Here is a 115,343-nt window from a genome sequence, read left to right on the forward strand (position 1 = left end):
GACGTCCAGGGCCGCGGTGTGGACACCGTCCTGGGCCCGGAGATGCGCTCGACGGGTGAGGTCATGGGTATCGACGCGGTCTTCGGCACGGCGTACGCCAAGTCGCAGGCCGGCGCCTACGGTCCGCTGCCGACCAAGGGGCGGGCGTTCATCTCGGTCGCCAACCGCGACAAGCGGTCGATGATCTTCCCGGCGCGTGAGCTGGTCGCGCACGGTTTCGAGCTGCTGGCCACCTCCGGTACCGCCGAGGTCCTCAAGCGCAACGGCATCAACGCCACCGTCGTGCGCAAGCAGTCCGAGGGCGAGGGCCCCGGCGGGGAGAAGACCATCGTCCGTCTGATCCACGACGGTGAGGTCGACCTGATCGTCAACACCCCCTACGGCACCGGTGGCCGTCTCGACGGCTACGAGATCCGCACCGCGGCCGTCGCCCGCGGCGTCCCGTGCCTGACCACGGTCCAGGCGCTCGCCGCCGCCGTCCAGGGCATCGACGCCCTCAACCACGGCGGCGTGGGCGTGCGTTCCCTCCAGGAACACGCCCAGCGCCTCACCGCGGCCCGCCGACGGGATCAGCCCGAACTGGCCGGGGCCGAGGTGTCCATGGCGACCGAGACGGCCAGCAGGCCGAGCGCCGTTCCCATCATGTAGCGCTGCACCTTGAGCCAGGAGGGGCGGCGGGCGAGGAAGACGGCGATGCTGCCGGCCGCCAGCACGATGGCCAGGTTGATGGTGAGGGCCACCGCGATCTGGACGGAGCCGAGCAGGATGCCCTGGAGCAGCACGTGCCCCGCCTCCAGGTTGATGAACTGCGGGATGAGGGCGAGGTACATGATGGCGATCTTCGGGTTGAGCAGGTTCGTCATCAGGCCCATCATGAACAGCTTGCGCGGGGAGTCGTGGGGGATGTCCTGGGGAGCGAAGACGGAGACGCCCCCGGGCTTCAGAGCGTTCCACGCCAGGTAGGCGAGGTACGCCGCGCCGGCCAGCTTCACGGCGACGTACAGCTCGGGTATCGCGATGAAGACCACGGACAGGCCGAGATTCGTGGCGAGCAGGTAGACCACGAACCCGAGGGCCACCCCGCCGAGGGAGACGACCCCGGCACGCCGCCCCTGGGTGATGCTCCGCGAGACGAGGTAGATCATGTTCGGTCCGGGGGTGAGCACCATCCCCAGGGCCACCATCGCGACACCGAGTACTCCGCTCAACTCAACCATGGCTGCCCGCCGCTTTCTGTGCGAATCCGTGATGTGCCGTCGCACCCGAGGAGTCCTCGTGGGTGCCGGGCGGCAGCGCGGAGAGGTCGTGGACGATGTCGTGCAGGAGAGCGGATCGGCCGCATCGGGGCGGCGGGAGGGCGGTCCGGCTCGGGGTCACGCGGGCCGTGGTGTTCACCGGCGGAAGGTTCCTTCCTTGTCCAGGTCGTGCGGAGTGTTCTGAGTTCATCCGGCCGAACCAGCCTTGTTGTTAAGGCCGTTCCGGTTGTACGCACTGCTTCGACGGTGCTTCGACGTTGCCTCGGACGGTTTCGGCTGGCTCCAACTCAAGTAATTCCAGCGGCGGTTCGGGGAACTTCCGCTCGGTTGCCGAGCAGGGCGTCGGAGCAACTCGAGTGTAAGCTCCATCCTTTACTCGGTTCAATCCGCAATATTGAACTCGGGGCAATCCTGTGCTTCGATGCGATCGGTACGGGAGGCGAGGGCAATGACGGACTATCGGAACGTCGCGGACGCGGTGGCGGAGGAGATCAGAGCGGGGCGGCTCAGAACGGGCGACCGGCTTCCCGCGCAGCGGGAATTCGCCCAGCAGTACGGCATCGCGAACTCCACGGCCACGCGCGTCTATCAGGAGCTCGCCCGCCGGGGCCTCACCGTCGGCCACGTGGGCCGCGGCACCTTCGTGCGCGCCGCCTCCGCCGCGACCGCCGCCCCCGCCCTGTCCGAACCGGCGGACAGCCGGGTCGACTTGGAGCTGAACTACCCGGTGGTGCCCGAGCAGCCCGGGCTGCTCGCCGAGGGACTCGGCAAGCTGCTGCACCCCGAGTGCCTGGAGTCGGTGCTGCGGCCGGTCGGCCCGGCCGGCACCGCCGCCGCGCGCGAGGCGGCGGCGGATCTGCTGGTGCGCGGCGACTGGCGACCGGATCCGGCGCGGGTGCTGTTCGCCGGGAGCGGCCGGCAGGCGATCTCGGCCGTCGTCGCCGCGCTGACGCGGCCGGGCGCCCGGCTCGGTGTCGAGGAGCTGACCTATCCGGTGCTCAAGGCGATCACCACCCGGCTGGGAGTGACCCTCGTGCCCCTGGCCATGGACGAGGACGGGCTCATCCCCGAGGCCGTGGAGGAAGCGCACCGCGCCGGCCCGCTGCACGCCGTCTACGTCCAGCCGACCCTGCACAACCCGCTGTCGCTCACCATGCCGGAGCGGCGGCTCGATCACCTGGCCGATACGCTGCTGACCTGCGGAATCCATGCGATCGAGGACGCCGTCTGGGCCTTCCTCCGGGATGATCTGCCGCCCCTCGCCTCGCGTGCGGCCGAGCGGACGCTCCTCGTCGACAGCCTGTCCAAGCGGGTGTCCCCGGGCCTGTCGCTCGGGTTCGCGGTGGCTCCCGCCACCGTCGCGGGCGTTGTCGCCGCGTCGTTGCGCTCCGGCGGCTGGGCGCCCATGCGGTTCCCGCTGGAGGCGATGGCCCAGTGGCAGGCGGACGGAACCGTACGGGCGCTGGTGCGGGCCAAGCAACGGCAGGCCGCCGCACGGCAGGAGCTCGCCGAGCGCCATCTCGGCGAGTTCGTGACGCGCGGCGATCCCCGCTCGTACTACCGTTGGTGGGAGCTGCCGAGTCCGTGGCGTGCCGACACGTTCGTCGCCGCCGCGGCGCGGCACGGCATCGCGGTGACTCCGGCCGCGGCGTTCTCGGTCGGGCGCCACCGCGCCCCGCACGCCATCCGCCTGGGCCTGGCCTCACCCGGGACAGATACCCTCTCGCGGGCCTTGGAGACCCTGGGCGACCTCGCCCGGTCGACCCCGGACGACCTCGCCCACGACTAGCGCCGACACGGCGGGCCGCAGGACGGCAATCCGTGCCGGCACCCTCGATTCGTCTCACATTATGAGACGAATCGAGGGGAAATCACGGGCGAAAAAGGGCCTGATAGCGAATTGCGTGGTCCGTGCTCTTCGTGTGTCAGCCCCAGGCCGAGTCGTACCGCAGGTGAGGGGTGGGGGGTGTGGGCGTGGAAAGGCAAGTGTGTGCAGCGCTGACGGTCCAACACATATCGTCACCTTATCGATGTGATTGTTTCCACGTTTAACGGTGCGCGGTTCCTGTGCGTGAAACTACCGGTGCGGATTCTGATGAACCGGCTTCCGGAAGGTGTCACTTCTGTTTCGTTCGGCCACTTTCTTTGCGTCACATCCATCCTGCGCATATTCCGGCGGCGATGCGAGCCTGACTGCCATCCTGATCGCGAACTGCGGCAACACGAAGGATGGGCAAATGCGTCAACATTCGGACATAGCGGCAACTTCCGAAGTGGTACGCCTGTGTGAAGAGGGGTTGCGGTGGTACCGCGAGGCGCTGGAGACGGGGACGGTGTCCGGGGATGTGCCCCGGTGCCTCATCCGGTGCGGGCTCCTCAGGCCGCTGCCCGGGGGACAGGATCTGTATGTCCCCGTTCCGCCGAACATCGCGGAAGCGCAGCTCACGCGACCCGTGGAGCGCGACATCGAACAGCGCCGGAAAACCCTGGAGTCACTGCGCTCCTCCTTTCTCACAGCGGAAGCCGTCTACCGAAAAGTGCAGCGCCAAGCAGAGCTGCCCATCGAGCACCTGGGTGGCGAGGAGGTCATCGGAGAGGCGTTGCGGCTGGCCGTCGGGTCCTGCAAGGAGGAGCTGCTCACCGCGCAGCCGGGCGGCGGCCGTTCGCCCGCGCTGCTCGCCGAGGCCCTGCCCCGCGACCTCGCACTCGTACGCAAAGGGGTACGGCAGCGCACGCTCTACCAGCACAGTGTGCGGTCGCACGGCCCCACCCTCGCGTACATCGAACAGGTCCTGGCCGAGGGGGCCCAGGTGCGCACGCTGGACGAGATCTTCGAACGCGTCATCATCTGTGACCGGTCGATCGCCTTCATCCCCGGTGCACCGGAGCGGAAGAGCGCCGCACTGGCCATCCGGCACCCCGGTGCGATCGAGTTCCTCACCAAGGTGTTCGAGCACATGTGGGAGCGGGCGGAGCCCATTGCCCTCGCCACCGAACAGCACCGCCCCGACCTGCTCACCAACTCCGTCCGCAGGACCGTCCTCCGCATGGTCGTGACCGGCCACACGGACGAGACCATCGCGGCCCGGCTCGGCGTGAGCGCCCGTACCGTCTCCACCCACATTCGGAAGGTCTCCGAAGCCCTGGGGAGCCGCAGCAGGGCCGAGCTGGGGTACCTCCTGTCCCAGCGGCGGCTCCTCGAACCGGAAAACTCCCTGTTAGGCGAGACCCCACGCCCCCAGACGCGCCCACGCCGGCAGACCACGCGCGAACACTGCGGCTGACGACCCCGCTTCCCCGCCTCCGGAACGCGTACCCGGGCGGCCTGACATCGTTGTACCGCCGCCGGTGCACCCGGCGGCGCCTTCACGTCCGTACGGCACCGGGGCGCCGACCCCCCGGTGCCGTCCGCTCCGGCACGGCCGCTCACCCCTGCCCGACCCCTCACATCCGCTCGGCGCCCGCCTTGATCGCCTCGCGGATACGGGGATAGGTGCCACAGCGGCAGATGTTGCGCAGCGAATCGAGGTCCTCGTCAGTGACCTTGCGGCCTTCCTCCGCCACCCGGCGGACCAGCGCGACGGCGGCCATGATCTGGCCGGGCTGGCAGTAGCCGCACTGCGCCACGTCGTGGTCGAGCCACGCCCGCTGCATCGGATGCAGCTCCGCGCCCACCGTGGCCGCGAGCCCTTCGATCGTGGTGACCTCGTCGGCCGGGCTCAGGTCCTTGACGGGGACCGCGCACGGGTTGACGGCCCTGCCGTTGAGGTGGCTCGTACACGCCTTGCAGACGTTGATGCCGCAACCGTACTTGGGCCCGGTGACCCCCAGGACGTCGCGCAGCACCCACAACAGCCGCACGTCGCCGTCGACGTCGACGGTGACCTGCTCACCGTTGAGGCGGAACGTGTACTCCGGCACGTGATCTCCAAGTTGTCAGCGGACGTGGTCCAGGCCGTCGGTGGGGGACTGCGGGATCGGCGGGACGGTCGGTTTGGGGATGAAGGAGAGCGTGCCGTGGTTGATGGGGAAGGCGGTCGGCATGGTTCCCGTGGCACGGCCGTAGGCACAGGCGACCGCGGCCATCGACGCGGCGACCCCGAGCTCCCCGGCGCCCCCGGGCTCCCCCGTGGTGTCCGGCATCACGATGACCTGCAGCTCGGGTGGCGTGTTCCACTGCCGGGTGTAGAAGTAGTTGTCCCAACTGGCCTCCAGGAAGTACCCGTCCCGCAGGTGGAGGCCGGCCGTCAGCGTCTGGGCGATCCCGTCCATGACGCAGCCCATCATCTGCGCCTCCAGCCCACGCGGGTTGACGGCGAGCCCGACGTCCACGGCGACGACCGCTCTGGTGACGCGCGGTCCCGTCACGCCGTCGCGGATAGGACGGCCGACGGTCTCGGGCCGGCAGTCGATCTCCACCAGTACGGCGCTGGCGGAGTGGTACTCCGAGTGGAAGGCGATGCCCTGCGCCGTGCCGGCCGGCATGGACCTGCCCCACTCCCCGGCCTCGGCGGCCTTCTCCAGCACGGCCCGGGCGCGATCGTCGCGGAGGAACGCGCGACGGAACCGGAACGGGTCCTTTCCCATCTTCGCGGCGAGCCGGTCGACGACGAGCTCCCGGGCGCAGGTGACGTCCGGCGAATAGACGTTGCGCATGCTGCCCGTGTTGAAGCCCTTGGCGGTTTCGCTCAGCAGCCGGCTGGTGACGCCGAAGTCGTACGGCATCGACTGGGAGAGCTGGAAGAACGTTTCGGCGAACCCGATGTCACCCACCGGCAGCTTCGCGGCCATCGCGGTGAGGATCTCGCCGAGCCCGTGGCCGAAGTCGGTGGAGACGCTCGTGTGCCGCTGCTGGTAGCCGAGGACGGTGTCGCCGGCGTACGCGACGCGCACGCGCGAGGTGGCCATGGGGTGGGCGCGCCCCTGGCGGGAGTCGTCGGCCCGGTGCCACATGAGCTTGACGGGCTTGCCGATCCGCCGGGAGATCTCGGCGGCCTCCAGCGCGGCGTCGAAGAACAGCTTGCGCCCGAAGGAGCCCCCGCCTTCGGTGACGTGCACCGTGACCGCGCGCGGCGGCAGCCCGAGCTTGGCCGCGATGGTCTGCTGCGCGACGATCGGGGCCTTCAGCGACGCCCAGATCTCGGCGCGGTCGGGCCGTACGTCGGCTATCGCGCAGTTGGGCTCCAGCGCGCTGTTGCCGCGGAAGTGGAAGGTGAACCGGCCTTCCGCGACCGGGGTCAACGGCGGGAGTCCAAACGGCGGTTCGGCGGCCCGCAGCTCCTTGCGTACGGACTCGTCGGACGCGCCTTCCACGGTGCCGGGCTGCCACGACACCCGCAGGGCGCGCACGGCGTCGACGCACTGGCCGAAGGTCTCCGCGCGCACCGCCACCCCGGTGGAGACGACCGCGACATCGGTGACGCCTGGCAGGGCGCGGACCTCGTCGAGGTTGGCGACCGCGCCGACCCTGCCGTTGATGGTCGGAGGGCGGCAGACCATGGTCGGCTTGGCGTTCGGTACGTCCAGGTCCATCGTGAACTTCTTGCGTCCGGTGACCGCGGCGAGCGCGTCGATCCGGTCGTGCGGCTTGCCGATCACGGTGAACCGCTCACGCGCCTTCAGCTCCACGGACATCCGCCGTGTCGCGGCGCTCGCGGCCTTCCCGGACAGCTCCCCGATGCCGATGCCCCGGCCCGCCGGGCCGGTGACGACCCCCGCCTCCAGGCTGAGGTCGGTGACGGCCGCCCCGAGTTCCCCCGCCGCCGCCTGGAGCAGCCGGGCCCGGGCCAGGGCGGCCGCGACCCGGATCGGCGTGTACGTCGAGACGGTCGTGTTCGATCCGCCGGTGAGCTGGTTGAACACGAGCTCCGGGCGCGCGTCGGCCAGCGTGACCCGGACCCGTTCCACCGGTACGTCCATCTCCTCGGCGATCAGCATCGCCGTCGACGTGGTGATGCCCTGCCCGACCTCGGCCCGCGGCAGGGCGAACGACACGGTGCCGTCCCCGTTCACCTCGACCGTGATCAGGTGCGCGGTCGGCAGGGCCGCCGCGGTCATCACGTCGTTGAGGTCGAACAGCTCGGTGATGTCCGGTGAGGGGATGCCCGCCGACACGGCGCCCGGTGCGGGGACGCCGGCCGCGGCGGCCCCCGGCGCCGTACCGAACTCGGCGGCGGTCACCAGGGTCGGAGCGGCCAGTACGTAACCGAGGAACCGGCGCCTCCCGAGGGCGGGCGCACCGGGCACGGGCTGACTCGTGCGATCAGGACCGGTCATCTCCTCATCTTCCCCTCCCGTCACTCGATCCCGCCGGGGAGCGGCGGAAACCCGCGCCCCGGCGGCGCTGGTCTGGCTTGGAACGGGCGGTTCGCGTCGGGGACTTCCAGCTGCTGTGGACCGCCGCCTCCACCGCGCGGCGCGGCGGTCGAGGAGACGCGGCCGCACCGCACCCCTATGGCGTAACGGGCCGCATCCTCCGCCGGGGCGCGGCGTTGGTCGGGCTGTGACCAAGACGCAACGTGTATTCGCCGCCCTCGTCCTCGCCGCCGGCACCACCGCGCTGACCGCCCCCACGGCGGACGCGGTCGGCCTCCCCATCGGGCCGAAGGGGCCGTCCCTCCTCAGTCAGGCCGAAGACCTGATGATGAGCTCCATGCCCCCGGAGCGGCGCTCCGAGGTGCCGCGGGTGTCCCAGCAGCTCGGTGGGCTCAGCGGGCTGCACCGCCTCGGAGAACTCAAGCAGCTCGTCGCTCCGGTGGCGCCCGTGCTCGGTCTGGTGCCGGGCCTCCGCTGACAAGGCACCCCGCTACTGTGGACGGACGGTCCCCCGGTGTTCCCGGGCGGCCGTCCGTCTGTCGTACAAGCGGTCCCGGCCGGGAGGCCCGGACCACCGGAGGGGGTGGCCCCGTGCGGGTCAAGGATTTCGACCACGTGGTGCTCAACGTGGAGGACGTCGAGCGGTCCCTGGAGTTCTACTGCGGACCCCTCGGCCTGGAGCCGGTCCGGGTCGAGGAGTGGCGGGCCGGCAAGGTGCCGTTCCCGTCCGTACGGGTCAGCCCGACGATGATCATCGACTTGTTCAAGCGGCCCCGCGGCGAGTCCAACGTGGACCACATCTGCCTGGTGGTGGACCCCGTGGACTGGCAGGAGGTCATCGACTCCGGCCGGTTCGACGTCCTGGAGGGCCCGGTCAGCCGCTTCGGCGCCCGCGGCTCCGCCCAGTCCGTCTACGTGCGGGACCCCGACGGCAACACCGTCGAACTGCGTTGGTACCCGCAGGACGCGCAAGACACCCCCTAGCCCGCTCAGCCGATGGTGACGACACGCGCCCACGCCGGCGGGGTGGCCGGGACGTAGTCGGGGTTCCTCTCGTCCCTGGCGCGGGCGGGACGGGGGAAGAGACCGACGACCGTGCGACAGGGCGGTGGCGCGGACGGCCAGGGCGTCTGACCGTCCGTCAGGGCGACGATGACGTCCGGGCGCGGCCCGGAGCGGAGCGCCCGGGTGAAACCGGAGCGCAGGTCCGTGCCCCCGCCGCCGATCAGCTCCATGTTCTCGGCGCGGCAGAGCGGGACGGCGATCCGGGCCGCCGCGTCGCAGGAGATCACCGACACCAGGTCGCGCCGCCCGCCCACCGCCCGCGCGATGGCCGCCACCTCCAGCAGCGCGCTGCCCAGCTCCGCGTCGCTCACCGACCCCGAGGTGTCGATCACGACGCAGACCCGGGGCGGCGTACGGCGCAGACTGGGCAGCACCACCCCGGGCACACCGGCCGAGCGCCGGGACGGGCGCCGGTAGCTGTGGTTCTCGCCCGCGCCCGGCGCACCCACCGCCGAGCGGACCGCCGCCCCCAGCAACCGACGCCACGGCTGCGGGGGGTGGAACGCCTCCTCCGCCCACCGGCGCCACCCCTCCGGCGCGCTGCCCGGCTTCCCCTTGATGCCCTCCGCGACCCGGAAGCGGACCGCGTCCCGCTGCTGCCTGGTCAGCCCGTGTGCCCCGTCGGCCCCCAGCTCCCAGGGGCGCTCCTGCCCGTCGGCACCACTGCCGCAGTCCAGCCAGGCGAGCTCCGCGACGAGCCCGGACATCGACGCCGTGCGCAGGTACTCCTCCATCAGCAGCCCGTCGGTCAGGCGCAGCATGCTCGGGAGCACCACGCCGGCGGGCCTGGGCAGGCCATCGCCGTAGATGTCGTCGTTGATCTCGAAGTCCGCCGCGATGTTGCGCCGCAGCCGCTCACCCGGCCCGTACGCCTCGTGTTCGCGGGCGTACCGCTCGCCCCGCCCGTGGTGGTCCCGGAGCAGATGCGAGACCTCGTGCACCCAGACGCCCGCCAGCTCCTCCACCGGGGTGCGGGCCACGAAGGCGGGGGAGACGTAGCAGCGCCAGTGCGCGTCCACCCCCATCGTCGGCACCGACCGGTCCTCCACCACGTGCAGGGCGAAGAGCGCGTCGGCGAGGTAGGGGCGGACCTTCACCGCGTGCAGCCGGGCCGTGAGCAACTTCTCCATGTCCAGCGGGACTACGGGCCCGCGGGGCGACGGCTGTGGCGCGGGCCGGGACATCGCAGGTGGCGCCGGACGTGGCGCCGGACGTGGCGCCGGGCGCGGGACCGGGCGCGGCGCCGGGTGGGGACCCCGCAGCGGGCCCGGCCCGGGTCCCGGTCCCGTCACCGGGCGCTGAGCGGCGGGCCCCGTCATCGGCGCGCCCCCGCCGCGGTTCCGGCGCCGGCCGCCGCCGTGACGCGGCCCACCGACCGGTCCGCCCCCTGGGCGAGGCCGATCACCCCGGTCAGCCGCTCCACGGCCCGCGGCACCTCCCAGTCGTCGCGCCGCAGCGCCGCCAGCGCCGTCGCCGGAGCGACCAGCAGGTCCGGGGCGCCGGTCTCCAGCGCCCGGACGAGCACCGCCCACCCCGCCTCCCACCGCTCCCGCTCCGGCCGCGCCCCGATGGCGGCCACCACCGCCTCCAGCGTCGCCTGACGCAGGTCGCCCCGCTCCGGCAGCTCGGCGGCGGCCGGATCGGCCAGCAGCGACTCCGGGTCCGGCAGGTCCATCCGGTCCAGATGGGCGAGGAGTTCGAGCCCCGGCCCGTCGCCCACGGCTCCCCGCACCAACAGCGCCAGCACCTCCCGGGAGGCGGAGGCCGCCGTACCGAAGGCCAGCAGGGTCAGCGCGGCCTCCCAGCTGCGCGGCGAGGGCCAGGCGCCGCCGCGCCGCGTCTCGGTACTCGGCAGCCGGTGGATCAGCGTCGGCCGCGCCTTCAGGAAGCCGCAGACCGCACGCCGGGCGAACGCTACCGCCTCCGGCAGCAGCTCCGGCACCAGCCGGGGCAGCTCCGCCCGCGGCCAGACCCCGCCGAGCCCGCGCACCACCACCTCCCGGTCGTGCACCCAGTACAGGTGCACGAACCGGTTGGCCAGCGGCGGGCTCAGCTCCCAGCCGTCCGCCGCCGACGCGCGCGGATTGGCGGCGGCCACGATCCTCACCCCTTCGGGCAGTCGCAGCTCACCGACCCTCCGCTCCAGGACGACCCGGAGCAGCGCGGCCTGCACGGCCGGGGTGGCGGTGGACAGCTCGTCGAGGAAGAGCAGCCCCCGCCCGGCCCGTACGAGCTCCACCGCCCACTGCGGCGGCGCCATCGGCACACCGCGTACCGCGGGGTCGTCGCCCACGATGGGCAGCCCGGAGAAGTCGGACGGCTCGTGGACGCTGGCGATCACGGTCGTGAGCGGCAGGTCGAGGGAGGTGGCGAGCTGCGTCAGCGCCGCGGTCTTGCCGATGCCCGGCTCACCCCAGAGCAGTACGGGGAGGTCGGCGGCGACGGCCAGCGTCAGTGCTTCGAGCTGCTCGTCGGGGCGCGGCTCGGTGGTGGTCGTCCGCAGGAGGGCGAGGAGGTCGTCGGCGACGGCGAGCTGGGCGTCGGTCGCGGCGGCGCCGGTGGCCGGGGCGGGCAGGAGCGTACTCGTGGTCATGGGCATCACCTGGGGTGGGAGAAGGGGACGGAACGGCCCGTCCCGGAGGTCGTAAAGGCATGCGGCGCTCAACACGCCGTACAGGGAAGGCAGAAGGGGGCGGCCGTGGGCCGCCGGTCAGGAGGTCAGGCCGGTACGGGGCCGGGTCCGGCTGCTCCGCTTGTGGCGCAGCACGGAAGGTGTCCGGCGGTCGAGCCGCGGGCGGTGCCCGGCCTGCGGATGGCCCGCGCCCGAGGAGTTCGCGGCCGCCAGCGCCGTACCGGAAGCGGGGTGTACGGGCACGAGCCCCGAGCGGAAGAGCCCGTGGTCGACGCGGCGGTCGGCGGCGGCCCGCAGCTCCTCGCGGAGCGGCCCGTCGCGCAGGACCGCGCCGGGCCCGAGCAGGCCCTCGACCACGGCGAGCGCCCCGGCGACGTCACCGTGGCGCAGCCGCTCCCGCACCGCGGGCAACGCCTCCGGATCGCGGTGCACCGTGTCGATCGCCCGCAGGCAGGGAAGCGGTGGCCCGCCGAGCGCCACCAGAAGCGCCTCGCGGCGCAGTTGGTCCGGGTCGTGGTCGACCGCCGTCAGCACGCCGTCGCGCAGCGCGATCCGGTGGATCTCGCCCCGGCACTCCACCCGGTGCGGATCACCGGGCTCGGACACCGGGCGGACGACCGAGGCGGAGCCGTACGCCGCCAGCGCCTCGGCGACGAGCGGATGCAGCCGCTCCGGCGCGATCAGCCCGGCCCGCAGCAACTCCAGGTCGGGCAGGGCCCGGACCGCCGCCTCCGGCAGCACCGGAAGTGCCGCGGCCTCGTGCGGCGGCAGCGCCTCCCGTAGCGGGCGCACCGTCGGGGCGTGGCCGTCGTCGGGGGCGACGAGCGTGAACACGGCGTGACTGCGCGCCCCCCGCCGCACGGCGAAGGCCCCGCGCGCGGGCCGGCCCTCGGCGCGCAACAGCGACTCCGCCTCGGCGGCCCATCGTGCGGGGAACGGACCGCGGTCCGACGGCGGCTCGTCCGCACCGCACCGCCGCGCCAGCTCGCCGCTGCGTGCGGAGTCCCAGAGGTGCCGGTGCAGGTCCAGCCGGAAACGCCGGTCGGGGTGCGGGTGCGGGTGTGGGTGGGCATGCGGGTGGGCATGCGGCCCCTCCCACAGGGCGACGGCCATCCGCTGCCCGGCGTCCGCCCAGGCCGGCGGTGTCCGCACCACCAACTGCGGCGACGGGCCGCCGGGAGTCCCGTAACGGGCCAGCGAGAGGGTGAGGCCGGGCCGGAGCCGCCCGTCGGGGGCGATCCGGGGCATGTGCCAGCGCAGCAGATCCGGCGCCAGTCGGCGCAGATCCGCACGGAGGCGGTTGGCGAGTTCGGTGCCGTGACGGTCGCGCACGGCGCGCAGATCGAGGTCGACGTCGATCCGGGCGGCGGCGCAGGCCCCCGCCCAGTCACCGACCGCACGCCGTGCGGTCGCGGTCTCGATCATGGACGGTGGCACGGCGTACTCGCGCACGCGTTGCCACATCAGCAGGCGGGTCGGAAGCCCGTTCGCGAAGTGAGGTGCCATCAGCGCTCACCCTGAGCGAACGAGTCCCCCAATCCGTACGAGGAGAAGTAGTTCATCACCGGCATCGTAACCATGCCGTTGACGATCTGTCAGCCTCCTTTTCGCCCGGGCACCCCTGCGCCTCGCAGGCCCGCTGAACGACGCGGACCCCGCCGCGGGCGGGCGCCGTGAGGCGCCGCCGCGGCGGGGTCCGAGGTCCGGAGGGGTCCGGGGCCGGGATCAGACCGCCGGGTCCGGGGCCGGGTAGGTCGGGTACTCCACCCCGGAGACGTGCTGGACGACGCGGATGACCTGGCAGGAGTAGCCGAACTCGTTGTCGTACCAGAGGTAGAGGATGGCGTTGTCGCCGTCGACCTTGGTGGCGCCGGCGTCGACGATCGAGGCGTGGCGCGAGCCGACGAAGTCCATGGAGACCGCGTCGGGGGCCGTGGTGAAGTCGATCTGGCGCTTGAGCGGCGAGTGCAGCGAGACGTCGCGGAGGTACTCCAGGACCTCGTCGCGGGTGGTCTCACGGCCCAGGCGCAGGCTCAGGATGGCGATCGAGACGTCCGGGACGGGGACGCGGATCGAGCTGCCGGTGATCGGCGCCTTGAGGTCGGGCAGCGCCTTGGCGACGGCGGAGGCGGCACCGGTCTCGGTGATCACCATGTTCAGCGGCGCCGAGCGGCCGCGGCGGTCGGCCTTGTGGTAGTTGTCCAGCAGGTTCTGGTCGTTCGTGAACGAGTGGACGGTCTCGACGTGACCGCGCAGGACGCCGTACTCGTCGTCCATCGCCTTCAGCGGCGGGACGATGGCGTTGGTGGTGCAGGAGGCGCAGGACAGGACCCGCTCGTCCGGCTTGATGGTGTCGTGGTTGACGCCGTGGACGATGTTCGGGACGTCGCCCTTGCCGGGGGCGGTCAGGACGACCTTGTCGATGCCGGGGCGCAGGTGCTTGGACAGGCCCTCGCGGTCGCGCCACTTGCCGGTGTTGTCGATGAGGATGGCGTCCTTGATGCCGTACGCGGTGTAGTCGACCTCGGACGGGTCGTTCGCGTAGATCACCTTGATCGCGTTGCCGTTGGCGACGATCGTGTTGGTCGCCTCGTCGACGGTGATGGTGCCCTGGAACTGGCCGTGGATCGAGTCGCGGCGCAGCAGCGAGGCGCGCTTCACCAGGTCCTGCTCACCGCCGCCGCGCACGACGATGGCGCGCAGCCGCAGGCCGTTGCCGGAGCCGGCCTTCTCGATGAGGAGGCGGGCGACGAGGCGGCCGATGCGGCCGAACCCGTAGAGGACGACGTCGCGTCCCTCGCGGCGCTCGATCTTGTTGGCGCCGGTGGCACCGGCGACGGCCTCGGCGGTGAACTCCTCCACCGACAGACCGCGGCCGTCCGTCTTGTACGTCGCGGCGAGCATGCCGATGTCGATCTGGGACGGACCCAGGTCGAGCGTGGTGAGGGCGCGCAGGAAGGGCATCGTCTCGGTGACGGAGAGTTCTTCACCGGCGATCTGCCGGGCGAATCGGTGGGTCTTGAGAATGCTGACCACCGACTTGTTCACCAAGGAGCGGCTGTGCAGCAGGACGGTGACGTCCCGCTCCCGGTGCAGCTTGCCGATCATCGGGATCATCGACTCCGCGATCTCCTCGCGGGTCTTCCAATTGGTGAACGAGTCGTCGTTGACAGTCACAGGTCCATCTTTCGAGCTAGGCGGCGCTCATATGCTAACCCCATGGTTTTTTGATCGTTCATGAGGGTGCCCCCAGGGCCTCGCGGGCCCCGTCGGCCCCTGTGGTACCGGTGCCGCGGCGGCTGAAAAACGCCGCGTCGCATGCGGTTCACCTGGGCATGATCGGATCGCTCGCTACGGCGCGTGACGAGGGGGTTACGTGGGGTGCAAACGCCTGTTCGGCATCGGTAAGGGCCGCGCGGGGCCGGTCGTGCCGGTCGTGACCGAAGCCCGTGTGAACGACGTCATCACGAAGTTGGACGGTCAGACGGAGGCGCTGACGGCGCTCTCCGGCGCGGTGGCCACCGAGCACCAGCGGACCCGTGAAGCGATCCGGGGCGCTGCCGCGAGCCTGCGCCGGGATGGCCGGGATGGCCGGGAGCTGGAGGCTCTGGACGGCCTGACGGGGGAGATCCGCGCCCTGCGGTGCGACGTCGTCGAGGGGTTGGGCCGCCTCGCCGACGCGTCTTCCGCGGCCGTCGCGGGCGACCAGGAGGAGGGGACGATGGAACGCGACGAGGAACACGCCGAAGAGGCCGGCCCCAGCGGCGACGGCGGCCGGAACGGGGGCCGGAACGGCAGCCCCGGCAAGGGTCCGGAGCTCAAGAACGTCATCGAAGCGGCCTACCGCCGCGGCGAGCGCGTGCCTCCCGGCCCGGCGGCCGCCGGGCCCGGCGGCGACGGCGAGGCGCCGCCCGGGCAAGACGTCGTCCACGGCGTGCTGCTGATGAAGGCGGCCGGTGTGGCCCGGGCCCAGTTGGTCGTGCACCAGCACCACTGGGAGTTCCTCGCCGAGCTCGCCGCCCACCACCCCCACTTCCGTACGCCGCACCAGGTCGAAGACCTCGGCGGAGGCAGGCTGCGGGTCACGGTGTCGGGCATGTCCCTGATCGCCCTGCTCATCAGGGTATGGCACACCCGCGCCGACGCCGAGGTGCTCGGAGCCGAGTGGGCCGTGGCCGCCACCGTCTACGGCCGCATCGCGGACCGGCTCTCGGCTGTCGGCGGCCCGGGGGAGCCCATCACCGTCGTCCTCGACGACGGTGTCGCCCAGGCGTCCGAGGACACGGCCGCGCCCGACGCCGCGTAAGGCGGCAAGGGGCCGCCGCTCCTACGATGTCCGGAGGCGAGGGAGGGGACGGCACATGGGGACCGGATGGGACGCGCACGGGCGGGTGCAGCGCGCGCAGCGGTGGTCGGCCCGGGCGTCCCTCACCGCGGCGGCGTTCGCGGCGCTGGTGCCGCTGCTGTACGCGGGCGTCGGCGGCGTCCTGCTGCTCCTGGTCGGCGTCGCCGGCCTGGCCGCCACGGCGGCCGCGCTGTGGTGGGCGCTGACCACACGCGGAGCGGTCCGCGTGGCGGCCGCCGCGCTGGCGGCGGCGACACCCCTCGCCGTCATCGCCCTGTTCGCGGCCGCGGGCCTGCTGAGGGCCCTCGCGGTGTCCTTCGCCCTGTGGGGCGCGGCCGTGTGGACCGGCCGGTACGCGCTGCGGAGCACCGGCCTGCGTCCCGTACGGGCCAAGGAGCACCGCACGCCGCCGCCGCGCCGGGCCGTGCTGTTCATGAACCCGCTGTCCGGCGGCTCCAAGGTGGCGCGCTTCCGCCTCAAGGAGAAAGCCGAGCGGCTCGGCGCGCGCGTGGTGCTGCTCGACCCGGAGCGGCACCAGGACGTCGCGGAGCTCGCCCGGCGCGCCGTGGCGGACGGTGCGGACCTGCTGGGCGTCGCGGGCGGCGACGGCACCCAGGCGCTGGTGGCCGCCGTCGCCGCCGAGCACGACCTGCCGTTCCTGGTCGTCTCCGCCGGGACCCGCAACCACTTCGCGATGGACCTCGGCCTCGACCGCGACGACCCCGCCGCCTGCCTGGACGCCCTCACGGACGGCGTGGAACTCCGGGTGGACCTCGGCTTCGCCGGCGGGCGCCCCTTCGTCAACAACGTCTCCTTCGGCGTCTACGGGGCCGTCGTGCAGAGCCCCGCCTACCGGGAGGACAAGGTCGGCACGGCGCTGGACATGCTGCCCGACCTGCTCACCCGGCAGAGCGGCCCCCGGCTGACCGCCCGCGCCGGCGGCACGGTGCTCACCGGCCCGCAAGCCGTGCTCGTCAGCAACAACCCGTACCGCAGGGACGAGCCGTTCGGCTTCGGCCGTCGCGAGCGGCTCGACTCCGGGGTCCTCGGCGTCCTCGGCATCCGCGTGGACGGCGCCGCCGCGGCCGCCGGGCTGCTGCTCGACCCCGAGGCCAACGGGCTCACGGTGCTCACGGCCCGCGAGGTCGTCGTCGACGCCGACAGCCCCACCCTGGAGGTCGGCATCGACGGCGAGGCGCTGGTCCTGCCCGCCCCCGTCCACTGCCGCGCCGCACCGGGCGCGCTGCGCGTCCGCGTACCGCGGCTGCGGCCCGGGGTGCCCGAGGCGCCCCCCGCGCTGGACTGGCGCCGGCTGCGCAAGCTGGCGGCGGCGGTGAGCCGTACGGCCGTGACCGGACGCCCCGGGGGGAGCTCCGGACGGCAAAGGTGAGAGATGTCCCAAAGGCGCCCCAAAGGGCTGGCGTCTTACGGGCGTTGGGGTGATCATCCCGGGATGACCTCACAGACCATCACCGCGGCGGCGTCCGGCACCTGGACACTCGGCGACCTGGAGATCAACCGCATGGGCTTCGGCGCCATGCGCCTGCCGCAGACCGGCGAGGCGTTCGCGCCCGACGCCGCCCCGCGCGACCGCGACCAGGCCATAGCCGTCCTGCGCCGCGCCGTCGAACTCGGCGTGAACCACATCGACACCGCCGCGTTCTACTTCTCCCGGCTGCGCTCCGCCAACGAGCTGATCAACCGGGCGCTGGCCCCCTACCCGGACGACCTCGTCATCACCACCAAGGTCGGACCCCACCGCGACCCCTCGGGCGAGTGGTGGCACGCCGAACCCGGGCAGCTGCGCGGCCAGGTCGAGGAGAACCTGCGCCAGCTCGGCCGCGACCACCTCGACGTGGTCAACCTGCGCATGCTCGGGAACCGTTCGATCGCCGACCGCTTCGGCGCCCTCGCCGAACTGCGGGACGCCGGGCTCATCCGCCACCTCGGCGTCTCCAACGTCACCCCCGAACAGCTCGCCGAGGCGCGGGCCATCGCGCCGGTGGTGTGCGTACAGAACCCGTACGGCATCGGCGTACGGCCCGAGCACGACGCGTTCGTGCGCGACTGCGGCGAGCAGGGGATCGCGTTCGTGCCGTTCTATTCGATCGCCGGTACCGGGCGCGACGCGGGGGCCGGTGAACCGGACGGCGACGAGGTGCTCGCCGTGGCGCGCGCCCACGGCGTGAGCGCGGCGCAGGTCCGGCTCGCCTGGACGCTGCACCGCGGGCCGCACGTGCTCGCCATCCCCGGTACGGGTGACCCGGAGCACCTCACCGCCAACGTGGCCGCCGGTGCGCTGCGCCTCTCCGAAGACGACCTGGCCCTCCTGGACCGCCTCCACCGGCGAGCGGCGTGAGCCGGCTGACGCGCGGGTGCGGGCGCCGGCGCGGCTGCGCGTAGGATCAGCCGGTTCCGCCGTATCCGCGCCCCCGCGCCCTCCCCCGAGGAGCAGCCCCCGGTGTCCTCCACCCTCACCTCCCGCGCGCCCCTGCCGCCCGCCCTGGCCATGGAGCTGCTCTGGCACGTGGAGGACGGCATACGGCTCCCCGCGCTGGTGTGGCGTGCGGGAGACGGCTGGCGGATGGCCGGCAGCGCGGTGCTGGGCGGCGGCATAGGGGAGCGGGCGTGGGTCCTGAACGCCCAGGTGCCGCACGGCTACCGGCGTACCGACCCCGCCCGGCACCTGGCCGCGCTCGCCCACCGCGCCGGTGCCCGCGGTGCCGGGGTCGGGCTGATGACGGCCGCGGACGTCACGCGGTGCGCCCACGCCGCCGACGGCGGCGTCGAGGCGGCCGTCACCGTCGGCCTGGGCGTGTCGACCTGGGCCGCCTCGCCGGAGGACGGCGAGGCCGGCCCGCCGCCGGCCGGGACGATCAACATCGTGGTCGCCGTCCCGGCCGCCCTGACCGACGCCGCCCTCGTCAACGCGGTGGCCACGGCCACCGAGGCCAAGGTCCAGGCGCTGCTGGAAGCGGGGCACGACTGCTCGGGCACGCCCACCGACGCCGTGTGCGTCGCCGCCCGCGTCCCCCGCCCCGGCGAGGAGCCGCACGCCTTCGCCGGACCGCGCTCACTGTGGGGCGCGCGGCTCGCCCGCGCCGTCCACCGCGCCGTCCTGACGGGCGCCACGGCGGAGGCGCAACCAAGCTAGGGGGCGGGCGAACCCCGGCACGATCAGACCGACGCGGTCTCGGCGGACTTCTCGGGCGCCTCGGGGGCCGCCTGTGCCGGGGCGGTCGCCCCCTTCTCCGCGCGCCGCAGCAGCGCCGCGGCCAGCAGGCCGCCCACCAGCACGGCCGCCGCCCCGACCAACTGGCTGGTCACCAGGCCGGAGGCGAACGCGTCCGCGATCCGCTCCCGCTCGCCCGCCGAGTCCGCGGCGGCCAGCGCCGCCGGGAGCGAGGCGGCCGCCGGGACCGGAACCAGCGCGGCGAACCGGGAGTTGAGCACCGCGCCGAGGACGGCGACGCCGAGGCCGTTGCCGAACTCCGTGACCGTGCCCTCGATGCCCGCGCCGACACCCGCCTTCTCGCGCGGGATCGCGTTCAGGACCGCCACCGCCATCGCCGGGTTCGCCAGCGCGCACCCCGTCCCCATCAGGACCAGCCCGACGAGCATGCCGCCGTAGCCGAAGCCCTGGGAGTCGAGCACCGCGACGACCGCGAGGCCCGCCGCGAGCAGCCCCATGCCGAGGGCGACGGACCCCGGGATGCCCACGGCCCGGCTGGCGCGGGCCGCGACCCCGGTGAAGTTCAGCAGCACGACGGTCAGCGCGAACGGCGCCGTGCGCAGCCCCGCCTCCAGCGCGCCGTACCCGTGCACGAACTGCAGCTGCTGGGTCAGCAGGTACAGCGCGCCCCCGCTGCCGAAGGTGATCAGCAGCGCCCCGGCGATGGCGCCGGTGAAAGTGCGGTCGCGGAAGAAGCCGAGGTCCAGCATGGGATGGGCGACGCGGCGCTCCCACCGTACGAAGGCGGTCGCGGTGACGGCGACGAGGGCCGCGCCCACCAGCACCGGCCCCGAGGTCCAGCCGTGTTCGGGCCCGGTGATGACGACGTAGACGAGTGACGCCATGCCCACCGTGGACAGCAGCGCACCGGGCAGATCGGGGCGCGCCCCGCCCGGAGCGGTGCTCTCCGGTACGAGCACGGCGGCCGCGACCAGCCCGAGCGCCACCACCGGCAGGTTGACCAGGAAGAGGGCGCCCCACCAGAAGTGCGCGAGGACCACACCGCCGACCAGCGGCCCGGCGGCGAAGCCCAGGGCGTTGACGGCGGCCCAGATGCCGATGGCCCGTACGCGCTCCGGCTCGGGGAAGACCTGGAGCGCGACGGCGAGCGTGGTGGTCAGCAGCAGGGCGGCGCCGACGCCCATCCCGGCGCGGGCGGCGATCAACTGGCCGGTGGACTGGGCCAGTCCGGCCGCCAGTGAGCCCAGCCCGAACAGCGCGAGCCCGGTCATGAGCATGCGCTTGCGCCCGTAGCGGTCGGCCGCGCCGCCCGCCGTGAGCAGCAGGCCCGACTGGACCAGCGCGTAGGCGTTGATGACCCACTGGACATCGGCGGCGGAGGCGCCCAGGTCCCGGGTGAGGGTGGGCACGGCGACGTTGAGGATGGTGTTGTCGAGGATCACCACGAGCTGCGCCAGGCAGATGACGCCCAGGATGAGCCAGCGCCGGGGGTGCCCCTCGGATATGACGGGGTGCTGCGGGGACACGGACGGCATGCGGCTCCTTCACGAGAATAACTTAGGGGAGCCTAACCAATCCTCGTGGGGGTCCGCGGGCGGGGTGGCCGTCGTGGCGTTCCGGGGAAAGCGCAGGTGGAGGGGGTGGCATCCGCGTTTCTCCCGGGTCCGGGATGACGCTCTCACGGCACACGCGTGACGAAGAGTGGTGTTCCGGGGCGGGCGGCGGGTGCAATCCTCTTCGCGCAGACCAGATGTCCCGTGCCGGACGGATGGCTGCGGTACGAGCTCGACAACTGGGCCGCCGAGGCGGTCGCGGATCATCAGCAGCATCCGGCACCCCGCCAGCCGTGCGCGCCCTCCTGGGAGTCGACGTCGATCACGGCCACGTCCGGGCGGCACAGCTGCGCCCGCGCGAGGACCTCGCCCTCCCGCCGGCCTCGGCGACGACCTCGACGTCCTCCTCGCGAGACAGGAGCGCGGCGAGCCCCCCCCGCACGAGGCGGGTGTTCTCGACGAGAGGAACGCGTATCAATGTCGCTCCCACCCGACGCGGTCGTTGCCCTGGGCCACCCCCGCGAACGCCCCTCCGCCCTTTATCTCCGCGTTCCCCGCGGATTTCAGTGCGTTCCGGGCGGCGGCGGCGCAGGAGCCAGCGCCCACCGGATCGTCCTGGTCAGCGCATGTCCGCCGGGCCGTACGCAGGCCGCCTCCAGCACCGGCAGGTACGGCAGCCCCAGCAACCCGCGCGCCCAGCGCGGCAGCGTGGAGACGGCGTTCGCGGCGAGGACGGCGTACGGGGCGCGGGCGACGGCCGGCAGCGGCGGGCGCAGCAGGAGGAAGCGCGCCGCCTCGCGGGCCTCCGGCGTGGCGCGCAGCTCCGGCCGGTAGGAGGCCAGCCGCTCGGCGAGCCCGGCCAGATCGCGGGGCGGGTCGACCACGCCGAGCGCGGCCGCGACGCGTGCCGTGTCGGCGACGTAGGCGTCGCAGCCCTCGGCGTCCAGCGGGTGGGCGCCGTAGCGCTGGTGGGCGCACAGGAAGCTGTCCACCTCGGCGACGTGCACCCACGCCAGCAGGTGCGGGTCGGCGGCGTGGTACGGCTCCCCGTCGGCGGTCACGCCCTTCACCCCCTCGTGCACGGCGCGGACCCGGTCCACCGCCCGCTGGGCGTCGTCCGCGGCGCCGTACGTCGTCATGGCGAGGAAGGTACTGGTGCGCTGGAGCCGCCCCCAGGGGTCGCCGCGGTAGTCGGAATGGCCCGCCACGGCGGCCATGGCCAGCGGGTGCAGCGACTGCAGGAGCAGCGCGCGCAGCCCGCCGATGAACATCGCGGCCTCGCCGTGCACCTGGCGGATCGGCCGGTCCGCGGCGAACCAGCGGGGCCCCGGCGCGCCATGGATACGCGCGCGGTTCGCCCGGCCACTCGGCCCCGCGACCCGGGCGAACAGCGTCGAGCCGAGCCGCTCCCGCAGCTCGGTGAGACCCGGCGCCGAGAGGTTCATCCGTCAAGTATCCGCCCGGGGCCCACCCCCTCGGCAAGAGCCGTACCGGTCGCGTTCCCGCCCAAGGCCGACCGCGTCGGCGGCAGCCGCGCCGGTCGTGTTCCCCGTCCGGGCTCCGCCCGCTCGGCAAGAGCCGTACCGGTCGTGTTCCCTGTCCGGGCTCCGCCCGCTCGGCAACAGCGCTGCCGGTCACGTCTCCGCCCGGGGCCCACCCCCCTCGGCAAGAGCCGTACCGGTCACCTCTCCCGCCCCGGCCCCGCTCCTTCGGCGGGAGCCGTGCCGGTCGAGGGCCCTCACCGCAGCGCGTGCACGCCCGCAGCGAATACCGGGGGAAGCCGGGACGCCAGCGGTACGACCAGCCGGGCCGTGCCCGGCCGGCAGCTGAGCCGGACCAGTGCCTCCGTCAGCAGGCGGTGCCGCCGCGACAGCCTCCGCCACGCCCCCTCGTACGCGCGTGGGCGTCCCGCCCGCAGGCATGCCACCGCCCCCTCGGCCGACGCCAGCGCGAGCGCGACGCCCTCGCCGGTGAGCGCGTCCACGTACCCGGCCGCGTCACCCACGAGGAGCACCCGCCCGGCCACCCGGGCGCGCACCCGCTGCCGGAGCGGCCCGGCGCCGCGCACCGCGCTCGTCGGCGCCGCGCCCCGCACCCGGCCGGCCACCTCGGGGAAGGCGTCCAGGTGCCGTTCGTACCCGCGTCGCACCGTGCTCAGCACCGCCACGCCGACCAGGTCGTCGGCCACGGGCGTCACGTACGCCTCCCCGTACGGCGACCAGTGGACCTCCACGAAGTCCGACCAGGGCGCCACCCGGTAGTGCCGCCGGAGCCCGTAGCGCCGGGGCAGCCGGGGGCCCGGCAGCTCCAGGCCGAGGGTGCGCCGCACGGGGGAGTGCAGGCCGTCGGCGGCGACCAGCCAGCGCGCCCGCAGCCCCCCGGCGCTCACCCCGTCCGCGTCCTGCCGTACGTCGCCGACCCTGCCCTCCACGCACCGGACGCCCAGCTCGGCGGCCCGGCGCGCCAGCGCCGTGTGCAGGACGGTGCGGCGCACGCCGAGGCCCGTACCGTCCCGGAAGGCCGCCTGCGCGCGGTGGGGCCCGTCGACGTACCGGATGCCGCGCAGTTCACGCCCCGCCGGGGCGAGGCCCAGCGCGCGCAGGGAGCGGACGCCGCCCGGCATGACGCCCTCGCCGCACGCCTTGTCCACCGGGCCCGGGCGCGGCTCCACCACGACGGCCTCCCAGCCGGCGAGCGCCGCGTGGATCGCCGCGGCGAGCCCGGCGGGGCCGCCGCCCGCCACCAGCAGGTCGATCACCGGGTGGCCTCCACGCACGGCGCCGCCCCGGGCGCCGCCCCCGTCGCCGACCGCAGTGCCGCCTCCTCGCACCGGACGCGTACCGCCAGCAGCACGGCGTTGACCACCGTGAACACCACCGCCGTCAGCCACGCCCCGTGCACCAGCGGCAGCGCCAGGCCCTCGGCGACCACCGCCACGTAGTTCGGGTGGCGCAGCCACCGGTACGGGCCCCCGGACACCAGCGGCAGGCCGGGCACGACGAGGACCCGGGTGTTCCAGCGCGGCCCCAGCGTGCGCACGCACCACCAGCGCAGGGCCTGCGCCGCCGCGACGACAGCCACCATGGCCCAGCCGAACACGGGCGTGAAGGGCCGCCCGGCCACCCATACTTCGGCGAGGCAGCTGGCCAGCAGCCCGGTGTGGAGCACCACCATCACCGGGTAGTGGCCCCGGCCGGACTCGACGCCGCCGCGCGCCAGGCTCCAGCGCGTGTGGCGTCGGGCGACCACGAGCTCCGCGACGCGCTCCAGGCCGACGGCCAGCACCAGCACCGTGTACCAGACCATGTTCATCTCCCGACTCCGTCTCCCCGTCTCCCCGATTCACCAGCGCAGCAGGACCAGTTCGGTACAGAAGCCGGGCCCCATGGCGAGCAGCAGCCCGGGTGTGCCCGACGGCGGCCGCCCGGAGCCGGACGCCAGCGTGTCGCGCAGGACGTGCAGCACCGAGGCGGACGACAGGTTGCCCACCTCGGCGAGCGTGCGCCGGCTCACGTCCAGGGCACATCCCGGCAGGTCGAGCGCCTCCGCGACCGCGTCCAGGACCCGGGGCCCGCCCGCGTGGCACACCCACGCCGTCACGTCCTGCCGCCCCAGCCCCTGGTCCGCGAGGAAGTCGTCGACGTCCTCGGCGAGGCTCTTGCGCACGAGGTCGGGGACGGCCGGATCGAGGACGACGCGGAAACCGGAAGCGGTGACGTCCCAGCCCAGCAGCCGCTCCGTGTCCGGATACAGCCGGCTGCGGCTCGCCACCACGGTCGGGGCGGATCCGGCCGCCGGCTGCCGCCGGGCACCGCAGGCGACGACGGCACCGGCCCCGTCGCCGAACAGCGCGGTGGCGACCAGGTTGGCCGGTGACGCGTCCGCCCGCTGGAAGGTCAGGGAACACAACTCGACGGAGAGCAGCACGGCCACGTCGTGCGGGCGGCCCAGCAGGTAGTCGTGGACCCGGGCCAGTCCGGCCGCGCCCGCCACGCACCCCAGGCCGAAGACCGGGATCCGCTTGACGTCCGGCCGCATGCCGAGGAGGCCGGCCAGCCGGGCGTCCACGGACGGCGCGGCGATCCCCGTGACGGACGTGAAGACCAGCAGGTCCACGTCGCGCGGCGACAGACCGGCCTCGCGCAGCGCCCCCGTGACCGCCTCGGCACCGAGCTCGACGGCGGCCGCGATGAAGACGTCGTTGACCTGGCCGAAGTCGTCGAACCCGCCGTAGCGGTCCAGCGGCAGCACCGTGTGACGCGTGTTCACCCGCGCACCACGGTGCAGCCGGTCGAGCGCGCGCCGGTCGGCACCGGCGGGCAGGCAGGTGCGGGCCACCATGTCGGTGATCTCGCGCTGGGTGTGCCGGTGCGGCGCCACGACTCCGTGGACGGCTGCGATCCGCGTCATCAGGGCTCCAGGTCGGGGTCGTCGTGCCCTCATGCCTGCCACCCTGCGGCGCCGTCGTACCGCCCGATCGCCCGCCCGGCGCCTACGATCCCCGCGTGGACGCCACCACCGACGCCGTAGCCACCCGCCGCCGAGCCCTTCGCGCGGGCCTGCCGAGGGCCTGTCACCCGCTGCCCACGGCGGCCGTCACCCTGCTGGTCACGGCGCTGGCCGCCACGGCCGGGCACGACGCGCGCGGCTGCCTCCTGGTGGCGGCCGCGGTGCTCGCGGGCCAGCTGTCGGTCGGCTGGTGCAACGACGCCGTCGACGCCCGGCGCGACCGCGCGGCCGGGCGGTACGCCAAGCCGGTGGTGTCCGGTGCGGTGAGCCTGACGGCCGTACGGGCCGGGGCCCTCGTGGCGCTGGCGCTCAGCGTGCCGCTCTCGCTGGCCTGCGGCGCGCTCGCCGGAAGCGTCCACCTCGCCGGGGTCGCCGCCGCCTGGGCGTACAACCTGGGGATGAAGGCGACGGTGCTGTCCTGGCTGCCGTACGCGATCGGGTTCGCCGCCCTGCCGTCCTTCGTCGCGCTGGCCCTGCCCGGCAGCCCGTGGCCCGCGTGGTGGGTGGTCGCCTGCGGCGCGCTGCTGGGTGTGGGCGCGCACCTGGCCAACGTGCTGCCCGACATCCCGTCGGACCTCGCGGTGGGCGTACGCGGCTGGCCCCAGCGCCTCGGCCCCGCCCGGGCGCGGGCGCTGATGCCGGTTCCGCTGGTGGCGGCGTCCGCCGTGGCGGCGCTGCCGGGGGGCGCCGGCCTCCCGGGCCTGCTCGCCCTGGCGGCGGCCGTCCTGGTCTCCGTCGCCGGCACGGTCGTGGGGCGTCGGCGCGCCGAGGCGCCGTTCCGGGCGGCGATCGTGGTCGCGGCCGTCGACGTGGCGATGCTCCTGGGACGGGGAGCCGGGCTGACGTGACGGCCCGTCACATAGGATCGCGGGATTCGTTCCGATCAGCCCGACCCGGGGGGACCATCCGTGTCACGTCACTCGCTCAGCCGCAGAAGACTGCTGGCCACCACCGCAGGCGCGGGCGCCGCGCTGGCGGCCGGCCCGGCGGCGGGCACCGCGTCGGCCGCCGACGCGCCGACGCCCAACCCGTACCAGCCGAAGCTCCCGCACCAGATCGAGGCCGAGACCCTCGTCGACTACCTGCGGCTGCGGCCCTGGAGCGACGGCGCCAACCGCTACAAGGCGGCAGGACAGTTCCCGGACGAGAACTCCTCCCTGGTCTGGGGCGCGCCCGGCCACCCGGAGCAGTTCTCCGCACTCGCCCAGTGCTCGTCGTTCCTCACCATGGTCCTGCAGCGCGCCTACGGCACCGGGACGGCGTACGGGTGGGCCACCAGGGAGTACTTCGCCCAGTACTTCAAGACCGAGGCCGGGAAGTTCTACCCCACGGCCGAGAAGTTCCGCGAGGGCTTCGCGAACGCGGCGTCCATCCCGCACTTCACCGGCGTCACCAAGCCGGTGAACCTCCGGCCCGGAGACCTGGTCGCCTTCGACTACGACGCGGACGCCACCACCGAGCCGTACACGGGGCACATCGTCATGATCCGCGCCCGCAAGGGCACGCTGGCGTCCCCGGTCGACAGCCAGGTCGGCGACGGCGTCATCCCGTACGTCTTCGAGATCGTCGACTGCACCAGCGACCCGCACGGCAACCCGGCCGCCTCCGCGGGCGCCGAGGCGACCTACCGCGCCTTCCCCGACACCCGCATCGAGGAGGCGGCCGACGGCACGACGGGCTGGACGGAGCACGACGGCGTCGGCTACGGCCACATCGTCTTCTACGCGGACCCCACCACGAAGCTCTTCGCCGGCTACCGCTGGAGCGTCAACTCCTCGACCCCGCGCAAGGCGACCGACCGCCCGATCGCGGCGGCCCGCGTCCACCTGGGCTGAGCCGGCACACCGCGCGGCCGGTACGGCGGGGTCGTACCGGCGGGGTCGTACCGGCGGTCAACCGATCGGTTGACCGCCGGTCGAGCGCGATGGCCGATACCGCCGGCGGCCGCCGCGGACGAGTCTTGGGCCATGCCCATGATCGAGGTTCAGGACCTGCACAAGGCCTATGGCGACCGGAAGGCCGTCGACGGCGTCTCCTTCGCGGTCGAGGAGGGGGAGATCTTCGGGATCCTCGGCCCCAACGGCGCCGGCAAGACCACCACCGTCGAGTGCGTCGCGGGCCTGCGCGCCCCCGACACCGGGACCGTGCGGGTCGCGGGGCTCGACCCCGTCGCCCGCCACGAGCAGGTCACCCGGCTGCTCGGCGTCCAGCTCCAGCAGAGCGAGCTGCAGCCCAAGCTCACCGTCCGGGAGGCCCTCGGCCTGTACGCGTCCTTCTACGACCGCCCCGCCGACTGGCGCGTCCTGGTCGAACGGCTCGGCCTCGCGGGTCAGTCGACGACGCGCTTCGGCAGGCTCTCCGGCGGACAGAAGCAGCGGCTGTTCGTCGCGCTCGCCCTCATCGGCAACCCGCGTGCCGTGATCCTCGACGAGCTCACCACCGGACTCGACCCGCACTCCCGGCGCGACACCTGGGCGCTGGTCGAGGACGTCCGGGCGCACGGCGTGACGGTCCTGCTCGTCACCCACTTCATGGAGGAGGCCCAGCGCCTCTGCGACCGGGTCGCGGTCATCGACAGGGGTCGGGTCACCGCCCTCGACACCCCCGCCGGGCTCATCGACCGCACCGCCGCCTCCCGCACCGTCTCCTTCGCCGCCGACACCCCCCTCGACCGGGCCGACCTGCTGGCCCTGCCGGGCGCGGCCGGCGTGGACACCCGGGACGGCCGGACCGTCGTCACCGGCACCGACGCGACCGTCGACGCCTTCGTCCACCTGCTCGCCCGCCGCGCCGTGACCGCCCGCGGCCTGCGGATCTCCGAGGCCACCCTCGACGACGCCTACCTCGACCTCACCGGAGCCGACCAGTCATGAACGCCGCACCCGCCCCTACCCCTGCGCCTTCCCCTGCCCCCGCCGCTGCGGCCCCCACCGCCGTCTCCGCCTCCGCCGCCCGGGCGGTCCTGCGCGCCGAGGTCCGCCTCTTCTCGCGCGAACCCGGCACTCTGTTCTGGGTGATGGCCGCGCCCACGGTGCTCCTCGTGGTCCTCGGCCTCATCCCTTCCTTCCGCGAGCCCTCCGCCGATCTCGGCGGTCGCCGGGTGATCGACCTCTACCTCCCCGTGGCCGTGCTCTTCGCCCTCATCATGGCCGGGATCCAGGCCATGCCGCCGGTCCTGGCCGGCTACCGGGAGCGCGGCATCCTGCGCCGGATGTCCACCACACCGGTCCGCCCGGCCGCCCTCCTCACCGCGCAGTTCGCCCTGCACGCCGCCGCCGTGCTGATCTCCTGCCTCCTCGTCGTCACGGCCGGGCGGCTCGTGTTCGGCGTTCCCCTGCCGCGCGACATCCCCGGCTACGCCGTGGCCCTGCTCCTCGCCACGGCCGGCAGTCTCGCCCTCGGCGCGGCGGTCTGCGCGGTCTCCCGCACCCAGAAGGCCGCCACCGCGGTCGGCGCGGTCGTGGCCTTCCCGGCCATGTTCACCGCGGGCGTCTGGGTGCCGGTCCAGGTGATGCCCGGTACGCTGCGCGAGATCGTCGAGTGGACCCCGTACGGCGCCGCCTCCCGCGCGTTCGACGCGGCTGCGGGCGGTGCCTGGCCGGGGTGGGCGGTGTTCGGGGTGATGGCCCTGTGGGCGGTGGTCCCCGCAGGTGCGGCGGTCCGCTGGTTCCGCTGGGAGTGACGAGTCGGGGGGCGACGTGAGCACGAGCGTGAGCAGGGGCGGGACGACGCTCGAGGAGCGCTGGCAGCAGTTCTTCCGCTGGGGCCCGTACGGCCTCCTCACCGTCGCCACCCTCCTCGCCGCGGTCTGGGCCTCGGCCGAGGAGGCGGCCATGGACGGGCCGGAGACGGCCGCCGCCGGCGCCCTGACCGGCGCCGCGCTCGCCCTCCAGCTCTGGTGGACCGCCCACCAGCGCGGGCTGCCCGCCGCCGTTCCCGTACCGGGGGAGGGCGGCGCATGCGCACGGCCCGTCCCGGTCACCCTCCTCCCGGGCGCCCCCAGCCCCGCCTCGACCGGCTACTTCCTCCTGCGCACCGCGCTCGCGTTCGCCCTCACCTGGCTCAACCCTTTCTTCGCCGTGTACGCCTCCGTCGGCTACTTCGACGCCGTCCACCTCCTGCCGGCCCGGCCCGCCCTGGCGCGGACCGGGCTGCTCGTCGTCGCCCTGACCATGGCCGGTTCCCAGTCCGGTGGGCTCCCGCCCCGATCCCCACTCCAATGGATCGCCTTCGGCGGCCTGTTCGCCCTCAACGCCGGCCTCGCCATCGGCCTCGCCCACCTGGGCACCAAGGAGGCCGAGAAGGCCGCCGAGCGCGCCGCCACCATCGCCGAGCTCGCCCGGCGCGGCGCCCGCTCCCGGGTCCTCGTCCTCACCACGTACGACACCGACACCGACACGCTCCCCGCCATCGAGGCGGGCGCCACCGGCTACCTCCTCAAGGACGCCCCCCGCGAGGAGCTGTTCACCGCGGTCCGCGCCGCCGCCGAGGGCCGCACCGTGCTGTCCCCGGCCGTCGCGACCCGGCTCGTCACGCGCGTGCGCAACCCCGCCGCACCCGTCGACGCGTCCCTCTCCGCCCGGGAGCGGGAGGTCCTCGAACTCGTCGCGCAGGGCACCCCCAACCGCGGGATCGCCGTCGAGCTCTTCATCAGCGAAGCCACGGTGAAGACCCATCTGACGCACATCTACGGCAAGTTGGGCGTCAAGGACCGGGCCGCCGCGGTCGCCGCCGGATACGACCGGGGCATCCTGGGGCGCCGCCGAGGCGAGCCCGGAGCCGCCGAGCGCTGATCGCGGCGACCCCTGAGCGCTTTGTCCTGCGTGCGGAAGAAGTAGGGAATCCGCGTGCGAAAGGGGTTACGCGCCCGGACCAAGCCCGCTAACTTCCTTGAAACGCACCGGCCATGAGTCGACGGCCGGTGACCTTCGGCGCGACGGCGCGCGCCGGTGCTCCCCCGGCAGGTCCCTTCCCCGGCCTGCCGACCCCCACGGACACCCACGGGAGACTCTGTGCGCAGAAAACCGTTCCGGACGTTCGGTTCCTCAGGGTTACGGCAGACCCCCGCCCTCCTCCTCACCGCGCTGCTCGCCGGCGCGCTCCTCGCTCCCGCCGGGCCGGCCACGGCGGCGCCACCCCCCGATGCGCCGGCGGCGGCCGCCGCGGCCGAGGAGTTCCAGCAGGTCACCCTCGCCAAGGGCGTCGCCGAAACGGGCGAACCCATGACCATGGCGGTGCTCCCCGACCGCTCGGTGCTGCACACCTCGCGCGACGGCACCCTCCGCCTCACCGACGCCGCGGGCACCACCAAGGTCTCGGGCAAGCTCGACGTCTACACCCACGACGAGGAGGGCCTCCAGGGCGTTGGCGTGGACCCCGCCTTCGCCGCCAACCGGTACGTCTACCTCTACTACGCGCCCAAGCTCACCACCCCGGCCGGTGACGCCCCGGCCGACGGCACCGCCGCCGACTTCGCCCCGTACGACGGCGTGAACCGGCTCTCCCGCTTCACCCTCAACGCCGACGGCACCCTGAACACCAGCAGCGAGAAGAAGATCCTCGACGTGCCCGCCAGCCGGGGCATCTGCTGCCACGTCGGCGGCGACATCGACTTCGACGCGCAGGGCAACCTGTACCTGTCGACCGGCGACGACTCCAACCCCTTCGCCTCCGACGGCTACACCCCCATCGACGAGCGCGCCTCCCGCAACCCCGCGTACGACGCCCAGCGCTCCGCCGGCAACACCAACGACCTGCGCGGCAAGGTCCTGCGCATCAAGGTGGCCGCCGACGGCTCGTACACCATCCCGGTCGGCAACCTCTTCGCCCCCGGCACGGCGAAGACCCGCCCCGAGATCTACGCCATGGGCTTCCGCAACCCGTTCCGGATGAGCGTCGACAAGGCGACCGGCACCGTCTACCTCGGGGACTACGGACCGGACGCGGGCACCGTGAACCCCTCGCGCGGCCCCGCCGGACAGGTCGAGTTCAACCGCATCACCAAGGCCGGCAACTACGGCTGGCCCTACTGCGTCGGCAAGAACGCCGCCTACACCGACTACGACTTCGCCACCGGCGCCTCCGGCGCGGCCTTCTCCTGCGCCGCCCCGAAGAACACCTCGCCCCGCAACACCGGCCTGACCGACCTGCCGCCCGCCGAGCCCGCGTGGATCCCGTACGACGGCGGCTCGGTCCCCGAGTTCGGCTCCGGCTCCGAGTCCCCCATGGGCGGACCGGTCTACCGCTACGACGCCGCCTCCACGTCGCCCGTGAAGTTCCCGCAGAGCTACGACGGCAACTTCTTCGCCGGCGAGTTCGGCCGCAAGTGGATCAAGCGCATCGCCCAGACCGCCGACGGCACCGTCCAGTCCATCAACGCCTTCCCCTGGAGCGGCACCCAGGTGATGGACATGGCCTTCGGCCCCGACGGCGCCCTGTACGTCCTCGACTACGGCACCGGCTACTTCAACGGCGACGCGAACTCCGCGCTCTACCGCATCGAGCACATCACCGGAGGCCGCTCCCCGGTCGCCCAGGCCAAGGCCGACCGCACCTCCGGCAAGGCCCCGCTCACCGTGGCCTTCTCCTCCGCCGGCAGCTCCGATCCCGACGGCGACCCGCTGACCTACCGCTGGGCGTTCGGTGACGGTGCCACCTCGACCGCAGCGAACCCGTCGCACACGTACACGGCCAACGGCCAGTACACCGCCACCCTCACCGTCTCCGACTCCACGGGCCGCAGCGCGAGCGCCTCCGTCCAGGTGACCGTCGGCAACACGGCGCCCACCGTGAAGCTCGAACTGCCCGTGGACGGCCGGATCATCGACCCGGGGGCGGCGGTGCCCTTCAAGGTCACCGTGACCGACCCCGAGGACGGCGCGATCGACTGCTCCAAGGTCAAGGTCACCTTCATCCTCGGCCACGACAGCCACGGCCACCCGCAGACCTCCGCGACCGGCTGCTCCGGCACGGTGCAGACCATCGCGGACGGCGAACACGACCCGAACGCCAACGTCTTCGGCGTCTGGGACGCCGAGTACACCGACAAGGGCGCGAACGGCCAGCCCGCCCTCACCAGCCACGACCAGCACATCAGCCAGCCCAGCCACCGCCAGGCCGAGCACTACGGCGCCTCCGCGGGCGTCCAGGTCGTCAGCCACACCCCCGCCCACGGCGGCAAGACGGTCGGCTACATCGACAACGGCGACTGGATCTCCTTCACGCCGTACGCCCTCGACGACGCCGAGCGGTTCACCGCCCGCGTCTCCTCCGGCGGCACGGGCGGCACCATCGAGGTGCGCGCCGGCTCACCCACCGGCACCCTGCTGGGCACGGTGGCGGTGCCGGTCACCGGCGGCTGGGAGACCTTCCAGGAGGTCGGCACCCCGCTGACCAACCGGCCCGCCTCCACCACCACCCTCCACCTCGTCTTCAAGGGCGGCACGGGCGCGCTCTTCGACGTCGACGACTTCCACTTCACCACCCCCGGCACCGGTACCCGGACGGGTGAGGTGAAGGGTGTCAACGGCAAGTGCCTGGACGTGGCGGGTGGTTCGTCGGCGGACGGTACGCAGGTGCAGGTGTGGACCTGCAGCGGTTCGACGGCGCAGAAGTGGACGGTGCCGGGTGACGGCTCGCTCCGGGCGCTCGGCAAGTGCCTGGACGTGAGCGGTGGCGGTACGGCGGACGGCACGAGGATCCAGTTGTGGACGTGCAACGGCACCGGCGCCCAGAAGTGGCAGGCCCGTGCCGACGGGACGCTGCTCAACGCGCAGTCGGGCAAGTGCCTGGACGCCGAGGGCGCGACCTGGAACGACGGCACGAAGGTCCATCTGTGGACCTGTCACACCGGCCCCAACCAGAAGTGGACCCTGCCGTAACCGCCGTCCCTGAGAAGGAGGTGTCACACATGCGCCACACATTGACCAGGGTGGGCTGCTGGCTCGCCGGAGCCCTGCTGTGCACGGCCGCGGCACCCGCGCTCGTCGCGGCCCCCGCCGCAGCCCCCGCGGCGATCCCCCGGGAAGCCGCCGCCGACCCCGCGTACAGAATCCTCGTCTTCTCCAAGACGGCGGGCTTCCGCCACTCCTCCATCGACGAGGGCGTCACCGCCCTGCGCGAGCTCGGCGGCGCCCACAACTTCACGGTGGACGCGACCGAGGACGCCCAGGCGTTCACCGCCGGCAACCTCGCCCAGTACAAGGCCGTCGTCTTCCTCTCCACCACCGGCGACGTCCTGAACGCCACGCAGCAGACCGCGTTCGAGGGGTACGTCCAGGGCGGGGGTGGCTACGTCGGCATCCACGCGGCCGCCGACACCGAGTACGACTGGCCCTTCTACGCGGGCCTCGCCGGAGCGCTGTTCCACTCCCACCCGCACAACCAGACCGCCACCCTCAAGGTCGAGGACCGCGCCCACGACGCCACCGCCCACCTGGGCACGGGCTGGCAGCGGTTCGACGAGTGGTACAACTACCGCACCAACCCGCGGACCACCGCCCACGTCCTGGCCTCGCTCGACGAGGCGAGCTACACCGGCGGCAACATGGCCGGCGACCACCCGATCTCCTGGTGCAAGGACTACCAGGGCGGCCGCGCCTTCTACACCGGAGGCGGCCACACCGAGGCCTCCTACACCGAACCGACCTTCCGCCGGCACTTGCTCGGCGGCATCCGCTGGGCGGCGGGCATGACCGAGGCCGACTGCCGTCCCGAGTCCGGCTACACCGCGCTCTTCGACGGATCCGGCACGACCGGCTGGCAGCAGGCGGGCCCCGGGTCCTTCACCCTCGCCGACGGTACGCTCACCTCGCAGGGCGGCCTCGGCCTGCTGTGGTACTCCGCGAAGGAGTTCACCGGCGACTACTCCCTCAAGCTCGACTGGCGCATGACCGACGACGACAACTCCGGGGTCTTCGTCGGGTTCCCGGCGTCCGGCGACCCCTGGTCGGCGGTGAACAACGGCTACGAGATCCAGATCGACGCCACCGACACCCCCGACCGCACCACCGGCTCGGTCTACGGCTTCAAGCCGGCCGACACCGCCGCCCGCGACGCCGCCCTCAACCCGCCGGGGGAGTGGAACACGTACGAGATCCGCGTCACCGGCGAACGGCTGGAGGTCTTCCTCAACGGCCGCAAGATCAACGACTTCACCAACACCGACCCGGTCCGCAGCCTGCGTCAAGGACACATCGGCCTGCAGAACCACGGCGACGGCGACCAGGTCTCCTTCCGCAACATCCGCGTCAAGACGGCGGGCACCACGCCTCCACCCCCCACCCGGACGGGTGAGGTGAAGGGTGTCAACGGCAAGTGCCTGGACGTGGCGGGTGGTTCGTCGGCGGACGGTACGCAGGTCCAGCTGTGGACCTGCACCGGTTCGACGGCGCAGAAGTGGACGGTGCCGGGTGACGGCTCGCTCCGGGCGCTCGGCAAGTGCCTGGACGTGAGCGGTGGCGGTACGGCGGACGGCACGAAGATCCAGTTGTGGACGTGCAACGGCACCGGCGCCCAGAAGTGGCAGGCACAGGGCGACGGAACCGTACGCAACCCGCAGTCGGGCAAGTGCCTGGACGCCGAAGGGGCGACCTGGAACGACGGCACGAAGGTCCACCTGTGGACCTGCCACACCGGCCCCAACCAGAAGTGGACCCTGCCCTAGGAGGGGACCGGCCCCGGGAGCAGCTCACCTCCCGGGGCCGGCGCCTGTCCCAGAAGAGGGCATGACGCCGCGTGGCCCCTCGTAGGCGCAACGGTCAGCTGCTCGTGCGTTCGAACCCGCTGGTACAGTCCTGAGGCTTCCTCCACCCCCGAGCGCCCACAGGAAGAGCAGGACAAAGTGAGCCAGGTCAGCACTCCCACGCAGCCGGTCCCACGGGAGGCGCCGCCGCCGAGCGTCACTCCGGTGAAAGCCGCGGCAGCGGGGGGCCGCATCTATGCACTCGACGGACTGCGGCTGATCGCGGCGGTCGTCGTGATGCTCTTCCACTTCCTCGGTGTGGACGCGGCGCTCAAGGCGCACTGGGAGCAGTCCCCCAAGGTCTTCGCCCCCAACGCCTTCGGCGTGGCCGTATACGGCCACTACGGTGTCCAGCTGTTCTTCCTTATCAGCGGTTTCGTCATCTGCATGTCGGCCTGGGGCCGCACCCCGCGCCAGTTCGTCAGCGCGCGCTTCGTACGGCTCTTCCCCGCCTACTGGGTCTCGGTCATCGCCGTCGCGCTCCTGTGGCGCCTCCTGCCGGACGGACAGCGGCGCGTACCGAGCCTGAGCGAGTCGCTGGCCAACCTCACCATGATCCAGAAGGCGCTCGGCGCGCGGAACCTCGCCGGCGTCTACTGGACGCTGTGGGTGGAGCTCTGCTTCTACCTGCTGTTCCTGCTTGTGGTGTGGAAGGGGCTCAGCTACGCCCGAGTCTCCTGGTTCGCGTGGCTCTGGCTGCTTTCCAGCACCCTCGTGCCGGGCAAGAGTGACGTCGTTCCGCTGTACGAGATCTTCGCCGCCCCGGGGAACGCGCCGTTCTTCGTCGGCGGAATCGCCATGTACCTCATCTACCGCTTCGGCCCCGACCTGCAGAGCACCAGCCTCGTTGCGGCGAGCTGGCTGGTCGCCCAGTACGAGACCTACATCGGCGTACGGGCCAAGGCCGCAGACGCGGCCCCCGGCGCATTCGTCGAGAATCCCTACGTCTCCGTGGCCGTCATAACCGGCTGCTACCTCGTGGTCCTGGCGATCGCCCTCCACCTACTCGACGGCATCAGGTGGCGCTGGCTCGCCACCGCGGGAGCGCTCAGCTACCCGCTGTACCTCATCCACGCCGAGTTCGGCTGGGCCGTCATCCGCATCCTCGACGACCGCATCGGCGTCTGGCCCACCGTGGCCGTCGCCTGCGTGTCCATGATGCTCGCGGCAGCGCTCCTCCACTGGTGTGCCGAGAAACCCCTCGCCCGCCGGGTTCGCCGTGCCGTGGACCGTGTGGGCCCCCGTAGCCACGGCTGACCGCGGCAACCCCGGCCGTGCGAAGGATGCGGCCGGCCCGCCCATGCCCGCCCCCGCCGGGCGGCATAACCGGCGCCGACGTGGATAGGACCATATGGCCGACGTGACGGCCGTCGGCTTTCCTCGTCGGGAGGACTGCTGCCATGGGGGACGCCCCCTTGTTGTCGGACGACCCGCCCCTGTACCTGGAGCCGCGGCTGGCGCCCCTCGCGGCGGGGCTGCTGGAGGGGGGTGGGGCGTTTCTCCACGCGCTCGTCGACGCGCTCGGATCACCGCTCAACGTGCTGCTGCCCGACCAGATCGCCGAGAACGCCGAGCGCTTCCGCGACGTCTACCGGCAGCACAGCCTCGGCGGGCGGATCTTCTTCGCCCACAAGACGAACCGGTCCAGCGCCCTGGTGCGGCGGCTCGCCGCGACCGGGCCCGGCGTGGGCGTCGACGTCGCCTCGCTCGGGGAGCTGCAGCACGCCCTCGGGGCCGGGTTCGGGCCCGACCGGATCGTGGCGACCGGGCCCAAGGACCCGGACTTCCTCTGGCTCGCCGTCCTCACCGGGGTCACCGTCAACGCCGACGGCGCCGAGGAGCTCGACCGGGCCGCCGCCCTGGTCCGTGCGCACGGGTTACGCCGCGTCCGCGTGCTGCTGCGCCTGTCGGACTTCGCGACCGGCACCGGCGTCAGACGCCTGTCCCGCCGCAGCCGCTTCGGTACGCCCGCGGCCTCGCTGGACCGGCTGCTGGACACGGCCGAGCGCCACCGCGACCAACTGGAGCCCGTGGGCGTCGCGTACCACCTCGACACCACCAGCCCCGACGAGAAGGCCACCGCGCTCGCCGGCTGCCTGCACGCCATGGAGGAGTTGCACAAGCGGGGGTTCGGCCCGCGCGCCATCGACATCGGCGGCGGCTTCGGCGTCGGCTACCTCGCCCACGCCGACCAGTGGGAGCGGTACACCACGGCGCTCACCGACGCCGTCATGGGCCGCCGGCCGCCGCTCACCTGGGGCGGCCACGGCTACGGCCTCCACGCCGAGAACGGCACCCTGCGCGGCTCGCTCGGCCTGTACCCGGCCCACCGCGAGGTCACCGGCGCCGCCTACCTCGACGAACTGCTCTCCCGCCCGGCCCCCGGCCTGGACCGCCCGCTCGGCACGCTGCTCCTGGAGAGCCTCCACGACCTGTACACCGAGCCCGGCAGGGCGCTGGCCGACCAGTGCGGGCTCTCGCTCGCCCGGGTCCTGGAGGTGCGCCGCACGGACGCGGGCGAGACCCTCGTACGCCTCGCGATGAACGCGGGCGACGTGAGCCTGGAGGACCACGGCGTCCTGATGGACCCCGTCCTGGTGCCCCGGGACCCCGCGCCCGCCGGTCCGCCGGAACCCGTGGGCGTCCACCTCATGGGCAACCTCTGCCTGGAGGCGGACCTGATCACCCGAAGAACCGTTTTCCTGCCCCGGCTGCCGCGCCCCGGCGACCTGCTCGCCTTCGCCAACACCGCCGGCTACTGCATGGACTTCGGCGCCACCCGGGCGCAACAGCAGCCCGTGGCCCGCAAGGTCGCCGTCCACCGCGCCGACGACGGCTCCTGGCACTGGTGCCTCGACGAACAGTACTGGCCGCACACACCCCCTGGGGGACCACAGGCATGAGGTACGAGAGCATCACCGACGCCATCGGCGACACCCCGCTGGTCCGCATCGACCCGGCCGTGCACGGACTGCGCAGCATCGACCTCTACGCGAAGCTGGAGATGATGAACCCCTTCGGTTCGGTCAAGGACCGGGCCGCCTGGAACATGGTCCGCGACGGTCTCCCCGGGGCCCGGGAGCGCGGCGAGACGATCGTCGAACTCTCCAGCGGCAACACCGCCAAGGCGCTCGCCCTCATCGCGGGCATGCACGGCCTCGGGTTCAAGAGCGTCACCAACCGGATGCGCATACCCGAGATCAAGGACCTGCTCCTCCTGCTGGGCGCCGAGATCGAGGAGCTGCCCGGGCAGAGCGAGTGCCTCGACCCGACCGCCACCGACGACCCCCTCACCCTCTTCCACCAGCGGTTGGGCGCACCCGGCAGCGCCCACCTCCACACCGACCAGTACTTCAACACCCGCAACACCGAGGCGCACGCCCAGGGCACCGGCCCGGAGATCGTGGCCGACCTCGACGGCCGCGCCCCCGACTGGTTCATCGCCTGCGTGGGCACCGCCGGCTCCTCCTCGGGCGTGGCCCGGGCACTGCGGGGACACGCCCCGGGCGTCGGGATCGTGGGGCTCGTCGCCGAGAAGTCCGACTTCATCCCCGGCATCCGCACCATCGACGAGGTCCAGGAGGTCGGCCTGTTCGACCCGGCGACGTACGACACCCTCGACACGGTGGGCGCGGACGACGCCATCGACGGCATGCTGACGCTGGTCCGCCGCTGCGGCATCCTCGCCGGGCCCACCGGGGGCGCCGCCTACCACGGCGCCGTGCGCCACCTGCGGGCGCTCGACGCGGAGGGGACCGGGGGCCGCCGCACGGCCGTCTTCATCGTCTGCGACCGCGTCGAGAGCTACCTCGGCTACGTCCGCAAGCGCAGGCCCGAGCTGTTCGGGCTGCCCCCGGTGAAGAACTCCGTGGCGACGCTCTCGGACGGGGAAGTGCGCTCGGCCACGGTCATCGACGTCGCCGACGCGAGGAAGTGGATCGCGGCGGAGAACCCCCTCGTGGTCGACCTGCGCGGCCCGTTCGCGTACGGAGCCCTCCACATCGACGGCTCCGTCAACATCGTCGACGAGCTCTTCGACGAACTGGTCCGCGGCGGCCTGCCGTTCAGCAAGAGCCGGCCCGTGCTGCTCGCCTGCCCCGTCGGGGAGAAGTCCGCCCGGTACGCGGCGCTGCTGACGCGCATGGGGCATCCGGACGTACGGAGCCTCGCGGGCGGCATCATCGCGTGGCGCGACGCGGGCGCGCCCCTGGTGCGTGACTGACATGGCGTACGAGACGGGACACGACACCGAGGGCGATCTGAAGGAGCTGGCGGAGTGGCAGCGCCCGCTGCGCGCCCAGTTCCCGCAGATCGCGGCCCATCCCGAGTCGGCGTACCTGGACAGCGCGGCCACGGCCCAGAAGCCGCGGGCCGTCCTCGACGCCGCCCACACCTACCTGACCACCTCCAACGCGAACGCCGGCCGCGGCTCCTACCCGTGGGCCAACCACACCACCGCGCTGGTCGAGGGCGCCCGGGACCGGGTCAAGCGGTTCCTGGGCGACCCGCAGCCGGAGCGCTCGGCGGTGCACTTCACCAGCGGGGCCTCGGAGGGGCTGCGCACCGTCGCCCGCGACTGGCTGCCGGAGCTGCTCCGCGACGGTGACGAGATCGTGGTGCCGTTCGCCGACCACCAGGCCAACCTCGCGCCGTGGCGCGAGACCGAGCGGCTGCTGGCCCGGCAGGGCGTGCGGATACGCCTGCGGGAGCTGCCCTACCAGGCGAGCTCGGGGGACTACGACCCCGAGGCGCTCGCCCGCGTGGCGGGCCCGCGCACCCGCTTCGTCGCGGCCACCCACGTGCACCACGTCTACGGCGCCGACATGAACGTGCACCGCGTCCGCGCGGTGGTCGGCCCCGACGTACCGATCTGTCTGGACGCCGCCCAGAGCGTGGGCCACCTGCCCGTCTCGGTCGCCGAGCTCGACGTGGACTTCGTCGTCTTCTCCGGCCACAAGGCGCTGGCCCTGCCCGGCACGGGCGCGATCTGGGCGCGCGGCCGGCGCGGTCCGGAGTTCCGGCCGGGCGGCTGGGAGGGCACCCCGAACACGGCCGGTGTCGTCAGCCTCACGGCGGCCCTCGACTGGCTGGAGGAGGCGGGTACGGACCGCATCGAACGGTGGACCGTGGCCCTGGCGGCCCGGCTGACCGACGGACTGGCCCGGATGGACGCCTACGAGGTGCTGGGCTGCCGCTCCAGCCTGGACGCCGCCTCCACGGTGCAGCGCCGCAGACACATCGTCACCTTCCGGCACCGCGGGATCGGCTCCCAGGACCTCGGCTTCATCCTCTACAGCCACGGCTTCATGGTGCGCTCCGACAGCCACTGCCAGGCGGGGACGGACCCGGAGGACGGCTCGGTGCGGATCAGCCTGCATGTGTACAACGCACCCGAGGAGATCGACGGGCTGCTCGCCGCGCTCGCCAGTCTGCAATGATTTCCATGACCGTTTAGAGGTGTGGTGAGAAGGCAGGGGCGCGAGAGGACATGAGTGTCAGTACGGTGGCGGCCGCGCGATGGGTGGACCGCTGGGAGAGGCAGCAGCAGCGCTACGCGGTCGACCGCGAGGAGGCGTTCACCGTCATCGCCGACGTTGTCGAGGGCGTGACGGCGGGCCGGCGGGCGCCCCTCGTCCTCGACCTGGGCAGCGGGCCCGGCTCGCTGGCCGCGCGACTGGCCCGCCGGATGCCCCGCGCCCGGGTCGTGGCGGTCGACGCCGACCCGCGCCTGCTGGAGCTCGGCCGGGCCTACTACGGACCGGCCGTGCGGTACGTGGAGGCCGTCATCGGCGAGCCCGGCTGGCTCGACGCCGCCGGGACGGACGGTCCGGTGGACGCTGCCGTCTCCACGACGGCGCTGCACTACCTCAGCGAACGGACCCTGCGCCGGGTCTACCGCGACCTCGCCGGGCGGTTGCGCCCCGGCGGGGTCCTCGTCAACTGCGACCACATCTGTCCCGACTCCGCCAAGGTCGGCGAGCTGGCCCTGCACATCGGGCGGCGCCGGGCCGAGCGGGAACCGGCCGTCGCGGACGACGACTGGGAGACCTGGTGGTCCGGGGTCGCCGCGGACCCGGAGCTGGCCGCCCTGTTCTCCGCCCACCGCCACCACCGGCACCCGCGCTGCGAGGGCAACGACCTGACCCTCTCCGGGCACCTCGCCCTGCTGCGCGAAGCAGGCTTCGAGGAGGCGGGAGCCGTCTGGCAGTTCGGCAACAACCACGTCCTCGTGGCCGTGCGCTGACCACGCGCCGTAGCGTCACGGCTCCTTCACGCAACCGCCCCGCTCCGCCGGTCGCGCGACCGGCGGAGCGGGGTCAGCATGGGAACGTGACATGGGCATCGTGGACGACGGTCCGGGTCTACGCCGGACGCGGTGGCGTGAGCACCGACACGGTCGGTGTCATCACCGGTGAACTCGACGTGCACACGACCTGGGTCGACGGCGAGGCGCGGGTGGCCGTGCAGCACAGCGGGGCCTCCGACTGGTTCCCGATGAGCGGCAGCCCCGTGCCGTGCTCGTCGGAGGAGGCCAGCCGCGTGCTGCACGACGCCGTCGTGGAAGCCGTACGGTCCGGCGGCGGGGCGACCGTGCCCCGTCGGTAGGCGCCCGTCAGTAGGCGCCGAAGACGTTGTCGATCGACCCGTACCGGTCGGCCGCGTAGTTGCAGGCCGCGGTGATGTTGGCGACCGGGTCGTACGGGTCGGTCGACGTGCCGGGCACGTGGTACGCCCGGAACGTCGGGTCGATGACCTGGAGCAGGCCCTTGGACGGGGTGCCCGCGGCGGCGTTGGAGTCCCAGTTGTTGATGGCCAGCGGGTTGCCCGAGGACTCGCGCATGATGTTGCGGTGGATCCCGTCGTACGAGCCGGGAATGCCGCGTTCGGCCATGATGGCGAGCGCTTCCTTGATCCAGCCGTCGAGGTTGTTCGCGTACGTCGCGGGCTTCGCGAGCGCCGGCCGCACGGTGGAGCGGCTGGCCCGCTCGGCGGCGGCGGGCGCGGCGGGCGCGGCCTTGGCCTTGGCCTTCGCGCCGATGGTGAGCTTCATGCCGGGGCGAATGAGCGACGGGTTGTCGCCGACCACCGACTTGTTGTCCTCGTACAGCTTCTGCCAGCCGCCGCTGACGCCACGGTCCGCCGCGATCTCGGAAAGGGTGTCACCCGCGACCACGGTATACGTGGCGGGCTTCGCCGGGGCCTTTTCCACGGCCGCGGAAGGCACAACGTTCGGCACCGCGTTCGGTGCCGCCTCGGCCGCGGTCGCGCCGAAGAGGGGAAGGGCGAGTGCGGCGCCGCCCGTGCCGGCGGCGGCGACACGGCGTGCGAGCGGATTGTTCTTGGGGCGGCGGTGCTTACCCTGTGCGGGCATGGCGGATTCCTCTCCGTCGCCTGCGAGGTGAGCTGTCGGGTTCGGGCTGGAGATGCCCGGCCGTATCCGCACGCGACCGCGTGCGCACATGACTTCACCCCAAGCCGTTCCGTATACACGGACCGGCGGCTTACCTGGTTCCCCCGCTCCTGCCGTACGTCGGTGGTGGGTGGGTGCGGTTTCCGGACGGCGGCAGGATTCGGCGGTCCGACCGGATTGCGGTGACGGTAAGCGAGAGCCTCGGGCCGGAACAAGTCGTGAAGAGCGCACGCGCGATTACGGAAATGCCATGAAGGGAGTTCTGCCGGAAAGTCAATTCCCTGTCCCAGCAGGGGAAATGCGGTGCGGAGGACGTGCACCCCGAATAACGGGAGGTGAGTCATGTCACGGCGCGAGCAAATCGCCCTCGGGGTCGCCTTATCGGAGAACCGAGGCGAGTCGGACGAACATTGGTAAAACCGGAGATATTCGGGCGAAAGGTGCGTCTTGTGGGGTGGGGGAGCGGTGAGTGCCGTGCCGGTTACTCGCGAGGAACGTCCGACGTCAACTAAGGTGAGCGCCCCGATCGGCTCCACCTGCGGATCTCATGCGCAAGGCGGCTTCGCCATGCCGATCGAAGGAAAGTCCTCCAACCAGGACGCACATCTCAGTGCAGGGCGACGTGGTGTCGGCAACTCCGCCAGACGTCGGCTCCGTACGGGCCGGCGAGGCCTCGTCCTGACACATTCCGGGCTCCGAGGCGTCGGCTCCTCTCTCATTCACCTACCTCTCGTAAGGCAAGGCAGAGATGGCACGAGTCTCCCGACGGCACTCCGGGACGCAGACGCATCCCGTCGACGAACTGCTCCCCCTCCCGCAGCTCACGCTCTACGGCTTCCAGCACATCCTCGCGTTCTACGCGGCGGCCGTCATCGTCCCCGTACTCCTCGGCAACGCCCTCGGGCTCTCCGACGAGCAACTGGTCCACCTGGTCAACGCGGACCTGCTCACCTGTGGCATCGCCACGATCATCCAGGCGCTCGGCGTCTGGCGGATCGGCGCGCGCCTGCCCCTGGTGCAGGGCGTGACCTTCACCGCCGTCTCCCCCATGGTCGCGATCGGCATGGGCGCGGGCGGTGGTACCGCCGGTCTGCTGGTCGTCTACGGCGCGGTCATCACGGCCGGCATCGCCACGTTCCTCTTCGCGCCGTTCGTCGGCCGGCTGGTGAAGTACTTCCCGCCCGTCGTCATCGGCACGATCCTCACCATCATCGGCATCACGCTGATCCCGGTGGGCCTCCAGAACGCCGCCGGCGGCGCCCACCTCATCGGCGACCCCGCGTACGGCTCCGGGAAGAACCTCGCCTACGCGCTCGGCACCCTGCTCCTGATCCTGGTCGTGGTCCGGCTCGGCAAGCCGTTCCTCAGCAGCCTCGCCGTACTCATCGGACTCGTCGTGGGCACGGCCGTCGCCTGGCTCCTGGGGGACGCACACTTCGACGCGGTGGCGGACGCCGACTGGTTCGGCGTCACCACACCCTTCCACTACGGCATGCCGCAGTTCGAGCTGCTGCCCATCATCGCCATGGTCGTCGTCATGCTGATCACGATGGTGGAGACGACCGGCGACGTGTACGCCATCGGTGAGATCTCCCGGAAGAAGGTCGACAGCGACACCGTCACGCGCGCGCTGCGGGCCGACGGCGTCTCCACGATGCTGGGCGGAATATTCAACTCCTTCCCTTATGTGGCATTCGCGGAGAACATCGGACTCGTCCGCATGTCCAAGGTGGTGAGCCGCTTCGTGGTGGTGGCCGCCGGTGTCTTCATGATCCTGCTGGGGCTCCTGCCGAAGGCCGGCAGCCTGGTCGCCGCGATCCCGCACCCCGTGCTCGGCGGCGCGGCGATCTCGATGTTCGGCATGGTCGCGGCGGTCGGCATCCAGATCCTCGCCAAGGTGGACCTGCGCGAGGAGCGCAACGCCATCATCCTGGCGGTGAGCCTCGGCGCGGCGATGCTGCCCACGACGGTCAAGCCGTTCTTCGAGCGCATGCCGGACGACGTACGGGCGGTGCTGGACAGCGGCATCACGCTGGGCGGTCTCACCGCCCTCGTGCTGAACCTGTTCTTCAACGCGTTCACGCGGCGCAAGGCGATGGAGATCGACTGGGAGGACTACGAGGACGAGACCCCGCCCGCCGGACCCGCCCACCCCGCCGCCCAGCCGGCCCCCGGCGCCGGCGCGTGGCACTGAGCCCTTCTTACCACAGCGCGGCAGCGCACAGCGCGGCAGCGCACAGCGCGGCAGGACGACCGACGGCCCCCGGACATCCGGGGGCCGTCGGCCGTCCGCGCCTCGTGCGCTCAGAATCCGCGTGGCGGTGGCTCGTCGCCCACCTCCCCGATCAGCTCCCAGAAGTGGTCCACGAGCCGGTGCAGGAACGCCGAGCGCTCCGCGGCGACCTCCTTCAGCCGGGAGTCGTCGTTGCGGGCCATCAGGTGGCCCATGTACCGCTCGGCGAACCCCGCGAACTCGGTGTGCATCGTGCGCAGGGCGTCGCCCACCGAGGTCTCGTCGACGACGACGATCTCCGCGACGGGCGTCACGTACACCTTCCAGCGTCCCTCGATGGCCGTACGCAGGAGCCCGGCCAGCTCCTCGTCGCGGCCCAAGATGCTCACCAGCCCGCGCAGGGACAGCCCCAGGGCCTCCACCAGGGCCCTGGTCTGCCGGATGTCGCCGTCCCAGCGGTGCGCCGCCTCCGCCGCCCGGTACGCGGCGGGGTCCATGCCGATCCGGTCCGCCAACCGCTCCACGCTCAGCTGCCGGGCCAGCCGGTGTTCCGCCAGCGTGCGCGGCTCGATCCCCATGAGCGCGGTGGCGGGACACCACAGCACGTCGGCGAGGGCGAAGAGGTGGGTTTCCGAGGGGAGATGGGAGCCCTGTTCCCAGGCGGCGATCAGGTCCGGGTGGACGGGAACACCGCACGCCGCCATGGACTGGGCCACCTGTGAGGTCGTCAGGCCCATCCGGGCTCGCGCCGCTCTGGCCTCTCGGGGGGAGAAGGGAGTGCTGTACACGAAGGACACCTAAGGGAGTGGATGAACATCCAGGAGCGGGCAGGCTAACAGACGCTCCAGTGGTAGGAACCGTCAACTTCCCTTAGATCGCAAGGTGATATGGCTTTGTAGGCTTTCGTTCGATGGCCGAACGTTTCCGGTCGGTAGTCGGACGGCGACACTGCGGGCGGTCTTGCCGCGAGGGGTTCCCCGGCTGGAAAGTACGGTCATGACGATGGTCGTACTGGTGGGGACCCTGGACACCAAAGGGCTGGAGTACGGATGGCTGCGCGAGCGGCTGCTGCGGCGGGGCGTGGACGTCCTGGTCGTCGACACGGGGGTGGCCGGATCCCCGCGGATACCCGCCGACGTGGGGCGCGCCGAGGTGGCCCGGGCCGCCGGCGTGGACCTTGAGGCGCTCCGCGCCCGGGGCGACCGGGGCGCGGCCGTGACGGCGATGGCCAGGGGCGCTGAGGCGACCGTCCTGCGGCTCCACCGCGAGGGGCGGCTGCACGGCGTGCTGGCCATCGGCGGCAGCGGCGGCACCTCCATCGCCACCCGCGCGATGCGCGCCCTGCCGCTCGGGGTGCCGAAGGTGATGGTCTCCTCGATGGCGGCGGGCGACGTCTCGCCGTACGTCGGTTCCAGCGACATCACCATGATGTACAGCGTCGTCGACATCGCCGGGATGAACCGGGTCTCGGCCCCGATCCTCGCGAACGCCGCCGACGCGGTCGCCGGCATGGCCGAGGGCTTCGCGGCGGCCTCCCGGGCGCTGGTCCCCGCCGAGTGGGGCGCGGACGGCGGCGCGCCGCTGGTCGCGGCGAGCATGGCGGGGGTGACCACCCCGGGCGTCGACGCGGCCCGCGAGCGGATGACCGAGCTCGGCTACGAGGTCCTCGTGTTCCACGCCAGCGGCGCCGGTGGCCGCACCCTCGAAGCGCTGGCCGGGCAGCGGCTGTTCGCCGGCGTCCTGGACCTGACGGTCTGCGAGCTCGCCGACGACTTGTGCGGCGGCATCCTCACCGCCGGGCCGGACCGGCTCGCCGCCGCCGGGCGGGCCGGCGTGCCGCAGGTGGTGAGCCCGGGCGCGCTCGACATGGTGAAGTTCGGCCCCGTGGACACCGTCCCGGCGCGGATGCGCGACCGGCACGTCCACGTACACAACCCGTCCATCACGGTGGTGCGGACGACGGAGGAGGAGTGCGCCGAACTGGGCCGCCGCGTCGCGGCCAAACTGCGCGCCGCCACCGGCCCGACCGCCCTGTGCCTACCGCTGCGCGGGCTGTCCACGCTGGGTGCGCCGGGCGGGCCGTACCACGACCCGGCCGCCGACAAGGCGCTCTTCGACGCCCTGCGGGACGGCGTGCGGGGCAGCGCGGTCGAGGTCGTCGAGGTGGGCACGCACCTCAACGACCCGTCGTTCGGCCGCGCCGCCTCCGAGCTGCTGCACCGGATGATCGGCGACCGGTGAACCTCAGACGAGGGTCTCCGACCTGGCGATGAGCAGGTCCATGAGCGAGAGCAGCGTCTCGCGCACGTCGCCCCGGCGCCGCGCGTCCAGCAGGAGGACGGGGGTGCCGGGGTCGCGCAGCCGCAGCGCCGCCTTGATCTCCTCGGCGGTGTACGGCTGTTCGCCGTGGAAGCAGTTCGCGCCGACCACGAAGGGCAGCCCGCGGCTCTCGAAGAAGTCGACGGCCGCGAAACTGCGCTCCAGGCGCCGGGTGTCGACGAGGACGACCGCGCCGAGCGCGCCGTTCAGCAGGTCGTCCCACATGAACCAGAAGCGCTCCTGGCCCGGCGTACCGAAGAGGTAGAGGACGACACCGGCGTCGGTGAGCGTGATCCGGCCGAAGTCCATCGCCACGGTCGTCACGGCCTTCGACTCGACGCCCGCGAGGTCGTCGACGCCGATCCCCGCGGCCGTCAGCCGCTCCTCGGTGCGCAGCGGCTCGATCTCGGAGACCGTCTCGACCAGGGTCGTCTTGCCCACGCCGAAGCCCCCGGCGATGAGGATCTTGACGGGGGCCGCTTCCGGGAACGAGTCCGGGGAGGAGGAGTCAGATACGGGCAAGGTTGTCCCTGATTCTCATGAGCAGGCGGGTGTTGGTGGTCTCGGACTCCTCCAGGGGCGGCCGGTGGTGGACCAGCCCGCGGTCCGCGAGTTCCCCGAGGAGCAGCGTCGTCGGAGTCAGGCGCATGTGCATCCGGGCGGCGATCTCCGCGACCGCCAGACCGTTCGGCGGCGGGCACATGGCCAGGACGGCCTGCCACTCCGTGGGCAGGCCGCTCCGCGCGTCCGCGGCGGCCGCCGCCGTGATGGTGGTGTCCATGGTCAGGGCGGTGTGCGGAGCGGCCGTACGGCCGTCGGTGAGGGCGTACAGCCGCGTCCGCCGGCGGCCCGCGTCCTGCGGCTCGTCCGTCATGACGATGTGGGCGCCTGGGTGCGTTCCGGTGTGCCCAGCCACTCGCCGAGGGCCTGGGCGGTACGCACCGCCTCACCGCCCAGCTCGCCCAGTCGCGCCTTGCGGGAGGTCACGACGATGAGGGTGCTGCCCTCGCCGCACCCGACGATGCACAGGTACCGGTCGTCCATCTCGACCAGCTGGCGGATGACCCGGCCGCCGTCGATCTCCCGGGAGATCGCCTTCATCGTGGCGGCGATGCCGGAGGCCGCCGCGGCGACGCGCTCGGCCTGGGGCCGGTCCAGCAGGTAGGCGCTGAGTTTGATGCCGTCGTTGGAGAGGAGCACGGCGCCCTGGATGCCGGCGATCCGGCTCAGGTTGTTGTCCAGGACGCTGTAGATCATGTCGTTCGATGCCGTCGTCATGGCTGATCCCGTCGGAGCTCTTGTTCGACTTGCTGGGTTCCGTGTTCGTAGTCCGACCAGGCGTCGGCCACTTCCTCGGGTGTCGCCGTGTCGGGGGCGACCGTTGCTTCGGGTGCGCGCGGTTCGCGCAGCTGCTGGACCATGTGCGTCTGGGGTACGCGCTCGGGCAGCGGGGGCCGGGCGCCGCCCTGCCGCGGCGCCGGCACGCTGTCCACGGGCGGGTCCTGGGACGCGCCCCGGGCCGAGCCCTGGGACGCGCTCTGCGCCCGCACCGGGAGCCGGTCCTGTCTGCGGCGCACCGGCAGGCCGGCCTCGCCGACGTGCAGCACCAGCTCGGGCTTGCGCTCCTCGGCGCGTTCCTCGACGCGCTCCTCCGCGCGGCGCGGCTCGGGCCGCTGCGGCACGGGCACGGGCGCCGGCCGCCGTACGGGGCCGGGGCCGGGCTCGGGTTCGGTCGGGACGAGGTGCTCGGCCGGGACGATCACCACCGCCGACGTGCCGCCGTACACGGACCTGCGCAGGGTGACCCGGGCCCCGAGCTGGTCGGCGAGGTGCCCGACCACGAACAGGCCCAGCCGGTGGGCGTTCTCGGCGAGAACGGCGTACGGCGGCGCCGAGTGCAGGCGCCCGTTCATCTCCTCGTACGCCGCCGGCGTGACGCGCGGCCCCCGGTCCTCGATCTCGACCGACAGCCCGTCGGCGACGAGTTCGGCCCGGATGACGACCTTCGACCGCGGCGGGGAGAACCGGGTGGCGTTGTCCAGCAGCTCCGCCAGCAGGTGGCTGATCTGGCTGATCACCCGCGGTTCCACGCTGATCTCGTCCAGCGCCTGCCGCTCGATCCGCCGGAAGTCCTCGACCTCGGCGGCCGCCTCGCGCAGCAGGTCGGCGACGCGCATGGGCTCGGTGTGCGGGTCGGGGATCTCGCCGCCCGCCAGGATGAGCAGGTTCTCGATCTGCCGCCGCATGCCGACCGTCAGCTGGTCGGACCGCATCAGCTGGGCCAGCAGGGTCTCGTCGTGACCGAAGGCGTCCTGCAGCTCCTCGGTCAGGGTCAGCTGACGGCTGACCAGGTTCCCGGTGCGCGAGGCGATGCCCGAGGCGAACATGCCGAAGCCGTGGCGCTCCGCCGCCAGCTGCCGGTGCCCGTCCACGGAGACCTCGACGACCCGGGCGAACGCGTCGCTGATCCGCCCCACTTCGTCCTGGTCCCCGCTGATCCGGGGCAGGGCGTCGGCGTCGACCGGCCGGCCGCGCTGGAGCCGGGCCACGACGTCCGGCAGCGTCCGCTCGGCGACGGTCACCGTGCTCTCGTGCAGCCGCCGCAGCCGCCGCAGCACCGAACGCGTGGTGAACGCGACACCGGCCGCGACCAGCAGCAGCGCGCCCGAGCTGCCCGCGATCAGCCAGGTGACCTCGGTCTCCAGCTCGTCCGCCTTGGCGTTGGCGTGGGCGAGCAGCGCCCGCGAACGCTCGGCGTTCAGCGCGTTCAGTTCCGGGGCCCACTTCGCGTGCGCGGCCCGCCACCCGCTCACCTCGCGGGGCAGTTTCACGCCGAAATCGAGGTCCTTGTGGTCGGACATGACCGCGTTCTCGATACGGCCCTTGGTCTGCCAGGCGTCCGAACCGACGAGCTGCGCGTAGAGCTCGTTCTCGTCGGGTGCCAGGTACGGCACGACCCATGTGTCGTACAGATAGCGGTGGGCGCCGACGGCGTTGACGAAGTCGGAGAAGCGGGTGTTGCTCAACTCCCGGGAGGGGCCCGCCAGCGCGAGGAGCGTGTCCTGCCGCGCCACCATCTCCGACGCCGAGAACATGGTGACGACCACCCGGCTCTCCAGCGTCAGCTCGGCGTCCTCGGTGTGGCTGAACTCGTCCTGGTAGAAGCGGATCATCTGGCCGATCACGCCGCTGTAGTAGACGATCACGCTGTCGGCGGTGCCGCTGCGGATGTCGGTGCGTTCCCGGTAGGCGCCCAGGTCGTCGAGACCCTCCGTCACCTCCTGCAGCCGGCGGTCGGCCTGCTCGGAGCGCGCGCCCCCGTCCGCCGTGGCGGCCCGGCGGAACACCTCCGCCGCCCGGTCGGTGGCCGCCCGCTGCCGGCGCAGCTCGGCCTCCGCCGGGGAGGTGCCCGCCCACCGCTCGGCGGTCATCGCCCGCTCGGCCTGCATCTCGACCATCAGCTCGAACAGGGGGGTGCCGATCCGCTCACCGGCCGCCACGTCGGCGCGCAGGTGGTGCGACTGGGCCAGCAGGCGGTCCGCGGTGACGGCGACCTGCGTGCCCATCGCCACGGTGGGCACCACCGCGAGGGCGATGAGGAGGGTGCGCAGGCGCACGGGGCGCCGCCGACGAGGCTTCGGCTGGGGGCGGGGACCGTCGGGTTCTATGGGAGACATCCGTCCTCGGAGCGGAGAAGGCGGGGACTGCCGGCAGCCGGGTGCGGCACAGCCCTGGGGAGGGGCTCGGGGACGGCCGGGTCCGGCTTCGGTGGGGACGAGCGAGAAGGATGCCGATCATAACCAGCCAGGGAAAGAAATGGAGCCGTTGCCTCCCTTGATGGTTTCTGGTATGCGCCTCCGGCGGCGCGCCGCCACGCACCGGTCCCGGGCCCCTGTCGAGAACAGGTCGATCAGGAGATATCTTGATGTCGAGCAATGTTGCAGACGTGGAGCGGAGCACCCGGTGACTGACTCGACCATCATCTATACGCACACTGACGAGGCCCCGGCCCTGGCGACCTACTCGTTCCTGCCCGTGGTGCAGGCGTATGCCTCGACGGCCGGTGTCACCGTGGAGACGCGTGACATCTCCCTGGCGGGCCGGATCATCGCGGTCTTCCCGGAGCACCTGCAGGAGGGGCAGCGCATCGACGACGCCCTCGCCGAGCTGGGCGACCTGGCCAAGACCCCCGAGGCCAACATCATCAAGCTGCCGAACATCTCGGCGTCCATCCCGCAGCTGAAGGCCGCCATCGCCGAGCTGCGCGAGCAGGGCTACGCGCTCCCGGACTACCCGGACGACCCGAAGACCGACGAGGAGCGCGAGATCCGCGCCCGCTACGACAAGGTCAAGGGCAGCGCGGTCAACCCCGTCCTGCGCGAGGGCAACTCCGACCGCCGCGCTCCCGCGTCGGTCAAGAACTACGCGAAGAACCACCCGCACCGCATGGGCGCGTGGAGCCCCGAGTCGAAGACGAACGTCGCGACCATGGGCCAGAACGACTTCCGCTCCACCGAGAAGTCCACGGTCCTCGCCCAGGACGACACCCTGCGCATCGAGTTCGTCGGCGAGGACGGCACCACCACCGTCCTGCGCGAGTCGGTCCCCGTGCTCGCGGGCGAGGTCGTCGACGCGTCGGTCATGCGCGCCGCCGCGCTGCGCGAGTTCCTCTCGGCCCAGGTCGAGCGCGCCAAGGCCGAGGGTGTGCTGTTCTCCGTGCACCTGAAGGCCACGATGATGAAGGTCTCCGACCCGATCGTCTTCGGTCACGTCGTACGCGCCTTCTTCCCGAAGACGTTCGCGAAGTACGGCGAGGCGCTGGTCGCCGCCGGCCTCTCCCCGAACGACGGTCTCGGCGCCATCCTCAAGGGCCTCGACGGCGTGCCGCACCTGGGTGCCGAGATCAAGGCGTCCTTCGAGGCCGAGCTCGCCGAGGGCCCGGAGCTCGCGATGGTCGACTCCGACAAGGGCATCACCAACCTGCACGTGCCGTCCGACGTCATCGTCGACGCCTCCATGCCGGCCATGATCCGCACCTCCGGCCACATGTGGGGCCCGGACGGCCAGGAGCACGACACCCTCGCGGTCCTGCCGGACAGCAGCTACTCCGGCGTCTACCAGGCCGTGATCGACGACTGCCGCGCCCACGGCGCCTTCGACCCGTCGACCATGGGCTCCGTGCCGAACGTCGGCCTCATGGCGCAGAAGGCCGAGGAGTACGGCAGCCACGACAAGACCTTCGAGATCGCCGGCAACGGCACCGTCCGCCTCGTCGACCAGGCCGGCAACGTCGTCCTGGAGCAGCCCGTCTCGGCCGGCGACATCTTCCGCGCCTGCCAGACCAAGGACGCGCCGATCAAGGACTGGGTCAAGCTCGCCGTCACCCGCGCCCGCGCCACCGGCGACCCGGCGGTGTTCTGGCTCGACGAGACCCGCGCGCACGACGCCCAGCTGATCGCCAAGGTCAAGCAGTACCTCACGGAGCACGACACCGAGGGCCTGCAGATCGAGATCATGTCCCCGGTGGAGGCCACGAAGTTCTCCCTGGAGCGCATCCGCCGCGGCGAGAACACCATCTCCGTCACCGGCAACGTGCTCCGTGACTACCTCACGGACCTCTTCCCCATCCTGGAGCTGGGCACCAGCGCCAAGATGCTGTCGGTCGTCCCGCTGATGAACGGCGGCGGCCTGTTCGAGACGGGCGCCGGCGGCTCCGCGCCCAAGCACGTCCAGCAGCTGGTCAAGGAGAACTACCTGCGCTGGGACAGCCTGGGCGAGTTCCTCGCCCTCGCGGTCAGCTTCGAGCACCTCGCGAACACCACGGGCAACGCCCGCGCCAAGGTGCTCGCCGACACGCTCGACCGCGCGACCGGCACCTTCCTCAACGAGGACAAGTCGCCGTCCCGCCGCCTCGGCGGCATCGACAACCGCGGCAGCCACTTCTACCTGGCCCTGTACTGGGCCCAGGAGCTGGCGAAGCAGACCGACGACGCGGAGCTGGCGAAGGCGTTCGCCCCGCTCGCCCAGACGCTCACCGACAACGAGCAGAAGATCGTCGACGAGCTGATCGCGGTGCAGGGCAAGCCGGTCGAGATCGGTGGCTACTACCACCCGGACCCGGCCAAGTGCGCCGCCGTCATGCGCCCGTCGGAGACGTTCAACCAGGCGATCGCGACCCTGGGCTGACGTCCTCGGCGTCGCAAGGCGACGCCCACGGCGTACCGCGTGTTCCGCCCCGGCCAGGCATTCCGCCCGGCCGGGGCGGACCCGTGTCCGCCCCCGGGGGGGCGCTCAGAGACCGGACCGGATGGTCACGCGCGGGCCCGGCGGCGGACCCGCCACGACCACCAGGGCCGGGCGCAGCAGATGGTCGCCGACCGCGTACCCCGGCCGCAGGACGACGGTGCACGTGGGGAGGTCGAACCAGCCGCACGGGTGGTACGAGACGGCCTCGTGCACCACGGGGTCGAACGCGTCGCCCACCGCGCCCACGGGCCGCAGGCCCAGCGCGGTCAGCTCCGCTTCCAGCGCCCGCGTGACCCGCTGGAAGCCGCCGGTCACCTCGCCCTGGTCGGTGGCCGCGTCGAGGGCGTCGAGCACCGGCAGGAGGCGGGTGAGGACGTTGGCCACCGCGATCTCGTGGACGGCGGCCCGGTCACGGTGCACGCGCTTGCGGTAGTTGTCGTACTCGGCCTTCAGTCGCTGGAGGTCGGCCGTGCGTTCGCGCAGGGCCGCCTGGAGTTCGGCGTCCCGGAGCGCCGCGAGGCCCTCGGAAGGCCGGGACGCGGGAGCGCTGTCCCGGGGCGCGTCGGGCCGCCGGCCCGTACCGGTGATCATCAGCGGCGGGCCGGGGCCGCGGGAGACGTCGGTCAGGCGGTTCACCCCGTGTCCCCCTTCGGCTTGTCGTCGTCGACGATCTCGGCGTCGACCACGTCGTCCGCACCGCCCTGGGCCGCGCCCGGAGCCTCACCGGCACCGGCGGCCCCGCCCGCGGCCTGGGCGTCGGCGTACATGGCCTGGCCGAGCTTCTGGGAGACGGCCGCGACCTTCTCGGTGGCGGTGCGGATCTCCGTGGTGTCCTCGCCCTTCAGCTTCTCCTTCAGTTCGGCGAGCGCGGACTCGACCTCGGTCTTCACCTCGCCCGGGACCTTGTCCTCGTTGTCCTTGAGGAACTTCTCGGTCTGGTAGACGAGCTGCTCGCCCTGGTTGCGGGTCTCGGCGGCCTCGCGGCGGCGGTGGTCCTCCTCCGCGTACTGCTCCGCCTCGCGCATCATGCGGTCGATGTCGTCCTTCGGCAGCGAGGAGCCGCCGGTGACGGTCATCTTCTGCTCCTTGCCCGTGCCCAGGTCCTTGGCGGTCACGTGCATGATGCCGTTGGCGTCGATGTCGAAGGAGACCTCGATCTGCGGGACGCCGCGCGGGGCCGGCGGCAGGCCCGTCAGCTCGAACATGCCGAGCTTCTTGTTGTACGCCGCGATCTCGCGCTCGCCCTGGTAGACCTGGATCTGCACCGACGGCTGGTTGTCCTCGGCCGTCGTGAAGATCTCCGAGCGCTTGGTCGGGATCGTGGTGTTGCGCTCGATGAGCTTGGTCATGATGCCGCCCTTGGTCTCGATGCCGAGGGACAGCGGGGTGACGTCGAGCAGCAGGACGTCCTTGACCTCGCCCCTGAGGACACCGGCCTGGAGCGAGGCGCCGATCGCGACGACCTCGTCCGGGTTCACACCCTTGTGCGGGTCCTTCCCGGTCAGCTCCCTGACCAGCTCGGTCACCGCCGGCATACGCGTCGAACCGCCCACCATGATCACGTGGTGGATGTCGGAGAGCTTGATGCCCGCGTCCTTGATCGCGTTGTGGAAGGGGGTCTTGCAGCGCTCCAGCAGATCCGCGGTGAGCTGCTGGAACTGGGCGCGCGTGAGCTTCTCGTCCAGGTGCAGCGGGCCCTCGGCGGACGCCGTGATGTAGGGCAGGTTGATCGTCGTCTCGGTCGCGGCCGACAGCTCGATCTTGGCCTTCTCGGCGGCCTCGCGGAGGCGCTGGAGGGCCATCTTGTCCTTGGACAGGTCGATGCCGTGACCGTTCTTGAACTGCTTGACCAGGTGGTCGACGACGCGCTGGTCCCAGTCGTCACCACCGAGGTGCGTGTCGCCGTTGGTGGCCTTCACCTCCACCACGCCGTCGCCGATCTCCAGCAGCGACACGTCGAAGGTGCCGCCCCCGAGGTCGAAGACGAGGATCGTCTGGTCCTCCTTGTCCAGGCCGTAGGCGAGCGCCGCGGCGGTCGGCTCGTTGATGATGCGCAGGACGTTCAGGCCCGCGATCGCGCCGGCCTCCTTGGTGGCGGTCCGCTGCGCGTCGTTGAAGTACGCCGGGACCGTGACGACCGCGTCCGACACGTCCTCGCCCAGGTACGCCTCCGCGTCCCGCTTCAGCTTCTGCAGGACGCGTGCGGAGATCTCCTGCGCGGTGTAGCGCTTGCCGTCGATGTCGCCGTGCTCCGGGAACCGCCAGTGCGCGTCGCCCACGTGGCGTTTGACCGAACGCGCGGTCCGGTCCACGTTGGTGACGGCCTGCCGCTTGGCCACCTCGCCGACCAGCACCTCGCCGTTCTTCGCGAAGGCGACCACCGACGGCGTGGTCCTCGCGCCCTCGGTGTTGGTGATGACGGTCGGCTCACCGGCTTCCAGAACGCTGACCACGGAGTTCGTCGTACCGAGGTCGATACCCACTGCACGTGCCATGGGGAGCGCACCTCCTCACGATCTGGATAAAACACCGCGAATGCCATGTCAAGGCCGGTCCGATCCGACGCGGCGCCGGGCCCCTGATGATGGACCGCCGACGGGGGTGCATACTTCGCTGCGGCGCGACCCCTTACGACACATGAGGAGCAGCCATGGCCGAACAGCCCGCTGCGGAGAAGACGACCTTCAAGCCGGTCTTCGAGGTGGGGCCGTCCCATCGGGAGCAGGCGCGGGGCATCGAGGGCGCGTTCCAGCACGCCATCGCCCCGGCGACCGTGAACTTCGACTTCGGGGAGATCAGCCGGGCGGCGAGCGCCATCCCGAACGGCTCCACCGTGAAGATCATCCGCGGCTGGGGCCTCCAGGAGACCGCACCCGTCAGCGTCATGGTGCTCTCCCTCACCGAGGCCGTGCGCCAGGCGCTGGGGCAGCCGTTCGCCAACGAGAGCTTCTGGGCGAAGGTCGAGGAGGCGTTCACCGGCGCCTTCGTCGGCCTGGGGGAGCAGGAGGGCACGCACCTCTCCTTCTACGAGGAGGGCGAGGACCGCACGAGCTACTACTACAACGTGCTGTTCGCGCTCCAGGACGAGGAGACCGGCGACCACCTGTACGCCGTCGCCCTCTGCCTCAACGCGACGCTGGGGCTGGGCGGGGAGAAGCTGCGGGCGCTGAGCGTGGGCGACACCGCGCAGTGCCACCTGCGCGTCAACGCCATCGCCGTACGACAGCCCCTGGAGACCGCCGGTACCCCGGCCTGACCCCGTCCGGCCTCCGGCCTCCGGCCGCCGGCCCGCCCCCGGGAACCCCGGGGCGGGCCGGTCCCGCCCCGTGATCGCGTACGCGTCAACACGCGCTATGATCACGCCCGGCAAGGCTGTAGCGCAGAGGTCGTCGCGCCCACGCAGCGAGCAGGAGGACGTCGGTTCGAATCCGACCGGTCTTGCCACCCTTAGTCGTGTTAGTCGTGGAAGAACGTCGATGGCGTCGGTTCGTCCGGAGCGGCGGGCGGACGGCGATGCCGGTTCCGCCGGGCCCCGGACTCCCGGCGCGGGACCGGTGGAGTGGTGATGACGCAGCCAACGCCCGTACGCTGCCCCGCGATCGAGCACCCGGACATTCCCCTCGCCGACCCGGCGGACCTGGGACCGGTGCTCGACCGGCTCCGCTCGGCGCGGCCCGTCGAGACCGACGAGACCTTCCCGCTCGGCACCGTACGCGCGGACGGCCGCGTCGACCTGTGCAAGCAGGGACTCGGACCGGCGGGCGCCGCCCGCCTGATGCCCGTCGCGGCCTCGTCCCCGCACGCCGCGCACATCCTGCTCGGCACCAACTCCATCGGGGACGACGGCGCCCGCACCGTCGCCGACGCGCTCGCCGACGGGTCCCACGGCCTGCACACCCTCTACCTCGGCTGCAACCGCATCGGCCCCCAGGGCGCCGCCGCGCTCGCCGACCGCCTGGCCGCGGACACGGGCGTCCGCGCCCTCTGGCTCAAGCGCAACCCGGTCGGCGACGACGGCGCCCGCGCGCTCGCCGCCATGCTCCGGCGCAACACCGCGCTGCGCACCCTCGACCTCGTCAACACCGGCCTCACCACCGACGGCCTGCGCGCCCTGCTCGACGCCCTCACCGAGCGGCCCCGGCCCGTGGAGCGCCTCTTCCTCGGCGGCAACGGCCTGACCGCCGACGCCGCCCCGCTGCTCGCCGCACTCATCCGCGACGCGGGCGTACGGGAGCTGTACCTGCCCGCCAACCACCTCGGCGACGAGGGCGCCGCCGTCCTCGCCGCGGCCGCCGCCGACGCGACCAGCCCCGTCCACCTGGGCCTCGGCGGCAACGGCATCGGCCCCGCCGGAGCGCGCGCCCTCGCCGACGCGCTCGGCTCCATCGAGTCCCTCGACCTCGGCCGCCCCCGCTCCGAGCGCAGCCTCGGCGCCCCCGCCAACGCCACCGGCGACGACGGCGTACGCGCCCTCGCCGCCGCCCTGCCCGGCAGCCCCCTGCGCCGCCTGGAGCTCGGCCACACTGGCCTCACCGGCCGGGGCGCCAAGACCCTGCTCGCCGCCGTACCCGACCACACCCCGCTGGAGTACGTCGGCCTGGGCCCCGGCCTGCCGCGCAAGGTGAAGCGTTCCTTCGCCGCGCGCCTGCGGCCCGCCGCCCGCACCCACCCCGACCTGCGAGCGATAGGGAGCGTCTACCGGTGATCGCCCTCGCGGCCGACGAGGCGGCCTCCTGGCGGGGCATCCGCCGCTACGCCGTACCCCGGTGGATGATCGAGCGCGCCACCGAGCACCGCCTGGCCGGCGACTGGGCCGCCGCCTGCGCGACGGCCAACGTCCGCGTCGCCTTCGACCTCGCCGAGGCCGCCGCCGCGTACGGCGCCGACGTCGCCGCCGCCGTCGAGGAGGACCTGCGCCACCTCGCGCCGGACCTGCTGCGCTGGCACCTGCCCCGGCTGCTCGGCGGACGCACGACCCTCGAGGCGGGCCTGACCGTCCTCCTCTCCCGCCACGGCGCGCCCGAACTCCCCGACGTACCGCACCTCCAGATCACCACGCCCGCCATGGCCTACGGGCCGCAGCGGCTCACCCTGCGGCTGAGGCCCGTGCCCGACGGCGCCACCCTCGTGGACTGGACGACCGCACGGCACCTGTGGGACGCGCGGTACGCCGCCGACCTGCGCGAGCGCTGCGGCGGCGGCCCCGACCGGGCGCCGTTCCTCCACCCCGACGGCACGCCCCGCACCACCGCCGAACTGCCCGCGACCGACCCGGGCCCCGACGACCCGGCGGCCCGCACCGAGTGGCTCGTCCTGCACCACACGGCGGGTGACCTGGAGGACGCCTTCGCCGCCGCGGGCATCGAGCTGGACCTGACTCCGCCGCCCACGAAGAACTACCGGTCCGCCATCAATCCCGTAGGGGTCCTGGCCGGCCTTCCGCTCAACCTCGCGCGGCTGAAGCCCGAGGCACGCGGGCTCGCCGACGCGCTCGGCACCGACCGCCTCCAGATCCTCCACGGCTGGAGCAGCGCGGTGCACCTGGAGCTCACGCCCGACGGCGGCCTGCGGGTGAGCGTCGCCGAGCGTCCCCGATACGGTCCCGGAGACCTCCCGAAGCTGCCCGAGGCCCTGTGGCGCCTGCCCGCCGACATCGCCCTGCTGCGGGCCGGCGGCGTCGAACCCCGGCACCTGCACCCGCTGGTCGCCGCGTCCCTGCTGCCCGGCCTGCCGCCGGCGGACGGCCCCGTCGGACCGCCCGGCCCGACCGCCCCCGAGCCCGTACGGGTCCGGTGCCGTGGCGAGTGGCACCAAGTGGTCTCCCGCGACGGGGAGCTGAGCATGCCGCACACCGAGGAGGAGCGGCAGCGCGAACGCGCCCTGCGCGCCTTCGGCGGCGCCGTCGCGGGCTGCTTCGCCGCGCAGCAGGTGTGGACGTCCGGCGAGGGCCGCCTGCCCCGGGCCCTGCGCGCCCAGCGGCAGGAGTTGTTCCTGCGGGCCCAGCACGGCGACACCCCGGGCGTCCTGGAGCTCCTCGACGCGGGCGTCGACCCCAAGGTGCGCGACGGCGGCAGGCGCACGCTCCTGCACATGCTGCCGCACCTCGACCACGAGACGCTGCTGCCCCGGCTGCTGGCGGCGGGCGTCGACCTGGAGGCACGGGAGCTGCTGGACCGCACGCCCCTGCTCACGGCGGTGGTGGAGCGCGGGTCGCCCGCCCTGGTGCAGGCGCTCGTCGACGCCGGGGCCCGCCTCGACGTCGTCGACAGCATGGAGCTGTCGGTGGAGCAGTTCATCATGCAGTACCAGCGGGCCGACCTGGCGTTCCTCAAGGAGCGGCTGGAGGAGGAGCACCCCGGCCTCGGCGCCGACTGGTGGGAGGACTTCGACGGCGAGGAGATCGAGGACTGGTGAGCACCACCGACCGCACCACCGGCCGTGAGGCCGGCCGCACGGACTACCACGAGGCCCACCGCGCCACGGACCGCCCCGTCACGGACCGGGTCCCGGGCCGCGCCCCGGGCGCCGACGGCGTGCCGCGCCGCGCCGCCGACCCCCTCGCCGCCGCCGACGCGCTCAACCGCAGGCTGAGCGCCACCCGCACCGAGCCCTCCGCCAACCCCCAACTGGAGGCCCTCGCCCTCGCGGTGACGGCCAACCAGCCCGTCCTGCTGTGGGGCGAGCCCGGCATCGGCAAGTCGGCCGGACTGGAGCAGCTCGCCGCCGGTCTCGGCCTCCCGCTGGAGACCGTCATCGCCAGCGTCCACGAGCCGTCCGACTTCGCCGGCCTGCCCATCGTCGGCGACGACCCCGCCACCACCGGCGTTCCCATGGCCCCGCCCGACTGGGCCGTGCGGCTCGCCAAGGCAGGGCGCGGGCTGCTGTTCTTCGACGAGCTGTCCTCCGCGCCGCCCGCCGTGCAGGCCGCGCTCCTGCGCGTCGTCCTCGAACGCCGCGTCGGCAGCCTGGTCCTGCCCGAGTCGGTACGCATCGTCGCCGCCGCCAACCCGCCCTCCAGCGCCGCCGACGGCTGGCACCTCAGCCCGCCGCTGGCCAACCGCTTCGTCCACCTCCACTGGACGCACGACCCGCGCACCGTGGCCCGCGGCATGGCCGGGACGTGGCCGGCGATGACCGTTCCCGTCGTCGACCCCGCCAAGGCGCCGGGCGCGGTCGCGCGCGCCCGCGGCGCGATTTCCGGCTTCCTCACCGCCCGCCCGGGCCTCGCCCACCACATCCCCGGCGACGCCGAGGCCCGGGGCCGGGCCTGGCCGTCGCCCCGCACCTGGGAGATGGCGCTGCGGCTGCTCGCCGCAGGGTACGCCACCGGCGCCGGGCGCGAGGCGGTGGCGGCGGCGCTCACCGGCGCGGTCGGCGACGGCGCGGGCATCGAGCTGCTGTCGTACCTGGAGCACCTCGACCTGCCCGACCCCGACCGGGTCCTCGCCGACCCGGACGCCTTCTCCCTGCCGGGCCGCGGCGACCGGCAGCTCGCCTTCCTCATCGCGATCGTGTCCGCCATCCAGAGCGACCTCACCCGCGAGCGCTGGGAGGCCGGCTGGGCCGTGCTGGCGAAGGCGGTCGACGCGGGCGTGCCCGACGTGGCGGCCCGTGCCGCCGTGGACCTCGCGGCCCTGCGGGACACCGCCTGGCCCGTACCGCCCGGCATCGACGGCTTCCTGGACCTGCTCCAGCTGTCCGGCGCCCTGCCCGGCAGCGGCTGAGGCCCCCGACGTGGCCGCGCCGCGCCTGGACACGACGAAGCTGCTCGCCGCCCGCTACCGGGCCGCGAGCGACCGCCCCTACCTCGCCTCCGCGCTCTACGCGCTGACGGTCGTGCCCAGCCGCGACGTACCCACCATGGGCGTGGACCGGCACTGGCGGTGCTACGTGTCGCCCGCCTTCGTGGAGGCGACGCCCGTCGCGGAACTCGCCGCCGTCTGGATCCACGAGGTGGCCCACCTGCTGCGCGACCACCACGGCCGGGCGGGCCGGCTCCCCGCCGCCGACCAGCGCGACCACCACCGCGTCAACGTCGCCCAGGACTGCGAGATCAACGACGACCTCCTCGCCGACGGCCTCCCGCTCCCGGCCGGCCGCATGGAGCCCCGGCTCTTCGGCCTGCCGACGGGCAGGCTCTTCGAGGAGTACGTGACGACGCTGCCGCCCGACGTCCGCACGCACGACTGCGGCTCCGGCGCTCACGGCAAGCCGCTGCCCTGGGAGCTGCCCGGCACCGACGGCAGCCCCGCGCGGCTCGGCGAGGCCGAGGCGCAGGCGCTGCGGCGGCACACCGCCGAGGCCATGCGCGCCCACCGGCGCAGCCGCGGCACCCTGCCCGCCGGCTGGCAGCGCTGGGCCGACGAGGTCCTGGAGCCCACCGTCGACTGGCGCCAGGCCCTGCGGGGAGCGGTGCGCGAAGCGGCCGCCTGGGCGGGCGGCGCCGTCGACTACACCTACCGCCGCCCCTCGCGCCGCACCCCCGCCCTGCGCGGGGTCGTCCTGCCGAGCCTGCGCCGCCCGCTGCCGCGCGTCGCCGTCGTCATCGACACCTCGGGCTCGATGGGCGACGACGACCTCGCCGCCGCGCTCGCGGAGATCACCGGCGTGCTGCGGGAGGTCGGCGTACGCGGCAACCGCGTCACCGTGCTCGCCTGCGACGCCGACGTGCACGCCGTCTCGCGGGTGACGTCCACCGACCAGATCGCCCTCGGCGGCGGTGGGGGCACCGACATGCGCGTCGGCATCGCGAGCGCGCTCGCCGCGCCCGACCGGCCGAACATCGTCATCGTCCTCACCGACGGCTTCACCCCCTGGCCCGACGAGACGCCCTCCTGCCGCCTGATCGCCGCCCTCATCGGCGCGGACGCCCCCGAGCCGCCCGCCTGGGTGGAGACCGTACGCGTCCCCGGGGGCTGAGCGGGGCCGAACGGGGCTGAACCTCACAGCTGTCCGGGGCCCACGCCGCCTTGGAGGCGTTCCAGATCCGACGGTCGCACCTGGATGACCAGGACGGCGATCAGCGCGGCGACCACCGTGAACACCGCCGCCAGGATGAACGCCGCCGAGACGCCGGACGTCAGCACCTGGTCGGCCCACGGCGGCGGCAGCTCGTGCGTGCGCTGGAAACGCAGCCGCTCCGCGGGCGTCGCCTGGGCCAGGTACGCCGGGATCTGCCGGTTCGCCTCGTTGGAGCTGGCCGTGCCGAACATCGTCACCAGGATGGACAGACCGAGGGAACCGCCCACCTGCTGGGTGGCGTTGAGCAGCCCGGACGCCGCCCCCGACTCGTGGACGGGCACGTTCGACAGCGCCATCAGCGTCAGCGACACGAACTGCATCCCCATGCCCATGCCGAAGACGAGCATCGGCCCCAGGACGCTGCCCAGGTAGGTGGAGTGCACGTCGGTCAGCGTCAGCCAGGCCAGCCCCGCCGCACACAGCAGCGCGCCGACCACCATGAACGGCTTCGGTCCGTACTTCGGCAGCAGCTGCGAGGCGACGCCCGCGCCGACCGCGATGATCGCGCTGATGGGCAGGAACGCCAGCCCGGCCGCCAGCGGGCTGAAGTCGAGGACGTTCTGCACGAAGAGCGTCAGGAAGAAGAACATGCCGAAGATGGCGGCGGCGAGGCTCAGCATGATCCCGTACGTGCCCGCCCGGTTGCGGTCGGCGAACATGTGCAGCGGCGTGATCGGCTGCCGCGACCGCCGCTCCACGAGGACGAAGACCACCAGGGCCACCACCGCGGCGGCGAACGACGCCACGGTCAGCCCGTCGCCCCAGCCGTCCTGAGCGGCGCGGATGAACCCGTACACCAGCAGCACCATGCCGAGCGTCGAGCTCAGCGCGCCCGTGACGTCGAAGTTGCCGGGATGGCGCTCGGACTCGCGGATCCAGCGGGGAGTGGCCAGGACGATGAGCAGCCCGATCGGCACGTTGACGAAGAACACCCAGCGCCAGTCGAGCCACGAGACGAGCATGCCGCCCGCCAGCAGGCCGATGGCCCCGCCGCCCGCCGACACCGCGGCGAAGACGCCGAAGGCCCGGTTGCGCTCCCGGCCCTCCTCGAAGGTCGTACTGATCAGGGCGAGCGAGGTCGGCGAGGAGATGGCCCCGCCGACGCCCTGCAGCGCCCGCGCGGCCAGCAACTGCCCGCCGTTCTGGGCCAGTCCGCCCAGCAGTGAGGCGAGGACGAACAGCAGCACGCCGAAGACGAACACCCGCCGCCGGCCGAGGATGTCGCCCGCGCGGCCGCCGAGCAGCAGCAGGCCGCCGAAGGTGAGCGTGTACGCGTTGACCACCCACGACAGGTTCGTCGTCGAGAACTCCAGCGAACGCTGGATGTGCGGCAGCGCGATGTTCACGATCGTGATGTCGAGCACCACCATCAGCTGGCACGACGCGATGACGAGGAGCGCCATGCCCTTGCCGCCGCCACGTCGACGGGCGGCGGCGGACTCGGTCCCTGAGGTCAGTGGCTTGCCGTTCACCCATTCGACGGTACGACCGGGGCGGAGGCGTCACCACTCGATCAAGGAGGACCGGGGCCGGGGCCGGGGCCTCAGGGGCAGGCGCCGTCGGCGAGGCTGTACCAGCCGGTCGGCGACTCCTTCAGGGTGTGCGTGACGAAGGTGTTGTACAGGCCCATGTTCTGCTGCGAGCCCTTTGCGAAGGCGTAGCCGCCGTTCGTCGTGGCGCGACCGGCCTGGACGTGCTGGTAGTTGCTGCTCGTCCAGCACGATGCGGGCACCGGGTCCGGGCCGGGACCGGGGCCGGGGCCGGGGTCCGGCGGGGGCGTCCCGCCGCCCGCGTCCGTCAGGCCGAAGAACGCCGCGATCCAGTGGCTGGAGCAGATCGAGTCGAGGAAGTACGCGGCCGACGTCGAGCCGCACTGCCGCTCCCCGGTACCCGGATCGACGGGCGTGCCGTGGCCGATGCCCGGAACCCGGTTCACCTCGACGGTGACGGACCCGTCGGCCGCCGCGTACTCCTCGTGGCGCGTCGCGTTGGTGCCGATCAGGGACGTACGGGTGGGGGTCTGTCCCAGCCCGTGCACGGCGGTCCACTGGTCGCGCAGCTCGTCCGCGTTGCGCGGCACGACCGTCGTGTCCCGGTCTCCGTGCCAGACCGCGACGCGCGGCCACGGCCCGGTCCACGCGGGGTGGGCGTCGCGCACGCGTTGCGCCCACTGGGCGGGCGTCAGGTCCACACCGGGGTTCATGCAGGAGTACGCGGACGCCACGTCCCGGGCGCAGTCGTACGGCAGCCCCGCGACGACGGCCCCGGCGGCGAAGACGTCCGGGTAGGCGGCGAGCAGGACGGACGTCATCGCGCCCCCGGCGGACAGCCCCGTGACGTACACCCGCTTCGGATCGGCGCCGTACGACGCGACGGCGTGCGCGACCATCTGACGGATCGACGCGGCTTCGCCCTGGCCGCGCCGGCTGTCCGAGGTCTGGAACCAGTTGAAGCACTTGTTGGCGTTGTTGGCCGACGACTGCTCCGCGAGGACGAGCAGGAACCCGGCGCGGGCGGCGAGTTCGGGAAGCCCGGAGTGGTCCGCGTACGCCTGCGCGCCCTGCGTGCAGCCGTGCAGCGCCACCACCAGGGGAGGGTTGGCGGGCAGGGACGCGGGGCGGTGGACGTACATCGACAGCTGCCCGGGGTTGGTCCCGAAGCCGGTGACCGGGGTGAGCGGGACGGCTGCGGCGCCGGCGGCGGGGACCGGCCCGGTCAGTACCGCGGCGACCGCCATGACCAGGACGGCCACGCCGGCCCACAGGCGCTGGGCCGCGCGCAGCGGCGCCTGGGGTGAGAGGGGCGGGTGGGGTGTGTGGGATGCGTGGGGGAGAGGGGTGTGCATGGCGGCTCCTCGATGGCATGCGATGCCCCGGGCGGCCCGCGCCGCGATCGGCCGCGGGCGGCCCGGGTGAGCGGAACCGTAAGTCGCCCTCGTACGACGGTGTATGGCACGGGCCCCCACAGTCCGGTGGCCGCATGCCGACCGCCGGGGGATTGCGCCGGGTGCGGCGCGGCTGCTACGGCCGGTCGGCCTTCGGCGCGGGTGCGGGTGCGGGTGCGGGTGCGGGTGCGGGTCCGGGCCCGGAGGTCGTTTTCCGTTCACCTTCTTTACGCGGGCGCCGTCGCGGAGTAACTTGCCGTCGCAGTAAGGGCTTTCAGAAACTTTCCGTTCATGCTTCCAGTGCCGGGCTTCACAGCCCCGGCACCGGGCCCCTGAGGCGCGTCAGGGAAGAGCGACCCGGCCGACCGCTGCGGCGTCGGCCGCGACCTTTCCTGGAGAGACGTCATGAAACGCACCCCCACACGGCTCCTGAGACGGCCGTGGGCCGCCGCGCTCGCCGCCGGCGCCGCCCTCGGCCTGCTGTCCGCCGTACCGCCCGGTGCCATCGCGCCCGCGACCGCTCCCGCGCCCGCGCCCGCTCCCGCGCCCGCGGCGGCCACGGCCGGCAACACGGCCACGGTCTTCTACTTCACGAAGACCAGGAACTGGACGCGGTACCACCTGCATTACGCGCCCGACGGCGGCGCCTGGACGACGGTGCCCGGTCAGCGGATGGAAGCCGCCTGCACGGACTGGGCGAAGGCCACCGTGTCCCTCGGCACGGCCCAGGGGCTCCAGGCCACGTTCACCGACGGCGCGGGCGTATGGGACAACAACGGTGGCAAGAACTACGACCTCGGAACGGGTGGCATCACCGTCAAGGACGGCGTGATCGCCCACTCCGACCCCTGCTCCGGCTCCGCCCCCGGCCCCTCGCCCACCCCGGGGCCGGGCAACACCGCCACCGTCTACTACTCCACCCGGACACTCGGCTGGACGACGGCCAACATCCACTACCAGCCCGCGGGCGGCGGTTGGACCGCCGTACCCGGGACCGGCATGCGGGCCGCGTGCGCCGGCTGGTGGAAGGCATCCCTCGACCTGGGGGCGGCCACCTCGATGAGGGCCGCGTTCAACAACGGCAACGGCGTCTGGGACAACAACAAGGGCGCCGACTACACCCTGCCCGCCGGGGTGACGACCGTCGCCGACGGCACCGTCACCAAGGACGCCAAGGACCCCTGCGCCGCCGAGGTGCCCGACACGCAGGCGCCCACCGCGCCCACCAAGGTCACCGCCCGGGCGGACGGCGTCTCCGTGGTGCTGACGTGGGAGCCGGCCACCGATGACCGGGGCGTCACCCGGTACCAGGTCACCCGCACCGGAGGCACCCGGGGCACGGCGGTGACCGACGTCGGCTCCACGGTCCTCACCGACGCGAACCTGGAGGAGAGGACGGCGTACACCTACACCGTGAAGGCCGTCGACGCCGCCGGCAACGTCTCGGCCCCCTCGGCGGCCGCGACGGCCACCACCGGCGACAGGCCGGCGGCACCCGCGCCCGGCAAGCCGCTGGGCACCGATCCGCGCAAGGACCCCATCTACTTCGTCCTCACCGCCCGCTTCCACGACGGGGACGCGTCCAACAACCGCGGCGGCGGCCAGCACGAGAAGTCGGGCAACGCGGCGAACGACGACCCCATGTTCCGCGGCGACTTCAAGGGTCTGGTGCAGAAGCTCGACTACATCAAGGGGCTGGGCTTCTCCGCCGTCTGGGTCACCCCGGTGGTCCTGAACCGCTCCGACTACGACTACCACGGCTACCACGGCTGGGACTTCTACCAGGTCGACCCCCGCCTGGAGTCCGCCGGAGCCTCCTACCAGGACCTGATCAACGCCGCCCACGCCAAGGGCATGAAGATCTACCAGGACGTGGTCTACAACCACTCCTCCCGCTGGGGCGCGAAGGGCCTGTTCGTCCCCACCGTCTACGGCGTGCGCGACTCCCAGTGGAGCTGGTACTACGACGAGAAGCAGGCCGGCTTCGAGTACGACGGCCTGACCGTCGAGCCCAAGAGCGGCAAGTCGTACTACAACGGCGACCTGTGGTCCACGGCGGAACCGGCCGGCAACACCTGCGTCAACTGGGGCAGGCCCACCGGCGGCAAGAGCGCCGAGGGCTACACCGTCTACAACTGCCAGTGGCCCAGCCCCACCTCGGGCATGTTCCCCAAGGACCTCTACCACGGCTGCTGGATCGGCAACTGGGAGGGCGAGGACTCCCGTTCGTGCTGGCTGCACGAGGACCTCGCCGACTTCGACACCGAGAACGCGCGCGTGCAGAACTACCTGATCGGCGCCTACAACAAGTACATCGACATGGGTGTCGACGGCTTCCGCGTCGACACGGCCGTCCACATCCCGCGCACCACCTGGAACCGCCGCTTCCTGCCCGCCATCCAGGAACGCGTCACGCAGCGGCACGGCGCCGAGGCCGCGAAGAACTTCTTCGTCTTCGGCGAGGTGGCCGCCTTCGTCAACGACAAGTGGAACCGCGGCTCGGTCAACCACTCCGCGCAGTTCTTCACTTGGAAGGAGCGCAAGGAGTACAGCGCCGACGACGCCGCGGCCGCGCTGGAGATGTACGCGTACGAACAGCAGGCGGGGCCGACGGGCCAGCCCACCTCCGCCAACGCCTTCCTCGACGGCAACACCTACCGGACCCCCGACCACAGCCGGTCCTCCGGCATGCACGTCATCGACATGCGCATGCACATGAACTTCGGCGACGCCCTCAACGCCTTCCACAACGGCAAGGACTCCGACGACAGCTACGACGACGCCACCTACAACGTCGTGTACGTCGACAGCCACGACTACGGACCCAACAAGGGCGCCGAACGCTATGCCGGGGGCACCGACGCCTGGGCGGAGAACATGTCGCTGATGTGGACCTTCCGCGGCATCCCGACGCTCTACTACGGCTCGGAGATCGAGTTCCGGAAGGGCAAGAAGATCGACTGCGGTCCGGCCTGCCCGCTCGCCACCACCGGCCGGGCCTACTTCGGCGACCACATCACCGGTGACGTGAAGGCGTCGGACTTCTCCCAGGTGGCCTCCGCCACCGGCGCCGCCGCCACCACGCTGGAACAGCCCCTGGTCAAGCACGTACAGCGGCTGAACCAGATCCGCCGGGCCGTCCCCGCCCTCCAGACGGGCCAGTACTCCACCCAGGGCATCACCGGCGAGATGGCCTTCAAGCGCCGCTACACCAGCGGTACGACCGACAGCTTCGCCCTCGTCACCGTCACCCACGGCGCCACCTACACGGGCATCCCCAACGGCACCTACACCGACGCGGTGACCGGCGACACCCGTGTCGTCACCGACGGCAGGCTGACCGTGGCGGCCCCCGGCAAGGGCAACCTGCGCGTCTACGTCCTGGGCGGCCCGGGGAGGATCGGGACGGCCGGGCCCTACCTGAAGTAGCCCCGCCGAGAGCCGCTACGCGGCGAGTACGGTGAGCGCGGCCAGCTCGCCGAGACGGGCGGCCGCGGTGCGCCAGGCTTCCGTGACCGCGTCGTGCGCCTGCGCCGTACGCGCGGCGCGGTCGCCCGTCAGCACGATCGGCGCCCCGACATGGACGTGCAGGGCGGGGCGGCGGACCGGCGCCGTGAGCACGCCCGCCAGCTGCTTGGCCCCGCTCCCCGACATGACCCGGCGCGCCCCGGCCTGCCCGACCGGCACGACGGGCGCGCCGGTGCGTTCGGCGAGCCGCGCCAACCCGCTGCGGAAGGCGGCCGGCGCGGCTTCCGCGGCGCCCGCGCGCGGCGGGATGCCGCCCTCGGGGTAGATGAGGACCACACGCCCTTCGTCCAGCGCGGCGGCGGCGAGGTCCAGTGCCCGCGCGGCCCGCCGGTCCCCGCGGTGCACCGGGATGTGACCCTCACGGGCGAGCGCGCCGCCGAGGAACGGTACGCGCCACAGCCCGGCGGCCGCCATGACCACCGGCTCGGCCCCGAGCCGGCGCAGCGCCGCCAGCACGATGGCGGGGTCGGCGAGCGAGGTGTGGTTCGCCGCCACGATGCTTCCCGGCGCGATGGCGGCACCGGTGCCGCCATGAGCGCCGCGGCAGGCGCCGCCGCCGGCGCCCCCGTCCGCGTCGGACGACACGGACAGGCGTCCGACCGTGGGCACCAAGGCGTGGGCGAGGCGGCTGAGCATGTGGTTCTCCCGGTCTCGACGATGTGACCCTCATCGTCGGCGAGCCGGGAGCGGCGGTCCTGAGCACGCGTACTCAGATCCCGCCGGGTACCTCGGGCCGTCAGGTGCGCGGCGTACGCAGGGACGCGGGAGTGGGGCCTTCGGGCCGGACGGTGATGCCGTACGACGTCTTCGGGGGAACGGAGTCGAAGGCCACGGTATGGGCCGGAAGGAGGTGCTCGAGCAGCACGGTCGTCTCCCGCAGCGCGAACTGCGCACCGAGGCAGGCGCGGGGCCCGAGGCCGAAGGGGAGGTAGGAGCCCGGCCGGGTCGGCCGGCCGTCGGGTGTGGTGAAGCGCCGGGGGTCGAACCGCTCCGGGTCCGGCCACAGAGCGGGGTCCCGGTGCGTGAGGTAGGGGCAGACCAGGAGGTCGGTGCCCGCCTCGACGGCGTAACCGGTCAGGGTGTCCGCCCGGGCCGCGTGGCGCGGCAGGATCCAGGCGGACGGGTAGAGCCGCAGCGTCTCGTGGATCAGGGCCTGGATCGCGCGGCGGCGTGGCGCCGACCCCTCCGCCCCGGCGGCGAGGGCCTGCTCGCGGTGGCCGGGGTGGCGGTCGAGCAGCAGGTAGAGCCAGGTCAGGGTGGTGGCGGTGGTCTCGTGCCCGGCCACGAGCAGGGTGACCAGCTCGTCGCGGACCAGTGCTTCGGTGTACTCCGGGTGCTCGCCGGCCGCGTCGAGCAGGACGCGCAGCAGGCCCGGCCCGTCGGGCCCGGAAACCCCGCGGCGGGCGGCCTCGATGGCGCACCCCGCGACCGCGTCGATCCGCGCGAGGTCGGCGGCGACGGCCTCCCGGGCGTCGGCGGCGTCGGAGGGCAGGGTCGGCAGGGCGGCGACCACGGCCGTCACCGAGACCAGCCGGTCCTCGGTCTCGTCGTCGAGGGCGTACCCCGTGAGCGAGCGCCAGATCGAGTCGAGGGCGAAGCGGTGCATCTCCCGCCGGACGTCGAAGGTCCGGCCGGTACGGGCGTACTCCGCCCAGCGCCCGGCGGTCGTCCTGGCGGCGCCGGTGATGCGCGCCTCGTAGCGCCGCATGCCGGTGCCGGTGAACTGCGCCTGGAGCACGCGGCGCTGGCGCTTCCACGCCTCGCCGCTGGCGGAGAGCACCCCGTCGCCGACGAGCAGGCGGGCGCGGTGGGAGCGCTTGACGTAGGCGTCCGGGTGGTGGGCGAGGACGTGCTGGACCGCCGCGGGCCCGGTGACGAGGACCGTGGGCGCCGGGCCGATGCGGAACGCCGCGACGCCACCGAGCCGCTCGCGCACGTCGGTCAGGAGGTCGACCAGCTCGCCCCCTCGGGAGCGCCACCGTTCCACCAGCTCCGGCTCGGCTTCGGGGACCGGTCGCCCGGCTCCGGGTGTGTCCGGGAGGGAGTCCGCACTGGCTTCGGTGGCCACAGTCTTTCCCCTGTTCGACGGCTCGGACCAGACCCTCGGACGCGGCGGCGCCGGGGACCGTACGGGACAGAGGTACCCCGGCGGCGGCCCGTCCTACGCCCTCAGCTGCGCAGCGCGGCGAGTTGGCGGTTGAGTTCGGCCAGGAACCGTACGACCACCCCCAGCTCCTCGCGGGTGAAGCGGCCGCGCGCCGCGTCCGTGCCCTGGGCGAGGGGCCGGAAGTAGTCCTGGGCGAGGCGCCTGCCCGCCTCGGCGTAGTGCAGGTGCACCACCCTGCGGTCGTCGGCGGCCCTCACGCGCCGGAGGTGGCCCGCCTTCTCCAGCCGGTCCAGGCACGCGGTCATGGCGCCGGAGGTGAGGTTGAGCTGCTTGCGCAGCCTGCCGGGCGTCATCGGCTCGGAGTCGCCGTCCCGGTCGCCGTCCAGGACCGCGATCAGCGCCTGGACATCCGTCAGGTGCAGCCCCTGCGCCTGTGCGAACTCCTGGGCGATGCGGTTGAACTCGCCGTTCATCTGGCGCAGCAGTACGGCGAACGCCTGCAGGCCGGTCGGATCGTCCGAAGGAACCGGGGAAGGAGGGGTGTCAGGACTGCGCATGCCTTCAGCATATGATCTCTTCATCATCAAGATAATCGATGGTTGAGACACTTTCTCAACCGGTCCTTCAGGCTGGGGTTTTCCTTCCGATGAGAAACACACCGCGCTGGCCCCGGTGGCTGGTCCCGCTCGTCCTCCTGATCGTCTGGCTGGGCGTGGGCGGCACCCTCGGCCCCTACGCGGGCAAGCTGGGCGAGGTGTCCACCAAGGACCAGGCCGCGTTCCTGCCGCGCAGCGCCGAGTCCACCCGCGTACTGGAGGCGGGGAAGGCGTTCGACCGGACCGGGACGGTCCCCGCGATCGTCGTGTGGACGGCGGAGGGCGAACAGGTCGGCGCGGCGCAGCGGCAGGCCGCCGCCCGCGCGGTCGAGGGACTGGCCGGCCGCCCCGGCGTCGGCGGGCGGCCCTCACCCGCGCTGGTCTCCGAGGACGGCGAGGCGATGCAGGCGGTCGTGCCGCTGGAACGGAACCTCGGCGACGAGCTGCCCGCCGTACTGGACCAGGTCCGCGAGGCGGCCGAGGCCGTTCCCGGCACCTCCGTGCACATCGCCGGGCCGGCCGCGAGCCAGGCCGACCTCTCCGACGCGTTCGCCGGCATCGACGGGCTGCTGCTCGGGGTGGCGCTCATCGCCGTGCTGCTGATCCTGCTGCTCGTCTACCGGAGCGTGCTGCTCCCCCTGGTGATCATCCTGGGGGCGGTGTTCGCGCTGGGACTCGCGTGCGCGGTGGTCTACGCGCTGGCGCAACGCGACCTCGTACGGGTGGACGGGCAGGTGCAGGGCATCCTCTCCATCCTGGTCATCGGAGCCGCCACCGACTACGCCCTGCTGGTCACCGCGCGCTTCCGCGAGGAGCTCGCGGTACGGAAGGACCCCGTCGCCTCCGTACGGGCCGCCGTACGCCGCTCGTTCGGCGCCGTGGTCGCGAGCGCCGCCACCGTGGCGATGGGCCTGCTGGCCCTCCTGGCGAGCGACCTCACCAACAACCGCGCCCTGGGACCGGTCGGCGCCATCGGCATCGTGTGCGCGGTCCTGTCCGTGCTGACGTTCCTCCCCGCGGTGCTCGCCCTGCTGGGCCGCGCGGCCTTCTGGCCCTCCCGGCCCAAGCCGTCGGACGCCACGGTGGAGGGGCACGGTGTGTGGCGGCGCGTCGCCGCGCTGGTGGACCGCGCGCCACGGCGGGTGTGGGTCTCCACCGCCGTGGTCCTCACCTTCTTCGCGGCGCTGTCACCCGGGCTGTCCTCCAAGGGCGTCCCCCTCGACGAGATCTTCGTCAACGACGCCCCGTCCGTGGCCGCCCAGCGCACCCTCGGCGAGCACTTCCCCGGCGGCTCCGGCAATCCCGCGATGATCATCGCGCGCGCGGACCGCGCCGGGGAGGTCGTCGCCGCCGCGCGGGACACCGAGGGCGTGGCCGCCGCAACCACCCGCTCGGCGTCCGGTCGGCCGGACGGCCCGCCGCTGGTCGTCGACGGGCGCGTACGCATCGACGCCACGCTGGCGGACGCGGCGGACGGCGACGCCGCCAAGGACACGATCCACCGTCTGCGCGAGCGCGTCCACGCCGTGCCGGACGCGGACGCCCTGGTCGGCGGCTACACGGCGCAGCAGTACGACACGCAGCGGACGGCCGCCCGGGACCGGTCGGTCATCGTGCCCGTCGTCCTGGGCATCATCCTGCTCATCCTGGTGGCGCTCCTGCGCTCGCTGCTGGTTCCGGTGCTGCTGGTCGCGACGGTCGCGCTCAACTTCCTGGCGACCCTCGGCGTATCGGCGCTGGTCTTCGAGAACCTCCTCGGCTTCAGCGGAACGGACGCCTCGGTGCCGCTCTACGGCTTCGTGTTCCTGGTGGCGCTGGGCGTCGACTACAACATCTTCCTGATGTCACGCGTACGGGAGGAGGCGCTCGCCCACGGAACCCGGCAGGGCGTGCTGCGGGGCCTGACGACCACCGGCGGCGTCATCACCTCGGCGGGCGTCGTCCTCGCGGCCACCTTCGCCGCGCTGATGGTCATCCCCTTGGCGTTCCTGGTGCAGATCGCCTTCATCGTCGCCTTCGGCGTCCTCCTCGACACCCTGGTCGTCCGGTCCCTCCTGGTGCCGGCGCTGGTGATCGACACCGGCCCGAGGGCGTGGTGGCCGAGCGCCCTGACCCGGAAGCGCTGAGGGCCGGCCGCGGCGCTCACCGACGGCCCGGCGCGCCCCACGGGCCGTCGGGCACCAGGGCGCGCAGCACGTCCGGCAGCTGCGGCGGCTCGATGGGATCCGACAACGCTCCCAGCTCGGGCCAGGGGACCCAGGCGTGCGTGTCCAGGCTGGCCAGTTCGGCGGGGAGCAGACCGGACCGTGACAACGGGGGCCGCTCCTCGGTGAAACGGGCCACGAAGAAGAGCTCCGTGCCGGTGTGGTGCCTGCCGTTCCACCACGTGTCGCGGTCGACCGGCACCGACCGGTCCAAGACGGCCGCCGGGTCGAGCCCGGTCTCCTCGGCCAGCTCGCGCCGCGCCGCCACGAGCGGCGTCTCACCGGACTCGATCCCACCGCCGGGCGGCTCCCAGAGCCGGTTTCCGGAGTGCGGATCACGCCAGCGCATCAACAGCAGGCGGTGGGCGGCGTCCAGGCATATGACCCGGGTGGCGGGCCGGTGCGTCGTCTCCATCCGCCGACCCTACGCGACGCGGCGGGCGTGCGAACGCCCGCCGCGGGGGCGGTACTTCGGCTCAGCGGGGGAGCACCGTCATGGGGACGCGGTCGGGGTGGGCCACCGCGGAGGCCACCTCGCGAGGGGTGTGGCCGGGAACGGGCCGCAGCTGCCAGCGGGCGAGGATCGTGGCCAGCGCGATCGTCGCCTCCGTCCAGACGAAGGCGTCGCCGATGCACTTGCGGTTGCCCGCGCCGAACGGGATGTACGCCTGTCGCGGGATCTCCGCCCGGCGCTCCGGCAGCCAGCGGTCGGGGTCGAACCGCTCGGGCTCCTCGTACAGATCCGGGCTCCGGTGCATGGCGTAGAGGCTGAACGCCACTTCGGTGCCGACGGGCAGGCTGTGCCCGCCCAGTTCGACGGGGGCGGTGGTACGGCGCATCAGCATGGTGACGCCGTGCAGCCGGATCACCTCGTCGAGCACCCGCCGGACGGCGACCAGCCGGGGGACGTCCTCGATGGCGACCGGGCGGTCACCGACGACCTCCTCGATCTCGGCCACCAGCTGCTTTTCGACGTCCGGGTGGCGGGCCAGTTCGTGGAAGGTCCAGGCGAGCGTCGACGCCGTGGTCTCCGCCCCGGCGAAGAGGATCGTGCTCAGCTCGTCCCTGACCTCGGTGTCGGTCAGCGACTCGCCGGTCTCGGTGTCGCGGGCGGCGAGCAGCACGGTCAGCAGGTCGTTGCGGTCGGTGGGCCCCGTCTCCCGGGTGGTGGCGACGACTTCGTCGATCACCTTCCGCAGGGTCGCGGCCGCCGTGTCGAAGTCGCGGTTGGCGCGGATGGGCAGCCGGTCCAGGAACTTGGGGGAGGCCGCCCGTATCAGCATGTTCTTCAGGACGACGGGCAGGTTCTCGCGCACAGCCTCCACCGCGGGCAACCCGATGTCCAGGGAGAACAGCGTCGAGGCGAGCGTCTCGATGGCGTACTCGGCCATCGCCTGCTCCAGCTCGATCTCCTGGCCGGCCGTCCAGGAGTCCGCCAGGGCACGGGCGTTGTCGCTCATGATCTCGGCGTAGGCGGTGATGCGCTGCGGGTGGAACATGGGCTGGATCAGCCGGCGGTGCTTGCGGTGCACCTCGCCACCGGCCGTGGCCAGGCCGTTGCCCGCGAGCGGGCGCAGCCGGTCGAAGAGCCTGCCCTTCTCGAAGCTGCGGGCCTGTCGGACCGTCACCTCGTGGATGAGCTCGGCGGACGTGGCGATGTAGACGGGCATGGTGCCGAGGTTGACCTGGACCAGGTCGCCGGTCTCCCGCAGCGAGGTGAGGAAGCCGAGGGGATCGCGCCACAGCTTCAGGGCGTGTCCGAGGAGGGGGACGGCGCCGGGGGCGCGGGGAACGGAGGCCACAGCGGTTGTCACCGGAGAATCCTTTGCTGCGGGAGGGTCGAGGCGGCCGGGAGGCTCCACCACCAGGCGACCACGGGGATGCCGAGCGGTTCGGTGCCGGCGTCGGTGGGCCGGTCGCTGAAGACCGACGGCATGTGCGCCGGGTCGTCCGGCGTGGTGTAGCGCACGGAGCTGATGCCCCAGTCCTGGGCGCCCCGGATGAAGCTGGCCAGGCTCGCAAGGTACCGGCGCAGCTGCGGGCTCCCGTTCCGGGAGAGGTGTTCGGTGAGCCGCAGGAACAGGCACATCACCCGGTCCCGCTGTGCGATGGCGGTGGTCAGGGCGTCCTGCGGGGTGAGCTTCTCGTGGTGTTCCAGGACGCGCAGGACGTTGAGGTAGTAGCCCGAACCGGCCTTCTCCTTGTGGTACGAGAAGATGTCGTTGTCCCAGGTGATGATGAACGACGCCATCTCGGCGGCGGCGCGCACCGCCGTGTGGTCCCGTTCGTGGGGCTGGAGTTCGTAGCCGTACCCCATCTCCAGCATGGGCAGCACCACGGAGGTCGCTCCGTCGTACAGGCGCATGAGGGTGTAGTCGTTCAGGTCGGGCACGGTGCCCGCGCGGCGGTGGGACGCCTCCCAGACGACCGAGAAGAAGTACTCGCGCAGGGCGTCCACCCAGCGGGCCGCCTGCCCGGCGGTGCCGTACCGGTCGACGCGCATGCGCAGGTCGCGCAGGCCCGCGGCGAGGGGGTCGTCCTGGAGGAGGGGGGCCTCGGGGTTCTGGGCGACCCGGAGCAGCTGGTGCAGGAGTCCGGCGAGGTCGCCCGGCCGGTGGCCGAGCTCGCCCTCCTCGCAGTGTCCGTCGTCGACGCCGAAGAGCCACAGCACGAAGTCCGCGAGGAGGGACACCACTTCCTCGCGGCCCTCGGGGAGGATGCGGGCGCAGAACGTGCCGATGTCCTGGCGTACGAGGCGCCCGCGCAGCTCCTCGGACCCGATGCGAAACGTTTCCGCCCAAGCGGCCGTCTGTACGTCTATCTCCGCGTGGCGGGGGTGTATCGCCGGGGGAATGGGGGAGTAGATCGGCGGAACGATGAGCCCGGGGCCCACTGCGGCCTCCCTTGTGACATGGGGGGAGAGGGCGACGTGTGCTCTACCGGCACCGGCGTCACACACGTCTCCCACACCTCAGAGTGATCAACTCTGACGCATCGTAGTGACCGGATTCCGATCATCCAATAGGACAATCACCCAGGTAAACGGCGGCTCTTACGTCGTCATCGCCCTCGCTGGAAGAGCGACTTCCACCACGGCACCCGCGCCGGACGCTCCCGTTCAGCCGTGGGCGGTACGGCGACCGGCACCGCTTCCGGAAGCGGGCCCGGCATGGTGGAGGCGAAGTCGGCGGGCTTCTTCCCGTTACCCTCCCGCGCCTCTTGTGGTGGCGTGAACCGTACGGGCAGTGCCTCCAGCCGCTTCGACAGCCACGCCGCCCGCGACCGCAACTCGCCCTCCGCCACGGCCAGCTGGAGATCCGGCAGCCTCGCCAGCAGGGTGTCGATCCCGGTATCCGCGATGGCCCGGCCGATGTCCTGCCCCGGGCACTCGTGCGGACCGCTGCTGAACGCCAGATGGGCCCGGTTGCCCTGGAGGGGGGTCGTCGGATCCGGTCGGATCGCCGGGTCGACGTTCCCCGCCGCGAGCCCCAGCAGCAGCATGTCGCCCGCCTGGATCCGCTGACCACCGAGGACGGTGTCACCCGTCGCCCACCGGCCCGTGATCGCGGACAGCGGCGGATCATCCCACAGCACCTGCTCCAGCGCGTCCGGCAGCGTCATGTGACCGCCCGCCAGGCTGGCGCGGAACCGGCGGTCCGTGAGCACCAGGCGCAGGGTGTTCCCGATCAGGTTGACCGTGGTCTCGTTGGCGGCGACGAGCACCAGCCGCAGATGCTCCAGTACCTCGTCGTCGGAGAGCCCGGCGGGGTGGTCGATGAGCCGGCTCGCGAAGTCGTGCCCGGGACCGGTCTTCTTGCGCTCGGCGAGCGTGCGCAGCGTCGTGACCACGAACTCGTTGCTGGCGAGGGCCGTTTCCGTGCCCTTCATCAGGTCGAGGGCGGCGTCCACCAGGCGGGGCCCGTACTCCTCCGGCATGCCGAAGAGCTGCGTCATCACCAGCATGGGCAGCTTCTCGGCGAAGTCACCGATCAGATCGGCCTGCCCGGCCGCGGCGAACGAGTCGACCAGCTGGTTGGTGTACCGGATGACGTAGCGGCGGATGCCCCGGCGGTCGAACTGGTCCAGACCGTCCCGTACGGCCGAGCGCAGCCGGTCGTGCTCCTCGCCGTCCGCGAAGACGCAGAGCGGCTGCCATTCCACCATGGGCCTAAGCGGGGAGTCGGCGGGTACGCGGTTCTCCCGGAACATGCGCCACAGCCGCGAGTCGTTCGAGAACCGCGACGGCGAGCGCATCACCTCGAGGTTCTCCCGGTGCCCCAGCACCAGCCACGCCGGCAAGTCGCCATGGAGGAGCACCGGCGCCACCGGGCCGTGCTCCTTTCGGAGCGCTTCGTACAGGGCGCTCGGGTCGGCCTCGGCGACCGGGCCGTACAGTCGGTGCAGCTGATCAGGGGCCATGCCGTGCGCCGGGCAGCCCGGCGGCGGGGCCGGGAAGGAGCCGGTGGTGTCGGTGGTGTGGGGGTGCGGCGTGGTCATGACGCCTCCTGCGTCGTGGCGAGGGTCTGGAGGTAGCGCATCAGCGTCATCAGGACGTCCTTGGCGGAGCCGCGTTCGCGCGCGTCGCACGGCAGGATCGGCACCGAATACGGCAGGTCCAGCGCCGTGCGCAGCTCCTCCACCGGGTACGTCGGCGCGTCCGGGAAGGAGTTGACGGCCACCACGAACGGCACCCCGCGCTCCTCCAGCCGCCCGATCACGTCGAAGCTGACCTCCAGGCGGCGCGTGTCCACCAGAACCACGGCGCCCAGCGCGCCCTCGAACAGGCCGCGCCACAGGAACCAGAAGCGCTCCTGGCCCGGCGTGCCGAACAGGTAGAGCACCAACTGGTCGTTGATGCTGATGCGGCCGAAGTCCATGGCGACCGTCGTCGACGTCTTGCCGTCGACCCCGGAGGTGTCGTCGACGCCGACCCCGGCCTGCGTCATCGTCTCCTCGGTCGTCAGCGGCCGGATCTCGCTCACCGAGCCGACCAGCGTCGTCTTGCCGACGCCGAAGCCGCCCACGATGACCACCTTCACGGCGGTGGTGGCCGTCGCGGGCAGCACGTCCTCGCTCCGCGGCCCGCGCGCCACCGGCGCGCCTGCCTGCTCAGAGCCGTACTGCTCAGAGCTTTTGAAGTCCATCGATCACTGCCTCAATCAACGCGCGGTCGGGGAGTCGGGCGGGTGGGACGGGGGCGCGGGCGACGACCCGGTTGTCGGCGATGAGGTCGCCGAGCAGGACGGTGACGACACTGACCGGGAGGCCCAGGTACGCGGAGATCTCGGCGACCGACAGCGGTGCCTGGCACAGCTGGACGATCGCCGCGTGCTCCGGCTGCATCCCGGGCCGCGCGCCGGACCTGGCCACGATCAGCGTGACCAGGTCGAGGGCCGCGGCGGCCGCGGAGGCTCCGCTGCGGCCGCCCGTGATGACGTACAGCCGCTCGGGGCTCGTCTCCTCCCAGTCCGCGCCGGTGGCGCCGCCTCCGCCGCCCGCGTCGCTCACTCGGCGTCCCGGCGCGGCGGACTGCTCAGGTGCTCTCCGATCCGCAGTACGAGGTCGCGCATGCGCTGACCCATCAGCCCGGCGTCGACGCCCTCGTCGGCGAGCACGGCGAGGTACGCGCCGGTGCCCGCCGCCATCAGGTAGAAGAAGCCGCCGTTCATCTCGATGACCACCAGCCGCATCCGGCCGTCGCTGCCGGGGAGTTCGGTGGCGACCGCGCCGGCCAGCGACTGCAGGCCGGCGCAGGCGGCGGCGAGCCGGTCCGCCGTGTCGTCGTCCGTGCCGTACTGGGCCATGCGCAGACCGTCGGCGGAGAGCACGACCACGTGCCTGGTCTGCGGCACGCCTTCCGCGAGATCCTTGAGCATCCAGTCCATATTGGCCTGCTGCTTGATCATGGCTGAGTGTTCCCCTTGCTTGCGTCGGTGGGCTCCCCGGTCAGGCCGCTCTGGAACGCGGCCAGCCACATTCCGGGTTGCACCTGAGGTGAGGGCTCCTGGTCGGGAGCGGCGGTGGGCGTCGGCGGTGCCGACGCGGCGGGTGTGCCGGACGCGGCCGGTGCGGCGGGCGTGCCCGGTGCGGGCTTCTTGCGGCGCCGCTGCGGCAGCCCGTTCGGGGTGCGCGCGGTCACGGCCGGCGTGTGGTCGTCCGCGACGGGGCCGGTGGCGGCGGCACGCGCGGCGGAGGCGGCGGCGGTGGTGGTGCCTCCGGCGGGAGCGGCGGCGGGGTCGGCGGCCGGCCCCGGCAGGGCGGGCGCCTCCGGCACCGTCGTCCGCGGGACGGACGAGGCGCCGATGCCGTGGGCGAGGCCGCTCGCGGAGGCGACGGTGGTGATCAGCTCCTGCGGCACCACCACGACGGCCCGGACACCGCCGTACGCGGACGGGCGCAGCGAGACCTGGAAGCCGTACGCCTGCGCCAGCCGGCCCACCACGGCGAGGCCGAGGCGCGGCGTCTCGCCGAGGTCGTTGAGGTCGATGCCCTGCTGGGCCTGGCGCAGCATGCGTTCGGCCCGCTTGCGGGCCTCCTCGCTCATGGAGACGCCGCCGTCCTCGATCTCCACGGCGATGCCGGACTGCACCTCCACGGCGGTCAGATGGACCTTGGTCTGCGGCGGCGAGTAGCGCGTGGCGTTGTCGAGGAGCTCGGCGAGCGCGTGGATCAGCGGCTCGACGGCCGGGCCGGTGACGGCGACCTCGGTGACGGAGTGCAGCTCCACGCGCTGGTAGTCCAGGATCCGGGACATGGCGCCGCGCAGCACGCTGTACAGGGGCACGGCCCGGCTCCACTGGCGTCCGGGGCGGGCACCGCCGAGCACGGCGATGGAGTCGGCGAGCCGGCCGATCAGCGCGGTGCCGTGGTCGATGCGCAGCAGATCGCCGAAGACCTGGGGGTTGTTGCCGTGGCGGTCCTCCATCTGCCGGAGCTCCTGGGCCTGCTGGTGCACGATGGCCTGAACCCGTCGGGCGATGTTCACGAAGGCGCGCTGCGCGGACTCGCGCAGGTCCTCCTCGGCGACGACCGCGTCCACGACGACGCGTACGACCGCGCGGTGTTCCTCGGGCGCGGTGAGCGAGGCGAGCACGTCCTCGGGGAACTCGCCCCGGCGCAGCCGCTCGACGGCGTCCGGCAGCAGGGTTCCGGCCAGGTGCGCGGTCTCGGCGTTCCGCCGGGCCAGGGCCGTGTCGCGGGCGGCGACGGAGCGCTCCAGCTGTTCGATCACCCGCCCGCGGCGGGCCGCCTCGGCGCCCATGGCGGCGAGCGCGAGGGCGGCGACGGCGCCGATGACGCCGACCGGTACGCGCGCCGGGGCGGAGACCAGAGCCACCGTGACACCTGCGGCGACGGCGGTCAGAGCGGCGGGCAGAAGCCACACGAAAGAGGCCGCGGACCGCGGGCTTCCACTTCCGGGCGACGATTCCTCACGGACCATCAGCACCCTCAAACCCATCGAACGAGAAAGATCATATGACGACGGGCGGGAGCATAGCCCCTGGAAGTCAAGGGGATTGACGGCGGGTCACACCTTTGGCGCGATCTGTATGCGGCGGCCCGCCTCCACGTGCGGCCGGGGTCATAACCGGAGGAAACGACTCCGCCCCTATCCTCCGGACATGTCGAATCGGAGAGCGATACCGGACGGGCCTTAGGAGAACGTCCTCGCGTCGGGCGGTACCACGGCCCGCTTCAACGGCGAGCGGCTGCTCGTCACGCGGGGCCGCACGACCTGGACACTGCCGCTGCGCGCGCTCGCCTCGGCCGAGCGCACGGTCGGCGGTGTCCTGCGCGTCACGATCAGCGGACCGCCGGGCGCCGCGGGCCACGGGCTGGGGGCGGCCGTCGAGCTGCGCGCCCCCAACGACCGCGCGGCCGAGGCGTTCCTGGGCCGACTGACGGCGGCGCTCCTCGCGAGCACGCCCGACCCCGACGGGCACGCGCTCGTGCGCACGGAGACCGAGCCCCCGAGGGAGCTCACCGGAAGGACCCTGCGGGCGCTGCGCCTCTCCGCGGCCTCGCCGCTGTACGTGCTCCTGCTGTTCCTGCTCGGCGTCGTCAGCCCGCAGGACCGGCTCGGCGCCGCCCTCACCCTGGCCGTGGGCGGCCTTCTGGGGCCGATCGGCGCGATTCCGCTGTGGCGGGTGGGGCGTCGGGTGCGCTCGCTCCGGCTGCTGCGCAGGCGGGGGATCGGCGTGGTCGGCGAGGTGACCGGCACGGTGAGGATCTGGAGCAAAGGCCCCCATCTGTGGGTCTTCTCGAAGATGACGTTCCGCACCCTCGACGGCCGGCTGATGGAGGACGTCCCGTCGGTCGTCACCGTCTGGGGCCTCTCGGACCGCGCCTACACCGGACCGGTCGCCCTGTCCTACGACCCCAAACACCCGGAACGGGCCAGTCGCCCCCTCGCCGTCGGCTACGTCCTGCGGACGCTGGTGCTCGCGGCCGTGGGCGCGGTACCGGCACTGGGTTCCGTCCTGTGCGTCCTGCCGAACGTCCCGGGTCTCCAGGGCTGACACCTCCGACGGGTTCAGGGGTCGGCATCGCCATGGTTCAGGCTTTCCTGAATTCAGGTTCCCGTGTATCTTTCCCGGCGTGCTGACCCTCGCCTCGGACATCGAGACCCTCGCCCGCTTCGGCCGCGCCCTCGCCGACCCCATCCGCTGCCGGCTGCTGCTCGCGCTGCGCGAAGCACCCGCGCACCCCGCCGATCTCGCCGAGCGACTCGGCGTCTCCCGTACGCGCCTGTCGAACCACCTCGCCTGCCTGCGCGACTGCGGCCTCGTCGTCGCCGTCCCCGTCGGCCGCCGCAGCCGGTACGAGCTCGCCGACCCCCGGCTCGCCCGCGCCCTGGACGACCTGCGCGCCGCCGTGGTGGCCGTCGCGGCGGACGCGACGTGCCCGGACGCGGACGACAAGGGGTGCTGCTGATGGCGACCGCGACCGCGACCCTGAGCGCCGACCGCCGTGACCGGCTGGCCCGGCGCATACGCCTGCTGGTGGCGGCCACCATCGCCTACAACGTCGTCGAGGCGGTCGTCGCCCTCACCGCCGGAACCGCGGCCTCCTCCACGGCCCTCATCGGCTTCGGGCTGGACTCGATCGTCGAGGTCTCCTCCGCCGCCGCCGTGGCCTGGCAGTTCTCCGCGCGGGACCATGCGGTGAGGGAGGCCCGGGAGCGCACGGCGCTGCGCGTCATCGCGGTCTCCTTCTTCGCCCTCGCCACGTACGTCGCCGTCGACGCCCTCCGCGCCCTGAGCGGCACGGGCCACGCCGAGGAGTCGCTCCCGGGCATCGTCCTGGCGGCCGCCTCGCTGGCCGTCATGCCGTTCCTGTCCGCCGCCCAGCGGCGCACGGGACGGGAGCTGGGGTCCGCGTCGGCCGTCGCCGACTCCAAGCAGACCCTGCTGTGCACGTACTTGTCGGCCGTCCTGCTGGCGGGCCTCGCCGCCCACGCCCTGCTCGGCTGGTCGTGGGCGGACCCCGTCGCCGCGCTCGTCATCGCCGCGGTCGCGGTGAAGGAGGGCCGGGACGCCTGGCGCGGCGACGGCTGCTGCGCCCCGGCCGCCCCGCCCACCGCGCAAGCCACGGAAGCCACCGACGCGTGCGGCGGGTGCTGCGCCCCCGTTCGGGACGACGCCCAGCTCTCGTAGGGCTCAGCTCTCGTAGGGCTCGAAGACGCCGAGCTGCTGCATCAGTCCGAGGTCGTCGATGTTCCACCAGCTCTCGGCGATCTTGCCCTCCTTGCAGCGGAAGGTCGCGTGGCCGGTGCCCGAGACGTCCCGGTTGGTGGGCTCCAGGCCCCGGTACTCGCCGATGTGGCGGCCCGTGTAGGACATCCGCATGCAGACCAGGTCGCCCTCCGCCACCAGACTCTCGATGGTGCAGGTGGGCGAGAACGCCGTCATGATCTCCTGGTTCTCGGCCTTGGCCCGCTCCAGGTCGACGTCGTACGACGACAGCGACGGGTCGTGCTCCCGGTAGTCGGCGGTGCACAGCTCGTCCGCCGCGTTGGTGTTGCCCCGGTTGATGACCTCCTCGACGAACCGCTGCACCACGATCTTGTTGAGCTGCTGGTCCCCGACGACATCGAGGTCCGTGAACGACGGCTCGCCGTCGCAGAGCTCCATCAGCTGCTGGTAGATCCGGTTGGTCTCGGGCAGGTTCGAGTTCCTCATCGCCTCCTCGTACGAGGGGAATTCCACGATCTCGACGACGTGCGTGCCGTCGGCGCGGTCCCGGCCGACGATGGAATGGGTGGCCGTCCGCTTACCCTCCGTCGCCTGGATCCACTGGTCCATCAAGCCGCGTAGTTCATCGACCCTGTCCGTCTTGAGGTCGATGACCTGGACGAATGACATGGTCCCTCCTGCCGCTCGGGTCACTCGGGCACCTTCAGAATATGTCTGATATGCGGCAGATGTTCGGTCGAGCCGCCCGCCCGCCGGGAACCGGACCCTCCGCCCCGCTGAACGCGGCGGCTCCGCCGTCCGTACCCAGGGGCGGACGCGTCCCCCCGGTAGCCGGCCCGGCATCCGGAGTCCGAACCAGCCGCAGGAGCCACTGAGTTGACCCACAGGCGCATCACCAAGAGAAAAGCCGTCCTCGCAGGAGCCGCCGCCACCGGCGTCGTCGCCGCGGCGATCCTGCTGCCCAACGCCAACGCCTCCCAGGGCGGCTCTGGACCCGGATCCGGCTCCCAGGCGGTCATCCCGCAGAAGATGACCGCCGCCGCCGCGGCCGGCCTGGCGAAGAAGCTGGGCGCCCGGCTCGGGGACGCCTACGGCGGGGCGTACTACGACGCGGGGAAGCAGCAGCTCATCATCAACGTCGTCGGCGACGACAACGACATCGATGTCGAGGTGGCCCAGGCGGGCGCGGTCCCCCGCGAGGTGCGCAACAGCACCAGAACGCTGACGTCCGCCGCGCGCACGCTCACCCGCGAGGCGACCATCCCCGGGACCGCCTGGGCCGTCGACCCGCGCACCAACCAGGTCCTCGTCACGGCCGACCGCACCGTCACCGGCGACCGGTGGGACCGGCTGGAGACGACCGTGAAGTCGCTCGGCGACGGCGTCGCCCGCATCCAGAAGTCCAAGGGCGAATTCAAGCCCTTCGCCGACGGCGGCGACGCCATCTTCGGCGGCGGCGCCCGCTGCTCGCTCGGCTTCAACGTCACCACGCAGCAGGGACAGCGCGGCTTCCTCACCGCCGGGCACTGCGGGGTCGCCGCCGAGCGGTGGACCGACGAGAACGGTGCGCAGCTCGGCACCGTCCAGGCCGCCACCTTCCCCGGCGAGGGCGACTTCGCCCTGGTCACGTACGACGACCCCGGCGCGGCCGCCCCCGACGTCGTCGACGTCGGCGGCGGCCGCAAGGTGCCGATCCGGGGCGCGGCCGAGGCGGCGGTCGGCCAGGAGGTGTTCCGCATGGGCAGCACCACCGGCCTGAGGGACGGTCAGGTCACGGGCCTGAACGCCACGGTGAACTATCCGGAGGGCACGGTCACCGGCCTCATCCAGACCACCGTCTGCGCCGAACCGGGCGACAGCGGCGGCGCGCTGTTCACCCGCGACGGCGCCGCCGTCGGCCTCACCTCGGGCGGCAGCGGCAACTGCGACGTGGGCGGCGAGACGTTCTTCCAGCCGGTCACGACCGCGCTCGCCGCGGTCGGCGCCCGCCTGCCGTGAGACGCGGCGCCCGTGCCCGTACGGTCAGGGCGGTGACACCCGCAGCCGTACGGGCACGGCCGCCACGGGCATCCGGGGCAGCCGCAGCCCGTCCCGGCCCGGGGTGAGGGAGCCCAGCACACTCGCGTGCCGGGCACCGGTGCACGCCGGTACGGTGCCGGGCAGCCCGTGGGCGGTCAGGAAACCGAGAACCGCGAAGGCGTACGCCTCCTTGGCCGCCGACGGCAGCCCCAGCGCGTCCGAGTCCCGCACCGGGACACCGCCGAGCGCCGTGCGCAGCCGGGCCATCAGGACCGGGTTGCGGGTGCCGCCGCCCGAGGCGACGACCTCCGTCGCCCCCGCCGACCGCACCGCGTCCGCCACCGTACGGGCGGTCAGCTCGGTGACGGTGGCCAGCAGGTCGGGCGGGGAGAGGGAGCCCCGCCCGTCCCCGCCCAGGGCGGCCAGCAGGTACGGCAGGTGGAACAGCTCCTTGCCGGTCGTCTTGGGCGGCGGCGCCGCGTAGTACGGCTCCGCCAGCAGCCGCCGCAGCAGCTCCGCGTCCACGGCGCCCCGGGCCGCCAGGGCGCCGTCCTCGTCGTACCGCAGCCGGCCGCCCGTGGCGTGGTGCGCGGCCGCGTCGATCAGGGCGTTGCCCGGGCCCGTGTCGAAGGCGAGGGGCGCGCCCGGCCCGGCGGCCACCGTGAGGTTGGCGATGCCGCCGAGGTTGAGCGCGACCGGCACGCCGGGGCGGCCGCGCAGCCACAGCACGTCCACCAGGCTCACCAGCGGCGCGCCCTGCCCGCCGGCGGCGACGTCCCGGGTGCGCAGGCCCGAGACCACCGGGAGGCCGGTCGCCTCGGCGATCCAGGCCGGCTCGCCGAGCTGCAGCGTGCCGCACACCCGGCCCCCCTCGACCCAGTGGTGGACGGTCTGCCCGTGCGAGACGACCAGCTCCGCCCGGCCGCCGCACAGCTCGCGGCAGGCCCGTACGGCGAGGGAGGCGAACGCCTGCCCGATGCGCGTGTCCAGCGCGCACACGTCCTTCATGGTCGTGGCCGCCGGGGGCAGCGCGGCGGCCAGCGCGGCCCGCAGCCCCTCGTCGTACCCGGCGCTCACCATGCCGAGCGGGCGCAGGACGACGGTGTCCCCGTCGAGCGCCAGATCGGCGGCGGCCGCGTCGACCGCGTCGTACGACGTGCCCGACATCATCCCGATGACCCGCACGGCTCCACTCCCGTCGTCGGTCGCGTGTTGTCCGGCGTACCGGCCGCGCGTCAGTCGCGCAGGGCGCGGCGGTGGTCGTCACCGCGCAGTCCGGCCAGGGCGAGCGCGCTCACGGCGCAGGTGGCGGCCACGTAGTACGCGGGGACGTCGACGTCGCCGGTCCGCTCGACCGCGTGGGTGACGAGGAGACCCGCGCAGCCGGAGAACACCGCGTTGGAGAGCGCGTACGCCAGCCCCAGACCGGTGTAGCGGACGTGTGTGGGGAACATCTCGGCGAGCATCGCCGGGCCCGGGCCCGCCATCAGCCCGACCACCGCGCCCGCCGCCACCACCGCGAGGCCCTTGGCCGCCGTCGCGGCCGCGGGGTCCTGCAACAGGTCCAGCAGCGGGAAGGCGAGGAGCACGGCGAGGACGGCGCCGGCCACCATGACCGTCCGCCTGCCCACCCGGTCGCTGAGCGCGCCCGCCGGGAGGATCGTGGCCGCGAAGCCCAGATTGGCGAGGACGGTGGCGGTCAGCGCCTGCTGGAACGTGGCGTTCAGCGTGGTCTGGAGGTACGACGGCAGGACGACCAGGAAGGTGTAGCCGGCCGCCGACCAGCCCATGAGCCGGCCGACGCCCAGCGCGACGGCCCGGACCGCCTCGCGCGCGGGAGCGGCCGGCGGGGCCGCCCCGCCTCGGACGTGGCCCCGGAACGACGGGGTCTCCTCCAGCCGGAGCCGCAGCCACAGCGCCGCGAGACCCATCGGCAGCGTCAGCAGGAACGGCAGCCGCCAGCCCCAGGAGTGCAGCTGGCCGGAGGACAGGACGGCCGCCAGCAGGGCGGCCACGCCCGCGCCCCCGAGCAGGCCGAGCGCCACCGTGAACGACTGCCACGCCCCGTACAGGCCCCTCCTGCCCGGCGGGGCGGACTCCGTCATCACGGAGACGGCCCCGCCGAACTCGCCCCCCGCGGACAGCCCTTGCACCACGCGCAGGAGCGTGAGCAGCCACGGCGCCGCCGCGCCCAGCGTCGCGTACGTCGGAAGCAGGCCGATCAGCGTGGTCGCGCCCGTCATCAGCAGCACGGCGAGGACGAGGGCGGGGCGCCGCCCGGCGCGGTCGCCGAGGCGGCCGAAGAGGGCCGCGCCGAGCGGGCGGAAGAAGAAGGCGAGGGCGAAGGACGCGTACGTCCTGACGAGCGCCTCGCCGCCCCCTCCGCCGCCCTCCCCGCCGACGCCGCCGGGGGCGGCCGCCCCGGGGCTGAAGAAGTGGGCGGCGATGATCGTGGCGAAGTAGCCGTAGATCCCGAACTCGTACCACTCGATGAAGTTGCCGACCGAGCCCGCCACCAGTGCCCGGCGGGAGCGCGGCGGCTCGGTTCCGGTGGGTGGTCCGGTCGCCGTGGTCGCCGGGCCGGGTGGGGGCAGCCTCTCCATGACTGTTCGTTACATCACCGCGGCGGACCGCTGTCAACGACGTTCACCGGGCCGGTGCGGCGAACCGGTCGAGCAGCGCGTCCAGCCCCGCCGCGAGCCCCTCCTCGCCCGCCCTCTCGGCCAGCGCGGGCGCCGCGGCGCGCAGGCGGGGCAGCTCGTCGGCGGGCATCCGGTGCAGCCCGAACCGGATCGCCGGCTCGGGCTCGTCGGGGCTGTCCACCACGGCGGTCAGCTCCACGAGGACGTACCCCAGCGTCCAGGCCGTCACGGCGCGGTACGCCAGCGGCGCCCGGTCCTCCTCGATGCCCGAGCGGGCGAGGAGCGCCAGGACGTGCTCGTGGGCGCGCAGCACGGCGCGGGGGCGGCGCGACAGCGGGACCGCCAGCATGCGGGTGGCCAGCAGCGGGACGACCTGCGGGTGGCGCAGCGAGAGCCGGTGGAGGCCGAGCGCGGTGCGGTGCAGCTCGGCGCGCCAGTCGGCACCGTCGCGCCCGCGCCCCGGCGGCTCCAGGGGTTCCAGCGGCCCCAGCGCGTCCAGGAGCTCCGTGAAGAACGCCTCGACCAAGCCGTCGAACAGGCCCTCCTTGCCGTCGGCGTACCGGTACAGGGCCATCGCCTCGACCCCCAACTCGGCGGCGAGCCGCCGCATGCTGAGCGCGGACAGGCCCTCGCGGTCGACCAGCGCGAGGGCGGTGGCGAGAACGAGCTCCCTGCTCAGCCGCCCGCGACGGCGCCGCCCCGGTCCTGCCTGCTGGGGCATCCCACGCCTCCGGGGGTTCCCTTGACCCTCCCGACATACAGGAGCAAAGTGTCCATATACGTCGTAAATATAGCCTGTATGGGCGTATCGGGTCCTGTGGAGGCGAGAGAAGACCAGCGGCAGGTCACCGTGGAGACGATCACACGCCACAAGAAGGGGCTCACGCCCCTCGGACGTACGAGTCGCCGTGTGCACCGCCTGATGGTCTGTTACGTCCTGTGCGTGATCCCGCCCACGATCGTCTACCTCCTGGTGCCCACCCGGCACACCAGCATGTGGGCGCTGATCGGCCTGTCCGGCGTCGCGGCGATCCTCATCGGGATCCGTATCCACCGCCCCGCCCAGCGGTGGCCGTGGCTGATGCTCGCCGCCGCGAACCTCACCTTCATCGCCGGCGACACCACGTACAACATCCTCGAGGCGGTGTACGGCCGGACGAATCCCTTCCCGTCACTGGCCGACGTCTTCTACCTCTCCACCTATCCGCTCTTCGCCGCGGGCGTCCTCGGCTTCATCCGCGCGCGGTGGCAGGGCCGCGACCTCGCCAGCCTGCTCGACGCGCTGATCCTCACGTCCGGGCTCGCCCTGCTGTCGTGGGTCCACCTGATCAACCCGCTCGCCCTCGCCGAGAGCGAGACCTGGGTGGAGCGCGCGGTGGCGATCGCGTACCCCCTCGGTGACGTGCTCGTCCTCGCCATGGTGGTCCGGCTGCTCACCCTCGGCGGCACCCGCGAGCGGTCCGTGCAGCTGCTCGCCCTCGGCACGGTCGGGATCCTCACCTCCGACGTGCTCTACGGGCTGCTCCAGCTCCAGGGCACCTGGCGGGTCGGCACCTTCATGGACCTGGGCTGGGTGGTCTTCTTCACCGCCTGGGGCCTCGCCGCCCTGCACCCGTCGATGGTCCGGCTGACCGAACGGGTGCCGCAGCCCGGGCCGGGCATCGCCAAGCGGCGCCTGGCGGTTCTCGCCGGGGCCTCCCTCATCGCGCCGGTCATGCTGCTCTCGGAGGCCCTGCTCGGCAGCGTGCGGGACGCCGCCATTATCGCCGTGTTCTCCGGCGTCATGTTCCTGCTGGTCATGGCCCGGCTGTGGGAGCTGGTCTCGGAGCACCGCAGGGCCGTCACCCGGGAGCGCAGCCTCCGCCTGGCCGCCGCCTCGCTGGTCGGGGCGGTCACCCCGCAGGACGTCGCCGAGTGCGTCGAGGGCGCCGCGGACGCGCTGTTCGGCGAGGGCGCACACCACCGGTCGGTCCTCCTCGTCGTGGACGCCGACGGCAACCTGCGGCCCGTGTCCACCCCGGAGCACGGGTGGGTGTGGGAGCTCGCCCCGGAGAGGGCCCGGGAGCCGGGCCGACCCCCGGACCACGAGCCGGACCGGCAGCCGGGCCGGGAGCCGGCCCCGGCGTCGGAGCCCTTCCCGCCTCCGGAGCCCGTCCCCGGCCCGGGACCGGACCCCACGCTCCTGCCCGGCCCGCCGCTCGACGACGACGCCCCTCACCACGACGAGGACCACGACGAGGACCACGACCACGACCGGGACCACGACCGCCACCACGCCGGCGATCGGGCCGCCGACGCGCCGGGCCCCGCCCCCGGCGGCCGCCGCGTCCCGGCCCCCCTCACCGACGGCACCCGGCTCCTCGACACCGCCGAGCTCGGCCCCGGCGCCGCCGCCGCGCTCGCCCCCTCCACCCGAGCGCTGCTCTGCCCACTCGCCCTCCAGTCGCCCGACTCCCTCGAACCGGCGATGGGCGCCCTGCTCGTCGCGGGCCCGGCCCGCGAGCTCGACCAGCTGGCCGTGTCCGTCGAGTCCCTCGCCTCGCAGGCCGCGCTCGCCCTCGAACGCGTCGGCTTCAGCGAGGAGATCAACCGCCGCAGGAGCGAGGAATACTTCCGCACCCTCGTCCACAACGCCTCCGACGTCATCCTGATCCTCGACGACGACGGCACCGTCCGGTACGCCAGCCCCTCCGCCCAGGTCATGTTCGGCACGCTCGTCGGCGCCACCCCGCTGCTGCGGCTCGTCGACCCCCGGGACCGCGAACGCGCCCTGCGCATCCTCGCCCGCGTACGCGACGAGGACTCCAGGGACGCCCACGACGACTGGCGCGTCCTGCGCGCCGACGGCGAACGGCTCGACGTCGAGGTCCGCTGCAGCAACCTCCGCCACGAGCAGACCGTGCACGGCATCGTGCTGACCCTGCGCGACGTCACCGAGCAGCGCCAGCTGGAGCGGGAGCTCACCCACCGCGCCTTCCACGACTCGCTGACCGGCCTGCCCAACCGGGTCCTGCTGCTGGAGCGCATCGAGCGCGCGCTGCTGCGCGGCCGCCGGGACGCCACCCTCACCTGCGTCCTCTTCGTCGACCTCGACGACTTCAAGGTCGTCAACGACATGATGGGCCACTCCGTCGGCGACGAACTCCTGGTCGCGGTCGCCCGCCGGCTCACGTCCGTGCTGCGGCTCAGCGACACCGCCGCCCGGCTCGGCGGCGACGAGTTCGGCGTCCTGATGGAGGGCGCCAGGACCCCCGAGGACGCCGACCGGCTCGCCGCCCACATCGTCCAGGCCCTCGGCGGACCCTTCCGCCTCACCAGCGGCTCCACCAGCGTCTCGGCCTCCGTGGGCGTGGCCACCGCCGAGGACGGCGAGGAGGCCGAGGAGCTCCTCGGCCACGCCGACCTCGCGCTGTACGCCGCCAAGACCGCGGGCAAGCGCCACTGGCGGCGCTACCGCCCCGACCTGCACGCCGGCATGGTGGAGCGCCACGAACTCCAGGAGGGCCTGGACCGGGCCATCACGGAGGAGGCGTTCGCCCTGCGCTACCAGCCCATCCTGGAGCTGGTCAGCGGCGAGGTCACCGGATTCGAGGCGCTGATCCGCTGGCCGCACAGCCACCGGGGGCTCGTCCCGCCCGACCAGTTCATCACGCTCGCCGAGGAGACCGGCCACATCACGGCGCTCGGCGCCTGGGTCCTGCAGCGGGCCGCCGGCGACATCGCCCGCTGGCAGCGGGCCCGGCCCCGGACCGACCCCCTCTACCTCAACGTCAACGTCTCCGCCCGCCAGTTCCTCGACCCGTCCTTCGTCGACGACGTACGCCGCGTCCTCGACACCTCCGGCCTGGCGCGCGGCTCCCTCGTCCTGGAGATCACCGAATCCGTCCTGATGCGCAGCGACGAGCACATCCGCACCGCCCTGCGCACCCTCAAGGAACTCGGCGTCTCCATCGCGATCGACGACTTCGGCACCGGCTTCTCCTCGCTCAGCTATCTGCGGGAGTTCCCCATCGACGTCCTGAAGGTCGACAAGTCCTTCATCGACGACATCGTCACCGACGGCCAGCAGGTCGCCCTCGTCGAAGGCATCGTCCGCATCGCCGACGTCCTCGGCCTCCAGGTCATCGCCGAGGGCATCGAGAACCCCGGCCAGCGCGACCTGCTCGCCGCCATGGGCTGCCGCCACGGCCAGGGCTACCTCTTCGCCCGGCCCATGGCGGCCGACGAGGCCGAGCGGTACCTCTTCGTGCCCCAGGACACGGGCGAGCGGCAGGGGCGCGAGGGGCTCGCCCGCGCCGGCCGCGGCCCGGTCGGCGCACAGCTCACCCGCTCCGCCATCCGCGCCGAACAGCGCATCGGCGACCTCGGCCGCCTGCAGAAGACCAGCAGGATGTGCGACGCCGTCATCGACGAGGTCCACGGGCGCCGCATCCGCGTCGGCGACCACTGGCTCGTCGACTTCGCCTCCTGCAACTACCTCGGGTTCGACTTCGACCCCGAGATCATGGACGCCATCGCCCCCTACGTACGCCGCTGGGGCACCCACCCCAGCTGGTCCCGGCTCATCGGCAACCCCCGCCTCTACACGGACATCGAGGAGCGGCTCGCCGGCCTCCTGCGTGCCCCGGACACCCTCCTCCTGCCGACCATCACCCTCATCCACGGCTCGGTGATCCCGGCGCTCGCGGGCGGTGGACTGGTCTGCGTCGAGGCGCGCGCCCACCGCACCATGTACGACGGCTGCGTCGTCGCCCGCGGCCAGGGCGCCTCGGTGCAGCGGTTCCACGCCGACCAGCCGGAAGAACTCGACCGTCTGCTCGCCACCGCACCCCCCCGCGTGCAGCGCCTCGTCTGCCTCGACGGCGTGAACAGCATGACCGGCAACCTCCCCGACCTGACCACCCTCGCCGGCGTCTGCCGCTCCCACGACGCCCTGCTGTACGTCGACGACGCCCACGGCTTCGGCATCATCGGCGAGCGCACCCCGGACGAGACGTCGCCGTACGGCTCCCTGGGCAACAGCATCGTCCGCCACCTCGGCGAGAGTTACGAGGGCATCGTGATGGTGGCGGGCCTGTCGAAGGCGTACTCCTCGCTGCTGGCGTTCGTCACCGCCCCGCCCGACCTGAAGGCCCATCTGAAGGTCGCCGCCGGGCCCTACCTCTACTCCGGCCCCTCGCCCGTCGCCTCCCTCGCGACCGCCCTCGCGGGCCTCGACGTCAACGAGCGGCGCGGCGACGCCATCCGCGCCGACCTGTACCGCAAGACGCACCGCGTCCTCGACCACATCCGCGCCCTCGGCGTCGCCACGCCCAACATGGACGGCCTGCCCATCATCGAGGTGCCGCTCGCCGACAGCTGGGACCTCGACGCCGTCGGCGACTTCCTCTGGGAGCACGGCGTCTACGTGACCCTCGCCGCCTACCCGCTCGTCCCGCGCAGCCAGGTCGGCTTCCGCGTCCAGATGACCGCCCTCAACACCGACGAGCAGATCGACCAGCTCAACGCCACCCTCACTGAGCTCGCCGACCGCTTCCCGCTCAAGCAGGCGGGCGCCCGCGCCGAGCCGGACGGCGTCCTGGGCGGGTGGCGGGCGTGAGGCCGGCACCCGGGGAGCGCGCCCCCGACCCGCGGTTCGACGACGGGCAGGTCCCTCACTACCAGGGGCCGGGACCGGGACCCCGGCACAACCGCGAAGCCGACTGGGACCGGTGGCCCGTCGCCGCGTACCTCACCGAGAACTACCGGCGCATGCACAGCTCGGACGCGACGGTCCTGCGCCACCACTGCGCCTTCTACCGGCGGCTGCCGGCCGACGGCATCGGCCGCTCCCTGGAGTTCGGCGCCGGACCCAACCTCTACCCGCTGATGCCGGCCACCGCCGTCGTCCGCCTCATCGACGCCCTGGAGCCCGGCGCCGGCAACGTCGCCTACCTGGCCGGGCAGCTGGAACACCCCGACGAGAGCTGGCAGACCTTCTACGCGCTGTGCCGCGCCCTCGACCCCAGGCTCCCCGCCACACTCACCGAGGCCCTGTCCCGGGTGCGCGTCCTGCACGCCGACGCGACGGCCGTGCCCGAGGGCGCGTACGACCTGGCGTCGATGAACTTCGTCGCCGAGAGCGTCACCGAGGACGCCGACGAGTTCGCCGAGCTGTGCGGCATGTTCATCCGCTCCGTACGGCCCGGCGGGCACCTCGTCGCCGCGTTCATGGAGAACATGCCGAGCTATCAGATCGGCGGCGGCCTGGTCTGGCCGGCCTTTCCCGTCGATACGGAAACCGTCCGGCACGTCTTCGCCCCGCACACCGCGCGGCTGGTGGTCACCCGGGTCGACAAGGACCCGACCCTGCCCGACTACGGGGACACGGGCATGGTGCTGCTCCAAGCGGTCCGTGGACCCCGCGACCGGCTCAGCTGAGCAACTCCTCGTAGAGGCGCGCGTACTGGGCACCGAACCGCTCCGGCGAGAAACGCTCCTCCATCGTCGCCCGGCCCTGCTCCGACAGCACCTGCCACCAGTGCGGGCGCTCCAGCAGCTGGCGCAGCAGATGGCCCGTGCGGCGCGCGTCGCCGATCGGCGCCCGCAGCACCGTGTCACCGAGCGCCGCGAACTCCGGGTGGTCGCTCAGGATCACCGGGCGGCCGGTGCTCAGCGCCTCCAGGACGGTCAGCGGGATGTCCGTCCTGTCGGTCAGCTCCCAGGGCACGTGCAGCAGCACGTCCGCCGACGCCACCAGGGACCACATGTCGTCGACGTACCCCAGGACCTCCACGTCCCGCAGCCCCTCGCGCTCCGCCAGGGCGCGCACCTCGTCGTCCAGCGCCCGCCCGTCCTCCCCGGGGCGGGCGCGCAGCGCCAGCGTCAGCCGGAACCGCGCCCCGGCGCGGGCGGCCACCGCGGCCGCCCGTACGGCCTCCTCGGCGCCGCCGCCCCGCCCGTGACCTCCGGTCACCAGCACCTTCGGCGTCGGCCCCGTCGGGCGGGGCATCAGCGGCCACTGGTCCAGCCGCACCACCGGGGGGACGACCACCACCGGGCCGAAGCCGGCGGTGCTCAGCTGCCGCGCGGTCGCGGACGACAGGGCCACCGTCCGGCCGAGCGGCCGCGCGCGGCGCAGCAGCCGTGCGTCGCGGACGCCGGTCACGGTGTGGAGCACCGGCCTTCCGGCGAGCAGCGGCGACCACAGCCGGGCGAACAGGGGATAGGCGTCGCCGATGGCCAGGACCACGTGCACCAGGTCGACGCGGCGCGCCAGTACGGCGGCGGCGACGGAGATCTGCAGGCGCTGGCGCGGCCGTGGAACGCCGTCGAGGGAGAGGACGGGCACCGCGCGCCCGGGCGGGACGCGGGGATCGCGCCGCGGCGCGCCGCGGGGCGGCCACCGGGCGAACCACGTGAACTCGACGTCCGGCACGGACTCCCGGAGGGCGGCGGCCAGTTCGGTGTCCGCGTCGCTCCGCCCGTCGAGCGGCACGCCGGTGAGCAGCAGGACGCGCGGTCTGCGGGCTCTAGCGTCCATGGCCGGGCTCCCTTCCCGGCAGGACGGCTGGGCTGTGGGACCACGCGCCGGTCTCTTCGACCCCGCCCGGCGCCGGAGGCGGCGGCGCTCTGGTGATCGGCGACGGGCGGGGCGGCTCGGTGCGCTGGCTGGCGACGAGGCCGGGGGTGCAGTGGCCGGGGGTGCAGTGGCCTGGGGTGCAGCGGCCTGGGGTGGCGCGCCCGCCGTTCCCGGCCCGGCGGTGTGGGCGCCGGACCCGGAACGGCACGGCCGCGATACCGGGCCCCGCCCCCGCGCCGGTGCCGTCCAGCCCCGGAACGGACACCGGTACGGCGGCGGCGGGCCGCGGCACCGCTTCCCCGCCGGGGGCGCGGGTGGGCGACCGCATCCGCCCGGAGCCCCGCGGCCACCCGACCGCGACCGCGACCTCGGTCGCGTGGAACAGGAGTACGGCGGCGACCGCCAAGAACAGCACCGTGGCCGTCCCCGCCGGGCGCGCGGCCACAACGGCCACGGCGGCGGTGGCGGCGGTACCGCCCACCGTGCGGGCCCTGCGCGTCCGGGGGATGGAGACGACGGCCACGGCGGCCCCCCACTGGCTCCGTGTCCGTGCACGGCCCGGAAGCTCCCGGGCCGGAGGGAAAGCCGGATTCAGCGCCGCGCGTGCGAGCGCCGCGCGGGCGCGGTCGGCAAAGCCGCCTGAGCTGCTCGAGCCACGTGAGCTGCTTGGGCCGCCTGAGCTGCCTGAGCTGCCTGAGCCGCCTGAGTCGTCAGGGTCGCCTGGGCCGTCGGAGTCGTCCGCCCGGCGACGGGAGCCCGCCGGGTGCGGGGCCACACGGGCCCGGCGGCGGCGGGGCGCCGCACACGGCCGGCGTACGGCGGCGCGGCGGCGTGCGGTGGCGGCGAGGACCAGCCGGTCGGAGGCCCTGCGGGCCGGGCACGTGGCACCGGGGCCCGTGGGGGGCGCCGCTGAGGAACGGCTCCGGGAACCCGCGGCAGGCCAGTCCGTCGCCCGCCGCAGCGGGTGCGGAGCGAACGGCGCCGGACAGCGGCCGGCCGGGAACGAGGACACGATGGACCTCTTCGTGCGAGTGCCTGCCAGGAAATGACCTGCTGAATATCCAGCTTTAGCACGCGCGTTTTGTCCGGTCAATCACACAGCTGAAAGGGCCGGGAAAGATATGGAATCCACCGGGAACATATCCGGTGCGTGCACTGCCCGCCACGCCTTGGAATCCGCTGCGGAAGCGGGACTAGAATTCGCCTCATGGCAGGGCGAATCGAAGACTATGCCCTCATCGGAGACCTCGAGACGGCGGCGCTCGTCGGCCGGGACGGGGCGATCGACTGGCTGTGCCTGCCCCGCTTCGACTCACCCGCCTGCTTCGCGGCGCTCCTCGGCGGCGAGGACAACGGCCGTTGGCGGATCGCCCCCGCGCGCGCTCCCGCAGACGCCACGGGCACCTGCTCCCGGCGTTCCTACCGCGACGACACGCTCGTCCTCGACACGGTCTGGGAGACCGTCGGCGGAGCCGTCAGGGTCACCGACTTCATGCCGCCCCGAGGAGGCGGCGGCCCGGCCGGCCGGGGCGGACTACCCCGGATCATCCGCCGCGTGGAGGGCCTGGCCGGCCGCGTCGACATGCGGGGCGACCTGCGGCTGCGCTTCGACAACGGCCGGATCGTGCCGTGGAGCCGGGCGCTCGGCGCCCGCACCACGGCCGCCGTCGCGGGGCCCGACGCGGCCTTCCTCGAAGCCGGCCCCGGCGTCACCACCTCCGTCACCAAGGAGAGCACCTCCTGCGAGTTCTCCGTACCGGCGGGCGGCTCCGTCACCTTCGTGCTGTGCTGGAGCCCCTCCCACGTCGTCGAACCCCCCGTCACGGACGCCGATTCGGCCCTCCGCCGCACACTGGAATTCTGGCGTGACTGGGCGTCGGCGTGCCGGTACGAAGGACCGTGGCGGGATGCCGTTCTCCGCTCCCTCATGACGCTCAAGGCATTGACGTACGCGCCCACGGGCGGAATCGTCGCCGCCGTCACCTCGTCCCTCCCCGAACGCCTCGGCGGGGAACGGAATTGGGATTACCGGTACTGCTGGCTGCGGGACTCCACCTTCACGCTGTCGTGCCTGCTGCGTTCCGGATACCGCGACGAGGCGGCCGCCTGGACCAACTGGCTGGTACGCGCCATCGCGGGGGAACCGTCCGATCTCCAGCCGCTCTACGGGCTGGCCGGCCAGCGCCGGCTGGCCGAGGCGTCCGCGCCGTGGCTCTCCGGCTACGAGGGCTCCCGCCCGGTGCGCTTCGGCAACGCCGCCGTCGGCCAGCTCCAGCTCGACGTCTACGGCGAGGTCCTCAACACCGTGTACTCGGCGCTGCGCGCCGGAGTGCCGATCGACGCGCAGGTGTGGCACCTCGTGGCCTCGTTCATGGACCACCTGGAACGGCACTGGCAGGAGCCGGACGCCGGGCTGTGGGAAGTGCGCGGCCCGCGCCGCCACTTCGTCCACTCCAAGATCATGTCCTGGGTCGCCGCGGACCGCGCCGTGCGGATGGCCCGGGTCGCCGGCGTACGCGGCTCGGCGGAGCGCTGGCGCGCCCTGCGCCAGGAGATCCGCAAGGACGTGCTCCGGCGGGGCTGGGACGACGAACAGGGCTCCTTCGTCCAGTACTACGGCTCGCGGCGGGTCGACGCGGCGTCACTCCTGCTGCCCCGGCTCGGCTTCCTGCGCCCCGACGACCACCGGCTGCGGCGGACGTTGGAGGCGGCACGCGCCCTGGAGCACCACGGCTTCCTGCGCCGGTACGCCGAGACGGACGGCCACGTGCACGAGGTGGACGGGCTCTGCGGCGGCGAGGGCACCTTCCTCGCCTGCTCCCTCTGGTACGCCGACGCCCTCGCCCTGACGGGCCGTTGGGAGGAGGGCCGCGACGTCTTCGAGCGCGTCCTCGGCGTACGCAACGACGTCGGTCTGCTCTCGGAGGAGTGGGACCCGGTGACCCGCCGCCAGCTGGGCAACACCCCGCAGGCGTACAGTCATGTCGCCCTGGTGAACACGGCGTTCGCCCTGTACGGCACCCGCTCCGCCGGCCGCGCGGGGAACGGGCACCGGAGCGCCCGCTCCCGCGCGACGGTTGCCTAGGCCCTGTTCGGACCCACCCTGGCCTCAGGCCTCAGCCGCCGCCGGTCGGCGCGTCGGCCGCTCGCGGCCGGCGGAGCAGCGCCGAGGCGGCGAGCGCCGTCGCGAGCGCGGCGCAGGCCACCGCCGCGGCGCCGGCCCAGGCGTACGAGCCGCCGAGGCTGCCTTCCAGCAGGTTCAGGTGCCCGACGCCCGCCATGGCGTGCAGGGCGACGACGCCGACGCCGGTCGCCGCGGCAGCGGCCCAGACCCGGGCGGTGTCGCGCAGGGCGAGCCAGCCGCCCACGCCCAGGCAGAGCACGGTGACGGCGAAGGACAGCAGGCCGGCGCTGCCCCCGGACCGCAGGGCGACGAGGTCGATGGGCAGGTGCAGCAGTCCGCAGACGAGCAGCACGACGGCCACGGGCCAGCGCAGGCCCGAACGGAGGGCGGAACGCAGGGCGGCGGAGGCCGCGTCGTCGCCGCGCCGCGAGGTGGTACGGCGCTGGGCGGTGGGTACGGGCGCCGGTCCGCCACCGGGTTCCGGGGCCCTGCCCCGGGCGGCGGTCGCGGCCGTTCCGCTTCCGTCGGGGGCGGGTGCGCCCTCGGCGCGCGGGGCGCCTTCGGCGTCCCGGGCGCTGCGCGGCCAGCCTCCACCGTCCTCCGTGCCGAGGATGTCCACCAGCTGGGCGACGTCCTCGATGGGCCGGCCGACGGCCGCGGCGCGCAGGGTCGTGCCCGCTTCGTCGAGGTTGTGCGGAGGCTCTCCCAGCATGGCGACCAGCTGCCGGACCTCCTCCAGGGGCCGGGCCACGGCGGCCGCGCGGAGCGCCTCGTCGCCGGGGCTGGCCACCTGCTTGGTGCGCTTGAGCAGGCTCACCAGCGCGGCGACCTCCTCCAGCGGCCGGTAGGTGGCCGCGGTCCAGAGCAGGGTGCGTATGGGCTCGTCGGTGCCGTCACCGGCCGGTTTCCCGGCCGGGGGCTCCTGCTCCCGGGCGGCGCGGTCCTCCGGCGCCTCGGGGGCCTCCCGGTAGGCGCGATCCTCCGGCGGCGCGGCGGGCTCCGGCGCCGGAACGGCGGCCGGGGGCGGTGCGGAGGCCGGGGGCGGTGCGGAGGCCGGGGGCGGTGCGTCGGCCGGAGCCGCCGCCGTCTGGGGGGCCGGCGGGAACGCCGGGAGAGGCGGGCTCTCGGGGCCCGGCGCCGAGGAGGTCGACGGCGGGGCGGAGGGGGAGACCGGAGGCGAGGTCAGCGGCGCGTCCGGGGGGCCTACCGGCGGAGGGGTAGGGGGAGTTGTCGGATGGTCGGTGGTCATGGCGCGGCTCCATTCGCCGAACGTTCGGTGAGGCACACACCGTGTCGTTGCCTCATCTAAGGGGCATTCCGGGCCATTGCGCCATCCGGGAGTGGCAGAAGAGGGGCGGCGACGGCGCCACTTGGGGAGGGCGAGGTGGTTGAAGCGCACACATTCAGAGAGTGATGTAGTTGGCCTTTCAGTTGATTTGCACCTTTTGTCCGTCTGCGGTCCACTAGAAGTGGAAGTCTGCATTCCTCCTGTGAAGGGGATGGTGGCATGTCAGCCATCGAGCCAGAAGTCCGGGACCTGACGGTTTTGGACGCCGACATCGAGTCCGAACTCAACCCGGTGGAAGCTGAGGGCTTCTACCGCGACACCTACGAATGCGCGGGGCTGGCCCTCCTGCAGGGCGAGGGCAAACTCCTGCTCGCGCCCCCGACTCCCCGGCCCAAGAAGGGCTGACGGAGGGGCTGAATGGAGCAGCCTGAAACACCCACCCGTCTGACGGGCGCGGTGAGGGAGCTCGCTTCGCGCGTGGTCTCCGCCCTCAACGGCGGAGACCACTTCGTGGTGGTCGAAGGTGTCGTCGACGCCACCGACGCGCAGGGGGCCGACCGGCTCGGACTCGCGGCGGTACGCGTCCTCGGCGCCGACACCGTGCTGCCGAGCGTCCTCCTGCGCACCGCGCCCGCCCCCGGCGATCTGACCGCCTTCGAGCAGGCCGTACGCGGCTTCCCTCCCGCGCCCGACGCCTCGCCCACCTCGCGGTGGAGTCACTGGGCCATGCGCCGCGCCCTGGGACTGGACGGCGCCGAGCCGGACACCACCTGGCTGGACGTGGCCCCTTGGCAGGTCCTCACCCACCAGCTCGCCGTCCTCGCCGCGCTCGCCGTCCCCGGCGCCGACTCGGGCGTCGCCCGCGCGGCCGCCCGCCGACCGGTGGACGTCGCACGCGGCTTCGTCCGCGCCGTACGCCGCCGCGACTGGCTGCAGGCGGCCGGAGCGGGCCGCTGGCTCAGCCTGCTCGACGGGGTCCCGGACACCCTGGCCCTGGACACGGGGCTGGAGTTCACGGCCCTGATGGGCGGAACCGATCCGCGCGTCGCGCTCCAGCTGCGCGCCGCACGGCTGTTGCGTGCCGGAGCGCCGGTGTGACGGCGGCCGTCGGCCTCCGGGGGGTCGACCTCAGGGGCGTGGGCGAGGCGGCCCTCGGCTGGATCTCCGACAACCGGGCGGAGTTCCGGCTGGGCGACTCGGCGCTGGACCCCGGCGCCGACGTCAACCGCATCTGGAAACCGCTCGGCGAACTGGCCCAGGTCTGCGTCTGCGTACGCCGGTACAGCCCGCCCGGCACCCCCCTCCACGACGCGGCCGCCGACCTGCTCGCCTTCGCCTGGCGCGAGACCGGTGAGGGGGAACTCTTCCTCGACCTGCAGCGGCTGGAGCCGTGCGCCATGTACCCGCTGGAGATCTACGCCGCGTTCGCCTCCGCCGGTCTGCGGCACCCGGGGTACGAGGAGTTCGCCTCGGCCATCGCCCGCACCCGGGGCTGGCGTGCCACCGAACAGCACCCGACGCGGCTGCTGAGCGTCCTCAACTCCGAGCGGCGCACCGGGCTCCCGGACCACGAGGAGATGTCCGCGGCCCTCGGGCGCACGTGGCTGGGCGCCCTCCCGGAGCCCTGGCTCTTCGAGACGACCGCCGGATACGCCACCACCCACGTGGTCTTCCACCTCACCGACTGGGGCCGTGCGACCGAGGGCGTACCGCCCTGGCTCGCCGACTACCTGGAGACCTGGCTCCCGCCGTGGCTCGACACCTGCCTGGACGACCGGCAGTGGGACCTGAGCTGCGAACTCCTCGCCGTGGCGGCAAGCCTGCCGCGACCGCTGGACCGCGCCGCGATCACGGCCGCGTGGGCCGAACTGGCCGGCGCGCAGGACGCGTCGGGCGCCCTGGTGGAGGTGGGCCCGGCCCGCCACCGCCCCGCCCTGCCCCACGGCTTCGCGCACCGCTACCACTCGACCCTGATGGCGGCCTTCGCCGCGGCCTTGACCCTCGCGCGCCTCGCGGAGGACGGCGCTGGACCGGAGGGACCGTCATGACCAGCACGCGCCTCATCCACTCCGTCGGCGTGGGCGCCGTCGAGTGGCTGTACGCCCACCGCGACGGGTTCCGGCTGGAGACGGAGACCGACCCGGAGGCCGGCGGGTTCATGGAGCGCTTCAAACCGATCGGCGAACTCGCCGTGATCGGCCGGGTGCTGTTCCGCGAGGGGGTCTCCGGCTCCCGTCAGACCGACCTCGTCCGCCGGCTGCTCGACCACGCGTGGCGCGTGGCCCTGGACGGCGGCCGGATGCTCGTGCGCGGACAGCGCGGCGAGCCGCAGTCGCCGGTCCCCTTCGAGGTCTACCTGCCGTTCCGGGAACTCGGCTACCGCCAGCCCGAGATGGAGGAGTGGGTCCGGCTCAACCACCGGCTCGGCAGCTGGACCGCCCGCGAGCTGCAGCCGGTCCGGCGCCTCGGCCTCTCCGCGTGCGAACGCCGCTTCGGACTGCTGCCGGGCATGGAGGAGGGCGAGGCCCTCGCCCGCACCTGGCTCGGCAACACCCCCGAACCGTGGACCGTCGAGGCGCGCACCGGGTACGACATCACCCACACCGTCTTCCACCTCACCGACTGGGGCGAGAGGCCCGACGGCCTGCCACCGCGCATCGCCGCCTACCTCGACACCTGGCTGCCGGTCTGGCTGGACGACTGGCTGGACCTGCGCCGCTGGGACCTGCTCGGCGAACTGCTCGTCGTCGACGCCTGCCTGCCCAGCCCCACGCTGGACGCGGCCGCGTGGGAGGGGTTCGCCGCGGCCCAGCAGTCCGACGGGGCGATGCCGGCGGTGCGGGAGATGCCCGAGGGCGACCCCGACGACGTCTTCGACGTCGTCTACCACTCCACGCTGGTGGCCGCCTTCGCCTCCGTGCTGGCGACGTCGCGCGCCCTCGCCCGGATGGCCGACGCATGACGGCGGACACGGGGACGCTGCTCGACGACACGGGCGGCGGCGACGCGGACGGTGAGACGGACGTGGCGGAGCGGCTCGACGAGGCCGTCCGCGCCGTGGACGCGCCCGACGTCGTCTTCGCCCTCTCCCGGGGCGGCCGCCGGGCCGTCCGCTGCGGCGGCACCGCCCCGCCCCCGCCGGTCCCGCGCGACCGGCTGCGGTACGAGCTCGGGTCGGCCTCCAAGACGTACACGGGGCTGCTGCTGGCCGAGCTCATCGGCACCGGGGTGGTCGGCGGCGGCGATCGGGCCGCCGCCCATCTGGACCCGGGCCGGACGCACGGACACCGGTCCGCCATCACGCTCACGCACCTGATCACGCACACCTCCGGGCTGCCCGCGCTGCCCCGCGACTTCTACCGGCAGGCGGTGCCCCACTGGCACACGAACCCCTACGCCCACTACCCGCCCGAGCGCGTCGTGCGGGCCTTCCTGAGCCGCCGCCCCCCGCGCCACCGCCCCGGCACGCGCTGGCGCTACTCCAACTTCGGCGTCTCCGTCCTCGGCCACACCCTCGCCGCGGCCACCGCCACCCCGTGGGAGGAGCTGCTGACCGGGCGGATCATGGGCCCCCTCGGCCTGACCGGCACCGCGCTGCACCCCGCCGGGGCCCCGGGCACCGACGCGACCGGACACCGCGCCGACGGTGCGACACCGGTGCCCGGACTGCGGACCGGCGGCTTCCAGCCCGCCGGAGCGGTCCGGGCCACCCCGCACGACCTGCTCGCCTTCCTGGAGGCGCACCTGCGCCCCGAGGACACCCCGCTGGGCGACGCGCTGCGCGCGGTGCGGCGCCCGCTGCTGCGGCGCGGTGTCGGCCACCGGCACGTCCACACGCTGACCTGGTTCCGGCACCCCACCGACCACGGGCCGATGTACTTCCACGCCGGCGCGACCAGCGGCCAGCAGGCCTTCATCGGCTTCCGCCCCGACACCGGGACGGCGCTGGCCGCGCTCGCCACGCGTCGCATCCGCCTCCGGGACACGTTCGTGGCGACCGCGTACGGACTCCTGTACGGGACGCCGTGACCACGCGATAGGCACTGCAATAGGTCACCTGTTCGATTGCGGTCTAGGCTGGACACCATGGCACGGCAGCACATGCAGGGATCCCTCTTCGACCAGAGCGACGAAATCCGCCTCGGACCGCTCACCGGCGTACGGCGCACCGCCCTGACCGACGGGGCGTGGATCGACCTGCTCCCCGGCTGGCTGACCGGCGCCGACGCCCTCTTCGAGGAGCTCGCCGCCCACGTCCCCTGGCGGGCCGAACAGCGGCGGATGTACGACCACGAGGTCACCGTGCCGCGCCTGCTGGCCTTCTACGGCGCCGGCGACCCCCTGCCGCACCCCGTCCTGGAGGAGGCGCGCGCCACGCTCTCCGCGCACTACGCCGCCGAGCTGGGCGAGCCGTTCGCCACGGCGGGCCTGTGCTACTACCGCGACGGCCGCGACAGCGTCGCCTGGCACGGCGACCGGACCGGCCGCGGCGCGAGCCGGGACACCATGGTCGCGATCCTCTCGGTCGGCGAACCGCGCGACCTGGCGCTCCGGCCCCGGGGCGGCGGCGCCGCGTCGCTGCGCTTCCCCCTCGGGCACGGCGACCTCGTCGTGATGGGCGGCTCCTGCCAGCGGACGTGGGAACACGCGATCCCGAAGACCACACGGGACGTGGGGCCCAGGATCAGCATCCAGTTCCGGCCGCGGGGCGTGGGGTGAGCCGCGTCCGCGAGGGCCCGCCCCGCAGCCCGCCGGCCGACGCGTCAGGCGACCGGGCTGACCCGCTGGCTCAGGAGCTCGTAGCGCGCCCCCACGACGGCCAGTCGGCCCGCCGCCACCGCGCCGGCCAGATCGGGTTCCCCGGCGAGCCGGTCCCGTACGAGCCGCACCTGCGCGGTGATCGTCGCGTCGACGCGGGCCTGGCCGCTGTGGCTCCGGTCGATCGCCGGACGGATCTGCTCCGCGACGTACGCGATGTGCGCGGGCAGCTGCTCACCCGTCTCGTCCGCGCGCACCGCGGCCGTCACCGCGCCGCAGGACTGGTGCCCCAGCACCATCACCAGCGGGATGCCGAGCTCCAGGACCCCGTACGCGACGCTGCCGAGCACCGCCTCGTCCAGCACCTCACCGGCCGAACGGACCGTCATCAGGTCCCCGAGCCCCTGGTCGAAGACGAGCTCGGGCGGCACGCGCGAGTCGATGCAGCCGAGGACGAGGGCGAAGGGGTGCTGGCCCGACACGGCCGCCGTGCGGTCGGCCGCCGCCTCGTGCGGGTGCGTCTGGTGCCGGGTGCGCCAGCGCCGGTTGCCCCGCGTCAGCTCGCGCAGCGCGGCGGCAGGCGTCGAGGGCCTCACCGGGGCGCCCGCCGCGCCGGCCGGCCCGGCGAGGGCGAGGCCGAGGCCGGAGGCGGTGCCGAGCGCGGCGCCCCCGCCCAGTGCGCCGCGGAGCACTCCGCGCCGCGTCCACCGGTGTCGCGCGGCCCCGCCACGGGGCTCGTCCGCCGCTGTCGCGTCATCCTTCGATATCGAGGTCACGGCCGCACGGTAGGCCCGCCGCAGCGGTACTTCGGGCCCTCTTTGACCGCCGTTGGCCGGGAGTTGGGCGAATCCTGGACTCCGATGACCGCACGTGTCCGTTCGGCGGCGAAAGGTCACCCATGGTCCCCGGGCCGGATGCGGTGTTACAAATGAGCGTGGTCAACGTTCGCGACCGATTCCGTGGAGCCTCGGTTCGGTCACTGGCCGACAGGCGTCCGCGGAGCGTCGCGGGGCAGGTATTCGTCCTGCAGGTGGCGCTGGTCGTGCTGCTGGTCCTGGGCGCGGTCCTCGCCCTCGTCCTCCAGTCGCGGGGCGACAGCGACCGCGAGGCACGCAACCGCTCCGTCGCCGTCGCGGAGTCCTTCGCCCACGCGCCCGGCATGCAGGACGCCCTCGCCGCCCCCGACCCCTCCGCCGTACTGCAGCCGCTCACCGAAGCCGCCCGCGCACGCGCCGGGGTCGACTTCATCGTCGTCATGGACACCGACGGCATCCGCTACACCCACCCGCGGCCCGAGCGGATCGGCGAGCGCTTCGTCGGCACCATAGAGCCCTCCCTGGCCGGCCGCGTCCACACCGAGGACGTCTCCGGCCCCCTCGGGGACGAGGTCCAGGCCATCGTCCCCGTACGCGACGAGAACGGCCGCGTCATCGCCCTCGTCTCCGCCGGACTCCAGGTCAAGAACGTCACCGGGCTGGTCAACCGCCAGCTCCCCGTCATCCTCGCCACCAGCGCGGCCGGCCTCGCCCTCGCCACCGCCGGCACCGCCCTGGTCGCCGGACGGCTGCGCCGCCAGACCCACGGCCTCGGCCCCGCCGAGATGACCCGCGTCTACGAACACCACGACGCCGTGCTCCACGCCGTACGCGAAGGCGTCGTCATCGTCGGCGGCGACGGGCGCCTCCTCCTCGCCAACGACGAGGCCAGACGCCTCCTCCAGCTGCCGCCCGACGCCGAGGGCCGCCCCATCCCCGAGCTGCCGGGCCTCGACCCCGGCGTCGCCGCGCTCCTCGCCTCCGGCCGCGTCGCCACCGATGAGGTGGTCCTCGCCGCCGACCGGCTCCTCGCCGTCAACCAGCGGCCCACCGACCGCGACGGCGGCCCCGCCGGCACCGTCGCCACCATCCGCGACACCACCGAGCTCCGCGCCCTCAGCGGCCGCGCCGAGGGCGCCGCCCGGCGCCTGAACCTCCTGTACGACGCCGGGGTCGGCATCGGCACCACCCTCGACGTGGTCCGCACCGCCGAGGAGCTCGCCGAGGTCGCCGTCCCGCGCTTCGCCGACTTCGTCACCGTCGACCTCGCCGACGCGGTGCTGCGCGGCGAGGAGCCCACCGGCACCGGCGCCGACATGCGCCGCACCGCCGTCGCCGGCATCCGCGACGACCACCCCCTCTACCCGCGCGGCAAGATGATCGGCTTCCTGCCCTCCACCCCGCAGGCCCGCGGGTACGGCAGCGGCCGCGCCGAGCTGGTGCCCGACCTCGCCCGCGCTCCCGGCTGGCAGGCCCAGGACCCGGAGCGGGCCGGCCGGATCGTCGCGTACGGCATCCACTCGCTCATCGCCGTCCCCCTCAAGGCCAGGGGAGTGGTGCTGGGCGTGGCGAACTTCTGGCGCTCCGAGAAGCCCGAACCGTTCGAGGACGAGGACCTCTCCATCGCCGAGGAGCTGGTCACCCGCGCCGCCGTCTGCATCGACAACGCCCGCCGCTACACCCGTGAACACGCCATGGCGGTCACCCTCCAGCGCAGCCTGCTGCCGCGCGCCCTGCCCGAGCAGAGCGCCCTGGAGGTCGCCCACCGCTACCTGCCCGCCCAGTCCGGCGTCGGCGGCGACTGGTTCGACGTCATCCCCCTGCCCGGCAGCCGCGTCGCGCTCGTCGTCGGCGACGTCGTCGGCCACGGCCTGCACGCCGCCGCCACCATGGGCCGGCTGCGTACCGCCGTGCACAACTTCTCCACCCTCGACCTGCCGCCCGACGAGATCCTCGGCCGCCTCGACGACCTCGTGGGCCGCATCGACCAGGACGACCGCGACCCCGTCGACGGCGAACTGCCCTGCGGACCGCCCGACGCCGGAATGACCGGCGCCACCTGCCTGTACGCCGTGTACGACCCGGTCTCCCGCCGCTGCGTGATGGCCCGCGCCGGACACCCGCTGCCCGCCCTGGTCCACCCCGACGGCCTCGTGGAGTTCCCCGACCTCCCCGCCGGGCCGCCGCTGGGCCTCGGCGGCATCCCCTTCGAAACCGCCGAACTCACCCTCGCCGAGGGCAGCCAGCTCGTCTTCTACACCGACGGCCTCATCGAGGACCGCACCCGCGACATCGACGTCGGCCTCGAACTGCTGCGCCAGGCCCTCGCCGTACCCGACCGGACACCCGACGACAGCTGCCGGGCCGTCTGCGACGCGCTGCTGCCCGCCCACCCCAAGGACGACGTGGCGCTGCTCATCGCCCGCACCCGCGCCCTCGGCCCCGACCAGGTCGCCGACTGGGACGTGCCCTTCCACCCGGGTGCCGTCGCCAAGATCCGCGCCGAGGCCGCACGGCAGCTGGAGGAGTGGGGCCTGTCGGAGCTGGCGTTCACCACCGAGCTCATCCTCAGCGAGCTCATCACCAACGCCATCCGCTACGGTTCTCCGCCGGTCCACGTCCGCCTCCTCCGCGACCGCGGCCTCACCTGCGAGGTCTCCGACACCAGCAGCACCTCCCCGCACCTGCGGTACGCCGCCACCACCGACGAGGGCGGCCGCGGCCTCTTCCTCGTCGCCCAGCTCTCCGAGCGCTGGGGCACCCGCTACACCGGCCAGGGCAAGGTCATCTGGGCGGAGCAGCCACCCCCCGACGCCAACCGCCCGGACACGGCCGCCGAGGGAGCGCTGCTCTTCGACCTCATGGACGTCGACCCGCTCTAGGTCCTGTCCGGTCGATCAGGCCGGATTAGAGAGCGGGGTCTGGGGCGTGCAGCTGCAAGGCGAAGGCGGGTCGCCGCAGCACACCCACGGCTCGCCCCCCGCCACAGCGGCTCAGGCGCGTGCCGGCGCCGCGGCCGCGTCTCGCAGCCTGCCCAGCCGTACGAAGCGTGTCGTAAACGCGATGTCCTGCGACGACAAGCCATGGCACAGTCGTCGGATGTCCAACGACGTTGCCTATCCCGTCTTCCGTAGCCGCGATCCAGCACTCGCCCTGAGCACCGCGCGCCGGCTCATGGAGTTCGGCCGCTGCGCTCATTCCGAGGTTTCCGCGTACGCGGAACTTCCCTCCGTCGCCGAGGTGCAGCGAATAGCGAAGGCCATGCCCGAGGGATGGTTCCGCGGGGCGTCCGAGATGGAGGAATTCCAAGGGGTTCCGTTCGAGGACCAGCCCCCTCTGGTCGTCGGCGTCCCCGCGAGCGGCCTGCCGGCCGAGGCGGCCGCGTTCGAGGGGCGGCTGCCGGTGGAGTGGGAGGTGTGGGACCGGCCGGTCGGCAGTATCGAGGACGCCTTCACCGCGGCGATCGGCCCCAACACCGGCGAGATCCACTGGGAGTCGCTGCAGTGGCCGGACGCGCCCGAGGTGGGATTCCACGGCGATTCCAAGCACGCTGAAGTGACACTTCTCTTCAACACCCACATCCGCTACTCAGGCGAACTCGCCGATGACCACACTGTCCTCGTCCACGTCCGCAGCGCGGTGTTCGACGGCCGCCAGACAAGAGAGCCCTACGCGCACTGGCTCGCCGGGCAGGTAGGGCTCAGGGTCATCGGACCCGCGCAACGGTCGTGAAGGCGGTCCGCCAGAACAACAGCATCACCTGCCCGGGCTCGGGCCTCCCAACGGCCGGGACGACACCGGTGAACCATCGAACGCAGCCGTGCGCAGTGGGCAGAGCGCAGGGGCGGGCCCGGTCAGTCGGCCGATGGGTTCCGTGTCATCTCGGCTGCCTCGGTGATGGCGCGTTGTCCGACATCGCCGAACAGCTGCATCGTGACGGCGGCCAGGACGTCGTCCCCGCCAACAGTCCGCCCGTCCCCGCGACGGGTGGACAGAGCGAGGAGGGGGTCCTTGAGCAGCGGGGCCGGGGCCGGCTCGCCCGGCACCACCATACTGACCGTCCCGAACCGCTTGACCCCGCCCTCGCGGACGACCTTGGCCGCGTCCCGGGCCAGGGCCGTCAGGAACACGCTCGCGATTCCGTCCAGGTCGCGGACCATCGCCGGGACCGCCCTCACCCCCCGGCTCCCCAGCAGCCTTCTCACCCCGGCCTCGAACCGGTGGGCGCCGGCCACACCACTCGGTGTCCGCGCCCCGCGGCGCTCACGAAGAGACACGAGCGCACCATCGGCGTTGCGCACCTCGCCCATCAGGCCGTGGAAGGTCGGGCTGTGCAGGTACCACGCCGATCCCACGTCCACCTCGATGTTCCGGTCGATCGCCGAGATGAGGTCCTTGGGGATCAGCCTCTTCCTGACCTCCTCGGCCGCCGCGCTCCTCGCGCCCTCGACGATCTCCGTCAGCACGGTCCGCGTCACCGACGCGGCGGCCCACGCGGCCGACCGGGAGACGTGCAACGAAGTCACGTCCCTGAACACCGCTTTGACGAGCTGAGGCTTGAACGGCAGGTCGGTCACGACGGAAGCGGTCTGCGGACCGCTGCGCTCGGTGCGTAGGGGGTGTGTGGTCATCGAAGAATGCGCTTTCTGCTGTCGGAGGTGTCAGTGGCCCATGCCGCACCGGGCGGCGAGACCACAGAGCTCTGCGGGGGGCGCCGAGCCGACACAGGGCCTGCCGGGCGGGGACGCCCGCACACGGAGGTGCGGGCGGCCCCGCCCGGATTCTCGGCGTTCCGGCGACCGGGCGTGCGGCAGGGGGGTGCCACCCGGGCGACGCGCTCTGGTGCGGCGCCGTGCCGGTCAGGCGACCTGGTACCTGCCGACCAGGAAGCGGCGCAGTGCTTCGGGGAGGCGTGCACTTCGTCATGCTGCCACCTGGGTCTGACACTGACAGTCTCCCCGCCGCGGCGCAAGGCACCGTCGTCGATCGGCGCGGGCACGGCGCGAGTGAGCGCCATCCGTCCGCGCGGACATCCACCCCAACCCGCTCCAACTCGGTTTCAGGGTCATCTGCTTGAGACGACTCCGAACGCGCGGTCAGGTATGAGCGCGCCGCTGCCGCGCCACGAGGACGGCCATCGCGACCGACATCACCAGGAAGAGCAGGGCGACCCCGCCCGACATCACGGCCAGCACCGTTGCCCCGCCGCCATCGACATCGTCTTCGCGGGCCGCTACCCGAGGATCGTCCGCTTCGTATCGGACGGTGATGCGAGTGCCCACGGGATTCCTGCCGCCTCCGCTGCCGACCGGCAAGGCCGCCACCACCGTTCGCCCATCGGCCTCGAACTCGACCTGGCACCCACCCAGCATGCAAGAGCCGCCCGTCGTCAGCGTCGCATCAGTCCGCCTGCCGTCGTGCAAAGAACGCAGATGCCGGTCCGCCGGAACCATGACCAGCAGCGACAGGGCGCCGAGCAGCAGCGCGAGCACCAGCGACACCACCAAAGAGGTACGCGGCGACAGACGAGCTACCGTCGTACGCTGCCGACGCCCCCTCGAGGCGCCGGCATTCACTATGCCGTCCACTCCCACCATCCCGTTCCACATGTGAGCGGCGTGCCACATGGCCGCGCAAGTCCGGACAAGCTATTACCGTGGCCAGGTGGCGTCATGTGCTGATGTCGGCACATTCGCCACGGCCTGGCGGCCTGCTGTCGGCAACAAAGGCCCGCCCGTGCGCCGACGCGGCACAAGGCCACGATCCCCGAACGCGTCGACCAACTCGCGGGCAGAGCCCGGTGTCGGGAGCGTCCTCGCGGGTTCGACGAGGCGGCCCACCGGCGCCGCAGCGTCGTCGAACGCCGCTGCCACCGAAGCAAGCAAGGGCGCGGCATCGTCACCCGCTACGACGGACGTCCCCACCGCTGCCTCGCCGCCATCACTCTCGACAGCGGCCTCATCCGGGTCCGCACGCAGGGCCGACGAGACGAGACGCTCCCCGGCCCCGGAACGCCCGTTGCCGCAACGGCAACACCGCTTGGTCCCCGCCGCCGCCCCGCTCCAGCATGAGCCGGCAGACGAAACCTGCCGGACGCGTCCGGCGGACGAAAGGCGGGCCCATGACCACGACACCCCCGGCCGGACAACCCCCACTGAGCGCGCGCGGACGCTGGACGGTGCTCGCCGTCTGCGCGCTGAGCATGTTCCTCGTCGGCCTCGACACCACCATCGTCAACGTCGGACTCCCCGAAATCGGCCGGGGCCTGGGCGTCGGAACCCGCGGCCTGGAATGGGTCGTGGACTCCTACACCGTGGTGCTGGCCGCCCTCCTCATCGCCTCCGGCGCGCTCGCCGACCGCTTCGGCCGCCGCCGGGTCTTCCGGACCGGACTCGTCGTCTTCGGCGTCGCCTCCCTGGCCTGCGCGGTGGCCCCCTCGCTCGGCTTCCTCGTCGCGGCCCGGGCGCTGCAGGGCGTCGGCGCCTCCATGTTGAGCCCCGTGGCGCTGGCGATCGTGGTGAACGCGATGCCGGACCCCCGGGAGCGGGCCCGCGCGATCGGGGTGTGGGCGTCCGTCTTCGGACTCAGCATGGCGGCCGGCCCGGTCACCGGCGGAGCGCTCGTCGAGGCGCTCGGCTGGCGCTCGGTGTTCTGGATCAACGCCCCGGTCGTCGTCACCGCCCTCGTCCTGGTCGCCCTCTTCGTACCGGAGTCCCGCGGGCAGCGGGCCCGGCGGCTCGACCTGCCCGGCCAGGTCCTGCTCACCACGGTGCTGTGCGTCGCGGTCGGCGTCCTCATCGAAGGACCCCGCGTCGGCTGGACCTCGCCGTGGGCGCTCGCCGGTTACGCCGCGCTCGCGGCGGCGACGGCCGCGTTCATCCGGGTCGAACTCCGCAGCACCGAGGCCCTGATGGACCTCGCCCTCTTTCGGCGGCCGCGCTTCACCACGGCGGTACTGGGCGCCGTGGCGGTGTTCGTCGCGCTCAACACGACCCTGCTGCTGACCACACTCCACCTCCAGCACACCCGCGGCTGGACGCCACTGGAGGCCGGGGCCGCGACCCTCCCCATGGCGCTCGGCGCCACCCTCTGCGCCCCGTGGTCCGGCGGCCTGGTGGCGCGGCGCGGACCACGCCGCCCGCTCGTCCTTGCGGGGGCGTTCACGGCGGCCGGCGGCCTGTGCATGGCGTACCCCGGCACGGACACCAGCGTCCCGCTGCTGCTCCTCGCCCACCTGCTCATCGGCGTCGGGTTCGGCTTCGCCAACGCGCCGCTCACCAACACCGCCGTCAGCGGGCTGCCTTCGTCGCGGGCCGGCGTGGCGGGGGCCGTCACCTCCACCGCCCGCCAGGTCGGCGCGGCGGTCGGCGTCGCCGCCGCGGGCGGGCTGGCCGCCGGCGCCGAACCCGGCGGCCTCGCCGACGCGTCGCGCCCGGGATGGCTGCTCGTCGCGGCCTGCGGAGCGTTCCTCCTCCTCGTCGTCGCGCGGGCCTCGGGGGAGGCCGCAGCCCCGGCCGGCCGGGGCGTCTATGCTCGGGCGTCGACCTCGGCGCACGCACACAAGGAGCCCTCATGGACGCCCGGCACTTCGACCGGATCAACGCCTTCGTCGAAGCGCGGCTGACGCCGCTCTTCGACCCCGAGACGGGCAGCGAGCACGGCTTCGGGATGGACGACACCTCGCGGGCCCTGCGCGCCCTGCGGAACACCGCGCTGGCCGCCGCGGCGGTGAAGGGCCTGGTGGAGCGGCGGGCCACGGCCGAACCGCAGCTGCGCGGCGTCATCGACCAGGCCCTGGAGCAGAACTGGGACGTCCTGCGGGGCATCGCCCGGCACTGGGAGGACCACCCGGACTTCGCCCGGGAGTTCAAGCTCGACTGGTGGTCACTGACCGAGACCCCGGCGGTCGGCGCCGAGACACGGTAGGCCCGTTACGCCGACACCGCCCGCAGCGCGCCCGGGCGGCGCCCGCTGAGGCCGTCCAGCGCCGCCGCTGTGGCGTCGTCCGCCGGCAGGTGCACGAGCAGCCGCTGGTCGTCGTCGGCGGGCAACTCCAGCGTCTCGTACGCCAGGCGCAGCGCCCCCGCCTCCGGGTGCTCCAGGCGGGTGATGCCCGTGGCCGCCGGCAGCCCGGGAAGCCTGCCGACCCGCTCGGTGAACTCCGCCCCGGCCGTCACGCCCAACTCGTCCGCGAGCGCGGCCACATGCGGGTCGGCCCGGAACGGCCCCTGCTTCAGCGCGGCGACCTGCTCGTCGGCGACCCGCTCCCAGTCGGGGAAGGCCTCCCGCGCCCGCTCGTCGGCGAAGACGAACCGGGCCAGGTTCGGCGGGGCGCCGTCCAGCATGCCGAGGGGTCCGGCGAGCGCCTCGTACCCCGCCGTCCACGCCAGCAGGTCGCCGATCCGGTTCAGCAGCACCGCCGGGGCGGGCTCCAGCCGGTCCAGCAGCGCCCGTACGGTCGGCCGGACCGTGAGCACCGGCGGCGCGGAAGCGCCGCACATCGAGGTGGGGTCCGCGCCCTTGGTCAGGCGGTGCAGGTGTATCCGCTCGGCCGCCGTCAGCCGCAGCGCCTCCGCCAGCGCGGCCACCACCTGCGGCGAGGGATGCCGGTCGCGGCCCTGCTCCAGACGCGTCACGTACTCCACGCTCACCCCGGCCAGCGTGGCCAGCTCCGCCCGGCGGAGCCCCGGCGTGCGGCGGCGCGGCCCGGTGGGCAGACCCACCTCGGCGGGGGTGACGGCCTCGCGGCGCGTACGCAGGAATAGGCCCAGTTCGTTGTCGCTCACCCGGCCGAAGGTAGCAAGCACAGCGGCCCGGAGGGTGGCCCTGTCCCTACCAGTCTCAGCCCGGCCTTCCTGGTACCCGCCCGCCACGGCAGGTTGGGAGTCGTGACCGCACCGGTCACCATCCCGACCCACCCAGGAGAGCCTTCCCATGTCTTCGCAGCCCCTTCGCCTCGCGGTCCTCGTCGGCAGTGTCCGGGACGGCCGCTTCGGCCCCGTCGTCGCCCGCTGGTTCGCCGAACAGGCCGCGCTCCACAGCGGGTTCGAGGTCGACGTCATCGACCTCGCCGACGTCGAACTGCCGCTCGCGCTGCCGCCGGTGCCGCCGGCGATGGACCCCGACATGCCCCGCCCGGCCGGCATGGCGGACCTCACCCGCAGGCTGGCGGAGGCGGAGGCCGTGGTCGTCGTCACGCCCGACTACAACCGCAGCTTCCCCGCCTCCCTCAAGGCCGCCATCGACTGGCACTACACCGAATGGCAGGCCAAGCCGATCGGCTTCGTCGGCTACAGCGGAGCCAGCGGCGGCCTCCTCGCCATCGAGCAGCTGCGCCAGGTCTTCGGCGAACTGCACGCCCACACCGTCCGCGACTACGTCAGCTTCCCCCGCTACTACCTCCTCTTCGACGAGGACGGCAACCTCAGGGACCCCGAGGAGCACGACGCCGCCGCGAAGGTGATGCTCGACCAGCTCCACTGGTGGGGCTCGGTCCTCCGCCACGCCCGCCGCGAGCACCCCTACACCGCCCGGTGAGCGCCGCCCGGTAACCGCCACCCCGCGACCGCCGCGCGGATACGCTGGACGGCGATGTTCACACCCCAGGGCCCGACCCTCCGCGAACTCGCCGTCCAGGCGCTGTCCTCCACCGAGCACGGCTACGACCTGCTGGCCCCCAAGTTCGACCAGACGCCGTTCCGCACCTCCGACCGGCTGCTCGACGCGGTCACCGACGCCCTGCGGCCCCTCGGGCCGTTCCGTACGGGCCTCGACGTCTGCTGCGGCACCGGCGCGGGCGTACGCGTCCTGCGCGAGGTCTGCCAGGAGCAGGTCACCGGCGTCGACTTCAGCGCCGGCATGCTCGCCCAGGCCCGCGCCACCCACCCGGACACCCCCGGCGGACCCCGGCAGCGCTGGGTGCGCGCCGACGCCCGCGCCCTGCCGTTCCGGTCGGCGTTCGACCTCGCCGTGAGCTTCGGCGCCTTCGGCCACTTCCTGCCCCGCGAGCGCCCCGACCTGTTCCGCGAGGTGTACACCGCGCTGCGCCCCGGCGGCCTCTTCGCCTTCCCGGTGCCGGCGCCCCCGCCGGTCGGCTCCCGGCCCTACCTGGCGCTGTGGGGCTTCGACCTGGCGATGCGGGTGCGCAACCTGCTGTGGCGGCCCCGCTTCGTCATGTACTACCGCACCTTCCGCCTCCCCGACGTCCTGCGCGACCTCGACCGGGCCGGCTTCACCACCGGCCTGACCGCGCTCCCCTCCCTCGGCACCCGCGCCGACGGGA

At 73.3% G+C, this 115,343-nt stretch carries 93 protein-coding genes, 1 tRNA gene, 2 pseudogenes and 1 riboswitch (1 of these 97 running past the window's edge); of the genes and pseudogenes, 52 read left to right on the forward strand and 44 right to left on the reverse strand.

Annotated features, from left to right (window positions below):
- Positions 1 to 648: pseudogene (gene carB / locus AC07FJ_RS18715) on the forward strand (carbamoyl-phosphate synthase large subunit); the annotation flags it as partial.
- Here carB and AC07FJ_RS18720 read toward each other — a convergent pair.
- Positions 570 to 1,217, reverse strand: coding sequence for a LysE family translocator (locus AC07FJ_RS18720; RefSeq protein WP_479050219.1), 648 nt, complete (start codon positions 1,215 to 1,217; stop codon positions 570 to 572). The pseudogene carB and the gene AC07FJ_RS18720 overlap by 79 nt on opposite strands.
- A 487-nt stretch (positions 1,218 to 1,704) precedes the next feature.
- Here AC07FJ_RS18720 and AC07FJ_RS18725 point away from each other — a divergent pair, with 487 nt between their 5' ends.
- The gene (locus AC07FJ_RS18725) at positions 1,705 to 3,045 is read left to right on the forward strand and encodes an aminotransferase-like domain-containing protein (protein WP_479050221.1); all 1,341 of its coding nucleotides are present in this window, start codon (positions 1,705 to 1,707) and stop codon (positions 3,043 to 3,045) included.
- 748 nt (positions 3,046 to 3,793) lie between these two features.
- Positions 3,794 to 4,540 carry a helix-turn-helix transcriptional regulator gene (locus AC07FJ_RS18730; RefSeq protein ID WP_468292040.1) on the forward strand — a complete coding sequence of 249 codons (747 nt, stop codon included), beginning with the start codon at positions 3,794 to 3,796 and terminating at the stop codon, positions 4,538 to 4,540.
- 160 nt (positions 4,541 to 4,700) lie between these two features.
- On the opposite strand, the gene AC07FJ_RS18735 is transcribed toward AC07FJ_RS18730, so the two are convergent.
- Positions 4,701 to 5,177, reverse strand: coding sequence for a (2Fe-2S)-binding protein (locus AC07FJ_RS18735; protein ID WP_479050224.1), 477 nt, complete (start codon positions 5,175 to 5,177; stop codon positions 4,701 to 4,703).
- A 15-nt stretch (positions 5,178 to 5,192) separates the two neighbouring features.
- Positions 5,193 to 7,532, reverse strand: coding sequence for a molybdopterin cofactor-binding domain-containing protein (locus tag AC07FJ_RS18740; RefSeq protein ID WP_479050226.1), 2,340 nt, complete (start codon positions 7,530 to 7,532; stop codon positions 5,193 to 5,195).
- Positions 7,533 to 7,758: 226 nt separating this feature from the next.
- Here AC07FJ_RS18740 and AC07FJ_RS18745 point away from each other — a divergent pair, with 226 nt between their 5' ends.
- Positions 7,759 to 8,049, forward strand: coding sequence for a hypothetical protein (locus AC07FJ_RS18745; protein ID WP_479050228.1), 291 nt, complete (start codon positions 7,759 to 7,761; stop codon positions 8,047 to 8,049).
- Between the two features lie 113 nt (positions 8,050 to 8,162).
- Complete coding sequence (locus tag AC07FJ_RS18750) at positions 8,163 to 8,555, forward strand: VOC family protein (protein WP_479050230.1); 393 nt, start codon at positions 8,163 to 8,165, stop codon at positions 8,553 to 8,555.
- Positions 8,556 to 8,560: 5 nt separating this feature from the next.
- Here AC07FJ_RS18750 and AC07FJ_RS18755 read toward each other — a convergent pair whose 3' ends face one another.
- From AC07FJ_RS18755 to AC07FJ_RS18770, 4 genes are all read right to left on the reverse strand, one after another.
- On the reverse strand, positions 8,561 to 9,766 hold the full coding sequence (locus AC07FJ_RS18755; protein ID WP_479050232.1) for a vWA domain-containing protein: 1,206 nt from the start codon (positions 9,764 to 9,766) through the stop codon (positions 8,561 to 8,563).
- A 185-nt stretch (positions 9,767 to 9,951) separates the two neighbouring features.
- Entirely contained in the window at positions 9,952 to 11,229 is a 1,278-nt protein-coding gene (locus AC07FJ_RS18760) for an AAA family ATPase (protein ID WP_479050234.1), read from the reverse strand.
- A gap of 117 nt (positions 11,230 to 11,346) precedes the next feature.
- Positions 11,347 to 12,774 carry a hypothetical protein gene (locus tag AC07FJ_RS18765; protein WP_479050236.1) on the reverse strand — a complete coding sequence of 476 codons (1,428 nt, stop codon included), beginning with the start codon at positions 12,772 to 12,774 and terminating at the stop codon, positions 11,347 to 11,349.
- 219 nt (positions 12,775 to 12,993) lie between these two features.
- Positions 12,994 to 14,445, reverse strand: coding sequence for a glyceraldehyde-3-phosphate dehydrogenase (locus tag AC07FJ_RS18770; protein ID WP_479050238.1), 1,452 nt, complete (start codon positions 14,443 to 14,445; stop codon positions 12,994 to 12,996).
- Between the two features lie 199 nt (positions 14,446 to 14,644).
- Here AC07FJ_RS18770 and AC07FJ_RS18775 point away from each other — a divergent pair, with 199 nt between their 5' ends.
- The 4 genes from AC07FJ_RS18775 (at position 14,645) to AC07FJ_RS18790 (ending at position 18,767) form a co-directional block, all read left to right on the forward strand.
- Entirely contained in the window at positions 14,645 to 15,574 is a 930-nt protein-coding gene (locus AC07FJ_RS18775; RefSeq protein ID WP_479050240.1) for a hypothetical protein, read from the forward strand.
- Positions 15,575 to 15,629: 55 nt separating this feature from the next.
- Positions 15,630 to 17,003, forward strand: a complete 1,374-nt coding sequence (locus tag AC07FJ_RS18780; protein ID WP_479050242.1) for a diacylglycerol/lipid kinase family protein — start codon at positions 15,630 to 15,632, stop codon at positions 17,001 to 17,003.
- Positions 17,004 to 17,066: 63 nt separating this feature from the next.
- Entirely contained in the window at positions 17,067 to 17,972 is a 906-nt protein-coding gene (locus tag AC07FJ_RS18785; protein WP_479050244.1) for an oxidoreductase, read from the forward strand.
- Between the two features lie 150 nt (positions 17,973 to 18,122).
- Positions 18,123 to 18,767 (forward strand): adenosylcobinamide amidohydrolase, encoded by a 645-nt coding sequence (locus AC07FJ_RS18790; RefSeq protein ID WP_479050844.1) that lies wholly within the window; start codon positions 18,123 to 18,125, stop codon positions 18,765 to 18,767.
- Positions 18,768 to 18,790: 23 nt separating this feature from the next.
- Here the strand turns inward: AC07FJ_RS18790 and AC07FJ_RS18795 are convergent, their stop codons facing one another.
- The 5 genes from AC07FJ_RS18795 to AC07FJ_RS18815 form a co-directional block, all read right to left on the reverse strand.
- Positions 18,791 to 20,341, reverse strand: coding sequence for an MFS transporter (locus AC07FJ_RS18795; RefSeq protein ID WP_479050246.1), 1,551 nt, complete (start codon positions 20,339 to 20,341; stop codon positions 18,791 to 18,793).
- Positions 20,342 to 20,922: 581 nt separating this feature from the next.
- Positions 20,923 to 21,804, reverse strand: coding sequence for an oxygenase MpaB family protein (locus AC07FJ_RS18800; RefSeq protein ID WP_479050248.1), 882 nt, complete (start codon positions 21,802 to 21,804; stop codon positions 20,923 to 20,925).
- A 293-nt stretch (positions 21,805 to 22,097) separates the two neighbouring features.
- The gene (locus AC07FJ_RS18805) at positions 22,098 to 23,117 is read right to left on the reverse strand and encodes an NAD(P)/FAD-dependent oxidoreductase (RefSeq protein ID WP_479050250.1); all 1,020 of its coding nucleotides are present in this window, start codon (positions 23,115 to 23,117) and stop codon (positions 22,098 to 22,100) included.
- The gene (locus tag AC07FJ_RS18810; protein ID WP_479050845.1) at positions 23,114 to 23,665 is read right to left on the reverse strand and encodes an isoprenylcysteine carboxyl methyltransferase family protein; all 552 of its coding nucleotides are present in this window, start codon (positions 23,663 to 23,665) and stop codon (positions 23,114 to 23,116) included. Before AC07FJ_RS18810 ends, AC07FJ_RS18805 begins: the two co-directional genes overlap by 4 nt.
- A gap of 36 nt (positions 23,666 to 23,701) precedes the next feature.
- A complete protein-coding gene (locus AC07FJ_RS18815) occupies positions 23,702 to 24,769 on the reverse strand; it encodes a type III polyketide synthase (RefSeq protein ID WP_361423281.1) in 1,068 nt (355 codons plus the stop codon).
- Between the two features lie 95 nt (positions 24,770 to 24,864).
- Here AC07FJ_RS18815 and AC07FJ_RS18820 point away from each other — a divergent pair, with 95 nt between their 5' ends.
- The 13 genes and pseudogenes from AC07FJ_RS18820 to AC07FJ_RS18880 all read left to right on the forward strand — a co-directional run bounded on the left by AC07FJ_RS18820 (position 24,865) and on the right by AC07FJ_RS18880 (position 41,216).
- Entirely contained in the window at positions 24,865 to 25,716 is an 852-nt protein-coding gene (locus tag AC07FJ_RS18820) for a UbiA family prenyltransferase (RefSeq protein ID WP_479050253.1), read from the forward strand.
- A 60-nt stretch (positions 25,717 to 25,776) separates the two neighbouring features.
- Positions 25,777 to 26,703 carry a hypothetical protein gene (locus AC07FJ_RS18825; RefSeq protein WP_479050255.1) on the forward strand — a complete coding sequence of 309 codons (927 nt, stop codon included), beginning with the start codon at positions 25,777 to 25,779 and terminating at the stop codon, positions 26,701 to 26,703.
- 132 nt (positions 26,704 to 26,835) lie between these two features.
- Positions 26,836 to 27,741, forward strand: a complete 906-nt coding sequence (locus AC07FJ_RS18830) for an ABC transporter ATP-binding protein (RefSeq protein WP_479050257.1) — start codon at positions 26,836 to 26,838, stop codon at positions 27,739 to 27,741.
- Positions 27,738 to 28,550, forward strand: coding sequence for an ABC transporter permease (locus AC07FJ_RS18835; RefSeq protein WP_479050259.1), 813 nt, complete (start codon positions 27,738 to 27,740; stop codon positions 28,548 to 28,550). Before AC07FJ_RS18830 ends, AC07FJ_RS18835 begins: the two co-directional genes overlap by 4 nt.
- Before the next feature lie 637 nt (positions 28,551 to 29,187).
- A pseudogene (locus AC07FJ_RS18840) lies at positions 29,188 to 29,661 on the forward strand (LuxR C-terminal-related transcriptional regulator); the annotation flags it as partial.
- Between the two features lie 291 nt (positions 29,662 to 29,952).
- The gene (locus tag AC07FJ_RS18845; RefSeq protein ID WP_479050846.1) at positions 29,953 to 32,748 is read left to right on the forward strand and encodes a lectin; all 2,796 of its coding nucleotides are present in this window, start codon (positions 29,953 to 29,955) and stop codon (positions 32,746 to 32,748) included.
- A gap of 29 nt (positions 32,749 to 32,777) precedes the next feature.
- Complete coding sequence (locus AC07FJ_RS18850; protein ID WP_479050261.1) at positions 32,778 to 34,532, forward strand: lectin; 1,755 nt, start codon at positions 32,778 to 32,780, stop codon at positions 34,530 to 34,532.
- Positions 34,533 to 34,775: 243 nt separating this feature from the next.
- Positions 34,776 to 35,867, forward strand: coding sequence for an acyltransferase family protein (locus AC07FJ_RS18855; RefSeq protein WP_479050263.1), 1,092 nt, complete (start codon positions 34,776 to 34,778; stop codon positions 35,865 to 35,867).
- Between the two features lie 143 nt (positions 35,868 to 36,010).
- Positions 36,011 to 37,513: a Y4yA family PLP-dependent enzyme gene (locus AC07FJ_RS18860; RefSeq protein ID WP_479050265.1), complete on the forward strand. Its 1,503-nt coding sequence runs from the start codon at positions 36,011 to 36,013 to the stop codon at positions 37,511 to 37,513.
- Positions 37,510 to 38,832, forward strand: a complete 1,323-nt coding sequence (locus AC07FJ_RS18865; protein ID WP_479050266.1) for a pyridoxal-phosphate dependent enzyme — start codon at positions 37,510 to 37,512, stop codon at positions 38,830 to 38,832. Before AC07FJ_RS18860 ends, AC07FJ_RS18865 begins: the two co-directional genes overlap by 4 nt.
- Before the next feature lies 1 nt (position 38,833).
- Entirely contained in the window at positions 38,834 to 40,048 is a 1,215-nt protein-coding gene (locus tag AC07FJ_RS18870) for an aminotransferase class V-fold PLP-dependent enzyme (protein WP_479050268.1), read from the forward strand.
- Between the two features lie 50 nt (positions 40,049 to 40,098).
- Positions 40,099 to 40,854, forward strand: coding sequence for a methyltransferase domain-containing protein (locus AC07FJ_RS18875; protein ID WP_479050270.1), 756 nt, complete (start codon positions 40,099 to 40,101; stop codon positions 40,852 to 40,854).
- Positions 40,855 to 40,940: 86 nt separating this feature from the next.
- Positions 40,941 to 41,216 (forward strand): hypothetical protein, encoded by a 276-nt coding sequence (locus AC07FJ_RS18880; protein WP_479050271.1) that lies wholly within the window; start codon positions 40,941 to 40,943, stop codon positions 41,214 to 41,216.
- Between the two features lie 7 nt (positions 41,217 to 41,223).
- Here AC07FJ_RS18880 and AC07FJ_RS18885 read toward each other — a convergent pair whose 3' ends face one another.
- Complete coding sequence (locus AC07FJ_RS18885; protein WP_479050273.1) at positions 41,224 to 41,982, reverse strand: LysM peptidoglycan-binding domain-containing protein; 759 nt, start codon at positions 41,980 to 41,982, stop codon at positions 41,224 to 41,226.
- Between the two features lie 4 nt (positions 41,983 to 41,986).
- Positions 41,987 to 42,157, reverse strand: a riboswitch (cyclic di-AMP (ydaO/yuaA leader).
- Positions 42,158 to 42,769: 612 nt separating this feature from the next.
- Between AC07FJ_RS18885 and AC07FJ_RS18890 the strand changes: the two genes are divergently transcribed.
- Positions 42,770 to 44,215 (forward strand): nucleobase:cation symporter-2 family protein, encoded by a 1,446-nt coding sequence (locus AC07FJ_RS18890; RefSeq protein WP_479050275.1) that lies wholly within the window; start codon positions 42,770 to 42,772, stop codon positions 44,213 to 44,215.
- A gap of 110 nt (positions 44,216 to 44,325) precedes the next feature.
- Here AC07FJ_RS18890 and AC07FJ_RS18895 read toward each other — a convergent pair whose 3' ends face one another.
- Positions 44,326 to 44,991 carry a transcriptional regulator gene (locus AC07FJ_RS18895; RefSeq protein ID WP_479050277.1) on the reverse strand — a complete coding sequence of 222 codons (666 nt, stop codon included), beginning with the start codon at positions 44,989 to 44,991 and terminating at the stop codon, positions 44,326 to 44,328.
- 259 nt (positions 44,992 to 45,250) lie between these two features.
- Between AC07FJ_RS18895 and AC07FJ_RS18900 the strand changes: the two genes are divergently transcribed.
- On the forward strand, positions 45,251 to 46,495 hold the full coding sequence (locus tag AC07FJ_RS18900) for a Tm-1-like ATP-binding domain-containing protein (RefSeq protein ID WP_479050279.1): 1,245 nt from the start codon (positions 45,251 to 45,253) through the stop codon (positions 46,493 to 46,495).
- A 3-nt stretch (positions 46,496 to 46,498) separates the two neighbouring features.
- On the opposite strand, the gene AC07FJ_RS18905 is transcribed toward AC07FJ_RS18900, so the two are convergent.
- Genes AC07FJ_RS18905 through AC07FJ_RS18920 form a run of 4 tightly spaced genes read right to left on the reverse strand, consistent with a single transcriptional unit; the run spans position 46,499 to position 50,190 of the window.
- Complete coding sequence (locus AC07FJ_RS18905) at positions 46,499 to 47,095, reverse strand: GTP-binding protein (protein ID WP_479050281.1); 597 nt, start codon at positions 47,093 to 47,095, stop codon at positions 46,499 to 46,501.
- Positions 47,082 to 47,447 carry a DUF742 domain-containing protein gene (locus AC07FJ_RS18910; protein ID WP_361423341.1) on the reverse strand — a complete coding sequence of 122 codons (366 nt, stop codon included), beginning with the start codon at positions 47,445 to 47,447 and terminating at the stop codon, positions 47,082 to 47,084. Before AC07FJ_RS18910 ends, AC07FJ_RS18905 begins: the two co-directional genes overlap by 14 nt.
- Complete coding sequence (locus AC07FJ_RS18915; RefSeq protein WP_479050283.1) at positions 47,444 to 47,851, reverse strand: roadblock/LC7 domain-containing protein; 408 nt, start codon at positions 47,849 to 47,851, stop codon at positions 47,444 to 47,446. Before AC07FJ_RS18915 ends, AC07FJ_RS18910 begins: the two co-directional genes overlap by 4 nt.
- Positions 47,848 to 50,190, reverse strand: a complete 2,343-nt coding sequence (locus tag AC07FJ_RS18920; RefSeq protein ID WP_479050285.1) for a sensor histidine kinase — start codon at positions 50,188 to 50,190, stop codon at positions 47,848 to 47,850. The genes AC07FJ_RS18915 and AC07FJ_RS18920 overlap by 4 nt, the downstream gene beginning before the upstream one ends.
- 346 nt (positions 50,191 to 50,536) lie before the next feature.
- Here AC07FJ_RS18920 and AC07FJ_RS18925 point away from each other — a divergent pair, with 346 nt between their 5' ends.
- Complete coding sequence (locus AC07FJ_RS18925; RefSeq protein WP_479050287.1) at positions 50,537 to 52,759, forward strand: NADP-dependent isocitrate dehydrogenase; 2,223 nt, start codon at positions 50,537 to 50,539, stop codon at positions 52,757 to 52,759.
- A 105-nt stretch (positions 52,760 to 52,864) separates the two neighbouring features.
- Here the strand turns inward: AC07FJ_RS18925 and grpE are convergent, their stop codons facing one another.
- Together grpE and dnaK are read right to left on the reverse strand one after the other, a co-directional pair.
- Positions 52,865 to 53,455, reverse strand: coding sequence for a nucleotide exchange factor GrpE (gene grpE, locus AC07FJ_RS18930; RefSeq protein ID WP_479050289.1), 591 nt, complete (start codon positions 53,453 to 53,455; stop codon positions 52,865 to 52,867).
- Entirely contained in the window at positions 53,452 to 55,314 is a 1,863-nt protein-coding gene (gene dnaK, locus AC07FJ_RS18935; protein WP_479050291.1) for a molecular chaperone DnaK, read from the reverse strand. The genes grpE and dnaK overlap by 4 nt, the downstream gene beginning before the upstream one ends.
- Positions 55,315 to 55,469: 155 nt before the next feature.
- Between dnaK and AC07FJ_RS18940 the strand changes: the two genes are divergently transcribed.
- The 6 genes from AC07FJ_RS18940 (at position 55,470) to AC07FJ_RS18965 (ending at position 61,738) form a co-directional block, all read left to right on the forward strand.
- Positions 55,470 to 56,075: a Type-2Aa cytolytic delta-endotoxin gene (locus AC07FJ_RS18940; protein WP_361423359.1), complete on the forward strand. Its 606-nt coding sequence runs from the start codon at positions 55,470 to 55,472 to the stop codon at positions 56,073 to 56,075.
- A gap of 112 nt (positions 56,076 to 56,187) precedes the next feature.
- Positions 56,188 to 56,263 (forward strand) — tRNA-OTHER (locus AC07FJ_RS18945).
- A 121-nt stretch (positions 56,264 to 56,384) separates the two neighbouring features.
- Positions 56,385 to 57,524 carry a leucine-rich repeat domain-containing protein gene (locus AC07FJ_RS18950; RefSeq protein ID WP_479050294.1) on the forward strand — a complete coding sequence of 380 codons (1,140 nt, stop codon included), beginning with the start codon at positions 56,385 to 56,387 and terminating at the stop codon, positions 57,522 to 57,524.
- Complete coding sequence (locus tag AC07FJ_RS18955; protein ID WP_479050296.1) at positions 57,521 to 59,233, forward strand: ankyrin repeat domain-containing protein; 1,713 nt, start codon at positions 57,521 to 57,523, stop codon at positions 59,231 to 59,233. Before AC07FJ_RS18950 ends, AC07FJ_RS18955 begins: the two co-directional genes overlap by 4 nt.
- A gap of 119 nt (positions 59,234 to 59,352) precedes the next feature.
- A complete protein-coding gene (locus AC07FJ_RS18960) occupies positions 59,353 to 60,543 on the forward strand; it encodes an AAA family ATPase (protein WP_479050847.1) in 1,191 nt (396 codons plus the stop codon).
- Positions 60,544 to 60,553: 10 nt separating this feature from the next.
- Entirely contained in the window at positions 60,554 to 61,738 is a 1,185-nt protein-coding gene (locus AC07FJ_RS18965) for a vWA domain-containing protein (RefSeq protein WP_479050298.1), read from the forward strand.
- A gap of 23 nt (positions 61,739 to 61,761) precedes the next feature.
- Here AC07FJ_RS18965 and AC07FJ_RS18970 read toward each other — a convergent pair whose 3' ends face one another.
- Positions 61,762 to 63,243 carry an MFS transporter gene (locus AC07FJ_RS18970; RefSeq protein WP_479050848.1) on the reverse strand — a complete coding sequence of 494 codons (1,482 nt, stop codon included), beginning with the start codon at positions 63,241 to 63,243 and terminating at the stop codon, positions 61,762 to 61,764.
- 140 nt (positions 63,244 to 63,383) lie between these two features.
- Positions 63,384 to 64,685, reverse strand: coding sequence for an extracellular catalytic domain type 1 short-chain-length polyhydroxyalkanoate depolymerase (locus AC07FJ_RS18975; RefSeq protein WP_479050300.1), 1,302 nt, complete (start codon positions 64,683 to 64,685; stop codon positions 63,384 to 63,386).
- 444 nt (positions 64,686 to 65,129) lie between these two features.
- Between AC07FJ_RS18975 and AC07FJ_RS18980 the strand changes: the two genes are divergently transcribed.
- Positions 65,130 to 68,153, forward strand: coding sequence for a carbohydrate binding domain-containing protein (locus AC07FJ_RS18980; protein WP_479050302.1), 3,024 nt, complete (start codon positions 65,130 to 65,132; stop codon positions 68,151 to 68,153).
- Positions 68,154 to 68,168: 15 nt separating this feature from the next.
- On the opposite strand, the gene AC07FJ_RS18985 is transcribed toward AC07FJ_RS18980, so the two are convergent.
- The 3 genes from AC07FJ_RS18985 to AC07FJ_RS18995 form a co-directional block, all read right to left on the reverse strand.
- A complete protein-coding gene (locus tag AC07FJ_RS18985) occupies positions 68,169 to 68,888 on the reverse strand; it encodes a lysophospholipid acyltransferase family protein (RefSeq protein ID WP_479050304.1) in 720 nt (239 codons plus the stop codon).
- A gap of 100 nt (positions 68,889 to 68,988) precedes the next feature.
- A complete protein-coding gene (locus AC07FJ_RS18990; protein WP_479050306.1) occupies positions 68,989 to 70,320 on the reverse strand; it encodes a cytochrome P450 in 1,332 nt (443 codons plus the stop codon).
- Between the two features lie 101 nt (positions 70,321 to 70,421).
- Positions 70,422 to 70,916: a MarR family winged helix-turn-helix transcriptional regulator gene (locus AC07FJ_RS18995; RefSeq protein ID WP_479050308.1), complete on the reverse strand. Its 495-nt coding sequence runs from the start codon at positions 70,914 to 70,916 to the stop codon at positions 70,422 to 70,424.
- Between the two features lie 89 nt (positions 70,917 to 71,005).
- On the opposite strand from AC07FJ_RS18995, the gene AC07FJ_RS19000 reads away from it, so the two are divergent.
- Positions 71,006 to 73,081 (forward strand): MMPL family transporter, encoded by a 2,076-nt coding sequence (locus AC07FJ_RS19000; RefSeq protein ID WP_479050310.1) that lies wholly within the window; start codon positions 71,006 to 71,008, stop codon positions 73,079 to 73,081.
- Between the two features lie 16 nt (positions 73,082 to 73,097).
- Here the strand turns inward: AC07FJ_RS19000 and AC07FJ_RS19005 are convergent, their stop codons facing one another.
- The 8 genes from AC07FJ_RS19005 to AC07FJ_RS19040 all read right to left on the reverse strand — a co-directional run bounded on the left by AC07FJ_RS19005 (position 73,098) and on the right by AC07FJ_RS19040 (position 80,600).
- A complete protein-coding gene (locus tag AC07FJ_RS19005) occupies positions 73,098 to 73,574 on the reverse strand; it encodes an NUDIX hydrolase (protein ID WP_479050312.1) in 477 nt (158 codons plus the stop codon).
- A 61-nt stretch (positions 73,575 to 73,635) separates the two neighbouring features.
- The gene (locus AC07FJ_RS19010) at positions 73,636 to 74,973 is read right to left on the reverse strand and encodes a cytochrome P450 (protein WP_479050314.1); all 1,338 of its coding nucleotides are present in this window, start codon (positions 74,971 to 74,973) and stop codon (positions 73,636 to 73,638) included.
- Entirely contained in the window at positions 74,970 to 76,052 is a 1,083-nt protein-coding gene (locus AC07FJ_RS19015; RefSeq protein WP_479050316.1) for a selina-4(15),7(11)-diene synthase, read from the reverse strand. Before AC07FJ_RS19015 ends, AC07FJ_RS19010 begins: the two co-directional genes overlap by 4 nt.
- Before the next feature lie 167 nt (positions 76,053 to 76,219).
- Positions 76,220 to 77,656 carry a cytochrome P450 gene (locus tag AC07FJ_RS19020; RefSeq protein ID WP_479050318.1) on the reverse strand — a complete coding sequence of 479 codons (1,437 nt, stop codon included), beginning with the start codon at positions 77,654 to 77,656 and terminating at the stop codon, positions 76,220 to 76,222.
- On the reverse strand, positions 77,653 to 78,303 hold the full coding sequence (locus AC07FJ_RS19025) for a GTP-binding protein (protein ID WP_361423401.1): 651 nt from the start codon (positions 78,301 to 78,303) through the stop codon (positions 77,653 to 77,655). Before AC07FJ_RS19025 ends, AC07FJ_RS19020 begins: the two co-directional genes overlap by 4 nt.
- Positions 78,284 to 78,667 carry a DUF742 domain-containing protein gene (locus tag AC07FJ_RS19030; RefSeq protein ID WP_479050321.1) on the reverse strand — a complete coding sequence of 128 codons (384 nt, stop codon included), beginning with the start codon at positions 78,665 to 78,667 and terminating at the stop codon, positions 78,284 to 78,286. The genes AC07FJ_RS19025 and AC07FJ_RS19030 overlap by 20 nt, the downstream gene beginning before the upstream one ends.
- Positions 78,664 to 79,065 (reverse strand): roadblock/LC7 domain-containing protein, encoded by a 402-nt coding sequence (locus AC07FJ_RS19035; protein WP_355366355.1) that lies wholly within the window; start codon positions 79,063 to 79,065, stop codon positions 78,664 to 78,666. The genes AC07FJ_RS19030 and AC07FJ_RS19035 overlap by 4 nt, the downstream gene beginning before the upstream one ends.
- Positions 79,062 to 80,600: a sensor histidine kinase gene (locus AC07FJ_RS19040; RefSeq protein WP_479050323.1), complete on the reverse strand. Its 1,539-nt coding sequence runs from the start codon at positions 80,598 to 80,600 to the stop codon at positions 79,062 to 79,064. The genes AC07FJ_RS19035 and AC07FJ_RS19040 overlap by 4 nt, the downstream gene beginning before the upstream one ends.
- Positions 80,601 to 81,108: 508 nt before the next feature.
- Here AC07FJ_RS19040 and AC07FJ_RS19045 point away from each other — a divergent pair.
- From AC07FJ_RS19045 to AC07FJ_RS19055, 3 genes are all read left to right on the forward strand, one after another.
- Positions 81,109 to 81,678: a hypothetical protein gene (locus AC07FJ_RS19045; RefSeq protein ID WP_479050325.1), complete on the forward strand. Its 570-nt coding sequence runs from the start codon at positions 81,109 to 81,111 to the stop codon at positions 81,676 to 81,678.
- Between the two features lie 79 nt (positions 81,679 to 81,757).
- Positions 81,758 to 82,093, forward strand: coding sequence for an ArsR/SmtB family transcription factor (locus AC07FJ_RS19050; RefSeq protein ID WP_361423414.1), 336 nt, complete (start codon positions 81,758 to 81,760; stop codon positions 82,091 to 82,093).
- Positions 82,093 to 82,815: a cation efflux transmembrane domain-containing protein gene (locus AC07FJ_RS19055; protein WP_479050327.1), complete on the forward strand. Its 723-nt coding sequence runs from the start codon at positions 82,093 to 82,095 to the stop codon at positions 82,813 to 82,815. Before AC07FJ_RS19050 ends, AC07FJ_RS19055 begins: the two co-directional genes overlap by 1 nt.
- A 3-nt stretch (positions 82,816 to 82,818) precedes the next feature.
- On the opposite strand, the gene AC07FJ_RS19060 is transcribed toward AC07FJ_RS19055, so the two are convergent.
- Complete coding sequence (locus tag AC07FJ_RS19060) at positions 82,819 to 83,523, reverse strand: ester cyclase (protein ID WP_479050329.1); 705 nt, start codon at positions 83,521 to 83,523, stop codon at positions 82,819 to 82,821.
- Positions 83,524 to 83,730: 207 nt separating this feature from the next.
- Here AC07FJ_RS19060 and AC07FJ_RS19065 point away from each other — a divergent pair, with 207 nt between their 5' ends.
- Positions 83,731 to 84,852, forward strand: a complete 1,122-nt coding sequence (locus AC07FJ_RS19065) for a S1 family peptidase (protein WP_479050331.1) — start codon at positions 83,731 to 83,733, stop codon at positions 84,850 to 84,852.
- A gap of 24 nt (positions 84,853 to 84,876) precedes the next feature.
- On the opposite strand, the gene AC07FJ_RS19070 is transcribed toward AC07FJ_RS19065, so the two are convergent.
- From AC07FJ_RS19070 to AC07FJ_RS19080, 3 genes are read right to left on the reverse strand one after another with little or no spacing between them, the layout of a single operon-like run.
- On the reverse strand, positions 84,877 to 86,058 hold the full coding sequence (locus AC07FJ_RS19070; protein ID WP_479050333.1) for an anhydro-N-acetylmuramic acid kinase: 1,182 nt from the start codon (positions 86,056 to 86,058) through the stop codon (positions 84,877 to 84,879).
- A gap of 50 nt (positions 86,059 to 86,108) precedes the next feature.
- The gene (locus AC07FJ_RS19075) at positions 86,109 to 87,476 is read right to left on the reverse strand and encodes an MFS transporter (RefSeq protein ID WP_479050335.1); all 1,368 of its coding nucleotides are present in this window, start codon (positions 87,474 to 87,476) and stop codon (positions 86,109 to 86,111) included.
- A 43-nt stretch (positions 87,477 to 87,519) separates the two neighbouring features.
- The gene (locus AC07FJ_RS19080) at positions 87,520 to 88,236 is read right to left on the reverse strand and encodes a TetR/AcrR family transcriptional regulator (RefSeq protein WP_479050337.1); all 717 of its coding nucleotides are present in this window, start codon (positions 88,234 to 88,236) and stop codon (positions 87,520 to 87,522) included.
- 189 nt (positions 88,237 to 88,425) lie between these two features.
- Between AC07FJ_RS19080 and AC07FJ_RS19085 the strand changes: the two genes are divergently transcribed.
- Positions 88,426 to 93,114, forward strand: a complete 4,689-nt coding sequence (locus tag AC07FJ_RS19085; RefSeq protein WP_479050339.1) for an aminotransferase class I/II-fold pyridoxal phosphate-dependent enzyme — start codon at positions 88,426 to 88,428, stop codon at positions 93,112 to 93,114.
- Positions 93,111 to 93,935: a class I SAM-dependent methyltransferase gene (locus AC07FJ_RS19090; protein WP_479050341.1), complete on the forward strand. Its 825-nt coding sequence runs from the start codon at positions 93,111 to 93,113 to the stop codon at positions 93,933 to 93,935. Before AC07FJ_RS19085 ends, AC07FJ_RS19090 begins: the two co-directional genes overlap by 4 nt.
- Here the strand turns inward: AC07FJ_RS19090 and AC07FJ_RS19095 are convergent.
- Both AC07FJ_RS19095 and AC07FJ_RS19100 read right to left on the reverse strand, forming a co-directional pair.
- Positions 93,928 to 95,037: a glycosyltransferase gene (locus AC07FJ_RS19095; protein ID WP_479050343.1), complete on the reverse strand. Its 1,110-nt coding sequence runs from the start codon at positions 95,035 to 95,037 to the stop codon at positions 93,928 to 93,930. The two genes, AC07FJ_RS19090 and AC07FJ_RS19095, sit on opposite strands and share 8 nt — an antisense overlap.
- Positions 95,027 to 95,599, reverse strand: a complete 573-nt coding sequence (locus tag AC07FJ_RS19100) for a hypothetical protein (protein WP_479050345.1) — start codon at positions 95,597 to 95,599, stop codon at positions 95,027 to 95,029. The genes AC07FJ_RS19095 and AC07FJ_RS19100 overlap by 11 nt, the downstream gene beginning before the upstream one ends.
- A gap of 684 nt (positions 95,600 to 96,283) precedes the next feature.
- Here AC07FJ_RS19100 and AC07FJ_RS19105 point away from each other — a divergent pair.
- Positions 96,284 to 98,161 carry a glycoside hydrolase family 15 protein gene (locus AC07FJ_RS19105; protein WP_479050347.1) on the forward strand — a complete coding sequence of 626 codons (1,878 nt, stop codon included), beginning with the start codon at positions 96,284 to 96,286 and terminating at the stop codon, positions 98,159 to 98,161.
- A gap of 31 nt (positions 98,162 to 98,192) precedes the next feature.
- Here the strand turns inward: AC07FJ_RS19105 and AC07FJ_RS19110 are convergent, their stop codons facing one another.
- Positions 98,193 to 99,449, reverse strand: a complete 1,257-nt coding sequence (locus AC07FJ_RS19110; protein WP_479050349.1) for a hypothetical protein — start codon at positions 99,447 to 99,449, stop codon at positions 98,193 to 98,195.
- A gap of 258 nt (positions 99,450 to 99,707) precedes the next feature.
- On the opposite strand from AC07FJ_RS19110, the gene AC07FJ_RS19115 reads away from it, so the two are divergent.
- From AC07FJ_RS19115 to AC07FJ_RS19140, 6 genes are read left to right on the forward strand one after another with little or no spacing between them, the layout of a single operon-like run.
- Positions 99,708 to 99,893 (forward strand): hypothetical protein, encoded by a 186-nt coding sequence (locus AC07FJ_RS19115; protein WP_361423454.1) that lies wholly within the window; start codon positions 99,708 to 99,710, stop codon positions 99,891 to 99,893.
- Positions 99,894 to 99,905: 12 nt separating this feature from the next.
- Positions 99,906 to 100,586, forward strand: coding sequence for a hypothetical protein (locus tag AC07FJ_RS19120; RefSeq protein ID WP_479050351.1), 681 nt, complete (start codon positions 99,906 to 99,908; stop codon positions 100,584 to 100,586).
- A complete protein-coding gene (locus tag AC07FJ_RS19125) occupies positions 100,583 to 101,536 on the forward strand; it encodes a DUF6895 family protein (RefSeq protein ID WP_479050353.1) in 954 nt (317 codons plus the stop codon). The genes AC07FJ_RS19120 and AC07FJ_RS19125 overlap by 4 nt, the downstream gene beginning before the upstream one ends.
- Positions 101,533 to 102,450: a DUF6895 family protein gene (locus AC07FJ_RS19130; RefSeq protein ID WP_479050355.1), complete on the forward strand. Its 918-nt coding sequence runs from the start codon at positions 101,533 to 101,535 to the stop codon at positions 102,448 to 102,450. The genes AC07FJ_RS19125 and AC07FJ_RS19130 overlap by 4 nt, the downstream gene beginning before the upstream one ends.
- Complete coding sequence (locus AC07FJ_RS19135; RefSeq protein WP_479050357.1) at positions 102,447 to 103,517, forward strand: serine hydrolase domain-containing protein; 1,071 nt, start codon at positions 102,447 to 102,449, stop codon at positions 103,515 to 103,517. The genes AC07FJ_RS19130 and AC07FJ_RS19135 overlap by 4 nt, the downstream gene beginning before the upstream one ends.
- 57 nt (positions 103,518 to 103,574) lie before the next feature.
- The gene (locus AC07FJ_RS19140; RefSeq protein WP_479050359.1) at positions 103,575 to 104,207 is read left to right on the forward strand and encodes an alpha-ketoglutarate-dependent dioxygenase AlkB family protein; all 633 of its coding nucleotides are present in this window, start codon (positions 103,575 to 103,577) and stop codon (positions 104,205 to 104,207) included.
- 44 nt (positions 104,208 to 104,251) lie between these two features.
- Here the strand turns inward: AC07FJ_RS19140 and AC07FJ_RS19145 are convergent, their stop codons facing one another.
- Positions 104,252 to 104,938: a carbonic anhydrase gene (locus AC07FJ_RS19145; RefSeq protein WP_479050849.1), complete on the reverse strand. Its 687-nt coding sequence runs from the start codon at positions 104,936 to 104,938 to the stop codon at positions 104,252 to 104,254.
- A gap of 236 nt (positions 104,939 to 105,174) precedes the next feature.
- Here AC07FJ_RS19145 and AC07FJ_RS19150 point away from each other — a divergent pair, with 236 nt between their 5' ends.
- Complete coding sequence (locus tag AC07FJ_RS19150) at positions 105,175 to 107,943, forward strand: SpoIIE family protein phosphatase (protein WP_479050361.1); 2,769 nt, start codon at positions 105,175 to 105,177, stop codon at positions 107,941 to 107,943.
- A gap of 217 nt (positions 107,944 to 108,160) precedes the next feature.
- A complete protein-coding gene (locus tag AC07FJ_RS19155) occupies positions 108,161 to 108,793 on the forward strand; it encodes a hypothetical protein (RefSeq protein ID WP_479050363.1) in 633 nt (210 codons plus the stop codon).
- Between the two features lie 122 nt (positions 108,794 to 108,915).
- On the opposite strand, the gene AC07FJ_RS19160 is transcribed toward AC07FJ_RS19155, so the two are convergent.
- Complete coding sequence (locus AC07FJ_RS19160; protein WP_479050365.1) at positions 108,916 to 109,692, reverse strand: hypothetical protein; 777 nt, start codon at positions 109,690 to 109,692, stop codon at positions 108,916 to 108,918.
- A 465-nt stretch (positions 109,693 to 110,157) separates the two neighbouring features.
- Complete coding sequence (locus AC07FJ_RS19165; protein ID WP_479050367.1) at positions 110,158 to 110,562, reverse strand: DUF3592 domain-containing protein; 405 nt, start codon at positions 110,560 to 110,562, stop codon at positions 110,158 to 110,160.
- A 620-nt stretch (positions 110,563 to 111,182) separates the two neighbouring features.
- On the opposite strand from AC07FJ_RS19165, the gene AC07FJ_RS19170 reads away from it, so the two are divergent.
- Together AC07FJ_RS19170 and AC07FJ_RS19175 are read left to right on the forward strand one after the other, a co-directional pair.
- On the forward strand, positions 111,183 to 112,685 hold the full coding sequence (locus AC07FJ_RS19170) for an MFS transporter (protein WP_479050369.1): 1,503 nt from the start codon (positions 111,183 to 111,185) through the stop codon (positions 112,683 to 112,685).
- On the forward strand, positions 112,634 to 112,987 hold the full coding sequence (locus AC07FJ_RS19175) for a hypothetical protein (protein WP_479050371.1): 354 nt from the start codon (positions 112,634 to 112,636) through the stop codon (positions 112,985 to 112,987). The genes AC07FJ_RS19170 and AC07FJ_RS19175 overlap by 52 nt, the downstream gene beginning before the upstream one ends.
- 5 nt (positions 112,988 to 112,992) lie before the next feature.
- Here the strand turns inward: AC07FJ_RS19175 and AC07FJ_RS19180 are convergent, their stop codons facing one another.
- Positions 112,993 to 113,847 carry a helix-turn-helix transcriptional regulator gene (locus AC07FJ_RS19180; protein ID WP_479050372.1) on the reverse strand — a complete coding sequence of 285 codons (855 nt, stop codon included), beginning with the start codon at positions 113,845 to 113,847 and terminating at the stop codon, positions 112,993 to 112,995.
- Between the two features lie 148 nt (positions 113,848 to 113,995).
- On the opposite strand from AC07FJ_RS19180, the gene AC07FJ_RS19185 reads away from it, so the two are divergent.
- Together AC07FJ_RS19185 and AC07FJ_RS19190 are read left to right on the forward strand one after the other, a co-directional pair.
- On the forward strand, positions 113,996 to 114,598 hold the full coding sequence (locus AC07FJ_RS19185) for an NADPH-dependent FMN reductase (RefSeq protein ID WP_479050374.1): 603 nt from the start codon (positions 113,996 to 113,998) through the stop codon (positions 114,596 to 114,598).
- A 54-nt stretch (positions 114,599 to 114,652) separates the two neighbouring features.
- Positions 114,653 to 115,343: the 5' portion of a class I SAM-dependent methyltransferase gene (locus AC07FJ_RS19190; protein ID WP_479050376.1), read on the forward strand. The gene runs 35 nt beyond the window's last position; only the first 691 of its 726 coding nucleotides appear in the window; the start codon lies at positions 114,653 to 114,655; its stop codon lies beyond the right edge, outside the window.

This window comes from Streptomyces sp. NPDC045998 (genome assembly GCF_056430285.1).

What these genes read in the sequence shown, in the direction of transcription:
- AC07FJ_RS19160 (WP_479050365.1), bottom strand. Translation starts at nt 109,692, where the DNA reads ATGACCACACACCCCCTACGCACCGAGCGCAGCGGTCCGCAGACCGCT.
- AC07FJ_RS18940 (WP_361423359.1), top strand. Translation starts at nt 55,470, where the DNA reads ATGGCCGAACAGCCCGCTGCGGAGAAGACGACCTTCAAGCCGGTCTTC.
- AC07FJ_RS18850 (WP_479050261.1), top strand. Translation starts at nt 32,778, where the DNA reads ATGCGCCACACATTGACCAGGGTGGGCTGCTGGCTCGCCGGAGCCCTG.
- AC07FJ_RS18970 (WP_479050848.1), bottom strand. Translation starts at nt 63,243, where the DNA reads ATGGCGCTCCTCGTCATCGCGTCGTGCCAGCTGATGGTGGTGCTCGAC.
- AC07FJ_RS19080 (WP_479050337.1), bottom strand. Translation starts at nt 88,236, where the DNA reads ATGCCCCAGCAGGCAGGACCGGGGCGGCGCCGTCGCGGGCGGCTGAGC.
- AC07FJ_RS18765 (WP_479050236.1), bottom strand. Translation starts at nt 12,774, where the DNA reads ATGGCACCTCACTTCGCGAACGGGCTTCCGACCCGCCTGCTGATGTGG.
- AC07FJ_RS18800 (WP_479050248.1), bottom strand. Translation starts at nt 21,804, where the DNA reads ATGAACCTCTCGGCGCCGGGTCTCACCGAGCTGCGGGAGCGGCTCGGC.
- AC07FJ_RS18890 (WP_479050275.1), top strand. Translation starts at nt 42,770, where the DNA reads ATGGCACGAGTCTCCCGACGGCACTCCGGGACGCAGACGCATCCCGTC.
- AC07FJ_RS18815 (WP_361423281.1), bottom strand. Translation starts at nt 24,769, where the DNA reads ATGACGCGGATCGCAGCCGTCCACGGAGTCGTGGCGCCGCACCGGCAC.
- AC07FJ_RS18720 (WP_479050219.1), bottom strand. Translation starts at nt 1,217, where the DNA reads ATGGTTGAGTTGAGCGGAGTACTCGGTGTCGCGATGGTGGCCCTGGGG.
- AC07FJ_RS19150 (WP_479050361.1), top strand. Translation starts at nt 105,175, where the DNA reads ATGAGCGTGGTCAACGTTCGCGACCGATTCCGTGGAGCCTCGGTTCGG.
- AC07FJ_RS19055 (WP_479050327.1), top strand. Translation starts at nt 82,093, where the DNA reads ATGGCGACCGCGACCGCGACCCTGAGCGCCGACCGCCGTGACCGGCTG.
- AC07FJ_RS19185 (WP_479050374.1), top strand. Translation starts at nt 113,996, where the DNA reads ATGTCTTCGCAGCCCCTTCGCCTCGCGGTCCTCGTCGGCAGTGTCCGG.
- AC07FJ_RS18860 (WP_479050265.1), top strand. Translation starts at nt 36,011, where the DNA reads ATGGGGGACGCCCCCTTGTTGTCGGACGACCCGCCCCTGTACCTGGAG.
- AC07FJ_RS18870 (WP_479050268.1), top strand. Translation starts at nt 38,834, where the DNA reads ATGGCGTACGAGACGGGACACGACACCGAGGGCGATCTGAAGGAGCTG.
- AC07FJ_RS18895 (WP_479050277.1), bottom strand. Translation starts at nt 44,991, where the DNA reads ATGGGCCTGACGACCTCACAGGTGGCCCAGTCCATGGCGGCGTGCGGT.
- AC07FJ_RS19075 (WP_479050335.1), bottom strand. Translation starts at nt 87,476, where the DNA reads ATGGAGAGGCTGCCCCCACCCGGCCCGGCGACCACGGCGACCGGACCA.
- AC07FJ_RS18980 (WP_479050302.1), top strand. Translation starts at nt 65,130, where the DNA reads ATGAAACGCACCCCCACACGGCTCCTGAGACGGCCGTGGGCCGCCGCG.
- AC07FJ_RS19035 (WP_355366355.1), bottom strand. Translation starts at nt 79,065, where the DNA reads ATGATCAAGCAGCAGGCCAATATGGACTGGATGCTCAAGGATCTCGCG.
- AC07FJ_RS18790 (WP_479050844.1), top strand. Translation starts at nt 18,123, where the DNA reads ATGGAGCTGCTCTGGCACGTGGAGGACGGCATACGGCTCCCCGCGCTG.
- AC07FJ_RS19115 (WP_361423454.1), top strand. Translation starts at nt 99,708, where the DNA reads ATGTCAGCCATCGAGCCAGAAGTCCGGGACCTGACGGTTTTGGACGCC.
- AC07FJ_RS18830 (WP_479050257.1), top strand. Translation starts at nt 26,836, where the DNA reads ATGCCCATGATCGAGGTTCAGGACCTGCACAAGGCCTATGGCGACCGG.
- AC07FJ_RS18780 (WP_479050242.1), top strand. Translation starts at nt 15,630, where the DNA reads ATGGGGACCGGATGGGACGCGCACGGGCGGGTGCAGCGCGCGCAGCGG.
- AC07FJ_RS19140 (WP_479050359.1), top strand. Translation starts at nt 103,575, where the DNA reads ATGGCACGGCAGCACATGCAGGGATCCCTCTTCGACCAGAGCGACGAA.
- AC07FJ_RS19105 (WP_479050347.1), top strand. Translation starts at nt 96,284, where the DNA reads ATGGCAGGGCGAATCGAAGACTATGCCCTCATCGGAGACCTCGAGACG.
- AC07FJ_RS19095 (WP_479050343.1), bottom strand. Translation starts at nt 95,037, where the DNA reads ATGGACGCTAGAGCCCGCAGACCGCGCGTCCTGCTGCTCACCGGCGTG.
- AC07FJ_RS19155 (WP_479050363.1), top strand. Translation starts at nt 108,161, where the DNA reads ATGTCCAACGACGTTGCCTATCCCGTCTTCCGTAGCCGCGATCCAGCA.
- AC07FJ_RS18915 (WP_479050283.1), bottom strand. Translation starts at nt 47,851, where the DNA reads ATGACGACGGCATCGAACGACATGATCTACAGCGTCCTGGACAACAAC.
- AC07FJ_RS18875 (WP_479050270.1), top strand. Translation starts at nt 40,099, where the DNA reads ATGAGTGTCAGTACGGTGGCGGCCGCGCGATGGGTGGACCGCTGGGAG.
- AC07FJ_RS18795 (WP_479050246.1), bottom strand. Translation starts at nt 20,341, where the DNA reads ATGCCGTCCGTGTCCCCGCAGCACCCCGTCATATCCGAGGGGCACCCC.
- AC07FJ_RS19130 (WP_479050355.1), top strand. Translation starts at nt 101,533, where the DNA reads ATGACCAGCACGCGCCTCATCCACTCCGTCGGCGTGGGCGCCGTCGAG.
- AC07FJ_RS19120 (WP_479050351.1), top strand. Translation starts at nt 99,906, where the DNA reads ATGGAGCAGCCTGAAACACCCACCCGTCTGACGGGCGCGGTGAGGGAG.
- AC07FJ_RS19020 (WP_479050318.1), bottom strand. Translation starts at nt 77,656, where the DNA reads ATGACCACGCCGCACCCCCACACCACCGACACCACCGGCTCCTTCCCG.
- AC07FJ_RS18835 (WP_479050259.1), top strand. Translation starts at nt 27,738, where the DNA reads ATGAACGCCGCACCCGCCCCTACCCCTGCGCCTTCCCCTGCCCCCGCC.
- AC07FJ_RS18865 (WP_479050266.1), top strand. Translation starts at nt 37,510, where the DNA reads ATGAGGTACGAGAGCATCACCGACGCCATCGGCGACACCCCGCTGGTC.
- AC07FJ_RS19060 (WP_479050329.1), bottom strand. Translation starts at nt 83,523, where the DNA reads ATGTCATTCGTCCAGGTCATCGACCTCAAGACGGACAGGGTCGATGAA.
- AC07FJ_RS18755 (WP_479050232.1), bottom strand. Translation starts at nt 9,766, where the DNA reads ATGGAGAAGTTGCTCACGGCCCGGCTGCACGCGGTGAAGGTCCGCCCC.
- AC07FJ_RS19000 (WP_479050310.1), top strand. Translation starts at nt 71,006, where the DNA reads ATGAGAAACACACCGCGCTGGCCCCGGTGGCTGGTCCCGCTCGTCCTC.
- AC07FJ_RS18900 (WP_479050279.1), top strand. Translation starts at nt 45,251, where the DNA reads ATGACGATGGTCGTACTGGTGGGGACCCTGGACACCAAAGGGCTGGAG.
- AC07FJ_RS18760 (WP_479050234.1), bottom strand. Translation starts at nt 11,229, where the DNA reads ATGACCACGAGTACGCTCCTGCCCGCCCCGGCCACCGGCGCCGCCGCG.
- AC07FJ_RS18725 (WP_479050221.1), top strand. Translation starts at nt 1,705, where the DNA reads ATGACGGACTATCGGAACGTCGCGGACGCGGTGGCGGAGGAGATCAGA.
- AC07FJ_RS19025 (WP_361423401.1), bottom strand. Translation starts at nt 78,303, where the DNA reads ATGGACTTCAAAAGCTCTGAGCAGTACGGCTCTGAGCAGGCAGGCGCG.
- AC07FJ_RS18995 (WP_479050308.1), bottom strand. Translation starts at nt 70,916, where the DNA reads ATGCGCAGTCCTGACACCCCTCCTTCCCCGGTTCCTTCGGACGATCCG.
- AC07FJ_RS18950 (WP_479050294.1), top strand. Translation starts at nt 56,385, where the DNA reads ATGACGCAGCCAACGCCCGTACGCTGCCCCGCGATCGAGCACCCGGAC.
- AC07FJ_RS18810 (WP_479050845.1), bottom strand. Translation starts at nt 23,665, where the DNA reads ATGGTCTGGTACACGGTGCTGGTGCTGGCCGTCGGCCTGGAGCGCGTC.
- AC07FJ_RS18740 (WP_479050226.1), bottom strand. Translation starts at nt 7,532, where the DNA reads ATGACCGGTCCTGATCGCACGAGTCAGCCCGTGCCCGGTGCGCCCGCC.
- dnaK (WP_479050291.1), bottom strand. Translation starts at nt 55,314, where the DNA reads ATGGCACGTGCAGTGGGTATCGACCTCGGTACGACGAACTCCGTGGTC.
- AC07FJ_RS18885 (WP_479050273.1), bottom strand. Translation starts at nt 41,982, where the DNA reads ATGCCCGCACAGGGTAAGCACCGCCGCCCCAAGAACAATCCGCTCGCA.
- AC07FJ_RS19040 (WP_479050323.1), bottom strand. Translation starts at nt 80,600, where the DNA reads ATGGTCCGTGAGGAATCGTCGCCCGGAAGTGGAAGCCCGCGGTCCGCG.
- AC07FJ_RS19005 (WP_479050312.1), bottom strand. Translation starts at nt 73,574, where the DNA reads ATGGAGACGACGCACCGGCCCGCCACCCGGGTCATATGCCTGGACGCC.
- AC07FJ_RS19135 (WP_479050357.1), top strand. Translation starts at nt 102,447, where the DNA reads ATGACGGCGGACACGGGGACGCTGCTCGACGACACGGGCGGCGGCGAC.
- AC07FJ_RS19110 (WP_479050349.1), bottom strand. Translation starts at nt 99,449, where the DNA reads ATGACCACCGACCATCCGACAACTCCCCCTACCCCTCCGCCGGTAGGC.
- AC07FJ_RS19175 (WP_479050371.1), top strand. Translation starts at nt 112,634, where the DNA reads ATGGACGCCCGGCACTTCGACCGGATCAACGCCTTCGTCGAAGCGCGG.
- AC07FJ_RS19170 (WP_479050369.1), top strand. Translation starts at nt 111,183, where the DNA reads ATGACCACGACACCCCCGGCCGGACAACCCCCACTGAGCGCGCGCGGA.
- AC07FJ_RS18985 (WP_479050304.1), bottom strand. Translation starts at nt 68,888, where the DNA reads ATGCTCAGCCGCCTCGCCCACGCCTTGGTGCCCACGGTCGGACGCCTG.
- AC07FJ_RS18975 (WP_479050300.1), bottom strand. Translation starts at nt 64,685, where the DNA reads ATGCACACCCCTCTCCCCCACGCATCCCACACACCCCACCCGCCCCTC.
- AC07FJ_RS18910 (WP_361423341.1), bottom strand. Translation starts at nt 47,447, where the DNA reads ATGACGGACGAGCCGCAGGACGCGGGCCGCCGGCGGACGCGGCTGTAC.
- AC07FJ_RS18785 (WP_479050244.1), top strand. Translation starts at nt 17,067, where the DNA reads ATGACCTCACAGACCATCACCGCGGCGGCGTCCGGCACCTGGACACTC.